Origin of the sequence: Mycobacterium sp. P7213 (assembly GCF_900604305.1) — a bacterium.
Taxonomy (GTDB): domain Bacteria; phylum Actinomycetota; class Actinomycetes; order Mycobacteriales; family Mycobacteriaceae; genus Mycobacterium.
The window spans coordinates 1-88236 of the sequence record NZ_UWOA01000016.1; the positions used below are offsets into that span (position 1 = coordinate 1).

Genomic DNA, 88236 nt, shown 5'->3' on the forward strand with positions numbered 1-88236 from the left:
GCCGCCTTTGGGGCGGACTTTGTAGCCGAGGTTGGGGCTGCCGTCGGCTTCGGTGGTGCGGCCGGTGTTCCACCAGCCGGCGACCGAGTCCACTTTGTGGAAGGAGCCGTTGATCGTGGAGTCGAAGCTCACGGAGTCGAAGATGTAGAACTCGGCTTCGGCGCCGAAGTAGGCGGTGTCGGCGATGCCGGTGCTGGTGAGGTAGCTCTCGGCCTTGCGGGCGATGTTGCGCGGGTCGCGGGAGTAGGGTTCGCGGGTGAAYGGGTCGTGGACGAAGAAGTTGAGGTTCAACGTCTTTGCGGCCCGGAACGGATCGATGCGCGCGGTTTCCGGGTCGGGCAGCAGCAGCATGTCGGATTCGTGGATGGACTGGAATCCGCGGATCGAGGATCCGTCGAAGGCGAGCCCGTCCTCGAATACGCTTTCGTCGAGCGCCGAGGCGGGGATCGAGAAATGCTGCATAACCCCCGGCAGGTCGCAGAATCGAATGTCGACGTACTCGACGGACTCGTCGGCGACGAGCTTGAAAATGTCGGCGGCCATATTGGTCTCCTTCGCGTGCAGACAGCCAAACGATAGGCAGTGCACATTTCCTGGACATCATCCAGTTATTGCGTCGACGTAACACAAACCTCACGGCAGGCTCGTTGTCCAGCGAACTGGCACGTTTGCTGGGTCGCGGTATATCGTTACGTTGCCTGTGAGACTTTTCAGGCAGGAACGCCGTTCAACGTCGCACGGATCAATCCCCTTGACCGCTTGTCCTATGGGCAACGGACAAGGACGTGCGAAGGGTTAGGTGGCGATGGCGCCCAGTCGGGTGGGGCTCTACAACCCCGCGTTCGAACATGACGCGTGTGGGGTGGCCATGGTGGTCGATATCCATGGCCGGCGCAGTCGCGACATCGTCGATAAGTCGATCACGGCACTGCTCAACCTGGAGCACCGCGGCGCTGCCGGAGCCGAACCGAACAGCGGTGACGGCGCTGGGATCCTGATCCAGATTCCGGACCTGTTCCTGCGTGCTGTGACCGACTTCGAGCTTCCGCCCGAAGGCAGCTATGCCACCGGGATCGCATTTCTCCCGCAGTCGGCCAAAGAGTCGGCGGCAGCCTGTGTCGGCTTGGAGAAGATCGTCGAGGCGGAGGGCCTGAAGGTGCTCGGCTGGCGCGATGTGCCGATCGATGACTCGTCGTTGGGCGCGCTGGCTCGAGATGCGATGCCGACCTTCCGGCAGCTGTTCATCGGCGGGGCCTCGGGTATGGCTCTGGAGCGCCGAGCCTATGTGGTGCGCAAGCGCGCCGAACATGAGCTGGGCAGCAAGGGGCCTGGTCAGGACGGACCGGGTCGGGAATCCGTCTATTTCCCAAGCCTTTCCAGCCGAACCATGGTGTACAAGGGCATGTTGACCACGCCGCAGCTCAAGGCGTTCTACCCCGATTTGGCCGATGAGCGGATGCAAAGCGCGCTGGGCCTGGTGCATTCTCGGTTCTCCACCAACACGTTTCCGTCGTGGCCGCTGGCCCACCCGTTCCGCCGGATCGCCCACAACGGCGAAATCAACACCGTCACCGGCAACGAGAACTGGATGCGTGCCCGGGAGGCGCTGATCCGCACCGACATCTTCGGCTCTGAAGGCGGCCAACGCAGCGCGGACAAGCTGTTCCCGATCTGCACGCCGGGCGCCTCCGACACCGCCCGGTTCGATGAGGTGCTCGAACTGCTGCACCTGGGCGGCCGGAGCCTGCCGCACGCGGTGCTGATGATGATCCCGGAGGCCTGGGAACGGCACGAGAGCATGGACGGGCCCACCCGAGCCTTTTACGAGTACCACGACTCGCTCATGGAGCCCTGGGATGGCCCGGCCTCGATGACCTTCACCGACGGCACCGTGGTGGGCGCGGTGTTGGACCGCAACGGCCTGCGGCCGTCGCGTATCTGGGTAACCGAAGACGGGCTGGTGGTGATGGCGTCCGAGGCCGGTGTCCTCGACCTGGACCCCGCCACGGTGGTGCACCGGCAGCGGCTGCAGCCCGGCAAGATGTTCCTGGTTGACACCGCCGCCGGGCGGATCATCTCCGATCGCGAGATCAAGTCGACGCTGGCCGGCGAACGGCCGTACCAGCAGTGGATCGATGAGTGCCTGATCGGAATCGGCGAACTGCCTCCCGGCGATGCGCCCCGGATGGAGCATCACCGGGTTCTGTTGCGGCAGCACATGTTCGGCTACACCTACGAAGAGCTCAACCTGGTGCTCGCTCCCATGGCGCGCTCCGGCGCTGAGCCGATCGGGTCCATGGGTACCGACACCCCGGTGGCGGTGCTCTCGGCGCGGCCCCGGCTGCTGTTCGACTATTTCCAGCAGTTGTTCGCCCAGGTCACCAACCCGCCGTTGGACGCTATCCGCGAAGAGGTGATCACCAGCCTGCAGGGTGCGCTGGGACCCGAAGGCGACTTGCTCAACACCGACGAACCCACCTGGCGGCAGATCGTGCTGCCCCAGCCGATCCTGAGCAACGCCGAGCTGGCGAAGCTGCTGAAGCTGAGCCCCGACCAGCGGATCGGTGCCCGGGGCCCGCACGGCCTGTCCACGGCCGTCATCAGCTGCCTGTACCCGCCGGCGGCAGGCGGTGCCGGGCTGCGTGCAGCCCTCAAGCAGGTGTGCTCGCGGGCCTCGGAGGCGATCGCCGAAGGCGCCAGCTTCCTGGTGATCTCCGACCGGGAGTCCGACGAGACTATGGCGCCCATTCCGTCGCTACTGGCCACCGCGGCGGTGCATCACCACCTGGTCGCCGAGCGGACCCGCACCAAGGTGGGTCTGGTGGTGGAGGCCGGCGACGCCCGCGAGGTGCACCACATGGCTGCCCTGATCGGGTTCGGCGCCGCCGCGGTGAACCCTTACCTGGCGTTCGAGTCCGTCGAGGACATGCTCGACCGGGGTCTGATCGAAGGCCTCGACCGCGAGAAGGCGTTGGCCAACTATGCCAAGGCCGCCGGCAAGGGCGTGCTGAAAGTCATGTCCAAGATGGGCATCTCGACGCGGGCGTCCTACACCGGAGCGCAGCTGTTCCAGCCGATAGGTATCTCGCAAGACGTTCTCGACGAGTACTTCACCGGCCTGTACTGCCCGATCGGTGGGATCACCCTCGACGACATCGCCGCCGATGTCGCCGCCCGCCATGCGCTGGCCTACCTGGACCGCCCAGAAGAGCGGGCGCACCGCGAACTGCCGGTGGGCGGGGAGTACCAGTGGCGCCGCGAGGGCGAACACCACCTGTTCAACCCGGAGACGGTGTTCAAACTTCAGCATTCCACCCGAACGGGCCAGTACTCGGTCTTCAAGGAGTACACGACGCTGGTCGACGACCAGAGCGAACGCCTGGCGACGCTGCGGGGTCTGTTGCGATTCAAGACCGGGGAACGGCCCCCGGTGCCCCTTGACGAGGTGGAACCGGCCACCGAGATCGTCAAACGCTTCGCGACCGGCGCCATGAGTTACGGCTCGATCTCCGCCGAGGCGCACGAAACCCTGGCGATCGCGATGAACCGGATCGGCGGCCGTTCCAACTGCGGTGAGGGCGGCGAGCACGCCGGCCGATTCCTGCCGGACGCCGACGGCTCCTGGCGGCGCAGCGCCATCAAGCAGGTCGCCTCGGGCCGATTCGGCGTGACGAGCGAGTACCTGGTCAACTGCACCGACCTGCAGATCAAGATCGCGCAGGGAGCCAAGCCCGGCGAGGGTGGTCAGCTCCCGGGCAACAAGGTGTATCCCTGGATCGCCGAGGTCCGGCATGCCACCCCGGGTGTCGGACTGATCTCTCCGCCCCCGCACCACGACATTTACTCCATCGAGGACCTCAAGCAGCTGATCCACGACCTGAAGAACGCCAACCCGGAGGCTCGCATCCATGTGAAGCTGGTCGCCGAGAACGGCGTCGGAACGGTGGCCGCGGGAGTGTCCAAGGCTCACGCCGACGTGGTGTTGATCTCCGGCCATGACGGAGGCACCGGGGCGGCGCCGTTGACCTCGCTCAAGCACGCCGGAGCGCCGTGGGAACTCGGGCTGGCTGAAACCCAGCAGACCTTGCTGCTCAACGGACTTCGGGACCGGATCGTGGTGCAGGTGGACGGCCAGCTCAAGACCGGGCGCGACGTGGTCATCGCGGCGCTGCTGGGGGCCGAGGAATTCGGCTTCGCCACCGCGCCGTTGGTGGTGTCGGGCTGCATCATGATGCGGGTCTGTCACCTCGACACCTGCCCGGTGGGCGTGGCAACTCAGAACCCGGCGTTGCGCGAACGGTTCAGCGGACAACCGGAGTTCGTCGAGAACTTCTTCTGGTTCATCGCCGAAGAGGTGCGCGAGTACCTGGCGGCTTTGGGATTCCGCACCATCAACGAGGCGGTCGGGCAGGTGAATGCACTGGACACCACGCTGGCCCGCGCCCACTGGAAGGCCCACAAGCTCGACCTCGGGCCGGTCCTGCATGAGCCGGAGTCAGCGTTCATGAACCAGGATCTGTACTGCACCTCCGGTCAGGATCACGGTCTGGACAAAGCATTGGACCAGCAGCTGATCGTCATGAGCCGGGAGGCTCTCGATGCCGGTACCCCGGTCAAGTTCACCAGCGCGATATCCAACGTGAACCGGACCGTCGGCACGATGCTCGGCTATGAGGTCACCAAAGCCTATGGTGCCCAGGGGTTGCCGGACGGAAGCATCGACATCACCTTCACCGGTTCGGCTGGCAACAGCTTCGGGGCATTTCTGCCGCCGGGGATCAACCTGCGGGTCTTTGGCGACGCCAACGACTACGTGGCCAAGGGGCTGTCCGGTGGCCGGATCGTGGTCCGGCCCCCGCTGGACGCGCCCGACGGCTACGTCGCGGAGGAGAACATCATCGGCGGCAACGTGATTCTGTTCGGCGCGACATCCGGCGAGTTGTTCCTGCGCGGGGTGGTCGGGGAACGATTCGCGGTCCGCAACTCCGGTGCGGTAGCAGTGGTCGAGGGAGTCGGCGACCACGGCTGTGAGTACATGACCGGAGGCAAGGTGGTGGTGTTGGGCCCGACCGGGCGCAACTTCGCCGCCGGCATGTCCGGGGGCGTGGCCTATGTCTATGACCCGGACCGGCAGCTGGGTGACCGGCTGAACACCGAGATGGTGGACCTCGACGTATTCGACGATTTCGACGAGGACGATGTGGCGTGGCTGCGTGACGTGCTGGCGGCACACGTCGCCGCCACCGACTCGGTGCCCGCCCGCGCGATCCTGGCCGATTGGGCCAACCGCGGAAGGGACTTCGTCAAAGTGATGCCGCGCGACTACCGGCGGGTGCTCGCCGCGGTCGCCGAGGCGCAGGCCAGTGGCATAGATCCTGAGGAGGCAATTATGGCGGCGGCTCATGGCTGACCCGAAAGGTTTCATCACCAACACCCAGCGCATCCTGCCGTTGCGCCGCCCGGTCTCGGAGCGGCTGGGCGACTGGAACGAGGTGTACCAGGATTTCGCCGAGGACACCGTGCGTGAGCAGGCCGGACGCTGCATGGATTGCGGCATTCCGTTCTGCCACAACGGCTGTCCGCTGGGCAACCTCATCCCGGAGTGGAACGACCTGGTGCGTACCGGGCGGTGGCGTGAGGCGTTCGACAGGCTGCATGCCACGAACAACTTCCCGGACTTCACCGGCCGGCTCTGCCCCGCGCCGTGCGAACCGGCCTGTGTGCTGGGCATCAACCAGCCTCCGGTGACCATCAAGCAGGTCGAGTACGAGATCGTCGAACGTGGCTTCGCCGAGGGCTGGGTGGAACCGATCTCGCCGTCGGTCCGCACCGGGAAGTCGGTCGCGGTAGTGGGCTCGGGGCCGGCCGGACTGGCCGCCGCCCAGCAACTCACCCGGGGCGGACACGCGGTGACCGTCTTTGAGCGCGATGACCGCATCGGTGGTCTGTTGCGTTACGGCATACCGGAATTCAAGATGGAAAAGCGAATTCTGGACCGGCGCCTGGAACAGATGGTCAGCGAGGGAACGACGTTCGAGACGGGCGTGAATGTCGGGGTGGATCTGCCCGTCGAGCAGCTGCGTGAAGACTTCGACGCCGTTGTGCTGGCCGGCGGTGCCACCGCCTGGCGAGACCTGCCGATCCCGGGCCGGGAGCTCAAGGGCATCCACCAGGCGATGGAATACCTGCCGTGGGCGAACCGGGTGCAGGCCGGCGACCTTGCTGAGCCGCCGATCACCGCGCACGGCAAGAAGGTCGTCATCATCGGCGGTGGTGACACCGGTGCCGACTGCCTGGGCACCGTGCACCGCCAGGGCGGGACGTGCGTGCATCAGTTCGAGATCATGCCGCGGCCGCCTGAGATCCGGGATCCGTCCACCCCGTGGCCGACCTACCCGTTGATCATGCGAACCACGTCCGCGCACGAGGAGGGTGGTGATCGGGTGTTCTCGGTCAACACCGAGGCATTCATCGGCCGGGACGGTCAGGTGACCGGTTTGCGGGCCCATGAAGTGCGCCGCCGCAACGGCGGTTTCGAGAAGGTCGACGGTACCGACTTCGAACTCGAAGCCGACCTGGTTCTGCTCGCAATGGGATTCGTCGGGCCGGAACGTTCACCGCTGCTGGCCGATCTGGGGGTGGAGTTCACCGAGCGCGGTAACGTGGCCCGCGACGCGGAGTACGCGACCGCGGTGCCGGGTGTCTATGTCGCCGGCGACATGGGCCGCGGTCAATCCCTCATCGTGTGGGCAATCGCCGAAGGGCGCGGTGCCGCGGCGAGCGTGGACCGGTACCTGATGGGCCGCACCGCATTGCCCTCACCGATCACCGCGACCGCGGCGCCGCTTCGCTGAGTCGAGTAGCCCGCATTCAGCTCGCGGCGCGGCGACGCGGTGCGAGAAGGATGCGGGCTGCCAGGTCGAATCGCGACCGCAATCTCACCCGTCACTTAAGCAACTTCTGTCTCAAGTATCGGCGCGTCGCGTGTTGTTTGCCACACGCCGGGTGTCTAATGGACAGCTATGTGATCCGCGTTAACAACGTGTTAACATGGTCCGCATTATTCCAATCTGGTCCGAACCGGGGCGGGGGTCAGCGCCGTGTACATCAACTCGATATACCGATACCGGATGGGCCGTATGGCCTGGTCACTGCTGCGCCATCCGCGCAGAAGCCGAGGGTTTCCCGCCAAGCACGAGCGTTTGGTAACCGCCGACGAACTCTTGCGCTTCGCCACATAGGTCCGGCCAGGCCGGGGGCCGCGGTCTCCCGGAGGAGTTTGCTGACCGTTATCAGTTCGTGATCTATGCCAGTAATCCGGAGTCGCGAATGGCCTCGGCCAATGGCTCGAGAACTGCCGGGTCGTACGGTGACGGCAGGTAGACGATCGCCAGATCCAGGCCCTCGGCGCCGAGCGCTACGGCGTCCTCGATCAGCCGGCCGTAATCGAGATCCGGCTGCAACCGCAGGTGCGCCGACAAGGTGATCTGCTGCGGGTCGCGCCCGATGTCGGCGCAGTGGGCGGCCAGCACGTCGCGCTTGCGGGCGAACTCGGCGGGAGTGCCGCCCACGAAGTTCCAATGTTGGGCGTATTTCGCCGTGATCTTCAGCGTGCGCTTCTCGCCGTTGCCTCCGATGCAGATCGGCGGGTGTGGGCGCTGCGGTCCCTTGGGCTCGTTGCGGGCTTCGGTGAGCTGGTAGTAGGTGCCGGCAAAGGTGGTGGTGTCCGCGCTCAACAGGCCGATCAAGACCTGACAGGCCTCTTCGAAACGGTCGAAACGCTCGGAGATGCTGCCCAACTCGATCCCGTAGGCGCCCGACTCCTCTTCGTTCCAGCCCGCACCGATCCCCAACTCCAGGCGTCCGCCGGAAATGATGTCGAGGGCGGCGGCCATGTTGGCCAGCACGGCGGGATGGCGATAGTGGATGCCGGTCACCAGCGTGCCGAGTCGCAGTCGGGTGGTCGCCTGGGCCAGCGCAGTCAGGGTGGTCCAACCCTCCAAGCACGGCCCGGTCGGGTCGGAGAAGATCGGGTAGAAGTGGTCGAAGGTCCAGCCGGACTCGTAGACGTCGATCTCGTCCGCGGCTCGCCAGACGGCCAGCATGTCGGACCAGGTGGTGTTCTGCGGCGAAGTCTTGAATGCGAAGCGCATCCCGCCGAGCCTAGCGGCGATCGCAAGGCCGGCGGTGGGGGTACCTCCCGCTTGCGGGGGGGCCGGCCGCGGCGGGTCGCCGCCGTGAACCCCGCGGCGATCGCAAGGTCGGCGGAGCCGCAAACTCAGGTGGCGGGACGTAGGCTCACTCGGTGGTCATCAATCTGGACATCGACACCAAGGTGACGTTGTTGTCGGCCGGCCTGATCTTTCTGCTCGCTCTGCTGTTGGGCGCGTGGAAGTATCAACAGATCGCGACCTCGGACCGTCGCCAGGCGCACGTCTACGTTGACATCGCACATCGAGCGGCGTTGATGTACTCCTTCGCGACAATGCTGGTCGCGGTGTTCGTGGAACTCAGCGCCTGGCCGACCTGGGTGAACATGGTCGCGGCAATGGTCATCGTGTTCTTCTTCGTCGTGGCGATCGGCAGTTACATGCTGCACGGCGCGTTGCGCGACACCACGAACCAGTTCGAGCGGCTCGGTTGGCGGCTGCGCGCCGGCATGGTGCTGCTGGTCATCGGCGAGGTCGGCGGCTTCGCGGTGCTGCTGGCCGGGTTCGGTGTCGGCGGGTTCTGACAGCGTCTGACTGCGGCCGGCGTCAGGACGCCTGGCCGTAGATGCTGCTGACCCAGACGTGGGTCAATGTGTCGACCACCTTCTCGTGAGGTACCGAAGGCTGCTCGCCGACCAGCGCTGCCATCATGGTGCGCTCGTTCATCTGGTTCAGTGATGTCGCCAGATCCAGGGCGTCGATGGTCGTCGGCGCGGCGCCGCGCTCGCGTTCCGCGGTGATCATCGCAGCGGTCTGCTCGATCCACCTCTGCATGAAGCCGTTCCACATCGCCTTGAACTCCGGACTGGTGGCCAGTGCCTCGGTTCCGGCCCGGGCGATCGCGCGATGCGAGCTGAACGCGATGAAGAACGCTTTGATGCCACTGCGCCAGATCCGGCGCGGGTCGGTGGGCAGTCGTTGCACCGCCCCGACGAACTCCGAGTCGGCCGCGGCGATGAGCGGCTCCAGCAGCGAGAGCAGCACCGCGTCCTTGGACTTGAAATAGAAGTAGAAGGTGGGTCTCGAGATCCCGGCGCCCTTGGCCAGGTCGTCGACCGAGATCTCGGCCAGGGGGCGCTGCTCGAGCAGTCGTTCGGCGGTGGCCAGGATGGCCAGCTCCCGATCGTCGCCGGATGGCCGCGCCGCGCGACGTCCGTGACGGGTTGCATTGGGGCTGGCCATGGGCGCTACTTTACACGACGTTGATTTACTCAACAGGGTGTTGACCGACTCGACACACCGTTGATAACCTGGCGCCATGACTGAACACCTCGATGTTGTGATCGTCGGCGCCGGCATCTCCGGTATCAGCGCGGCCTGGCACCTGCAGAACCGCTGCCCGAACAAGAGCTACGCCATCCTGGAAAGCCGGGACAACCTCGGTGGTACCTGGGACCTGTTCAAATACCCCGGCATCCGCTCGGACTCCGACATGTTCACCCTGGGCTTCCGGTTCAAGCCGTGGCGGTCGGCGCACTCGATCGCCGAAGGCGCAGACATCTGGAACTACATCAATGAGGCCGCCGTCGAGAACGGCATCGACAAGCACATCCGCTACCGGCACCGGGTCGTTTCGGCCGACTGGTCCGACGCCGACAACCAGTGGACGGTCACCGTCGACAACAACGGCGAGCAACAGCAGATCACCACGTCGTTCGTGTTCGCGTGCAGCGGCTACTACAACTACGAACAGGGCTACTCGCCGGAGTTCCCCGGCGCCGCGGACTTCGCCGGCACCATCGTGCACCCGCAGCACTGGCCGGAGGACCTGGACTACGCCGGCAAGAAGATCGTGGTGATCGGCAGCGGCGCCACCGCGGTGACGTTGATTCCCGCGCTGGTCAACTCCGGCGCCGGGCATGTGACCATGCTGCAGCGGTCGCCGACCTACATCGGCGCGCTGCCTCTGGTTGACCCGTTCGCCGTTCAGGCGAACCGGTTCCTGCCGACCAAAGCGGCGCACTTCGCCAACCGCTGGAAGGCGATCGGCTTCAGCACTCTGCAGTATCAGCTGGCGCGGAAGTTTCCCAAGTACATGCGCAAGACGCTGATGACGATGGCCAAGCACCGGCTGCCGGAAGGCTTCGATGTGCAGAAGCACTTCGGGCCGCGGTACAACCCGTGGGACGAGCGGTTGTGCTTGGCGCCCAACGGTGACCTGTTCAAGACCATTCGCAGCGGCAAGGCGGACGTCGTCACCGACACAATCGACACGTTCACCAAGACCGGGATCCGGCTGAACTCCGGCCAGGAACTCGACGCCGACATCATTATCACCGCGACCGGGCTGAACATGCAGCTGCTGGGTGGGGCATCGCTGCTGCGCAACGGCGAGCCGATCGATCTGCCCAAGGCGATGACCTACAAGGGCCTGATGTTCTCCGGGGTGCCCAACGCCGCGGTGACCTTCGGCTACACCAACGCGTCGTGGACGCTCAAGGCCGACCTGGTCTCGGAGTTCGTCTGCCGGGTGCTCAACTACATGGACGACAACGGATTCGACCGGGTCGAGCCGCAGCACCCCGGTGCCGCGGTGAAGGAAGAGCCGTTCATGGACTTCAGCCCCGGCTACTTCCGCCGGGCGATGGACGACCTGCCGCGCTCGGGCTCGGAGGCTCCGTGGCGGCTCAAGCAGAACTACCTGCTGGACCTGCGGCTCATCCGGCACGGCAAGGTGGACGAGAAGTCGCTGAAGTTCAGCAAGCACCGGGCGCCGGTAAGCGTCTAGCGGCGATCGCGAGGGCGGCGGCGCCGGCGCCCGGTGTTAAGGGCGCTCCGGCCAGTAGTAGGAGTCGGGGTAGGGCCGGGATCCGAACAGCGCGGTCCCGATCCGCACCTCGGTAGCGCCCTCGGCGATGGCCAGCGCGAAATCGCCGCTCATCCCCATCGACAGCCGCGGCACGACGTGGCCGTGTTCGGCCGCGGTATCGCGTAACTGGCGCAGCCGGCGGAAACAGCCGCGGACGGTGTCGGGGTCGTCGGTGTTGATGGCCAGCGTCATCAGGCCGCGCACCCGCATCGTGGAGTAGTCGGCCAGCTCGTCGAGGAACGGCAGCAGCTGGTCGGGATCCAGGCCGTACTTGCTGGGCTCGTCAGAGGTCTTGACCTGCACCAGCACGTCGATGACGCGGTTCTCGGCGCGCAGATGGCGGTCGAGCGCCACCGCAAGTTTGGACCGGTCCAAAGACTGCACCTCCGCGGCCAACCGTGCCACCACGCCCGCCTTGTTGGTCTGCAGGTGTCCGATCATCACCCAGTCGATCCCCGGGCCGGCCTCCTCGGTGGCCAACGCCGCCGCCTTGTCCTTGATCTCTTGGACCTTGTTCTCGCCGAATCGGTGCATGCCCAGATCGACGGCGTCGCGGATCAGCTCGGGACCGAAGGTCTTGCTCACCGGCAGGATGTCGACGTCTCCGGGCGAACGCCCCGCGGCACGGCACGCGTCGTCGACGCGCGCGCGGAGCTGTTCCCAACGCGCCCGCAGGGTGGCGTTCATCGGAGTGCCGGTCCTAGACGACGACGATGCCGTCGTCGTCGCTGTGGGCGATCGCGCCGGGAACGAAGGCGGTACCGCCGAACTCGACGACGACGTCCCGCTCGCCGGCGCCGGTCTTGGTGCTCTTGCGGGGGTTGGTGCCCAGCGCCTTGATGCCGATGTCGAGGGTGCGCAGGGTCGAGGCGTCGCGCACCGCGCCGTGCACGATCAGCCCTGCCCAGCCGTTGCTGCGTGCCAGCTCGGCGATGACGTCACCGACCAGCGCGGTGTGCAGCGAGCCGCCCCCGTCGATCACCAGCACCCCGCCGTCGCCCGGTTCTGAGAGCACCGATTTGAGCAGCGCATTGTCCTGGAAGCAGCGCACGGTGCTGATGCGACCGGCGAACTCCGTACGCCCGCCGAGTTGGCGGAACTGAACGTCGCAGCTGCGCACGTCGGGGCCGATCTCGTCGACCAGGTCGGCGGTGGGCCGGAAGCGTGCCGTCACGCCGGTCAGCCCCGGCGCGCGCGCAGGCGGCGAAGCAACAGCAGCGCGATCACGCCGAGGATTCCGGCGGCCAGCAGCGGGCCGGGCGAACGTCGTGCCGGTGAAACCGGCGTGCTCAGCGGATTGCGGGCCGAGTCCACCGTGGATTTTGCCTGGGCCGCCGTTTCTTTGGCGCCCTCAGCGAGGTGGCCCGAGCCGTTGGTGGCGACCGCCGGCGTGGCGGGCACCGGTGGGGCCGGCACAGGCGCTGCGGGGGCGGCCTTAGCGGGCGCCTTTTTCGCTGGCGCCTTCTTGGCCGCCTTGGCCGGGGCTTTTTTAGCGGCCGCCTTTTTCGCCGGGGCCTTCTTGGCGGGTGCCTTTTTCGCGGGCGTCTTCTGCGGCGCCGGAGCCGGCGGCTCGGCCGGCAGTTCGGCTGCAGCCGGAGTAACCGGCTCGGGCGCGGCAGCGGCTTCGTGGTCGGGCTGGCCTTGCGGTTCGGTCATACGGCAGCTCCTCTGGCGGGGTTCTGGTCTCAGATCAACTCGGCGTCAGGCAACGCTCCCATCATGCCAGCATCGGCCGGCGCGACCCCGGGCCGAAAGTCAGGATCGAGGCCGGTTGAACCACAGACCGGCCCCGACGAGCACCACCGCGCCGGCGACGAAGGGCCAAATCGGCAGGTCATCCTGGGGGTCGGCGTAGCGGCGCGGAATGGCGGGTGCGGCGTCGCTACGGTCGGTGACCGCGGGGCCGGGCTCCCCGGTGCCGGCCACCGTCAGCTGGAACGGCCACGAACCCGACACCACATGCCCGTCGGCGGAGGTGACCCGATAGTGGACCGTGTAGGTCCCGGTGGGCCCCAGCGGGCGCACCGCGACGCTGGCGACCGCGCCGTCCACCCGGGTGTCCCCGGTGGACCACAGGTGACCGTCGGGACCGACCACCGTCATGGCCGCGAAGTCCGACTGCAGTTGCTCGTTGAAGGTCGCGCTGACGCGCTCCGGGCCGCGCGACAGTTCCGCGTCCCGCGCTGGGTCGCTCGACACCAGCACGGCGTGCGCGGCGGCCACCCCGGTGGCCGCGAGCAGCATCCCCAGCAGGAACATGCCCGCCAGTGCGCCGCGCAACGCCCGCCTCACGCCCGCCGCCTGCCCAGGGCGATCGTCGCAGCCAGCGCAGCGACCAGCAGGGCGGCGCCGCCGAGCAGCCGGGCCGCATTGTCGCCGCGGTGCTCGCCGGCCTCGGATCCCGCCTCTGGCGCCGGGCCAGCGGACACGGCCGGCTCCGGGTGCTGGGCGTGGTGTTCGGTCGCCGAGGCGGGGCCGGTCCCCAGCTGCAGCGTGGGCACCGGGTGCCGCGCCTCACCGCCGCCGGGTGGGGGAGTTTCGTCCCAGCGCACCTCGGTGCCGTCGGCGTACCGCTGTGCCGATGGGAAGTTCACCGTCTCGGTGTCGGGCAGTCGCATCGCGATCCGGAACAGTCCGAACTGGTCGACACCGATGCCGGCGCCCGCCGAGGCGGTCCAGGTCACCGAGCGCACCGCCCCGGATTGGGGGTCGCGGTCCAGGCGTGCGGTCCAGCCGGGCTTGGTCTCCGTGCGAGCCGAGGCCACATCAGGCAGCGTCACGGTGAGTTCCGTTGTGGCAGAACCGTTCGGCGACTCGTTGGGAACCTCGAAAGTGACCATTGCAACCCCGCCGCGCACCGCGCCGGGACTGCTGGCGTGCACGTGCGCCCAGGCCGGCGTGGCGGAACCGAAGCACGCTGCGGTGATCGCCGTGGCCAGCGCCATGGCGCGCACGCTGGTGCTCATGCGGCGGTCCCAGCTCCGCCTCTCCTCCGTCGAGCCTCGCTCAACCGCCGTGCTCATGACGGCAGCCCCAGTCGGGCCATCAGATCGGCGTCGATCCCATCGAGCTGGTCGCTGATCGAGGCGGAGGCCACTCGGCGTCGCTCTCCCGGCATGGTCTCGATGGCAGTCACCGCCGTCGACAGGTCCGACAAGCGGTCGGTGATCGCCGCGACGAACTGCTTGGTTTCGGAATCCTTGGGCTTGCGGTCCTGCACCAGACGCAGCGTCTTCTCCGCCCCGGCGATCCGCGCCGAGAGTCGGGCGGTGTGTCTGGCGGGTCCGGAGAACTCGCCCACGCGGTCCAGCGGCACCCCGAGTCGGGCCGCTCGCTGCTCGTCGATGAGGCCGCGCACGGCCATTGCGGCCCGGTACACCAGCGGCACGACGACCGGTGCCAGCATTCGGGTGACCACCAGCGTGCGGCGGACCCGGGCGGGCGAGAGGATGCGGCCGTCGCGGGCGGCTTTGAGCTGGTTTTCGGCGGCCTTGCGTGCGGTGCGGTCCCGGTCGCGGTCGGACTTGATCTGAGCCTTGAGCGCACGGGCGTCCGCGCGCTGACTGGCCTTGAAGCGTTTCGCCTCGCTCTTGGCGGCCAGCCGCGCCTCAAGCCTGGCGCCGGCCTTCAGCGCCCGTGCTTCGGCACGCCGGGTTGCGCGGCTCTTGCGTTTTCTGAACAGGCCCATCGCGGCCGCCTCCCCGGTGTCTCGCTGGAACCGATCAAGCCACCCTAATCGCGGCGCCGAGGCCTCAGACGCTGAGGTGCTCCTTGCGACGAAGCTCGTCGATGCGGGCCAGGACATCCTCTTGGGCCTCCGGTGAGAGCCCGACCGCTTGGGTCGCGATGCGCCGTACTCCGGCGTCGCGGACGCTGTCCAGCCAGGACAGCTCGGCGTCGAGCTTGGCGTAGTAGTCGTCGTCGGTGAAGAACGCAGGCTTGATCCGGAAGAAGTTGGCCAGCGCGGCCATGGTGGCGGTGGACGGGTTCGTCCGATTGCCCGAGCGCAACTGCGAAAGGTAGGGGGCCGACATCGTGACGCCCTCCGCTTTGAGTGCCGCGATTACCTCGGCGGACGTATGCGGTCCGCGGCCGGGTGGATAGACCACCTCGAAAAGGCGATTCAAGCGGACAGCGAACGTCGCGCTCATCGATAGGACCTCCAGGGGGTAGGCAGGGCGGGCGACAGGCGCTCCGCGAGGGGGAAGCGGTAGCGCCTGATGATTTGCTGATCATCGTAGCGATAGTTACCGACACAACCAAGGGCGTTTGTCTAGCGAATTCGATCTTGAAGGACGAGATCGGGCCGGGTGCAGTTCATTCGGCTCTTCGTAGAGGTCGCTGTGGACCGTATCTTCTTGTCGTAGCTCGCACAATTGCGTCGGCAACGACGAACGAAGAGATCCACCAAGACCGGTCCGTTGGTCCTCGCCTCTGGAAGCCACTCCGGCGAAGTGAAGTTTCCACCGTGTGTGGCGTTGTCGGCGGGATTTGCTACCGAGTGGCGGAACCGTCTCCGGCGGTCGGTGCGGCACGGCGCAGCGAAGCCCGCCAAAGGGCTGCCCCCAATGCCACCGCCACCGATCCGGCGACCGAGGCGATGGCCACCGGCCGCCAGCCCAGCGCCTCATCGAAGAGAATCCACAAGCCGCATGACAGGAAGAGCAGTCCGGCCGCGGCGTGCAGCAAGGGTTCGGGCAACTGCCGGTGCAGCACCGTGCCGACCGCGATCGCGACAGCGTCGGCGAGCACCATCCCGATCGTCGCGCCCAGCCACACGCCCAGCCAGTTGCGGTCACTGGCCAGCGCAACCGTCGCCAGCATCGTCTTGTCCCCGAGCTCGGCCAACAGCACCGAGGACACCACCGCAAACAGTACGAATCGGGGCTCGCGGACCGCGGTTCCCCCGGGTGCGGAACTGCTTCCTTCGCGCCACGTCCACGCCGCGAAACCGATGAAGGCAACGCCGGCGGCAGCGGCGATCGGACGGGCGGGCAGCGTCAGTCCGAGAAAGTGCCCCACCGTCACCGAGATGCCGTGGATGGCGAAGGCCGCGATGGCCACGCCACTGAGCACCACCCACCAGCGGTGCCGCAGCGCGTACGTCATGGTGATCAGTTGAGACTTGTCGCCGAGCTCGGCGAGGAAGACCACGCCCAGGCTGATCAGCATGGCGGCAAGCATGCGGGGACGCCCTTTCGTCAGCTGCCGAGGCTAGTGACTGCACTGCGCGGCCGCCAGGCGACAGGGAATTTCGGCGGGCCGAATCCGATGATCCGGCACGGGGACAATTCCACGCGAATTGCTTTATGCGGCAAGCAGCATGGCCAGGATCGCGGTATCGGGGTGGCTGACCGGGTCAACGCCGACCCGGCTCACCATCGAGGTGACGGTGCCGTCGGATTCTGCTTCGACCCAGGCCGCCCGATGCTCCAGGCCCAGGTAGGGCAGGCCGGGCAGCAGAATGCACCCCGACGCGGCGCCCCGACACTCGGGCAGCGAGGGAATGGTCTCCGACGGCGGGTGCAGCATCAGCAGCGCGGAAGGCTGCCGGCCGGCGAAGTACCCCGGTGCGATCGCCGACTCGCCGGTGACGGTGCCCTCGGCCAGCAACAATCCGACGGTGCCCGGGCCGGGATTGTCGGGTAGCTCCTCGTGCGTGCCGAACACCGTTGTGGTGGGCAGCAATCCGGGCATCGAAGCGACCCGGACGGCGATGCTGAGCAGTTGTGCCCATTCCTTGGTCGAATCCGGCCAACGGCCGAACACCACGAATCCGTGAAGCTCGCCACGGGAGTGAAACGGGGCGACTTCGATCGCCCGGCCGGACCCTGTCGTCTCCATCGCGCACCCTCCGCGACATTCTGGCTTGTTGGCTGATTCGCCTGCTCGCATTTCAGCGGGTGGGGTTGTCTGGCAGCATGCGGCACCCGCCAGGCGGATTCAAGGTGACACGGCGGGGCGGCGGATAACGAAACGGTGAAAAAAGCCGGTGGCTCAGCGAGGCTCGACGGAGGACAGGCGAAGCTGGAACCGCCGTAGAAAACAAGTGGGGCGCCACGCCCACGGCGCGACGCCCCACTCTTGACGACTGTCCGGCTAGAAGATCAGCCCCGAAGTCTTCGAGGTGGCGGCCGCGAAACGCGACTGCACGTCGGCCCAGTTGACCACGTTCCAGAACGCCTTGACGTAGTCGGCCTTGACGTTCTTGTACTGCAGGTAGAAGGCGTGCTCCCACATGTCGACCTGCAGCAGCGGGATGATGCCCAGCGGCACGTTGGCCTGCTGGTCGTAGAGCTGGAAGGTCAGCAGCTTGCCGCCGAGGGTGTCGTAACCGAGCACCGCCCAGCCCGAACCCTGCAGGCCGTTGGCGGCCGCGGTGAACTGTGCACGGAACTTGTCGAACGACCCGAACGCGTCGTCGATGGCCGCGGCCAATTCGCCCGTCGGCTTGTCACCGCCGTTGGGGGACAGGTTCTTCCACCAGATCGAGTGGTTGACGTGCCCGCCGAGGTGGAACGCCAGGTTCTTCTCGTTCAAGAAGATTGCGCCGTGGTCGTCGTTGGCCCGAGCCTCCGCGAGCTTCTCCAGTGCGGTATTGACGCCGGAAACGTAGGCGGCGTGGTGCTTGCTGTGATGCAGTTCGTTGATCTGGCCCGAGATGTGCGGCTCAAGGGCTCCGTAATCCCAGTCCAAGTCCGGCAGGGTGTAGTCGGCCACGGGGTTCCTTCCTTCGGTACTGATCCGGTGTCAGTCACCGTTGATCATTGTCGACAGGCGTTGACGGTCTAGCGGCACCCCACGTCACCGCGGTCGCGGTCCGAGGGGGCCACCGGCAACCACATTGCTCCAACGCCGGGTGTACCGCAACAACGGGTGGAGTTGGGCCGCGCCGTCAGCCGACCGCAAAGCTCAGCCGAGGTTCAGGTCAGGACGAGCACAACGAGGAAAGTCAGCAGCACGAGGGCGATCACCCCGGCACGCAGCGACGCCAGCAGATAGGCGCGCTTGTAAGTGGACGATCCCGAATGCCAGCCCGACGTCGCTGCGACGGGACCTGGTCCGATCGGCCTTGCCGTCATCTGTCTTGCCCCCAAATCTCGCGGTGCGCCCACCCCCGTGAGGCGCATCACATCCGTTCTGTGACGGCGATCATAGCGCTTTGTTCGCACAGTGGAAAAATTCACCTGGATAACCCGACTTACCTGCATCGATACGCTCCACGGCTTCCGGGCGGCCGAATGCGGGCGGTAGGCGGCTGCTTAGCTAATCAATCGATTTCGCTCGGCGCTGTTAGTCGGTTCGCTTCGATGACGCCGCGTTATCCACAACTGATGCGTCTGTCGGCATGTAACAAGCACATCACGCCCCGTGCCGCTGTCGATTGGTGTGTGGATAAACCTGTGGAAACTGTGGATAGCCGGTGGTAGCTGCCGGGCCCGGCGCGGGCCGTTAGGGACGCCCTCGCCACCATTCGCCGGTCGCCCGCCCGGCCCGCCTCCGCTGCCCTTGCGGTCGCCGCGGTGTTGAGGGCGTCGACCCGGCTGCGGTCGGCTCCGCCGCCCTTGCGGTCGCCGCGGTGTTGAGGGCGTCGACCCGGCTGCGGTCGGCTCCGCCGCCCTTGCGGTCGCCGCTAGGCTGGTGCGGTGATCCAGGTGTGTTCCCGCTGCAAGACGCGGTGGAACGTGCGCGACCAGCAGCGGGCCTGGTGCCCACGCTGCAACGGCGCGCTGTGGGCGCCGCTGACACCCCAGCAAGAAGCCGAGTTGCAGTGGACCCAGCCCGGGCCCCCGGCACCGCCGGCAGCACCCGGGCAGGCGCCGCCGCAGCCCGCGCCCGGTTACCGCTGGATCGCGGTGCGGCCCGGTCCGCCGCCTCCGCAGCCGCCGGCCCGGCGCCCGCTGGGCCCCACCCCGCGTTATGCGGTGATGCCCCGTTGGACGCTGATGGGCGGGCCGATTCGTGCTGCAGCACAGTCGAAGCCGGGACAACGGCCGGCACCTTCGGCGCGCTCGCTGGAGAAGACGCTGGCTGCTGCGGTCGCCGCGCTGGGCGTCGCGGCTCTGGTGCACGCCTTGATCTATGTGCTGATGATCGTCAACCGCACCATGCTGCTGAATCCCCTGATCGCCGGTGGCGCGGTGTGGCTGGGCCGGCTGGCCGGGCTGGCCGCGATCGCGGCAGTGGTCAGTTGCGCCGTGGTGCTGACCAGGTGGCTGCTCGCCCGGCGTTCGGTGGCCTTCGCCCGGTTGCACCTGCCCGAGACGCGTACGGCCTGGGCGCTGTGGGCCGGTTGCCTGGTGCCGGTGGTCAACCTGGCGTGGGCGCCGGTGTTTGTCATGGAGCTGGCCAAGCGCGAGGACCGGCTGGAGCGGCTGCGCAAGCCCATCGTGGTGTGGTGGGCCGTGTGGGCGGCCAGTACCGCGGGCGCGATCTTCGCCACCGCCACCAGTTGGGCCGACGGGGCCCAGGGCATTGCCAACAACATGGTGGCGACCGTGGTGGCGTACCTCCTCGGCCTGGCGGCAGTGGTGACCGCGGCCCGGGTGGTCGAGGGATTCGAGCGGCGGTCGATGGGCCGGCCGGCTCACCACTGGGTGGTGGTGGCCGACGGCCGCGACACCGCCGCGGGCTCGACGCCGGATCCGGCCGCCGAGCCCAAGGCCGAAGGAGTCACCACACCGGCGCCGGCCCTTGAGTCCGACGGACGGGAACCGGCAGCGTAAGGCCATGACCCCGGCCGGCGATGTCGTCTCGGAGCACCCGTTCGTGGTCGCGCACCGGGGCGCGTCTATCGACCGCCCGGAACACACCCTGGCCGCCTACGACGTCGCGTTGCAGCAGGGGGCGGACGGCGTCGAGTGCGATGTGCGGCTGACCAGTGACGGTCACCTGGTCTGCGTGCACGATCGTCGGGTGGACCGGACTTCCAGCGGGGTCGGGCTGGTCAGCGAGATGACGTTGTCGCAACTGCAGCGCCTCGACTACGGCGCTTGGCACCACAAGGGGCAGCCGGGTTCGCCGGATGGCGTCAGCATCGGCGACACCGGCCTGCTCACCCTCGATGCACTGGTTGCGCTGGTTTTGGACTGGCGCCGGCCGGTGAAGATCTTCATCGAGACCAAGCATCCGGTGCGGTATGGCGCAATGGTCGAGCGTGAAGTGCTCGCGCTGCTGCAGCGATTCGGGCTCGCCGCGCCGGCGTCGGCCTCGCGGTCGCGCGCGGTGGTGATGTCCTTCTCGGCGGCGGCGGTGTGGCGGATCCGSCGGGCCGCACCTCTGCTGCCGACGGTCTTGCTCGGGTCAGGCGCCCGCTATCTGGGGGGCACCGCGGCGACGACGGTCGGTGCCACTGCGATCGGCCCGTCGATCGAGACGCTGCGCGAACATCCGGAGCTGGTGGACCAGGCTGCCGCCCGGGGCCGTGCGCTGTACTGCTGGACCGTCGACCGCAACGAGGACGTCGACTTCTGCAGGGATGTCGGGGTCGCGTGGATTGCCACGAATCAGCCCGCCCGAACCAAGGCGCGGTTGCGGGCGGGCTGATCGGCGGGAGAGGGGTTTACCCGCCGGCGATTCGCGGTGCGCCGGCTTCCTGGCTCACCGTGACCTCGCGTGCGATGAAGGTCTCCAACTCGAACAGGTTGTGCCCGGCACGGTCGGCGACTCGGAGCAGCCGGGTCATCACGGCCATTTCCTCAACCTGTTCGCGCAGGAACCACTGCATGAACTGTTCGCCGAGGTGGTCTCCCTCGTCGCGCGCGGCAGTGGTGAGTTGGCTGATCTGCTCGGTAACGGTGCGCTCCTGCTCCAGCGTCAGGGCCAGCGCATCCCTCGGTGTGTCGAACTGATTGCGCACCGGGTCGACGCCGGGAATCTCGACGCGGATGTCGCGGTCGAGCAGGTACTGCACCAGCATCATCGCGTGGTTGCGTTCCTCGACGGCCTGGGCGTAAAAGAACTTCGCCAATTGTGGTAAATCCTCGCCGTCGAAATAAACGGCGACCGCGACGTATTGCTGGGCGGCGGTGAATTCGTGGTAGATCTGCTCTTGCAGCAGTGCGTGAAATTTCGTCTTGTGGCTGTCGTTCTCGATCATGACCGCGACACTACCCTGGTCAGAGCGGGTTTGCATCCAAGGTGATGCTTAGTCAGGTCAGCTTTGCCTAAGTAAAGATAGGGTACGCTGAAATGGCGAAATCGCGTCGGAAATTAGGTTTGACTTAATTGTCGGTGCCCGATTCGGGTGGTGTATCGCGACGCAATGCGTCGAATAGCTGGGTGGCTTCGGCGTCGTTCCATACCACCGCGTCGCCGGCCTCGGTCCAGACGAACTCGCCGATCGGCACGGTCAGCATGGTGGTGGTACCGCGCAGCGCCCACCCCAGGGCCGCCAGGTCGACCACGCCGGTGCCGTCGTCCACCGTCACCGCGCGTGCGGCGGCGCTCGGCACGCGGTACCAGCGCAGCGGATTGAGCCACACGGCGGGATCGGCGACCCGGGCCAGCAGTGCCGACAGGAACAGCCGCTGATGGGCCATCCGGTCCAGGTCGGCGCGCGGCGTGGCCCGGCTGCGGACGTAGCCCAGGGCAGCCCTACCGGCGACCGTCTGACAGCCGGCCGGCAGATTCAGTCCCGCCAGGGGGTCGTCGATCGGTTCGTCCGGGCATAACGTGACGCCGCCCAGGGCATCGACGAGCGCGGCGAAGCCGCCGAATCCGATCTCGAGATAGTGGTCCAGCCGCAGGCCGGTGGCCTGCTCCACAGTCCGGGTCAGCAGGGGGGCGCCACCGAGGGTGTAGGCGGCGTTGATCTTGTCTTTGCCGTAGCCCGGGATCGTGACGTAGGAGTCGCGCGGCAGGGATACCACCGTGGCTGGCGACCCGGATCCCGGGCTGGGCAGGTGGACCAGCAACACCGTGTCGGTGCGTCCGCTGCCGAGGTTCCCGCCGGTGCTCAGGGTCTGCTGCTCCTGGGCAGAGAGGTCAGCGCGGCTGTCCGAACCGACCAGCAGCCACGTCGTCCCGCGGGCCGGCGGCGGACGGTCGGCATAACCGGAGAACGCCGCGGTGCGTTGCAGCGCGGTGTCGAGCCAGGCCGCGGCGCCTACCAGGGACGCGGTGGCGAGCAAGGCCGCCAGCGCGGCGAGCGCCAGCAGACGACGTGGCCACGATCTCCGCCGGCGCGCAGCGGGGGGACGCGGCGCAGGTGCGCGCGCCGCCGGCGGCCGCGGCGCGGGCGGAGGTGGCGGCGCGGGGGGCGCCGCTGGCCTCCAGATCGCCCGAGGCGGCGGCGAGACCGGCCGGCCACGGGGGTCGCGATACAACATCGGCGGCGGTTCACGACGCGGCGGTGGGGGGCGCCAGGGCGGACCCGGCCCGCGATCACCGTTCACCCGCCCAATCTACGTATCGAGCAGCGCGGAGGCGATCTCCCGGGCCCGGGCCGGCGCAGCGGTGGACGTAGGGCCTTCCCGGTGCGCCGGTCCACACCCGCGTTGTTCTCAGCTTTTGTTAGTAATTTTCCGAAGGGATCGTTATCTTGACCACGCCGGTCGCGGCCCAGTCATGAAGAGAGGTCTACCCACAGATGACTCGTCAGTGCAGCACGAAGCGGAACCGCCGGGTTGCCGGCCTGGGTACGGCAGCGGGGGCGTTTCTGGCGTTCGGGGTGCTGCCGCTGGCGTCGGCACCGGTGGCGGCCGCCGAGGGCTTCGAGGCCGTGTTCGAGCAGGTACTGGCCCCGTTCATGGACACGACTGCCGGCGGCCTGGACTGGGATGCGGTGTTCAGCCCTGCGGCCTGGGATGCGTTCGCCTCCGCGACGAACTGGGATGGCCTGCTGGCCGGTTCGGCGGCTGCGTCGTCGAGCCTGGAGAGCCTGCTCTATCCCGACGTTGCGGCGCTGGTCCAGAATTGGGTCTACAGCCCGCTCTACACCGGTATCGACTGGTTGGTCGGCAACCCGTTGATGGCGCCGGTCATCGAGGTGTCCAACCAGATCAGTGGGGTGCTGGGCCTGGGCCTGATGATCGGCGATGGTGCGGACGGTACGGCGGAGCATGCCGCCGGTGGTGCGGGCGGCTGGTTGTTCGGCGACGGCGGGGCGGGCTGGGACAACAGCGAGGTCGGTGGTACCGGTGGGGCCGGAGGAGCGGCCGGGTTCTTCGGCAACGGTGGCGCCGGTGGTGACGGCGGCGAAGGCGGCAGCGGTGGTGTCGGCGGAGTCGGCGGGTGGTACATGGGGGTCGGGGGCGCCGGCGGCGCCGGTGGCGACGGCGTAAATGGCGGCATCGGCGGGGCCGGTGGCGACGGGCGCGGCTGGATGCTCGGTATCGGCGGTGCGGGTGGCGACGGCGGTGACGGCACCCATCTCGGCGGCAACGGCGGTGACGGCGGAAACGGTTCGATCTGGTTCGGCGGCGGTGGCACCGGCGGGGACGGCGGCAACGGCGTCTACCTGGGTCAGGGCGACCTGCCCGCGCTGGGCGGGGCCGGCGGCCTCGCCGGATCGCTGGGCACCCACGGCGCGGTGGGCCACTTCGGCACGCTCGACGGAGCTCCGGAGAGGGCACCGGCCGAACTCGGAACCGCCGGCAACTGGATCGTCGACCAGGACGGCCGGGTGGTCATCCTGCAGGGTGTCAACCAGGTGTACAAGTCACCGCCGTTCTCGCCCGGCGGGAACGGCTTCGGCGACGACGACGCGGCTTTCCTGGCCGCCAACGGCTTTACCGCGGTGCGGCTGGGCGTGTACTGGTCTGAGATCGAGCCGCAGCCCGGGGTGTACAACTTCGCCTACCTCGACTCGGTCAAGGAGACCATCGAGACCCTCAAGGCGCACGGCATCGTCAGCGTGATCGACATGCACCAGGACCTCTACAGCGAGGAGATCGGTGGCCACGGCGCGCCGGACTGGGCGACGATATTCAACCCGGCCGACAATGACCCCACCCAGCCGTTCCCGTTCGCCTACGCGCTCAACCCCGCGCAGAACCAGGCGTGGGATGCGTTCTGGTCCAACGAGAAGGTGGACGGAGCCGGGCTGCTGAACCACTACTCCCGGATGTGGCAGGTCACCGCCGACTACCTGGGCGGCACCCCGGGCGTGGCCGGCTACGAGATCATGAACGAGCCGTGGCCGGGTACGTCGTGGCTGGGCAGCTTCCTCGGCAACGCGCACTTCGACCGCGAGACGCTGACCCCGTTCTACGACCAGGTGACCTCGGCGATCCGGTCGGTCGACCCGAACACCACGGTGTACTACGAGCCCAACGTGCTGTTCGGCAACGCGACCGCGCTCACCAACCTGCGTCCGGTCGACGACGACAACTCGGTGTTCGCCTTCCACGACTACTGCATCTTCGACGCCCTGGGCGGTGGCAGCGCTTTCGGCTGCTCACTGTGGGACGGGATGATGATGGAAGGTGCCCAGCGCTTCATCGACCGCTACGACGTTCCGGCGGTGGTCACCGAGTTCGGCGCCACCCACAACACCGACACCATCACCAGCCAGCTCAACTCGATCGACTCGCACAGATTCGGCTGGCTGTACTGGGGTTACACCAACGAGGCCGGCTCGTTGGTGCACAACACCAACCTGCCGCCGGTCGGCGACAACGTCGACGAGGCCATCGTTGCGACTCTGGCGCAGCCTTACCCGCAGGTGATCGCCGGAATCCCGAACAGCTGGTCGTTCTCCGGCGGCGTCTTCTCCTTCAGCTACTCCACGGCGATGGCCGACGGCTCGGGCAACTTCGACGCCGGGTCGCAGACTCAGATCTCGATCCCGGATGTCCAGTTCCCGAACGGCTACCAGGTCAGCGTGACCGGCGGTCAGGTGGTCTCGGCGGACAACGCTGCGGTCCTGGTCATCGGATCCAACGCCGGCGCCAGCACGATCACCGTCACGGTGACTCGGGCGGTGGGCTGAGGTCTGCGCCGGCCGCCGTAGCGGTCAGCGCAGCCAGCCCAGCTGGTCGGCGAACAGGGCGTATCCGACGAACGCCACGGTGTCGATCAGGGCGTGCGCCAGGACCAGCGGCCACAGCCGTCCGGTGCGCTGCCAGGTGTAGCCGAACACCAGGCCCATGGCGATATTGCCCAGCCCAGCGCCGAAACCTTGATAGAGGTGGTAGGCGCCACGGAGTAGGGCGGAGCAGGCCAGCGCCACCCACGGCGAAACCCGCAGCTGCCGTAGCCGGGTCAGCAGGTAGCCGACCACGATCACTTCCTCGGCGAACGCGTTGGCGAAGGCGATCCACGCCAGCATCGGAGCGCGCCACCAGGTGTCGTTGATCGCTGCGGGAATGACGTCGGCGTTGAGACCCAGGGTTCGTGCCAGCAGGTACAGGCCCAGGCCGGGCAGCCCGATCAGGGCGGCCAGGCCGAGGCCGCCGGCCAGGTCGCTGCGGCGGGGCCACCGAGTGAGTCCGATGCGGGCGGGCCCGAATCCGCTGCGCCACAGCAGGTACAGCGCCAGTGCACCCCACGCGATCAGCTGCGCCGCCCAGGCGGCGTTGAGACCGAGGTCGATCAGGTCGAAATAGGACCGGCGCGGGTTGAGGGGGATCCGCTGGGCGCCGAGGTCGCGCAACACCGCATCGGCCAGCTGCAGCATGGCGGTGACGGCGCTCAGCCCGTAGGTGACCGCCAGGACCACAACGATCTCCAGCCGCAGGGCGCGTCGCTGGGGCTGGAGCTCGGTCACCTCGCCACGGTAGCGGGGCTTATGGCGCCGATCTGCTGCGCCCGGTTCCGCTGCGCTCGCAATCGCCGCGGGCTGATGGCGTCGATCTGCTACCGCGCCTGGCGCCGGGCCTGCAGCCCGTTGAGAAAGGGGCAGCCCATCAGTGCGCGTACCGCCCGGTTGAGACCGGTCACATCGTTGACGGGGTGCGGGAAGCTCAGTCGCACGTCGCGGTCACCTTCGGGGGCCTCCACCCGCAGCCACATGCCGTAGCGATCGACGGCGAGCGGGCGGGCCTGACCGCGGCGCAGCTGCGGCGGCAGTTTGGCGGCGGCGAGCCGGGCGACCATGTCGGGATGCGCCGAGTCGAGGTGCTGCAGCCAATGCGCTTCGATCGCGCAGAACGGATCGGGGCGGGCCGCCAGCAGCTCGTGCACGTCGACCGCCTCGGCTCCGGTGGCGTCGGCCAGCACCGCCGACTCGGGTGTCAGCCGCAGCAGCGCGTAGTCGATGTCGGAATCGTTGTCGTCGGGTGCACCCACATCGCGGGAGTGCGATGCCGAACGCGGTGAGACGACTTGCAGCAGAGCAGGGTTGGGGTCGACCGCCGCGATCCGGTCGAGCAGCACGGAGATCTCGCGGTCGGGCACCGGGCGCAGAAGTCCCCGGATCCAGGCCAGCGCACGCACTCTTTCGCGCAGCCGCAACGGCGCGTGATCGGTCAGCTCGAGCATCGCCTGCACACCGGAGTCGGCGGCGGCCTGCGCGACCGGGTCCCCGATCGGGACCGCGACCACCAGCGAACCGTCCCGCAGCAGGTGGCAGACCGGCGCATTGACCGGTGCGGTGTCGGCGGCGTCGGCGATCGCCAGGAGCGCCTGACCCCGGATACAGGCGCTGCGAATCCGCTCGGCGGACGTCGGGACGGTTGCTGCTGTGGTCGTGGCCATCAATCACCTTTCGAAGTGAGGTAAGGCTAACTTAATTAATGACCGCGGTGGGCGCAACAGGAAATTGCGGAATGAGCTCACCCGGGCGCCGCCGGTGAGCGCGCCGGCCGGTGGCGCCGATAGGGTTGTCCGGTGACCCGCATCAGCTATCTGGGCCCGGCGGGGACCTTTACCGAAGCGGCGCTGCTCGCCTTGACCGGCGCCGGACGGGTTCCCGGCGCAGACCTTCAACCGGTGCCGGCCGAGAGCACGCCGGCCGCTCTCGAGGCGGTGCGCTCCGGCGCCGTCGACTACGCGTGTGTGCCGATCGAGAACTCGATCGAGGGCGGGGTGACGCCCACGCTGGACGGACTCGCGGTCGGGTCTCCGTTGCAGATATTCGCCGAAACCACCTTGGATGTCCGGTTCTCGATCGTCGTCGCGCCGGGTCGCGGCGAGACGGAGATTCGCACGGTGGCCGCCCATCCGGTGGCAGGCGCCCAGGTGCGGCGCTGGCTGGCCGAGCACCTGCCCGGGGCCCAAACCGTGCCCGCCAACTCCAATGCCGCTGCGGCGCAGCAGGTCTACGACGGTGAGGTCGATGCCGGGGTGAGCACCGCGCTGGCTGCCCAGCAGCGCGGGTTGGTCACCCTGGCCGAGGGCGTCATCGACGAGCCCAACGCCCGCACGCGCTTCGTGCTGGTGGGTGCCCCCGCGCCGCCGCCGACGCGCACCGGCGCCGACCGCACGTCGGTGGTACTGCGCCTGGACAACGCGCCCGGAGCCCTGGCGGCGGCCCTGGCCGAGTTCGGAAGTCGCAGCATCGATCTGACCCGCATCGAGTCCCGCCCGACCCGCACCGAGCTGGGCACGTACCTGTTCTTCCTGGACTGCGTCGGACACCTCGATGACGAAGCGGTCGCCGAGGCACTGCAGGCCCTGCGCCGCAGCGGCGCCGACGTCCGCTACCTGGGTTCCTGGCCGATCGAGCCCGGGGGCCGCTGCGGGGTGGGGTCATGAGCGGCCGACTGGTGCTGCTGCGCCACGGCCAGTCCTACGGCAACGTCGACCGCCGGCTCGACACCCGCCCGCCGGGATCGGACCTGACTCCGCTGGGACGTGATCAGGCAAGGGCCTTTGCCGCCGAGGGCGGCTACCGTCCGATGCTGGTCGCCCATTCGGTGGCCGCCCGTGCGGTTCAGACCGCAGCCGAGATCAGCGGCCGGCTCGGGGTCACCGCCCGCGCCCTCGAGGGCATCCACGAGGTGCAGGCCGGCGCGCTGGAGAACCGCAGCGACGACGACGCGATCGCCGAGTTCAACGCGATCTATCAGCGCTGGCACTCCGGCGAGCCCGGAGTCGCATTGCCCGGCGGGGAGTCGGCCGAACAGGTGCTCGACCGCTACCTGCCGGTCGTCACCGACCTACGGCTGCGCTATCTCGACGATGACGACTGGACCGGGGACATCGTCGTGGTCAGCCACGGCGCGGCGATCCGGCTGGCGGCCGCGACGCTGGCGGGTGTGGACGGCGGTTTCGTACTGGACAACCACCTGGAGAACGCCACCGCCGTGGTGCTGGCTCCGATCACCGACGGCCGATGGAGCTGTGTGCAGTGGGGCTCGCTGACGCCGCCGTTCTATCCCGAACCGCATCCGGACCCGGTCGGCGACGCGCTGCGATCCGACACCGACCCGATGGGCTAGCAGCTAGACCGCCAGCGCGTACACCTCGGCGCAGCGGCACCCCACCGCCTCGCAATCGAGGGCGAACGAGTGCGGCAGCACCTCACCGGCGCAACCCTCCTCGGTGCACTCCGCGATCTGGTGAACGTGGTGGATGAGTGTGCCGTGGCAGTGCTCCAGCTCCGCCCGGCAGTCTCGGCAGTGGTCATCCATGGATCGTTCATAGCACTGCGCGCCGACAAGGTCGTTGTGCCGCGCCGCGCCGGGCACCGTCAGCTCCAGCCCAATTCGTGCAGCCGGTCGTCGTCGATACCGAAGTGATGGGCGATCTCGTGGATCACCGTGATCCGGACCTCGTCGACGACCTGATCGTCGGACTCGCACATCTCCAGCAGTGCATCCCGGTAAATGGTGATGGTGTCCGGCAGCGACCCCGCGTAGCTCGAATCGCGCTCGGTCAGCGCCACCCCTTCATAGAGGCCGAGTAGGTCGGGCTCCTCGGCGTTGCGGTCCGCCACCAGGATCACGACGTTGTCGAAGGCGGCGGCCAACTCGGGCGGAATCAGATCCAGCGCGTCGGAGACCAGATCGTCGAACCGGCCTGGGTCCATCTGGACACTCACCGCGGTTGGCTACCCGCGGGCAATTGGTTCAGCCGCTCCGCGGGAATCGACGGCGGCGGAATCGGAGGCTGGCCGTTGATCAGCAGCGAGTCGCGGGCACTGTTGATCAGCGCCGCCCAGCCACCGTTGCCCAGGGTGGCGCCCAGGCTGCACGCCACCTCGCGGCTGCCGGCCGCCCAGCTCGGCAGCGAGACCGTGGCGTAGGTCAATGTCAGCGTCGTGTCGCGCAGCTGCACCGGATCCAGGTAGGCGTCGGTGAGCCGGGTGCAGGACTCCTTGATGAACGCATCCTGCTCGGGCTCGGGCGGTAGCGCGTCGGGGAACCGTTCGGCCAGGTTGACCGTGCCGGTGACCTCCTTGGTATGCGGCGCCGCGCAGTCCACCGGAACGTCGTTGGGCTGGTTGGTGGCCGGATCGATGCCCAGGCAGGTGCCCGGCGGCCAGACCTTGGACTGGTCGATGTCGGCGATCTTGCCGACGAACGCGGTCTGCTGGCCGCCCACGCCCGGCAGTTGCAGTCCGCACAACATCCGGCGCTCACCATGCTGGCGCCACGCGCGTTCGCCTGCCCACAGCATGCTGGCGACGAACTTGCTGTGCGGGTCGAACTTGGCGCCGAGGTAACGGCGCACCGACGACTCGCACTGTTCCTGGGTGATCTGCTCGATGCGGGCCATCGACGGCGGCGGGGCATCCGGGCCGTACTCGGCACCGGGGAACATCTTCATGTCCACCGGGCCGGCGACCTCGAATTTGTGCTCGTCGGCGCAGCTGACGATCGTCGCCGCGTCCAAGTCGTTGTCCGGCCAGTTCAGGCAGTCGCCGGCGACGGCGTGGTCGATCGCCTCGTTGCCCTTGACCGTGCCCAGCCCCAGTCCCGGCCCGGCGCCCTTGCCGCCCGTTCCCGGTGCCGGCTCGGCGTTCAGACGGCCCAGCAGCCCGCCGGTGCCGTCGCCGACGACGGGCACCACGGTGATCAGACCGGCGATCAGCAGCCCGCCCAGCGCGGTCAGCAACAGAGCGCGGCGCGTCGGGGCGGCCTGGAGCGTGCGTCGCCAAGACACCCGCTTGGCGGGTGGATTCTCCTGGTCGGCTGCCTCTGACATCGCGTCCATTCTGACAGGCAGCCGCGAGCGCGTGACAAATGATGCGAAAGTGATGCCGCCGGCCAGGTTGTAGGGTTTTGCCGTGATCGACCTGAAGCTGCTGCGTGAAGATCCCGACCGTGTCCGCCGCTCCCAAGTGGGTCGCGGCGAGGACCCGGCCCTGGTGGACGCCTTGCTGGCTGCCGACACCGCACGTCGTGCCGCCATCGCGGCCGCGGACTCGATGCGTGCCGAACAGAAGACCGCCAGCCGGTCGGTCGGGGCGGCCTCGCCCGAGGAGCGCCCCGCCCTGCTGGCCCGGGCCAAGGAGCTGGCCGAGCAGGTCAAAGCCGCCGAGACCGCCCAGGGCGAGGCCGAGACGGCGTTCACGGCTGCGCACATGGCGATCGCCAACGTGGTGATCGACGGCGTGCCCCCCGGCGGCGAGGACGACTTTGCGGTGCTCGACGTGGTGGGCGAGCCGCCGGCCATCGAGAACCCGCGCGACCACCTCGAGCTCGGCGAGGCGCTGGGTCTGATCGACATGGGACGCGGAGCCAAGGTCTCCGGTTCGCGGTTCTACTTCCTGACCGGCCGGGGCGCGCTGCTGCAGCTGGGTCTGTTGCAGCTGGCCGTGCGACTGGCCGTCGACAACGGGTTCACCCCGATGATCACGCCGTCGCTGGTCCGTCCCGAAGTCATGTCCGGCACCGGATTTCTGGGTGCGCACGCCGACGAGGTGTACCGACTCGAGGCCGACGACCTCTATCTGGTGGGCACCTCCGAGGTGCCGCTGGCGGGCTACCACTCCGACGAGATCCTCGACCTGTCGGGCGGGCCGCTGCGCTACGCGGGGTGGTCGTCGTGCTTCCGCCGGGAGGCCGGCAGCTACGGCAAGGACACCCGCGGCATCATTCGGGTGCATCAGTTCGACAAGGTCGAGGGGTTCGTCTACTGCCGGCCCGAGGACGCCGAAGCCGAACACGACCGGCTGCTCGGCTGGCAGCGCGAGATGCTGGCCCGCATCGAGGTGCCCTACCGGGTGATCGACGTGGCCGCAGGCGATCTCGGGTCCTCGGCCGCCCGCAAATACGACTGTGAGGCGTGGGTGCCCTCCCAGGGCACCTACCGGGAGCTGACGTCGACGTCGAACTGCACCACCTTCCAGGCGCGCAGGCTGGCCACCCGCTATCGCGACGAGAACGGCAAGCCGCAGACCGCGGCCACGCTCAACGGCACCCTGGCCACCACCCGGTGGCTGGTGGCGATCCTGGAGAACCACCAGCAGCCCGACGGCAGTGTGCGGGTGCCGCAGGCGCTGGTGCCCTACGTCGGCGTCGAGGTGCTGGAGCCGTCCGGCTCCTGACCGGCATCCGCGTCAGGTGGTGAAGAGTCGCCGCGAGCAGTCCAACAGCATCCGGTGCAGTTCTTCGTTGGGGATGTCCGACACCGCGGGATCGGCTGCCGCGCCGAGAATTCCGGGCACCAGGACCGCGATCGCGATGAGGGTGGCCGGGTCGGGCTGTGGTCCCGCCAGGATGGTCTGCAAGCGCCGGGAGGCGTCCCGGAAGTCTCCGATGGCCTCGACGACTCCCACCACGGCGGGATCGGTGTGGACCAGGGCCGTGGTGCGACGGTGCCGCACCGCCAGTTCGATGATGCCGCTGATGGCGGCCTCGCGCTGAACCTCGCGGGAGTCGATGGCCTCGACGATAGCGACCACCCGGGCGATGTCCTCGAACACCGGGCGAAACACCTCGACCACGATGTCGTCCTTGCAGTGGAATTGGTAGTACACCGCGGACTTGTTGACGCCCAATCGGTCGGCGATCATCTGCAGCGAGGTACCGCTCACCCCATGCTCGGCGAACAGTCCTTGCGCGGCCTCTAATACGCGCTCCCGCGCGAATCCCCGCGGCGCCATCGTCTTCGCCACTCCCATGTCTCCCTGCTGTCGGAGTCGACCGTTCACGGACGTGAGCCACGCCGCACGGTTGTGCTGACCGATTGCTTGATTGTACTTTACTGATCGTATAACTTGACTTTCCGTCACGCTTAACCGCAGATCTGGACAGAAAGGGCGTCGCCGATGCTGAACCCACAGGTGCACAGGCTTTCCCGCTCCGATCAGGCCACGTTGTCCCCGGGCGTCACGGCTTATGTGGTTGACGCGCCGGAGATCGTGGCCGGTGACCACCCGTTGTTCGATGCGATCGCCGAACTGGGCGCCACCGCGAATCGGTTCGCGGCCGACACCCATGTCCTGGTAGTGGTCAGCAAGGCCACCGGCAAGGTCGGATCCGCTCGGTGAAGGCGCTCAGGCGGGCGTGGATGCCGCTGCTCATCGTGGCGGTCGTGGTGCTCGGGACGCTGACCGTGCTGCGGTTGCGCACCTATTTCGGGGGCGACAACTCGCATCTGATCAGCACCAAAGTCGACGACACCAAGCCCTACAACCCGAAGGTCGTCACCTACGAGGTCTTCGGTGAACCCGGCGCGACAGCCGACATCAGATACCTCGACCTCGACAGCAGGCCCCAGCACGTCGACGCCGCGACACTGCCCTGGTCGGTGACCCTGAGCACCACGCTGTCCGCGGTATCGCCGAACCTCTACGCGCAGGGCAAGGGCTCCACCCTGGGCTGCCGCATCAGCATCGACAACGAGCTCAAAGACGAGAGAACCGCCACCGGCGTCAGCGCCCTGACCTTCTGCTTGGTGAAATCTGCATGAGCACTTCTACGGACAACTTCCCGCCCGAGGCGCCCACCGAGACCATCCCCGCTGTTGCGGAGCGTCCCAAGCCGGGGGCGGTGGCGAAATGGATTCGGCGACTGGCTATTCCGATCATGCTGGGCTGGATCGGGATCATCGTTCTCGCGAACGTGACCGTCCCCCAGCTGGAGAAGGTCGCCGAAATGGCCGCGGTCCAGATGACCCCGGACGACGCGCCCTCGATGATCGCAGTCAAACGCCAAGGCGAGGTGTTCAAGGAGTTCACCTCCAACAGCTCGGTCATGCTGGTCCTCGAGGGCGACGAGCCGCTGGGTGCCGATGCGCACCATTACTACGACCAGATCGTCGCCAAGCTCAAGGCCGACACCACCCATGTCGAGCACATCCAGGATTTCTGGGGTGATCGCCTGACCGCCGCCGGAGCCCAGAGCCCGGACGGCAAGAGCGCGTACGTGCAGATCTATACCGCGGGAAACCAGGGTGAGGCGCTGGCCAACGAATCGGTCAGAGCGGTCAACCAAGCAGTAGACAGTGTCACCGCGCCACCGGGTGTGAAGGCGTATGTGACCGGCGGTGCGGCGCTGGCGGCCGATCAGGACAAGGCCGGCACCCGCAGCATGCACATGATCGAGTCTCTGACGTTCGTCGTCATCATCACCATGATGCTGACGGTCTACCGATCCATCACCACCGTGGCGCTGGCGCTGGCGATGGTGGTGACCGGGCTGGCGTCGGCCCGGGGCATCGTGGCGTTCCTGGGCTATCACGGTCTGATCGGCCTGTCGCCCTTCGCCACCAGTCTGTTGGTGACACTGGCCATCGCGGCAGCCACCGACTACGCGATCTTCCTGATCGGCCGATATCAGGAAGCGCGCAGCGCGGGCGAGGACCGGGAACAGGCGTACTACACCATGTTTCGCAGCACGGCGCATGTGGTGCTCGGCTCGGGCATGACGATTGCGGGCGCCACGTTGTGCCTGCACTTCACCCGGTTGCCCTACTTCCAGTCGTTGGGGATTCCGCTGGGGATCGGCATGACCATCGTCGTCATCACCTCGCTGACGATGGGGTCCGCCGTCATCGCGGTGGCGGGGCGGTTCGGCACGCTGCTGGAACCCAAGCGAGCCAACAGGGGACGCGGCTGGCGCAAAATCGGTGCGGCCGTGAGCCGTTGGCCAGGGCCGATTCTGATCGCCGCGACTGCGGCCGCGCTGGTCGGCATCCTCGCCCTGCCCGGGTACAAGCCCGGCTACAACGACCGCGCCTACATGCCCGCGGATCTACCCGCCAACCAGGGGTTCCTGGCGTCGGACCGGCACTTTCCCTCCGCGCGGATGAACCCCGAGATGCTCATGATCGAAACAGACCACGACATTCGAAACTCCGGGGACTTTCTGGTGATCGAGCGAATCGCCAAGCGGGTCACCGGGGTAGAGGGTGTCTCGCGCGTCATGTCCATAACCCGGCCGCAGGGTATTCCGATGGAACACTCCACCTTCGGCTACATGCTCGGCATGCAGGCCGTCAGCCAGGACATGACCCGCAAGTTCAACGAGGATCGCGCGGCGGACATGCTGGCGCAAGCAGAGGATATGCAGGTCAACATCGACACCATGACGAAGATGATCGAGCTCATGGAGGAGATGAACGCCACCATGGGACGCATGGTCGGCAAGATGCACCTGATGGTCGACGACATCGAAGAACTGCGCGACAAGATCGCCGACTTCGACGACTTCTTCCGGCCGATGCGCAGCTACTTCTATTGGGAACCACACTGTTTCGATATTCCGGTCTGCCACTCGCTGCGGTCGGTCTTCGATGCCATGGATGGTGTCGACACCATGACCGACAACTTCAAGCAGATCGTTCCGGACATGGACGCGATGGCGGCGCAACTGCCGCAGATGCTCACGCTGATGCCGCCGATGATCCAGATGATGACGAACGCCAAGGCGATGATGCAGGCCACCTACGCCACCCAGAGCGGACTGGCCAAGCAGGCGCAGGAAGCCCAAGGGGATCCCGCCGCGATGGGGGAGGCCTTTGACAAGGCCCGCAACGACGACTCGTTCTACCTGCCGCCGGAGATCTTCGACAACGCCGAGTTCCAGCGCGGCATGAAGAGTTTCGTGTCGCCGGACGGGCGTGCCGTGCGGTTCATCGTCAACCACGAGGGCGATCCACTGAGCGCAGACGGCATCAAGCACATCGACGCGATCAAGCTCGCTGCCAAGGAAGCCATCAAGACCACCCCCTGGGAGGGCTCGAAGATCTACGTCGGCGGTACCGCCGCGATGTTCAAAGACATGCAGGAGGGCTCCAATTACGACCTGATGATCGCGGGCGTCGCGGCGTTGTGCCTGATCTTCATCATCATGCTGATCATCACCCGTGCCGTGGTGGCGGCGCTGGTGATCGTGGGCACCGTGGTGGTATCACTCGGCAGCGCCTTCGGACTGTCAGTGCTGCTGTGGCAGAACATCATCGGGCTGCAGGTGCACTGGATGGTGATGGCGATGGCGGTGATCATCCTGTTGGCGGTGGGTGCCGATTACAACCTGTTGCTGGTTTCCCGCCTGCGCGAGGAGATCCACGCCGGTCTGCACACGGGCATGATCCGGGCGATGGGCGGCAGCGGCTCGGTGGTGACCGCCGCGGGACTGGTGTTCGCCTTCACCATGATGACGATGGCGATCAGCGAACTGCGCGTGATCGGTCAGGTGGGCACCACCATCGGCTTGGGGCTGCTGCTCGACACCCTGATCATCCGCTCGTTCATGACGCCGTCGATCGCGACTCTGCTCGGTAAATGGTTCTGGTGGCCGCAGGTGCCGCGACTGCGGCCCAAGCCCGCACCCTGGCCGGCGCCGTTGCAGCGCAACCCTAGCGACGAGCTCGTGGGGTCCGGCGGTGGAGCGCATCGGGGAGGTTGGTGATGAGGCTCGGAGCCGCATGCGCGTTGGCAGGTGCGTCAGCGGCAATCCTGTTCGCGGTGCCCGCGCACGCCGATGTCGACACCGATTTCGCCGGTCGATTGCACGGCTACGGCATCTACGGGGCGCGCGACTACAACGCCTGGCTCGGCAAACTCACCTGTAAACGGTTGACCAACGACGTCGACCATGACGCCTTCGAGTCGGCGGCGTTCGTCAGCAAGAACATCAAAGGTGTCGACTCCCAGCAGGCCTGGCAATTCGTGGGTACGGCGCTGAGCACCTACTGCCCCGACAAGCTGATCATTCTGGAACAGGCTGGAGGCATTCGATGAACCGCAGGAGCTGGGCTCTGGCGGTAGGGCTGCTGACCGGAATGGCCGCGGCGGGGACTGCGTCGGCGGATGCCACGGAGAACTTTCCGATTCCCAACCGGATGCTGCACACCACCTGTACCGCCGAACAGATCATGGCGGCCGCCCGCGATGTCGCGCCGGTCTATTACGAGCGCTACATGATCGACTACAACAACAAGTCCCCGCAGGTCCATGAGGCGGTGCAGGACCGGATTCACTGGTTCTACTCCATGGACTACCCGGGCCGTCGCGCCTACTCGGAGAACCTGGCCACCGACATCTACTACGAGAAGCTCGCTTTCGCGTGGCCGAACTGGGCCAAGTTGTTCTTCAACAACCACGGGGTCGCTGCCCGGGCCACCGACGTGTGCGCGCAGTACCCCGCTGCCGACATGGGGGTGTGGAACTGGACCTGACCCGTTAGGTCAGTAACGCCATGATCTGCCGTGCCGTGTCCAGCAGGATCTCGTGCAGCTGTTCGTCGGCGATGTCTGCCAGTTCTGGGTCGGCTGCCGCGGTGAAGGCTCCAGCCATCAGGGTGGTAGTGATCACCCGAGTTCTGGCATCGGGATCCGGGCCCCGAAGGATGGCCGCCGCGGCGTCGCTGACGGCCATGAAGTCGTCGCGGGCCCGCACCGCGTGCTCCATGCCGCGGTCGTAGAACAGGAAGGCGAGCCGCCGGTAGCGGACGGCGAGCTCGACGACGCCACTGACGGTCACGTCGCGCTGGCCCTGCCGGGTCGGCATGGCCTCGGCGATCTTGATGACCCGGACGATGTCGTCGAACATCGGTTCCACCAGCGCGACGACGATGTCATCGCGGGACCGGAACTGGTAGTAGACAGCGGGTTTGCTCACGCCCAGCCGGTCGGCGATCATCTGCATGGATGTGCCACCGATGCTGTGCTCGATGAACAGGTCCAAGGCCGCCTGCAGCACCCGCTCGCGTGCGGAGCCGCGCGCCGCCACCGGCTTGGCCACGACATTCCTCCTCCTCGACGCGGCCCAGCTTAGCGGTGATCGCAACGCCGGCGGAGCCGGTCGCTGCGGGTCAACATCATCTGGCGCCGCGCGCGAGGTCGGGGTCGCCGGCCGCTAGGCCGCAGCCTTGGCATGCCGGTGCTGGCGCTCGATGGTGGCGAAGTAGAAGGCGTAGGCGAACGCGCAGCTGGTGAACAGACTCGACACGAAGTACAGCCACGGGCGCCGCAGCCCACGGCGATAGCCGTCGACGATGGTGAACAGCGGCAGCAGGACGACGTTGATGATCGTGTAGTCCTGGCTGGCCGAGCCGGCAGCCGGGTTGGTGAACATCAGCTGGATGTACTGCGTCCAGCTGCCCGGCCCCCAGATCGGATTGTGGTTGGGGCCCTGCGCATACTCCTGGACGAATCGGATGTTGAAGTACCAGCCCAGCACGATCGAGGCGAGGCCGATCGCGTAGTACACCAGCTCCAGGGGTGAGAAGGCGCCGCCCGCAGCGGGTTTCGCGAAGACCGCGCGGTTGGACGCCACGATCCACCAGATGGTCGCCAGGCCGAGCACTGCATGCACGATGAGCGAGGTCATGCGGCCAGTCTCATCACGCGCTGCAAGTTTTGTCAATAATGACAATTTTGGTGCGCCGGTGCTGGGGTACGTTAACCGGCATGCCCAGAGCGCCCCAGACCGCCCGCAGCGAACGCACCCGCGAGGCGTTGCGCCAGGCCGCACTGGTCCGTTTCCTGGCGCAGGGCGTGGAGGACACCTCCGCCGAGCAGATCTCCGCCGACGCGGGGGTGTCCCTGCGGACCTTCTATCGGCATTTCACCTCCAAGCACGACCTGCTGTTCGCCGACTACGACGCCGGACTGCAGTGGTTCCGCAGCGCGCTGGCCGCCCGCCCGCCGGCCGAGCCGATGATCGAGGCGGTCCAGGCGGCGATCTTCGCGTTCCCCTACGACGTCGAGGCGGTGACCCGTATCGCCGCGCTGCGTGCCGAGGAACTCGATCCGGAGCGGATCGTGCGCCATATCCGGCAGGTGGAGACCGATTTCGCGGACGCGGTCGCCGAGCGGCTGCGGGCCACGGGGACCAAAGCAGCGCCCGATCCCCTGCGTGTGGCCGTAACGTCTCGCTGCATCGCGGCTGCGGTGTTCGCCGCGATGGAGGTCTGGATGCTGGGTGCGGACCGCTCGCTGGCCGAGCTGGCCCGAATGTGCCGTACCGCGCTGGACTCGCTGGCCGATCTCTAGTTCCGTCAATATTGACAAAACTACCCGCTCGTGCCAGCGTTCCCCGAAAGCGGGAAGGGGCCCATGGATGACCGATTACGACGCGATCGTCATTGGCGCCGGACACAACGGCCTGGCCGCGGCGCTCATCCTGCAGCGCGCCGGACTGCGCACGGTGTGCCTGGAGGCCGGGCGCTACGCCGGCGGGATGGCGTCCACGGTCGAACTGTTCGACGGCTATCGGTTCGAGATCGCCGGCTCGGTGCAGTTCCCCACGTCGGCCGCGGTCAGCGCGGAGCTGGGCCTCGACGGACTGGAGAGCATCGACCTCGAGGTCATGTCGGTGGCGATGCGCGGCGTCGGCGACGACCCGCTGATCCAGTACACCGACCCGATGAAGCTGTTCACCCACCTCAGTGAGGTGCACGGTGCCGAGGCGGTCAACGGCATGGCCGGCCTGCTGGCCTGGAGTCAGGCGCCCACCCGGGCGCTGGGCCGCTTCGAGGCGGGTCGGGCGCCGAAATCGCTCGACGAGATGTATGCCTGCGCCGCAAATGAATTCGAGCGATCAGCTATTGACGACATGCTGTTCGGCTCGGTCACCGAGGTGCTGGATCGTTACCTGCCCGACCGGGAGAAGCACGCGGCGCTGCGCGGCTCCTTCACCGTGTTGGCCGTCAACACGCTCTACCGCGGGCCCGCCACCCCGGGCAGTGCCGCGGCGCTGGCCTTCGGCCTGGGTGTGCCCGACGAGAACACCGTGCTGATGAAAAAGTTGCGCGGCGGAATCGGCGCACTCACCGGGCACCTGTGCGACACCTTCACCGGCCTGGGCGGACAGCTGCGGCTGCGCGCCGCGGTCGCGGAGATCCTGGTCGCCGATGGGGCGGTGGCCGGAGTGCGCACCGAAGCAGGCGACACCGTGCACGCACCGGTGGTGGTGTCGGCGATCGCCCCCGACATCACCGTCACCGCACTGCTCGACGCGGCTTCGGTCCCCGAGGACGTGCGCGCCCGCTACGCCCGCACCGACCATCGCGGCAGCTACCTGCAGATGCATTTCGCGCTGGACGAGGCGCCGGTGTTCACCGCGCCCTACGAGGCGCTCAACAACCCCGCCATGCAGGCTTCGCTGGGAATCTTCTGCACGCCCGAAGAGGTGCAGCAGCAGTGGGAGGAGGCGCGTCGCGGTATCGTCCCGGCCGACCCGACCGTGGTGCTGCAGATCCCGTCGCTGCACGATCCCGAGCTGGCCCCGCCGGGTAAGCACGCCGCGTCGGCGTTCGCGCTGTGGTTCCCCATCGAGGGAGACGGCAACTACGGCGAGATGAAGGTCGAGATGGGGCAGCGGGTGATCGACAAGATCACCAGGCTGGCGCCGAATTTCGAGCGCAGCATCACTCGGCACACCACCTTCACCCCGCGGCATATGGGAACCATGTTCGGTGCGCCCGGCGGCGACTATTGCCATGGCTTGCTCAATCCCGACCAGATCGGCCCGAACCGGCCCGGGCCGCGCGGCTTTCTCGGCCAGCCGTTACCGGTGGCAGGGCTGTATCTGGGGAGCGCGGGTTGTCATGGCGGGCCGGGGATCACGTTCATCCCGGGCTACAACGCCGCACACCAGGTGTTGGCCGACCGCTGAGCGACACGGCGGGCGGCGATTACCGCTGCGCCGCCAGCAGCTCGTCGAGCAGTGCTCGGAACGTGTCCGGGTCCGCCGGGGTGAATGCCGGCTGCGGCCACGGGTCGCCGTGCAGATCCAAGGTGATCAGGGCGGACCGCGTCGGGCGCTTGATGTCCAGCGGCAGCCAGCGCCGCAGATCCGAGCTGCCCCAGATCCGGAACCGGTGGGTCAGCATGCCCAGCGGCTCTGCGCGGTAACCGCGGATCGCCGACAGCGGGATCACCTTCGCGGTACCGGAAGGAAAGTGATAACGGCGCAACGTGATCGCCCGGCGATCCAGGACGACCAATCCGTCGTCGTAGGAGCCGCCGGTCACAGCTTCTCGCAACGCAATTCGTGGCCCTTGGCAGTCAGGCAGCGGCCGGACTTGAGATCCCATTCCCAGCCGTGCTGATTACAGGTCAGAATGTCGCCCTCGACCACCCCGAACTTCGACAGGTCGGCCTTCATGTGCGGGCAGCGACGCTGAACCTGCCAGTCGCCCAGGGTGATGGTTGCCGAGTCGTCGTGGCTCTCGCCGAACCAGCCTTCGGCGTAAACGATCCGGTCCACGGTGAGGCACTTGAAGAAGGTGTACAGGTACTCGTTGTAACCGCCGACCCGCCACGCCCTGAACCGGGTGGACAAGAAGATGGTGTTGACCCAGTCCGGTTCGCCGTCGCGCAGCACGGTCCGCACCAGTTCGGGTGGAATGCCGAAGCCGTAACGGAACTTCTCGCCGGGAATCGGCTCGCGCACCATCCGTTTGGGGAAGTCCAGCACCGCCGTCTCGGTGTGGCCCTCCCCGTCCAGCACCAGCTCCACCGGGTAGCCGATACCGTCGCAGATCTCGTTGCTGCGGGCCATGATCGGCTCGAACAGGGAGCGCAGCGGCTCGATCATCGCCGGACCGGCCGCCGGCGCCCAGGACGCCTTCTCGGCAGCCAGCACGGGTGCCATCCGCTCGGCGTAGGCGGCGATGTAGTCCGCCTTGCCGGTGGTGAAGATGGCCTCGACGTCGGCGTCGGGGAGCGGGTGTGCCAGCGAATCCAGTTGCGCCCCAGTGAAACTCGCGGTGCTCCCGGGAATCATCAACAGCCCGCCGTCATGGCCGTTGCGGCGCAGCTGGTCGAGGAACACCATCTCGTCGGGGAAGATATTGGCCGGATCGCCGTGGTCGTCGTTGAGGTAGCGCAGCTCGGAATCCAAAAAACACGGCGGACCCGCCGACGGCACCACCCAGGTCGCCCCGACGTGGGCGACGTACTGGCGGGCGCGGTCCATCTGCCGCTGGCGCTTCTGGGTGCCGAACGCCTCTTTGGCCCGGGCCGGCATGTCATAGACCATCGGGTACCAGATCGCCCCGGAGTACTGCAGCAGGTGCACGTCGATCGCGTCGAAAGCCTGCAGCACGTCGAGGTCGATCGGACGGGAGTCGTTCATATTGAAAAGGGTGGTCACGCCGTCGGAGACCACCAGCCCGGAGTCGCCGATCGGGCCGTCGGCCGGGGCGCGCAGCGCGATGATCATCACGTCCAGCTCGCCCTTGGGACCCGACACGGTGTGTCGCTGCGAATCGGCGGTCTCGAAGAACCGGTGAAACCCCAGCTCTTCCAGCTCGCGACGCAGATCGGGCACGGGGTAATCGGGCAGCAGTACCACCGCGTCCTTGTTGACGTGCGCCGCCAGGTGCCGCGGGTCGAAGTGATCGTGGTGCAGGTGCGAGATGTAGAGGTAGTCGCAGTCGCCGAGAGCGTCCCAGTCCAGCGCCGAGTTGTCCGGGAACGGGAACCACGAGCCGAAGTAGGCCGGATTCACCCACGGGTCGCACAGGATGCTGCCTGCGGCGGTCTCGATCCGGAAGCCGGCGTGCCCGACGCTGGTGACCTGCACGTGTACCTTCTCCCGACGCTGAAAGAGCTCCCTGAGGAGTTTACCGGCGGCGTGGCCCGTCCCATCGCCTAGGCTTGGGCGCTGTGGAGCCTTGGTACGGGACTGTCGCTGTAGCTGCACACACGCTGTGGCGCTATGAGGGCTTGAAGATCACCGTCACCGGCCGGGAGCACCTGCCCGCCACCGGCGGCGCGGTGGTCGCGATCAACCACACCGGCTACCTCGATTTCCTGTTTGCCGGCGTGGCCTCCTATGACGGCAAGCCGCGGCGTCGGGTGCGCTTCATGGCCAAGAAGGAGACGTTCGACAACCGCTACAGCGGGCCCATCATGCGCGGCTGCCGGCACATCGCGGTGGATCGCAGCCAGGGGGCGGAGTCCTACGCCACCGCCGTCTCCTACCTCAAGGCCGGTGAGCTGGTCGGGGTGTACCCGGAGGCCACCATCAGTCGCAGTTTCGAGCTCAAGGAGTTCAAGAGCGGCGCCGCCCGGATGGCGATCGAGGCGCAGGTGCCGATCATCCCGCACATCGTGTGGGGCGCCCACCGGATCTGGACCAAGGACCACCCGAAGAAACTGGGCCGCAGCAAGATACCGGTCTCGGTGAACATCGGCGAGTCGATACCGCCGACATTGCCGGTCGAAGAGCTCCGCGCGCTGCTGCAGACCCGGATGCAGCACCTGCTGGAGCAGACGCAGGACGCCTACCCCGAACATCCCGCCGGTGCGTTCTGGGTTCCCCGGCGCCTGGGCGGCAGCGCCCCCACCCCCGCCGAGGCGCTCCAGCTCGACGCCGCCGAAGCGGCGCGCAAGGCCGAGGAGCGGGCCGCCCGCCAGAAGCAGCCGCCGAGCCCGACGGGCACAGCGGAGTAGAGCTGGCATGCAGCCGGTATTTCGGGCCTTGGAGCTCACGGCGCTGAGCGCGGCGAAGATCGCCGGCGCAGCGATCGACTACCTCGGCCTGGAACACATCCCGGCTGAGGGCGGCGCGGTGATCGCGATCAACCACACCGGTTACGTGGACTTCCTGCCGGCCGGACTGGCGGCATACCGCCGCGGACGCCGGATGCGGTTCATGATCAAGGCCGAAATGCAGCAGGTGCGGGTGGTCAACTATCTGATCCGCCACACCGGCACCATTCCGGTCGACCGCGCGGCCGGAGCCGACGCCTACCGGCACGCGGTGACCGCGTTGCGCTCCGGCGAGGTGGTGGGTGTCTACCCCGAAGCCACCATCAGCCGCAGCTTCGAGCTCAAGGAATTCAAATCCGGTGCGGCCCGCATGGCGCTGGAGGCGCAGGTTCTGATCGTCCCGCTGATCGTCTGGGGTGCCCACCGGCTGTGGACCAAGGACCACCCGAGGGCGCGGTTGGTGCGCAGCAACATCCCGATCACCGTCCTGGCGGGGGAACCGCTGGCCCCGTCCGGTGACGCCGCCGCGCTCAGCGCCCGATTGCGCGAGCGAATGGCGCCGCTGCTGGCTCAGGTGCAGCAGGAATATCCGCACCCCGCAGGCGAGTTCTGGGTGCCCCGGCGACTCGGCGGCGGCGCGCCCACTCCCGACGAGGCTAGGGTTGCCGAAGAGCAGGAGCTGGCGGAACGGATGCGCAAGCGCGCAGGCGACCGGCGAACCGACCCATCTGGCACGGAGCAGTAGATCATGGCAGAACCCGTCTTCCGGGCGCTGGAGATTGTGGTCCCGCGGCTGGCGAACGCCAACGGGCCGCATGTGACCATCGAGGGCTTGGAGCACATTCCCGAGCGCGGCGGGGCGGTGCTCGCCGTCAACCACACCAGCTACCTGGACTGGTTTCCGGCCTCGATCGCGGCATTGCGGCGACGCCGCCGGCTGCGCTTCATGATCAAGGCCGAGATGACCGAGGTCCCGGTGGTCAACTTCGTGATCAAGCACCTCAAGTTGATTCCGGTCGACCGCTCCGCCGGGGCCGGCGCCTACGACGAAGCGGTGGCGCGGTTGCGGCAAGGCGAGCTGGTCGGTCTGAATCCAGAGGCCACCATCAGCCGTAGCTTCGAATTGCGGGAGTTCAAGACGGGGGCTGCCCGGATGGCCCATAGCGCGGGCGTTCCGCTGATCCCCGTCATCGTCTGGGGAATCCACCGGGTCTGGACAAAGGACCACCCGAAGCTTCTGTGGCGCAACCATATTCCAGTGCTGGCGAAGATCGGCGAGCCGATGGCTGCCACCGCGGATGCTGCGGCGACCACCGCTGAGCTGAGGAACACGATGGCGGCGATGCTCGAAGAGGCGCAACTGGAGTATCCGCATCCGGCGGGGGCGCACTGGGTGCCGCGCCGGCTGGGCGGCAGCGCGCCCACCCTGGCCGAAGCGTTGGAGATGCGGGCAGCCGAGTTAGCCGAGCGTGATCGCAAACGGGCCGAGCAGGCCCACCGCGGACCGCGGCGCTGGACACCGGCCGGGCGGAGTTCGCGCTGATGCAGCTCCACGGCGGACCGCCCGCGCTGATCGCCAGCGACGTTGACGGCACCCTGCTCGACGACACCGAGAACATCACCGCGCGTACGCGTGATGCGGTGCACGCAGCGGTGGACTCCGGCGCCCGCTTCGTACTGGCGACCGGACGCCCGCCGAGGTGGATCGCGCCGGTGGTCGACGCGCTCGGGTTCGCCCCGATGGCGGTGTGCGCCAACGGGGCGGTGCTCTACGACCCAGCCACCGACCGGGTGGTCTCGGCTCGCACGCTCTCGGCCGACAGTCTGGTCAAGCTGGCCGAGGTCGTCGGCCGCGCCCTCCCGGGGGCGGGTCTGGCCGTGGAGCGGATCGGCGAGAGCGCACACGACGCGGCGACCCCGCAGTTCGTCAGCTCGCCGGGTTACGAACACGCCTGGCTCAACCCGGACAACACCGAGGTGTCGTTGGATGACCTGTTGTCGCAGCCGGCGATCAAACTGCTGATTCGCAAGGCGGGGATGTCCAGCGCCGCCATGGCCGAGCAGCTGCAGGCGCATGTCGGAACGGCCGCCGAACTCACCTACTCCACCAATCACGGGCTGATCGAGGTGGTGCCGGCGGGCATCACCAAGGCCAGCGGTATCGAGGAGCTGATCGCGCCGCTGGGGATCGGGATCGAGCAGGTGGTGGCGTTCGGGGACATGCCCAACGACTTGCCGATGTTGGTGCGTGCGGGGCACGGCGTGGCGATGGGCAACGCCCATCCCGACGTGCTGGCGGCGGCCGCCGAGATCACCGCGCCCAACACCGATGACGGCCTGGCGCGGGTCCTGGAGCGGATCTACCTGCGTTGACGCTGCGCCGGTGGCGCAGTCCTCTCGCACCTTCCCGCCCGCGCCGCATCACGACGCCGGTTAGCTGACTCCGAACGGGTCGATCACCCGGGAGAAGCGCTCGAGCTGCACCGGCGGACCCTCCGGGGGCGGCGGGGGCAGCTCCTCGGCGTTGCCGTCGACGACCCTGATGACCGTCGCACTGGCCCGGTTGTAGTTCAGGGTGCCGTGCTGGAAGTTCTGCCCCACCCATTCCGGTTCGGCGAGCTCGGCGCTGGTCGGCAACCCGAGCACGCCACGCTCGTAACCCAGCGAAGCCCAGGCGTCGTAGATGGCCCCGGTGATCGGCTGCGCGCCGGTCTCCGGCGACCAGTACACCGCGCCGTGCTCGAAGGTGGCGTACTTGGTGGAACCCTCGCCGATCGCCTCCGGCGACGTCGGGGCGCCGAGGATGCCCTCGGCACCGCCCAGTTCCATCCAGCGGGTGTGGATGGCGCCGCCCTCCATCACCCGGGCGAGATCTTCCGGCCCGGGCGGTTCGTTGAACCGGGAGGCGATCTCCCGGATCTCGTTGAGTGCGGCGTAGCCCTGCTCACCGGGGCACTCGGTCGCATCCAGGTCGCGGTGGCCGATGATCGAGGGCAGTGTCAGCGACGAACCGCGCGGAAAATGGGTGAACGAGCCGCCGGCGGAGACCAGCTGCGTGATACCGCGCGGATCGGTGCGGTCCAGACCCAGCCGCCAGCCCAACAACCGGCCGACTGTCTCGAGTTGGATCTGCGGGGGAGGCGCGTCGTCGAAGGTGCCGATCATGGACACCCCCCAGGTGTTGTTGTTGAACCCGCCCGCGTGGCTGCCCATGATGCCCCGGGTCAGGCCGCCGGCCCGGCCCTCGAAAACCTGGCCGTACTTGTCCACCAGCGCGTTGTAGCCGATGTCGCACCAGCCCAGGGTGCGGGTGTGATAGGCGTAGATCGCCCGGATGATCTCCGCGGAGTCTTCGGGGGAGTAGTCGTTGGAGCCTGCGGTGTGGTGCACCACGGCCGCGTGCACCGGGCCGCTCTCCACGGGCTTGCCGCACCGGCCGTAGGCGCCCACGCCCCAGTGGCTGCGCGGAATGATGTTGGGGGGCTGGCCTGGCCCCAGCACCGCCTTGGGCGGCTGCCACTGTGCGTCGGCCGGGGCTTTGGGCGGCGTGATCAGCACCGCGGAGACGTTCTGGGCGAAGGGTTGTGCGGCGGTGGCCGGTACATAACCGAGATCGCCCGGGGTGGACTTCTTGGGGGCCGGCCCGGACTTGGCGGGGTCCTTCGTCGTGGCCGGCCTGTTGGCCCCGGCCGTGGGTCGAGCCGGATCGCCGGGGGTGTTCGGTGCGGATCGGGTCACCGCGATCTGTACTGCCGTGGTCCGGCCGACGAATACCGGCTCGGTCCCGTCCGGTCCGGGAGCGGGCGCATCGGCCGGCCGTGGACCCGGTGTCTCCTGCTTGGTCTCGTGCGCGGTCGCATACCAGGGCCCCCAGGTCCCGTCGGCGCGCTTGGCGCGAATCCGTGCCGAGGTGCCGCTCAGGTCGGCGCCGGTGAGCGCGACCATGGTGAACGGTTCGTCCTGGGTGATCTCGCGGACGGTGACGCCCGGCTCCAGATTTGGCAGCGGTTGCTGGTTCAGCTTGGTCGCGGCGGCGCTGGGGGGCCGCTTGGCGGCGTCGACCGGCTTGAAGTCCGACCCGGAATTCAGTGCCCACGGCAGGATCAGCACGGTCGCGAGAGACGCGGTCAGCTTGATCGTCGGCGCGGGACGACGACGGGTTGGCACGTGCTGATGTTACGTATGTGTCTTGTGTTGTTGGTGATGCGACACGCGTCCACCGACAACGGCCGGCTCCTGGGCAATTGTTAACGGCACCGCAGAGTCTTCCGGTGCCCGCCGGGTGCGGGCTGACTCTGCGGTGCCGTTGGGCGGAACAGCTCCGCTGTGTGTCTGGTTACGGCAGCGGCGGGGCCGGGGCGGCGACTGCCGGTCCGGCGCCCTGTGCGGCCTGTGCGATGGACGGGATCACCACACCCTTGAGCAGGTCGATGGCCTGTCCGGCGCCCAACTGGTTGGCAGCGCTCATCAGGTCGCTGACCAGACCACCGCTACCGCTGCTGGTCTCCGGCATACCCAGGGACGGGTCACCGAGGATCGGGTAGGTGCCGTCGAGGCCGGGGTCCAGGCCCACCGGCGACGTCAGCGGCAGACCGTCGGACCCGAGCAGGCCGGTGTCCGGGCTGGTCAGGCCGGGGCTGGTCAATCCCGGGCTGGTCAGCGGGCTGGTCAGGCCGGGGCTGGTCAACGGGCTGGTCAGGCCGGGGCTGGTCAATCCCGGGCTGGTCAAGCCGGAATCGGTCAGCGGCGGCGTGGTCAGGCCGGGCGTGGTCAGGCCGGATGTGGTGGACACGCCCGGCGTGCCCAGCGGGGGCGTCGACAGCGACGGCGTGGTCAGCGACGGGTCGGTGAGACCCGGTGTGCCCAGCCCGGGCGAGGTGAGGCCCGGCGCGCCCAGGGACGGGTCGGTGAGGCCCGGTGTGCCCAGACCCGGCGAGGTCAGGCCGGGGTACATCCCGGTCGAGGCGGTTCCGTTGGTGAAACCGGGCACTGGCGGGAGGTTCACCCCGAACTGGGACAGGCCCTGGGTGAGGGCGGTGATCAGCTCACCGGGCAGGTCGGCCACGGACGACGCCGCGACGAAGTCATGGTGCTGGGGCGCGCTGTTGCGGGCGGCCAGCTCGGATACTGCGACAACTGCGAACGGACTCGCGACCGCCAGGGCGGCGACTGCGCTCATGGTTGTCGAGAGCCTGCGTCGACGTCGGTTCGGCACGGAAGTCTCCTCAATATGTTTTGCCGTCGGGGCCGCATTGCGCGGGGCCGTCGTGGCGCTCACTGCACTTGCATCTGTCCTACGTGACCGACGGTACGCGTGTGACTCGTGTGAAAAGAGTGACGAGATCGAATCGTGAGGAAACCGCTACCAACCCTTCCTCGGCGCTCTGAGGTCCCCGGATCGCCGAGTGGCCGGGAATCGGCGGGCGATAGTCAAGGTGCAAGCGGGGGCGGCGGGGCGCCGACGAGGCGGGCGGGCGCTGGTCGGCTACCCTTGGCGCCGATGACCGCTCGTTTTGACCTCTTTGTCGTGGGTTCCGGATTCTTCGGCCTGACCATCGCCGAGCGCGCAGCCACGCAGCTCGGCAAGCGCGTTCTCGTCGTCGAGAAGCGCCCGCACATCGGCGGCAACGCCTACTCCGAAGCGGAACCGCAGACCGGTATCGAGGTCCACAAGTACGGCGCCCACCTGTTCCATACCTCTAACAAGAGGGTCTGGGACTACGTGCGGCAGTTCACCGAGTTCACCGGCTACCAACACCGGGTGTTCGCCATGCACCACGGTCAGGCCTACCAGTTCCCGATGGGGCTGGGCCTGGTGTCGCAGTTCTTCGGCCGCTATTTCTCCCCCGACGAGGCCCGCGCTCTGATCGCCGAGCAGGCCTCGGAAATATCGGGGATCGACGCCGCCAATTTCGAGGAGAAGGCGATCAGCCTGATCGGCCGCCCGCTGTATGAGGCGTTCGTCAAGGACTACACGACCAAGCAGTGGCAGACCGATCCCAAGGAACTCCCGGCGGCCAACATCACCCGGCTGCCGGTGCGCTACACGTTCGACAACCGCTACTTCAACGACACCTACGAGGGGCTGCCGGTCGACGGCTACACCGCGTGGCTGGAGAACATGGCGGCCGACGAGCGCATTGAGGTGCGCCTGGACACCGACTGGTTCGACGTCCGCGACGAACTCCGGGCAGCCAGCCCCGCCGCCCCGGTCGTCTACACCGGCCCGCTGGACCGCTACTTCGACTACGCCGAAGGCAAGCTCGGCTGGCGGACCCTGGACTTCGAGCTCGAAGTGCTCGACACCGGCGATTTCCAGGGCACGCCGGTGATGAACTACAACGACGGCGACGTGCCGTTCACCCGTATCCACGAGTTCCGGCACTTCCACCCCGAGCGCGACTACCCGACCGACAAGACCGTGATCATGCGGGAGTACTCGCGGTTCGCCGACGACGCCGACGAGCCCTATTACCCGATCAACACCGAGGCCGACCGCGCGGTGCTGACGGCCTACCGGGCACGCGCCAAGGCCGAACTGGACACCGCGAAGGTGCTCTTCGGCGGGCGGCTGGGCACCTACCAATATCTGGACATGCACATGGCCATCGCCAGTGCGCTGAACATGTACGACAACGTCCTGGCGCCGCACCTGTCCGACGGGGTGCCGCTGGGGGAGGGCAGTAAGGCATGACCGACAGTTCGCGCGCGGTGAGCCGGCTTTCGCGGATCATCCTGCCTCGCCAGGGCGAGCCGCTGGATGTGCGCAAGCTCTACATCGAGGAATCCGAGACCAACAGCCGGCGGGCCCACCCGCTCACCCGCACCAGCCTGGAGATCGGCGAGGAGTCCGAAGTCTCGTTCGCCACCTACTTCAACGCCTTCCCGGCGTCCTACTGGCGTCGCTGGTCGATCGTCGAATCGGTGGTGCTGCAGCTGGAGCTGACCGGGGCGGGGCGCGTCGACGTCTACCGCTCGAAAGCGACCGGTGCGCGTATCGCGGTGGACGGCAAGCCTTTCGGGTCGGTCGAGAACAGCGACACCCCGACGGTGGTGGAATTCGAGATCGGCCTGCAGCCGTTCGAGGACGGCGGCTGGATCTGGTTCGACATCACCACCGACACCGCGGTCACGCTGGACCGCGGCGGCTGGTACGCCCCGGTCGAGGCCCCCGGGCGGGCTGACATCGCCGTGGGCATCCCGACCTTCAACCGGCCCGACGACTGCGTCAACGCGCTGCTCGCGCTGACCTCCGACCCGGATGTCGACGAGGTGATCAGCGCGGTCATCGTGCCCGACCAGGGCAACCGCAAAGTTCGCGACCACCCGGGCTTCGCCGCGGCCGCCGCCGGCCTGGGAGACCGGCTGTCGATGCACGACCAGCCCAACCTCGGCGGGTCCGGGGGCTACAGCCGGGTCATGTACGAGGCGCTGAAGAACACCGGCTGCGAACAGATCCTGTTCATGGACGACGACATCCGCATCGAGCCGGACTCGATCCTGCGGGCACTGGCGCTGAACCGGTTCGCCAAGACGCCCACCCTCATCGGTGGACACATGCTCAACCTGCAGGAGCCCTCGCACCTGCACATCATGGGTGAGGTCGTCGACTCGGGCGTTTTCATGTGGACCAACGCCCCGCACACCGAATACGACCACAACTTCGCCACCGACCCGCTGGCCGAGTCCCCGGACCTGCACCGGCGCATCGACGTCGACTTCAACGGCTGGTGGATGTGCATGATCCCGCGCGCCGTTGCCGAGGAGATCGGCCAGCCGATCCCGTCCTTCATCAAGTGGGACGACGCCGAATACGGGATCCGGGCCGGCGAGCACGGCTACCCGACCGTCACCCTGCCGGGTGCGGCCATCTGGCATATGGCCTGGAGTGATAAAGACGACGCGATCGACTGGCAGGCGTATTTCCACCTGCGCAACCGGCTGATGGTGGCGGCCCTGCACTGGGACGGCAACATCTCCGGGCTGATCCGCAGCCACCTCAAGGCCACCCTGAAACACCTTGCCTGCCTGGAGTATTCGACAGTCGCCGTGCAGAACAAGGCGCTGGACGACTTCATGGCCGGCCCCGAGCACATCTTCTCGATCCTGGAGTCGGCGCTGCCGGACATCCACGCGCTGCGCAAGACCTATCCCGATGCGGTGGTGCTGCCGGCGGCCAGTGAGCTGCCTGCCCCCTCGCAGCGCCGCAAGCCGATGCGGCCCCCCGTGCAGCCGCTGACCATCGGCTACCGGCTGGCCCGTGGCATCCTGCACAACCTCAAGGCCACCGAGCCCGAGCATCATCGGCGCCCGCAGCTCAACGTGCCCACCCAGGACGCCCGCTGGTTCCTGCTGTGCACCCAGGACGGCGTCACTGTCACCACCGCCGACGGCCGCGGCGTGGTCTACCGGCAACGCGACCGGGAGAAGATGTTCTCGCTGCTGCGCGAATCATTGCGCCGCCAATACGAATTGGCACGGCGGTTCGACGCGTTGCGCCGGACCTACCGCCGGGCGCTGCCCACACTGGCGAGCAAACAGCAGTGGGAGACGGTGCTCCTTCCCGATGGCGCCACGACGTCATGACCGAACTCGGCAGCGCCCCCGACCGCATGGACCTGGATGATTCGGTACCCCCGCACGGCGAGGACGCCGTGCTGGTGGCGGTGCAGTCGGCACTGACCGGTCGCCCCGGTGTGCTGCCGGTGGCCCGGACGATGTCGCACTTCGGCGAGCACAGCCTGGGCTGGCTGGCGGTAGCGGGGCTCGGCGCCCTGCTCCAGCCGCAGCGCCGCCGCAGCTGGCTACTGGCCGGCGCCGGGACATTCGCCGCGCACGCCGCCGCGGTCGTCATCAAGCGCATCGTGCGCCGCGAGCGGCCCCATCACCCGGCGATCGCGGTCAACGTCGCCACGCCCAGCCGGTTGAGCTTCCCCTCGGCGCACGCCACCTCCACCGCAGCGGCGGCCATCCTGCTGGGCCGCGCGGCCGGTCTGCGGCGCGGGGTCCTCCCCGCGGTGTTGGTGCCACCGATGGCGCTGTCGCGCATGGTGCTCGGGGTGCACTACCCCAGCGATGTTGCCGCCGGCGCGCTGATCGGTGCCGCCGTCGCCGCAGCCGCGATCCGCCTGGACAACTCGGGAGACCCGGCATGAGCGCAGAAACTGAAGATCGAGTGTCAGAACTCGGACCGCCGGCCAACCTGCTCTCCGGGGTGATCAAGGCCATGCGGCCCCGCCAATGGGTGAAGAACGTCCTGGTGGTCGCGGCCCCACTGGCGGCGCTCGGCGGCGGCATCCACTATGACTACGCCGATCTGGCACGCAAGTCGCTGATCGCGTTCGTCGCGTTCAGCCTGGCGGCCTCGGCGATCTACCTGGTCAACGATGCCCGTGATGTGGAAGCCGACCGGGCGCATCCCACCAAGCGGTTCCGGCCGATCGCGGCCGGTGTGCTGCCGGTCGGGCTGGCCTACGCCTTGGCGGTGCTGCTGGGCAGCGGCTCGCTGGGCATCTCCTGGTGGCTGACGCCGAATCTGGCGCTGGTGATGGCCATCTATCTGACCATGCAGCTGGCGTACTGCTTCGGGCTCAAACACCAAGCGGTGCTGGACATCTGCATCGTGTCGTCGGCGTACTTGCTGCGGGCTATCGCCGGTGGCGTCGCCGCAAGCATCCCGCTGTCACAGTGGTTCCTATTGGTCATGGCGTTCGGGTCACTGTTCATGGTGGCCGGCAAGCGCTACGCCGAGAAGCAGTTGGCCGAACAGACCGGGGCCAAGATCCGCAAGTCGCTGGAGAACTACACCGGCACCTACCTGCGTTTCGTCTGGACGGCGTCGGCCACCGCGATGCTGGTCTGCTACAGCCTGTACGCCTTCGAGCGCGACAGCGGTTCCGGCTCGTGGTTCGCGGTGTCGATCATTCCGATCGTCATCGGGGTGCTGCGCTACGCCGTCGATGTCGACGGTGGCATGGCCGGCGAAGCCGAGGACATCCTGCGACGTGATCGGGTGCTGCAGCTGGCGGCGCTGGCCTGGATCGGAACCATCGGTGCTGCCGTCGCCTTCGGCTAGTTCGTCCCGGGGGGCCACGAGCGGCAGAGCGCCGGACCCCCGGGTCCGGCCGCTGGGCTGGCCCGCGGTCTCCTACAGCCCCTCGGTGCGGCTGAGCTCATGGGCCGGGGTGGCGCTGGTAGTGCTGATGTTCGGCATCGGGGCGTGGCGGCGGCGCTGGATCTCCGACGACGGCCTGATCGTGCTGCGCACCGTGCGCAATCTGCTGGCCGGCAACGGCCCGGTGTTCAACGTCGGGGAGCGCGTCGAGGCCAACACCTCGACGGCCTGGACCTATTTGATGTATTTCGGCAGCTGGCTTGGTGGGCCGGTGCGCATGGAGTACGTGGCGCTGGTCTTCGCGCTGGCGGCGAGCCTGGCCGGGGTGGCGATGCTGATGCTGGGCACCGCCCGGCTCTACGCGCCTGGGCTGCAGGGCCGCCGCGCGCTGCTGTTGCCCGCCGGGGCGCTGGTCTACATCGCACTGCCGCCGGCGCGAGACTTCGCCACCTCCGGCCTGGAGGCCGGTCTGGTGCTGGCCTACCTGGGCCTGCTGTGGTGGATGCTGGTCTGTTGGTCGCAGGCGCTGCGGATGCCCCGATCCCGCGCTCGCGGAACGCTTTTCACCGCATGCCTGGCTTTCGTGGCCGGCTGCAGTGTGCTGGTTCGCCCCGAGCTGGCGCTAATCGGCGGCGGTGCGCTTGTCATGCTGTTGATCACGGCGGCCGAGTGGCGGCCGCGCGCGCTGATCCTGGTGGCCGGTGGCGCGCTGCCGGTGGCGTATCAGATCTTCCGGATGGGCTACTACGGCCTGCTGGTGCCGGGGACCGCGCTGGCCAAAGACGCTGCCGGCGACAAGTGGTCGCAGGGCATGATCTACCTGGCCAACTTCAACGCGCCCTACGCGCTGTGGGTGCCCGCGGTGCTGCTGGTGGCGCTGGGCGCGGCGCTGTGGGTGGGCGCCGCCGTGCGCTACCGGCCGCGCCGGCCGGTGCCGCCCGGCGTCGGCCCGTGGGCCCGACTGGTGCAGAGCCCGGGTGCGGTGGTGTGTTTCTTCGTGTTCAGCGGACTGCTGCAGGCGGCCTACTGGGTGCGCCAGGGCGGCGACTTCATGCACGGGCGGGTGCTGCTGGCCCCGCTGTTCTGCATGCTGGCCCCGGTGGCGGTCATTCCGTTGCTGCTGCCCGACGGCGCGCGGTATCGCCGCGAAGCAAGCCTGCCGCTCAGCGGTGCCGTAGGCCTGCTGTGGCTGGCGGTGGCCGGCTGGGCGCTGTGGGCAGCCAACTCGCCGGGGATGGGTGATGACGCGACCCGTGTCACCTACTCCGGGATCGTCGACGAGCGCCGGTTCTACTCCCAGGCCACCGGCAACGCCCACCCGCTGACCGCCGCGGACTACCTCGGCTACCCGCGGATGCGTGCGGTGTTGACCACCATCGCCGCCACTCCCGACGGGGCGTTGCTGTTGCCGTCGGGCAACTACGACCAGTGGGACGTGGTGCCGGTCATCCTGCCGGTACCCCCGGGCATCGGCGTTCCGGCCGATCCCGATCCGGGCGGAACCGGGCCGCACACCGTCTTCTTCACCAACATGGGCATGCTGGGCATGAACACCGGCCTTAACGTGCGGGTGCTGGACCAGATCGGGCTGATCAATCCGATCGCGGCGCACACCGAGCGGCTGGAGCACGGCCGGATCGGCCACGACAAGGACCTGTTCCGGGACTGGGTGGTGGCCGACGGCCCGTGGGTCAAGTGGTACCCGCTGATCCCGGGCTACCTGGACCAGGACTGGATCGCCCAGGCGGAGGCGGCCCTGCGTTGCCCCGACACCGCGGCGGTGCTGGGCTCGGTGCGTGCGCCGATGGGCCCGCGCCGCTTCCTGTCCAACGTGCTGCACTCGCCGAGCTTCACCCGCTACCGGATCGAGCGGGTCCCGCGCGACGAACTGATCCGCTGCGGACTGGCCGTGCCCGAACCGACCCGAGCGACCTATACCGGGATGCCGCCGGAGCTCCCCTGAGTGCGGATCCCGCCAAAATGTGACGGACGTCATTGCTGCTTGAGCGTGTTCATCCGCGGAGCCGGTTCCCACCGGCTCGAATGCCCCTGATCGAGATCGAGCGCGACCGTCACAGAATCAGGCATTTAGCGAGTAGGCGAATCCAATGGGTGAACCCCGAGTCTTGGATTTCCGACATTTTGTGGTTGACTACACCGGCACTGTCGCGTTGGTACGCACAGATCGGGTCCGAGTCGGGCCACGCTATGAGCAAAGTACGGCAACGAATGAATGAGGATGCCAAGGATGAAGTTGCTTGACAGGTTGATGGTCGTCGCCGGTGGCGCGGCCCTGTTGGCGGGACTGGTCGGTGCCGTCGGCGGTACCCCCGAAGCGAGCGCGTTCTCCCGGCCCGGTTTGCCGGTCGAGTACCTGCAGGTGCCTTCGGCGAGTATGGGCCGCGACATCAAGGTCCAGTTCCAGAGCGGGGGCTCGGACTCCCCGGGCCTGTACCTGCTGGACGGCATGCGGGCCCAGGACGACTTCAACGGCTGGGACATCAACACCCCGGCGTTCGAGTGGTACCTGAACTCGGGCATTTCGGTGATCATGCCGGTCGGCGGCCAGTCCAGCTTCTACAGCGACTGGTACAAGCCGGCTTGCGGCAAGGCGGGCTGCTCCACCTACAAGTGGGAGACCTTCCTCACCAGCGAGCTGCCGGCCTACCTGGCCTCGGAGTACGGCGTGAGCCAGAGTCGCAACGCCGCGGTCGGCCTGTCGATGGCCGGTTCGTCGGCGATGACGCTGGCGATCTACCACCCCAACCAGTTCACCTACGCCGGCTCGCTGTCGGGTTACCTGAACCCGTCCACCGGTAAGGGCTGGATCGGCCTGTCCATGGGCGACGCCGGCGGCTACAAGAAGAACGACATGTGGGGCGACGACAACGACCCGGCCTGGTTGCGCAACGACCCGACGGTCAACGTCGACAAGCTGGTGGCCAACAACACCCGGCTGTGGGTCTTCTGCGGTAACGGCAAGGCCAACGAGCTGGGCGGCGACAACATCCCCGCGGTGTTCCTCGAGCAGAACTTCATGATCGGTGCGAACAAGAAGTTCCAGGAGCTCTACACCGCGGCCGGTGGCAACAACGCGATCTTCAACTTCCCGGAGTACGGCACGCACAGCTGGGAGTACTGGGGTCAGCAGCTGCAGGCCATGAAGCCTGACCTGCAGAGCCACCTGGGCGCCACGCCGGGAGGCGGCGCGAGCAGCAGCTCGGGCGAGTAGTCTCCCAACGCTGAAGATGTACCGCCGACGGCGGCGACCTGATGGGTCGCCGCCGTCGGTCGTTTCCCGCCCTGCTTGCGAGTGCCGTGTGATTGACTACCTCCCGGGGTCAGGGCGCGTGACCAGCGGGTGGAAACATCGGAGAATCTGTGCCGACGAGCGAGGTGGATATGAGCGGACTGTCGAAGTTGCTGCGGGCGCTGTGCGTGGCCGTGCTGATGCTGGGGTTGTGGGGAGGCGGCGCAATCGTGAGCCCGGGCGCGCACGCCGCACAGTTCGAGAACCTGATGGTCCCGTCGCCGTCGATGGGCCGCGACATTCCGGTGGCATTCCTCAACCAGGGACCGCACGCGGTGTACCTGCTCGACGCGTTCGACGCCCACCCCGAGCTGAGCAACTGGGTGACCGCGGGCAACGCGATGAACACGCTGGCCGGTAAGGGCGTCTCGGTGGTCGCTCCGGCCGGCGGTGCCTACAGCATGTACACCAACTGGGAGCAGGACGGCAGCAAGCAGTGGGACACCTTCCTGTCCAGTGAGCTGCCGGACTGGCTGGCGGCCAACCGGGGCCTGGCGCCGGGCGGTCACGCCGTGGTCGGCGCCTCGCAGGGCGGCTACGGGGCCCTGGCGCTGGCCACCTTCCACCCCGACCGGTTCGGCTTCGCCGGCTCGATGTCAGGCTTCTTGGGGCCGGCCAACACCACCGAGGGCGGTGTGATCGCCGCGGGCCTGCAGAACTTCGGCGGGGTGGACCCCTACGGCATGTGGGGCGCACCCCAGCTCGGCCGTTGGAAGTGGCACGACCCGACCGTGCACGCCACCCTGCTGGCGCAGAACAACACCCGGGTCTGGGTCTACGCCCCGCTGGGTGGCGCCTCCAACCCGGCCGCGATGATCGGTGACCCGGCGCAGGCCGCCGGCAGTGGGCGGTACTTCAACTCGCAGTACCGGCAGGTGCGCGGCAAGAACGGGCATTTCGACTTCTCTGCCGGTGACAACGGCTGGGGATCGTGGGCGTCGCAGCTGGGCGCCATGGCCGGCGACATCGTCGGCGCGATTCGCTAGCGCGGCGTCAGCCGGGCGACGCGGGATCGCGCTTGGGTCGCTTGGGTCGAGCGATTCGCTAGCGCGGCGTCAGCCGGGCGACGCGGGATCGCGCTTGGGCCGAGCAATCCGCTAGTTAGCGCGGATCGCGAGGGCGGCGCCAGCCGGTCGAAGCGGGTCCGCGCCATCAGCACAGTGCGCTGACACTGCGTCTACGGCGGGAAACCGCGGGTAGGTACCGCCCTGGACGCAGAGTCAGTGTCTGCCGTCGCCGATCTGTACCGTGAAAGGCGATATGGCCAAGAAGAAGACATCGAGAACCCCGCGCAAATCCGCGAAATCTCCTCGCAAGTCCCCGGCTGGCCGCCGCCGCGTCCTCGCCTGGATCGCCGCCGGCGCCATGGCGCTCGTGGTGGCGCTGGTGATCGTCGCAGTGGTGATCTGGATTCGGCGCCCGGCCTCACCCCCGCTCGCGGAGCAGCCCGGAGCGGGCGTCCCGTCGACCAGTTCGGTGCCGACGCGGACCAAGAAGCCACGCCCGGCCTACCAGGACGCCAGCTGCCCGGATGTGCAGCTGGTGTCGGTACCCGGCACCTGGGAGACCTCGCCCAGCGATGACCCGCTGAACCCCACGCAGTTCCCCATAGCGCTGCTGCTCACCGTCACCCGCCCGATCGCCGGGCAGTTCGATTCGTCTCGGGTGCAGACCTACACGGTTCCCTACACCGCGCAGTTCCACAATCCGTTGTCGGCCGATAAGCAGATGAGCTACAACGACAGCCGGGCCGAAGGCACCCGCGCCACCGTCAAGGCGCTGACCGAGATGAACGACCGCTGCCCGCTGACCAGTTACGTGCTGATCGGTTTTTCGCAGGGTGCGGTGATCGCCGGAGATGTCGCCAGCGACATCGGTAATGGCCGCGGCCCGGTCGACGAGGACCTGGTGCTGGGCGTGACGCTGATCGCCGACGGCCGGCGCCAGGTCGGGCCGGGCAGCGGTATCGACGTACCGCCCACCCCGCCGGGACAAGGTGCCGAGGTCACCCTGCACGAACTGCCGATCCTGTCCGGAATGGGACTGACCATGACCGGTGCGCGCGACGGCGGATTCGGCGATCTCGCCCAGCGCACCAACGAGATCTGCGCGCGCGGTGATTTGATCTGCGCCGCGCCGCAAGAGGCGTTCAGTATCGGCAAACTGCCCGCCACCCTGGAGACACTGGCGGGCGGGGCGGGTCAGCCGGTGCACGCGCTGTACGGCACCACCGAGTTCTGGGACCACGACGGGCTGTCCGCCACTCAGTGGACGCTGAACTGGGCACGTGACCTGGTCGACAACGCGCCACGCCCGCCGCACGGCTGAGACCCGGCGGTTCAGGGAGGCTCGACGAAGGAGAGGCGAAGCTGGGACCGCCTTGTGACCCCCGGCGGTTCAGGGAGGCTCGACGAAGGAGAGGCGAAGCTGGGACCGCCTTGTGACCCCCGGCGGTTCAGGGAGGCTCGACGAAGGAGAGGCGAAGCTGGGACCGCCTTGTGACCCCCGGCGGTTCAGGGAGGCTCGACGAAGGAGAGGCGAAGCTGGGACCGCCTTGTGACCTGGAGACCGGCGACACACGCGGTACCGTTTGATTTGGCATGGACCGCACCGACCTCTAACATTAAGAGCAATTTAAGAGCGGCGGTCCGTGGCCGCGGGGCAGCAGCGCGTCGTCGGGGTTCAGGCAACCACTACCATCTGTCAGGTCCCGGGCCCGCGCGATGTAACGCAGCGGCGTGGCCACACGCGCCCGGCAGCTGATGAGCACGCATGTTCGCGACAGGAGATTTTGCATGGCCCCGGCAACACAGGCCAATTACCACAACCCGTTCGTCAAGGACGGCAAGATCCGGTTCCCGGACAACGCCAACTTGGTGCGCACCGTCGAGCGCTGGGCTGCGCTGCGCGGCGACAAGGTGGCCTACCGCTTCCTGGACTACTCCACCGAGCGCGATGGCGTAGCTCGTGAGATCTCCTGGGCCGACTTCGGCGCCCGCAACCGCGCACTGGGTGCCCGGCTGCAGCAGGTGACCGAGCCCGGCGACCGGGTGGCGATCCTGTGCCCGCAGAACCTGGACTACCTGGTGTCGTTCTTCGGGATCATGTACTCCGGCCGCATCGCCGTGCCGCTGTTCGACCCGGGCGAGCCGGGCCACGTGGGCCGGCTGCACGCGGTGCTCGACGACTGCACCCCGTCGGCGGTGCTGACCACCACCGACTCCGCCGAGGGCGTGCGGAAGTTCTTCCGCAGCCGCCCGGCCAACGCCCGGCCGCGTGTGATCGCGGTCGACGCGGTGCCCGACGAGGTGGGGTCGACCTGGGTCATGCCCGAGGCAGACCGGTCCGCGGTCGCCTACCTGCAGTACACCTCCGGCTCCACCCGCACCCCGACCGGGGTGAAGATCAGCCACCTGAACCTGCCCACCAACGTCGTCCAGCTGCTGGACGCGCTCAAGGGCCGCGAGGGCGACCGGGGCGTCACCTGGCTGCCGTTCTTCCACGACATGGGCCTGGTCACCATCCTGCTTTCGTGCGTGATGGGCCAGCAGTTCACCTTCATGACTCCGGCGGCGTTCGTGCGCCGGCCCTACCGGTGGATCAAGGAGATGGCTCGCAAGGAAGGCGAGACCGGTGAGTGCTTCTCGGTGGCCCCGAACTTCGCCTTCGAGCACGCCGCCGCGCGCGGCCTGCCCAAGGAGGGCGACCCGCCGCTGGACCTGAGCAACGTCCGGGCCATCCTCAACGGCAGCGAGCCGGTGTCGGCGGCCTCGGTGCGCAAGTTCAATGAGGCCTTCGGCCCGTACGGTTTCCGTGAAGAGGCGATCAAGCCGTCCTACGGTCTGGCCGAAGCCACCCTGTTCGTCTCCACCACCCCGCCCGACGAGGGACCGCGCGTGGTCTACGTCGACCGCGAGGAGCTCAACAACGGCAACCGGTTCGTCGAGGTTTCCGCCGACGCCCCCAACGCGGTCAGCCAGGCCTCGGCCGGCCGGGTGTCCGTGGACCAGTGGGCGGTGATCGTCGACTACGAGACCGGCGCCGAGCTGCCCGACGGCCAGATCGGCGAGATCTGGCTGCAGGGCAACAACATGGGCGTCGGCTACTGGAACCGTGAGCAGGAGACGGCCGACACCTTCCACAACGTGCTCAAGTCGCGCACCACTCCGTCGCGGGCCGAGGGCTCCGACGAGAACGGCTTCTGGGTGCGCACCGGTGACTACGGCGCCTACTACAAGGACGACCTCTACATCACCGGTCGCGTCAAGGACCTGGTGATCGTGGACGGCCGCAACCACTACCCGCAGGACTTGGAGTACTCCGCGCAGGAGGCCAGCCGGGCGCTGCGCGCCGGCTACGTCGCGGCGTTCTCGGTGCCGGCCAACCAGCTGCCCCAGTCGGCCTTCGACAACCCGCACTCCGGGCTGAAGTTCGACCCCGAGGACAGCTCCGAGCAGCTGGTGATCGTCGCCGAGCGCGCTCCGGGCGCCCACAAGCTGGAATATCAACCGATCGCCGACGACATCCGGGCGGCGATCGCGGTGCGCCACGGCGTGACCGTGCGTGACGTGCTGCTGGTGTCGGCGGGCACCGTCCCGCGTACCTCCAGCGGCAAGATCGGTCGCCGCGCCTGCCGGGCCGCCTACCTGGACGGCAGCCTGCGCGGCGGCACCACCGGCCCGAACGCCTACCCCGACGAGGTCTAACCCCAGATGAGCGAGGCTCCGCAGATGACCGGCGACGGCGACGACGCAACCCTGCGCGGCACCAGCCGCACCGACCTGACCGTCGCCGAGATGCGGACCTGGCTACGCGACTGGGTGGCCAAGGCCACCAGCCAGTCGCCGGACAAGATCAACGAGACCGCCCCGCTGATCGAACTGGGCCTGTCCTCGCGTGACGCGGTGGCGATGGCGTCCGACATCGAGGACTTCACCGGCGTGACGCTGTCGGCGACGGTGGCGTTCCGGCACCCGACGATCGAGGCGCTGGCCACGGTGATCGTCGAGGGCGAGCCGGTGCTGGAAAGCGGGGCCGACGATTCCGAGGACTGGTCGCGGGACGCCGACGTCGCCGACATCGCGGTCGTCGGCCTGGCCACCCGCTTCCCGGGCGACATGAACTCTCCCGAGGAGACCTGGGAGAAGCTGCTGGCGGGATTCGACGCCATCACCGACCTGCCCGAAGGGCGCTGGTCGGAGTTCATGGAGGAGCCCCGGGTTGCCGAACGCGTCAAGAAGGCGCGCACCCGCGGTGGCTACCTGTCGGACATCAAGGGCTTCGACGCCGAGTTCTTCGCGCTGTCGAAGATGGAAGCCGACAACGTCGACCCGCAGCAGCGGATGGCGCTCGAGCTGACCTGGGAGGCGCTGGAGCACGCCCGCATCCCGGCCTCGAGCCTGCGCGGCGAAGCGGTCGCGGTCTACATGGGTTCGACCAACGGCGACTACCAGAACCTGGCGTTGTCGGATCCGAGCATCACCCACCCGTATGCCATCACCGGTAACTCGAGCTCGATCATCGCCAACCGGGTGAGCTACTTCTATGACTTCCGTGGCCCGTCGGTCACCGTCGACACCGCCTGCTCGTCGTCGTTGGTCGCCGCGCACGCCGGTGTGCAGGCGCTGCGCAACGGCGAAGCCGACGTGGCGCTGGTCGGCGGCGTGAACGCGTTGGTCACCCCGTTGGTGACGGTCGGTTTCGACGAGGTCGGCGGGGTGCTGTCGCCCGATGGCCGGATCAAGTCGTTCTCGGCCGACGCCGACGGCTACTCCCGTGCCGAGGGCGGCGGCGTGCTGGTGCTCAAGCGGGTGGACGACGCGCGTCGCGACGGTGACCAGATCCTCGCGGTGATCGCCGGCTCCGCGGTCAACCACGACGGCCGGTCCAACGGCCTGCTGGCGCCCAACCCGGACGCGCAGGCCGCCGTGCTGCGCAAGGCCTACAAGAACGCCGGCATCGACCCGCGCACCGTGGACTACATCGAGGCGCACGGCACCGGCACCATCTTGGGTGACCCGATCGAAGCCGAGGCGCTGGGCCGGGTGGTCGGCCGTGGCCGCGCCGCGGACAAGCCCGCGCTGCTGGGCGCGGTGAAATCCAATGTGGGACACCTGGAGTCGGCCGCCGGCGCGGCCAGCCTGGCCAAGATCGTGCTCGCCATGCAGCACGACAAGATCCCCCCGTCGATCAACTATGCCGGGCCCAACCCCTACATCGACTTCGCCGGCACGCACCTGAAGGTCGCCGACACCGCCACCGACTGGCCGCGCTACGGCGGCTATGCGGTGGCCGGGGTGTCCGGATTCGGCTTCGGTGGCGCCAACGCGCACCTGGTGGTGCGTGAGGTGCTGCCCCGCGACGTGGTGGAAAAGGAAGCCCCGGAAAAGGACGAGACCGAAGCGCCCGTCGCCCAGGAGGCTTCGGAACCCGAGATCGAGTACGAAGCCCCGCGCTTCGACGAGTACGGCGAGTTCATTCAGCCCGACAGCGCGCACGGCTACGGCGACGAGCCGGAGTATGAGTTGCCCGGCCTGACCGATGAGGCGTTACGGCTGCGCGACGAGGCGCTGGCCGAGCTGGCGGCGCAAGAGCCCGTGCAACCGCTGATCCCCCTGGCGATCTCGGCGTTTCTGACCTCCCGCAAGAAGGCTGCCGCGGCCGAGCTGGCCGACTGGATCGACAGCGAAGAGGGCCGCGCCACCCCGCTGACGTCGATCGGCCGGTCGCTGTCGCGGCGCAACCACGGCCGTTCGCGCGCCGTGGTGCTGGCCCACGACCACGACGAGGCCATCGCCGGCCTGCGGGCGGTGGCCGAGGGCAAGCAGAAGCCGAACGTCTACTCCGCCGACGGCCCGGTCACCAACGGGCCGGTCTGGGTGATGGCCGGCTTCGGCGCGCAGCACCGCAAGATGGGCAAGAACCTCTACCTGCGCGACCCGATCTTCGCCGAGTGGATCGAGAAGGTCGACGCCCACGTCCAGGACGAGCGCGGCTACTCGGTGCTGGAGCTGATCCTCGACGACTCGCACGACTACGGCATCGAGACGTCCAACATCGCCATCTTCGCCATCCAGATCGCGCTCGGCGAGGTGCTCAAGCACCACGGCGCCCGCCCGACCGCCGTCATCGGCCAGTCACTGGGCGAGCCGGCATCGGCGTACTTCTCCGGTGGTCTGTCGCTGGCCGACGCCACCCGGGTGATCTGCTCGCGCGCCCACCTGATGGGTGAGGGCGAGGCGATGCTGTTCGGCGAGTACATCCGGTTCATGGCGCTGGTCGAATACTCCGCCGAGGAACTCAACACGGTGTTCGCCGACTTCCCCGGCCTGGAGGTGTGCGTCTACGCCGCCCCCACCCAGACCGTGATCGGCGGCCCGCCCGAGCAGATCGACGAGATCGTCGCGCGCGCCGAGTCCGAGGGCCGCTTCGCCCGCAAGCTGCAGACCAAGGGCGCCGGCCACACCTCGCAGATGGACCCGCTGCTGGGCGAGTTCTCCGCGGAGTTGCAGGGCATCGAGCCGCACACCCCGAAGATCGGCATCTTCTCCACCGTCCACGAGGGCAGCTACGTCAAGCCCGGCGGCGAGCCGATCCACGATGTGGACTACTGGAAGAAGGGGATGCGCCACAGCGTCTACTTCACCCACGGGGTCCGCAATGCCGTCGACAACGGCTACACCACCTTCCTGGAGCTGGCTCCGAACCCGGTCGCGCTCATGCAGGTGGGTCTGACGACGGCCAGCGCGGGGCTGCACGATGCCCAATTGATCGCGACGTTGGCACGCAAGACCGACGACGTGGACGCCATGACCATGGCGATGGCCCAGCTCTACGTCTTCGGCCACGACCTCGACTTCCGCACCCTTTTCCCGCGCGAGGTGCAAGGTCCGGTCAGCCCGGCGGAGTTCGCCAACATCCCGCCGACGCACTTCAGGCGCAAGCCGCACTGGCTTGACGCCCGCTTCTCCGGCGACGCCACCGGTGTCATGCCCGGCTCGCACGTCGCGACCCCGGACGGTCGGCACGTCTTCGAGTACGCCGGTCGCGGCGAGACCGACTTGGCCGCCCTGGTCAAAGCCGCTGCCGCAACGGTTATTCCGGACTCGACTCTGGTGGCCTCCGAACAGCGGGCGGTGCCCGGTGAGGGTTCTCGCCTGGTGACGACGCTGACTCGGCACCCGGGCGGCGCGGCCGTGCAGGTGCACGCGCGCATCGGCGAATCGTTCACGCTGGTCTACGACGCACTGGTGTCGCGTGGCGGGGCCGCCGGGGTGTTGCCGGTCGCCGTCGGTGCGGGCACCGCGGTGGCCGAGTCCGCGACCACTTCCGTTGCGGCCGTTGAGGAAGCCGTCGACGACGCCGCAATCCTGCACGACAACCTCACCGCAGGGGCGGGCCTGGCGGCGAACTTCGCCAAGTGGTCGCCGGAATCCGGCGAGACCATCGCAGACCGGTTGGGCACGATCGTCGGCGGTGCCATGGGCTACGAACCCGAGGACCTGCCGTGGGAGGTGCCGCTGATCGAGCTGGGTCTGGATTCGCTGATGGCGGTGCGGATCAAGAACCGGGTCGAATACGACTTCGACCTGCCGCCGATCCAGCTCACCGCGGTCCGCGACGCGAACCTCTACAACGTCGAGGAGATGATCCGCTACGCGGTCGAGCACCGCGACGAGGTCGAGGCGCTGCACGAACACCAGAAGACCCAGACGCCCGAGGAGATCGCCGCCGAGCAGGCCGCGTTGATCTCGGGCGCCAACACGACGACGGTCACCGCTGAGGCTCCGGACCCGCAGGCCGAACCGGAAACGCAAGCGGCACCGGCGGAGCCGCCCGCTTCGGACCTCCCGATCCCCCCGCCGCCGACCAATCCGGCCGGACCGGCTGGCGCACCGATTCCGCCCCCGCCCACCAATCCCGAAGGCCCGGGCGCGAATTCGAGTGGAGTCAGCACCAAGACCGCCGCCGCAGCGGCTGCCAAGGTGCTCACCCAGGAGGCGGTGACCGAGGCGTTGGGCGCCGACGTGCCACCGCGTGACGCCGCCGAGCGGGTCACGTTCGCCACCTGGGCGATCGTCACCGGGAAGTCGCCGGGCGGCATCTTCAACGAACTGCCGACGCTCGATGACGACACCGCGACCAAGATGGCCGAGCGGCTGTCCGAGCGCGCCGAGGGCGTCATCTCGACCGACGATGTGAAGTCGGCGACCACCATTGAGGCCCTGGCGACGATCGTCCGCGATCAGCTGGAAGACGGCGTGGTGGACGGTTTCGTCCGCACGCTGCGCGCCAAGCCCGAAGGCTCGAACAAGGTTCCGCTGTTCGTGTTCCACCCGGCCGGTGGGTCGACGGTGGTCTACGAGCCGCTGATGAAGCGCCTGCCCGCCGACACCCCGGTCTATGGCATCGAGCGGGTGGAGGGCTCCATCGAGGAGCGTGCCGCCGAGTACGTGCCCAAGCTGCTGGAGCTGCACGATGGGCCGTTCCTGCTGGCCGGCTGGTCGCTGGGCGGGGCGATGGCCTACGCGTGTGCGATCGGGCTGAAGCAGTCCGGTGCCGACGTGCGCTACGTCGGGCTGATCGACGCGGTGATGCCCGGCGAGCCGATCGACCAGAGCAAGGAAGGCATGCGCGCCCGCTGGGACCGCTACGCGCGGTTCGCCGAGCGCACCTTCAACGTCGAGGTTCCCGAGATCCCTTACGAGGAGCTGGAGAAGCTCGACGACGAGGGTCAGGTCCGTTTCGTGATGGATGTGGTGGCCCAGAGTGGGGTGCAGATCCCCGGCGGGATCATCGAGCACCAGCGCACGTCCTACTTGGACAACCGGGCACTGGACACCGCCGAATACCAGCCCTACGACGGCTATGTCGCGCTGTACATGGCGGACCGCTACCACGATGACGCCATCGTGTTCGAGCCCGCCTACGCGACCCGCAAGCCCGACGGCGGCTGGGGCGAATACGTCAAGGACCTGGAAATCGTTCCGATCGGGGGCGAGCATGTTCAGGTGATCGACGAGCCGTACATTGCCAAGGTGGGCGCCCACATGAGTGCGGCGATCAACCGGATCCAGGGAGAGCAGTGAGTAACAAGACCACCGCCGAACTGCTGGCCGAACTGCGCGAAAAACTGGAGCTGGCCAAGGAACCCGCCGGTGAGGCGGCCGTCGCCAAGCGTGCCAAGAAGGGCATCCCGAGCGCCCGCGAGCGCATCCATGCGCTGCTGGACCCGGGCAGCTTCTTGGAGATCGGTGCGCTGTGCAAGACCCCCGGCGACCCCAACGCGCTCTACGGCGACGGCGTGGTCACCGGCCACGGCCGGATCAACGGCCGGCCGGTCGGTGTGTTCAGTCACGACCAGACCGTGTTCCAGGGCTCGGTCGGCGAGATGTTCGGCCGCAAGGTGGCCAAGCTGATGGAATGGGTGGCCATGGTCGGCTGCCCGATCATCGGCATCAACGACTCCGCGGGCGCGCGAATCCAGGACGCGGTGACGTCGCTGGCCTGGTACGCCGAGCTGGGCCGGCGCCACGAGATGCTGCGCGGTCTGGTGCCGGAGATCTCCATCATCCTGGGCAAATGCGCTGGGGGAGCGGTGTATTCGCCGATCCAGACCGACCTGTTGGTGGCTGTGCGCGACCAGGGCTACATGTTCATCACCGGACCGGATGTGATCAAGGACGTCACCGGCGAGGACGTCAGCTTCGACGAGCTCGGCGGCGCCGACGTGCAGGCGCAGCGCGGCAACATCCACAAGGTGGTCGACGACGAGGCGGCGGCGTTCGCCTACGTGCGTGACTACCTGTCGTTCCTGCCGGCCAACCATTTCGACGACGCGCCGATCGTCAACCCCGGTCTGGAGCCGGAGATCACCCCGCACGACCTGGAGCTGGATTCGATCGTTCCGGACGCGGACAACGTCGCCTACGACATGCACGAGATCCTGCTGCGGATCTTCGACGACGGTGACGTCTTCGAGATCGCCGAACAGCGTGGACAGGCGATGATCACCGCGTTCGCCCGGGTCGACGGGCACCCGGTCGGGGTGATCGCCAACCAGCCGATGTTCATGTCCGGGGCGGTCGACACCGAGGCCTCCGACAAGGCGGCCAGTTTCATCCGCTTCTGCGACTCTTACAACCTCCCACTGGTTTTCGTCGTCGACACCCCCGGCGCCATGCCCGGGGTCTCGGAGGAGAAGAACGGGATCATCAAGCGGGGCGGCCGGTTTTTCAACGCGATCGTCGAGGCCGACGTGCCGAAGGTGACGGTGATCATCCGCAAGGCCTACGGCGGTGGCTACGCGGTGATGGGCTCCAAGCAGCTGTCCGCGGATCTGAATTTTGCCTGGCCCACGGCCCGCATCGCGGTGATCGGGGCCGACGGCGCGGCCCAGCTGCTGGTGAAGCGCTTCCCGGATCCGACCGCGCCCGAGGTGCAGAAGATCAAGGCGGACTTCATCGCGGGCTACAACGAGAACATGGCGATTCCGTGGACCGCGGCCGAGCGCGGCTACATCGACGCGGTGATCCAGCCGCACGAGACTCGGCTGCTGCTGCGCAAATCGCTGCGTCTGCTGCGGGACAAGCAGAACTTCCCCAAGGTGCAGCGCAAGCATGGCCTGCTGCCGATCTAGGCCACACCCTCCGCACTCTGTCGTAGGCGCGCGGGTCCCTACCCTTAACCCACTCAGTTGCGACTCAGGTTGTGGGAACAATAGGTGGCCTGCGCTCTCAGGATGCGTGCCAACTTTTCCTGGTAAGGGCGCGTTTCCCGATTAGTAAACCTAAATTTGACATAACAGAGTGTGATTGAAATCATCCACGTTCAACAACGCCCCACTGATGTGGCGGCCTCGAGAATGTGGCGAGGAACCCTGGATGTTTGATGCAGTCGCGGCACGGATCAGTCACCGCGAGCCCGGCCTGCGAGCTGCATTAGCCGCCGCCGTGCTGCTCGGCGGTATCGTCGGCGCCCCCCAGTTCGCGCCGTCGACGTCGGCTCCCGACCACGCCGGGGTCCTGCTGTCGGCCGCCGACGCCGGCTCCCTCGCCAACTCAGGCGTTGCGCTGATCATGGGCCCCAGCATGATGCCGACGCCGAGCCAGCAGTTCGCCGAGACGGTCTCCTCGCTCTTTCTGCAGCCGAACGGGTTCGATGGCCGACTTGAGGTGCTGACCACTCCGCAGGAGGCCTACCTGCTGGACGAGTCCATGACCAAGGGCGCGAAAATACTGACCGACAGAGTGTTGACCCTGATCGACGAAGGCAAGGCGGGCGAGGACAGCCCGGTGACGGTCTTCGGTTACTCGCAGAGCGCCGCCCTCACGAGTCTGACGATGCAGCAGCTCGACGAGGCCGGCGTGCCGAGTTCGGCGGTGCGCTTCGTGCTGATCGGTGATTCGGCGAATCCGAACGGTGGCTTGCTCGTCGGCTTCGCGGATTATCCGGGCATCGCCGAGAGCATGGCGAAAGAGGGCGTGACGCTCGGTAACGCGACCCCGAACGATCTGTACCGCACCGACATCTACACCTTGGAGTACGACGGCTACGCGGACTTCCCAAGGTATTTCATGAACCCGCTGTCGAGCCTGAACGCGGTCATGGGTATGGCCATCCAGCACATTGCGTACCTGGGCTTGACGCCCGAACAGATCGCGGACGCCGTCCTGCTGGAGTCCAGCCCGGACAGCATGATCAACTCGTATGTGATCCCCAGCGAGTACCTTCCGCTGCTGTACCCGCTGCTGTTCGTCCCGATTACCGGAAAGCCGATCTATGACCTGCTGGAGCCGGTCATGCGGATCCTGGTGAACCTCGGTTACGGCAGCATCGATCATGGATGGAACGACGGCCCCGCGGATGTCCCGACGATGGCGACGGACGTCATGCCCGACCTCGACTGGAACGAGGTGAGCAACGCGCTGTTTGCGGCGGCGATGACCGGCGTGGGCGCCTTCGTCACCGATATCTTCGACCCCCAGACCTACGTGCAGGTGGATATGCTCGACAACCCCGCACTGGACGGATTGCTCGCAGCGATGGTCGGCGTGGGCGCTGCAACAGGCGAGGACCCGACGGTGGACGAGATGCTCAACGGCCTGACCAACATGATGTGGGAGTCGTTGGTTGGTCAATACTTCGATCCTGCTTACTGGGAAGCCGCCTCCTAGTCTCGGACGGATAAGTGTTGCGTAACGCTTCAGCAACACCAGTCACATCTGTCGCAAACCATTTATCGTTTACCCCAGGCGATCCCACGATGGGCTAGCCGCCGATGTTCCAATTCTGCGGGGCTGGAAGGTGATTCCGGCTGACCGGATCGCCGTGTGAATCGTCGGGGGCGTGACGAGGGGGACGCCGTGCGCGCTGTAAGCGTATGCCCTAGCGGCGAGGCTCGATGAGTCTGCTGCTGCCGGCGAGGCCGTCGGCGTCGCAGGCGCGGCACCCGCGAAGCGTGTCAGATGAACGTAAACGGCTGCTGCGCAAGGCGATTGCAGCATCAGCTATCGGCAACGCGACCGAATGGTATGACTACGGCGTATATGCCGTGGTGGCAACCTATCTGACCGAGGCGTTCTTTCCGGACACGCTGGGCAACCTCGGGACCATGCTCGGCTTCGCGGTCTCCTTCGTGCTTCGGCCGCTGGGCGGCATGATCTGGGGCCCGATCGGAGACCGGTTCGGGCGCAAGTCGGTCCTGGTCGCGACCATCCTGCTGATCGCGGTGGCGACGACATTGATCGGCGTGTTGCCCACCTACGCCACGGCGGGGTGGTGGGCGCCAGGGCTGTTGATCGCCCTGCGGGTGGTGCAGGGATTCTCCACCGGTGGCGAATACGGCGGTGCGGCGACGTTCATGGCCGAGAGCGCGCCCGATCACAAACGCGGAACCTACGGCAGTTTCCTGGAGTTCGGCGCTGTCGGCGGCTTTGTCCTGGGCAGTGCCGTCGTGTTGGCGCTGGAGGCGATGCTCAGCCACGACCAGATGGCCGCCTGGGGTTGGCGTGTTCCGTTCCTGCTGGCCCTGCCATTGGGCGTGCTGGGGTTGGTGCTGCGCAGTCGGATGCCCGAGACGCCGGTGTTCGCCGAATGCGTCGCCTGCGATGCGATCAAGGGATCGGCTTGGGACCGACTGGTCGACCTGCTGACCAACTACACCCGACCGATCCTGGTGACGTTCGCCCTGCTGGTCGCGCTGAACATCATCGACTACACCCTGGTGACCTACCAGCCGACCTATCTGCACGCCACCGCCGGCCTCGACGAGCGCAGCAGGACCGCGGTGGTGCTGGTCGGGGAACTGGCCATGATGGCCTGCATCCCGTTCGCGGGAGCCTGGTCGGACCGGATCGGTCGAAAACCGCTGTGGCGCGGCTCGCTGGTCGGGTTCATCGTGTTGGCGCTGCCGATGTACTGGCTGATGGGCCAGGGATTCGCCTGCGCGCTGGCCGGATTCACCGTGCTCAGTGTGCTGTTCGCGGCGCCGCTGGCAACCGTGGCGGCGACGTTCCCGGCGATGTTCCCCACCCAGGTCCGCTATGCGGGCTTCGCGATCGCCGACAACGCGGCGGTCGCGGTCTTCGGCGGCACCGCACCGGTGCTGGCCGACTCGGTCATCGAGCACACCGGATGGCAGCTCTTTCCGGCGGCATATCTGGTGGCCGCCGCGGTGCTCGGGTTGGTCGCCCTGCGGTTCCTGCCGGAGACCCTCGGGTGCTCCCTGCGCGGCACCGGCATCCCCGGTGTGCAGGGTGAACTCGAGCGCGAGCTGCGGGACTTGGCGTCCCTCTCCCGCGAGCGTGCACAACCGTCCGGTGTTTCCCCAGGTCGGGGCGGACAAATCTGCACGGTGGGCGAAGGAGCAGGGATTATCCACAGCGCCGCGGCAGGGTGACTGGGCGGGATGGGGTACCGGCGCCGACGATAGGCGCCCATGAACCCAGACCTCCGCGAGCTGTTGGCACACCAGGGCGGCGTCGTCACCTGCGGCCAGGCCCTCAACCATCTGAGTCGGCGCGCGCTTCGTGACGCAGTCAAACACGGACAGCTGCAACAACTTTGGCACGGAATCTACGGTGCCGGAGAACCCGACGCCGGGTTGCGGCTGCGCGGCCTGGACCTGCTGACCGGAAGTCGAGTCGCGACCTGTCTGGCCACCGCAGCCGCCACCCACGGCTTCGACGTGGAATGCCCCCAGGAGCTGCATGTGCTGAATCCTGAAGGCAGACAGCTCCGGCCGGTCGACGGCCTGGTGGTGCACCGCCGGGAGGGCGCCCCGCTGGTGGAGGTCGACGGGAGGCTCGCCACCGCCCCGGCCTGGACTGCGATCGAGACGGCTCGCAGCCTGTGGCGACCGCGTGCGCTGGCCACCCTTGACGCCGCGCTGCGCAGTGGCACCTGCACTGAACGGGAGCTGTGGGCGGCCGCGGAGCGCCAGGCCGGCCGGCGCGAGATCGTCAAGGTGCGTGACCTCCTGCCGCTGGCCGACCCGCGCGCCGAGTCACCGATGGAGAGCGAGACGCGGCTGGTGATGATCGACGGCGGCCTACCCGCGCCGGAGCTTCAGTACGAGATCGTCGACCGCAATTTCCGGACCTGGCGAGTGGATTTCGCCTGGCCAGCGTATCGGGTCGCGGTCGAATACGACGGTCTGGAGTGGCACAGCGGAGTGGGTGCGTTGCGTTACGACCGGGTCAGACGGGCTGCACTGCAGGAGGCGGGCTGGGTGGTGTTGGCTGTGATCGTCGACGATGTGCGGCACCGGCCCTACGAGTTGCTGCGACGGATCAGGTTTCAGCTGGACCGGGTGGCCTGACCCCTACTCTTTGTGAGCGTGCAGAGTTGTCCACCCTCACCTGGGGAAATGCCGGACAACTCTGCACGCTCGCGGATAAAAACTAGGCCTTGATCCGGATCTGGCCCGGTGACCACCAGCCCGAACGCGTCGCGCTGCCCAGCTCCAACTCCGCGGGCGTGGCCGGCGTGATCACCTCGAACTGACGCAGCGAGCCCCAGTCGCGGCCCCAGTCGTAATTGAGGTAGGTGGCCATCACGTGTGCCCGTAGCAGCATGTCGGAGATACCCAGCAGCCCGCCGTTGACCCCGTCCTGCCAGGTGTCGGTGTCCTGCTTCTTGGCGTTGTAGTCCGGGGTGATCCGGTACTGCGGCACCTCGGTGACACCGTTGGCGTGCAGCATCGGGTGCTGGCACGGGAAGGCCAGGCCCACCGCCCAGTCCAGCAGCACCGGCTTGTCGGAGCCGATGTAGGACTGGATGGTCTTGACCTCGGGCAGCCGCGGCGGGGTGAACGCGATCCAGTCCCGCGGGTTCAGCGACTTGTCCACGGCCACAATGCGTACCGCCACGGCGTCGGCAGGGATCTGCGCCCGCGGGTAGCGCAGGTTGCGCCACATCCGCGGCCACTCGCCGAACAGGTCGTAGGGCACCAGCCGCCCGGCGGCCACCGGGGCGCCGTCGGGACCCGGCACCCCGTACTCCAGCTGCACGTCCTGGCCGGTGGTGTAGCCCTTGAGCACACTGTTGCCGGCGATGGTGCCCGCGGCGGTCACCGCCACCAGCGGGTGACCGGCGTCGGCCGGGGGCAGCGCATACCAGGCCGAGGTCAGCTTGGACTCCTGTTGACCGTCGGTGCTGTAGCTGCCCGCCAGCGGAATCCGGGCCGGGTCCAGACCATAGGGCAGCGGCACGGTCGAGCCGTTGATTCCGGCCGTCTTCAGCTTTTTGGGGGCGTCCCAGTCGTAGTCGGTGCCGGGCTGGGTGATCGGCATCCGCAGTGACTCGGCGACCACCTTCTCCGGCACCCCGCTGGCGGTGAAGCCCACCGGGTCCACACCGCCCAACGGTCCGAGGTCGCCGTACTCCCCGGGCAGCGGCGTCAGCGAACCGTCGTTGGGGTCCGGCTCCACCAGCACGTTGTCGGCCAGCCCGCAGCCGCCCACGAACGCCCGCACATTGGCCAGGCCGTTGGAGTAGGTCGGGTATTCGCGGATGATCCCGGCCACCATCGAGGCGACGAACACGCACACCATGAAGCCGGCCGCCACCGGGATGGGCGCGGCGGTCAACGCGCGGGCCAGCCGGCCCTCGCCCCGATCACGCGGGGCGAAGTGCAGCCAGGCCGCCCAACCGGCCGCGACCGCGAACATGGCGAACAGGATTGTGCTGACGGTGATCCCGCCGATACGCGGCATGTCGGCGTTGAACGGCACCCCATAGCTGGAGACGTACCACCAGCCGTTGGTGGTGGCGAAACACAACGCCAGGATGAACAGCACCGCCGCCGCGAATGCCATCCGGTTTCTCGACCAGCGCACCACTTGTCGCGATACCAGCACCGTGGTCAGCGCCGCCATGGCTCCGGCCACCGCCGCGAACAGGCCGAAGTGGTGAACCCACTTGGTGGGCGCGAACATCAGCGAGAACATGGTCGCCAGGATGACGCCCATCAGCCGCCACACCGGGCCGCTGGCGACACCGGCAACACGCTTGCGCCGCAACATGATGAACATCGCGGTGAACAGGCACAGCGCGCAGATCAGGAAACCGAACCGCCGCGACAGCGAGCCGTCGACAGTCGGCAGGATCAGGTAGTAGTAGCGCAGGTTCTCGGTGTACCAGGCCTGGCTGGGGCCGATCGCGGTGCGAACCCTGGTGGCTTCCAGCACCGCTCGGATGGTCTGGTCGGAGAACACCACGGTCAGGATCACCGCTCCGGCGGCCAGCAGCGGCGCCACCAGCGGCCAGGTGCCGTGAATGCGGTGACGACGCACCAGGATCCGCAGCAGCGGACGGCCGCCGGCCAGCAGCGCGGCCACCGCGATCAGCCCGGTGGGCTGGATGCCCAGGGTGAAGGCCGCGCAGATGATCGCCAGCGCTGCCGGGGTGAGCCGGCTGGAGATGATCGCCCGCTCCACCAACACCCAGGTGATCAGCGCGCCGACGGCAATGATTCCCTCGGGGCGCAGGCCGTTGTTGAACGGCATCCATGCCGCCAGCAGCACCAGGCCGGCGGCCCACAGCGCGGGCTTGCTGGCCGCCACCGCGGGACCGAACCGGGGCAGCACCTCGCGGCTCAGCAGCAGCCAGCACACCAGCCCGGCGATCAGGTCCGGCAGCCGGATCCAGATGCTGGCGTCGGACACGTGCGTCATCAGCGCCAGCAGGTTGTAGTACCAGCCGAACGGGTCTTCGGGGCTGCCGAACCACCGGAAGTAGTTGCTCATATAGCCGGCGTGATCGGCCACCCGGGCCATCCCCAGGATGTAGCCGTCGTCGGAGGAGTTCGCGCCGATCACGTACCAGAGCAGGAAGCCGAAGACCACCGCCACGTCGGCCAGCGAGAAGAATCGCCACCGGCTCGGGATCAACCGGTGCATCCGGTGCCCGTCGAGCCGGTCCAGGCGCCACAGCGCCAGCACCGCGATCACGGTGGCCAGGATGGCGGCGTAGATCGCGGCCCGCTTGAGCGCCGTGGGCTTGGTGGAGAACCGGGTGTCGATGTCGGCGGTCAGCGACAGCCCGGCCGGGGCGGGACCGGCCAGATCGGTGAACACCCCGACGATCTGCGGGCGCAGGTTCGGGTCGGGCCAGCCGTAGCGCTGGGTGATCCCGCCGATGGTGGCGAAGGTTCCGGCGTGCGACGAGGTGACCTCGATATCGGTGCAGCCGGGGCCTTCCACCTTGGCCCGCGGCGCGGTGGCCAGCACCACGTTGCGGTCGGTGACGTCCACCCGCTTCTCGGTGACGGTGATCAACAGCCCGTTGAGCGCGGCGTCCTTGCCCTTGGCCGGCGCGGTGGCCAGCAGCGTGCCGCCCTCAGCGGGCAGTGCGCGCACCAGCGCGCACGGCGCCTTCACCGTCATCGAGATCGGGGTCTGCGAGATCAGCGGTGCGGTCACACTGCTCAGCTCGCCGTGCTGCGGCCAGTTCAGCGTGGCGGTGGTCTGCACCACCGGCAGCAGCGGGGTGGCCACCGACAGCAGGAAGCCCACCAGGCCGGCGACGACGGCCACCCAGCGGGTCAGTTTCACCTCGCGCGTCATGGCAGTGCTCGAATCGGTCCGGGCCGGCTCCAGCCGGTAACAGTGACAGTGCCCTGCTCGATGACGGCGTCCGGCGCGTCCTTCGCGGGGATCAGACGGTGGTAGGCCTCCACCGCACCCCAGTCGCGATACCAGTCATTGCGCAGGTAGGTCGGGACGGTGGTGGTCCAGAGCATGGCTTGGGTGATCATGAACGGCCCGCCGTCCTCGGCCGACTGCCACAGGTTCGACGACGCCGCGGTCTGCTTGTGATCGGGCATGATCCGGTACTCCGGCAGCTCGGCGATGCCCAGGTGCTCGGAGAACGGCCGTTGGCACGGGAAGTTCGCCGCGACGGCGATGTCCATCAGCACCGGGGTCTGCGAGCCCATCAACTCGCTGATGGTCTTGACCACCGGCACCCGGGGCGGGGTGAAGGCGATCCACTGCTCGGTGGACAGGTTCGGGTCGTTGGCGACGATCCGAACGGTGTCGGTGCCCGGCGGCGCCCACGCCAGCGGGAAACGCAGGTTGCGCCAGGAGTTCTGCGGCCCGATGTCGATCGGCTCCACCTCTCCCTGGGCCTGCACGGTGCCGTCTTCGGCGGTGATACCCCACTGAAGTTTCAGCGGCTGGCCGTAGTCGAGCTTGCCGTCCTCGCCGTGCGACCAGATGGCGCCGGCGGCGGTGACCACGACGATCGGGGCCCGGTCCGGCGACTGCTCCGGCAGCCGGTACCAGACCGAGGTGGCGTGCGCTGCGACCTGCTCGTGATAGGAGCCGAGCACCGGGGTGACGGCTGGGTCCAGCCCGAACGGCAGCGCCACCCGGGAGCCGTTCACCCCGTCGGGGGCGTCGTCGGGGATCTTGCCGCCGGCCGTACCCGCGGCGTCGCTCTGGTTGGCGCTGGGCTTGTTGGGGGAGGCATCGGCGTTGGGCACGCCGGGCTTGGCGATGACGGCCAGCGAGGTCAGGTCGTCGTCGACGGCGTTGGGGTCGAAGCCGTACGGGTCCGAACCACCCAGCGGGCCGAGCTCGCCGTAGGTCTGTCCCGGAACCGGTTGCAGCAGTCCGGCATTGACGTCGGGCTCGGCCAGCACGTCGTCGGCCATGGCGCAGGAGGACAGGCCGGAGATGAGAGCGTCGGCGTTGGCCCGGGCGGTGGTGTAGGCCGGGTAGCGGCCGGCGGCGGCCTTGGCCATCGAGCCGACCATCAGCAGCACCATCAGGCTGGCCACGATCAGCAGCGGAGTGGAGGCCAGGATCCGGTTGCGCCGGTTGGGCGTCACCTCGGTGTGCCCGGCGTAGTCCAGCCGGAAGTGCTGCCAGCCGGCCAGCAGGCCGGTGGCGATCGAGGCGGCCAGGAACATCGAGGTCACCGGGCGGCTGGCGATCACCGGCGGAATGTCGAACCACGGGACCCCGTAGCCGCCGACGTAGAACCAGCCGTTGACCCCCGAGGTCGCCACGGCCACCAGGAACAGCAGCGCGGTCACATACAGGGTCATGTTGCGTCGGCTGTGCAGCCCGACCCGGGCGAAGGTGAACGCGGTGAGCGCCGCCAGCGCCCCGGCCAGCCCGGCGAAGCCGCCGAACTGCACCGCCCACTTGGTGGGGGTGAACGTCAGCAGCAGCAGGCCCACCGCGGTGGATCCGATAAGCCGCCAGGCCGGGCCGCTGGCCACCCCGTTGATCCGGCCGCGCCGCAACAGCACCACCAGCATGGCGAACATGCAGAACAGCAGCACCAGCACGGCGAATCGACGGGTCAGCGAGGCGTCGACGTTCTCTTCGACGGTCAGGAAGTAGTACCGCAGGAACTCCTGGTACCAGGCGATGGTCGGGCCGACCACGTACTTGATCCGGGCCGATTCGGCGACCGCGGCCAGTGTTTGGGACCGGCACACCACCACGGCGATCACCGAGCCGGCCGCGGCCAGCACTGCCAGTGGAGCCAGCAGGCCGTCGCTGCCGCGGCGCTGGCGGATCACCGCCCCGATGGCCCGGGAGCCGGTGAGCAGGGGAGCCAGTGCGATCAGTCCGTGCGGGGCCAGCGTGGCGGTGAAGACCGCCACCAGGACCGCGCACGCGGTGGGCACCAGCCGTCGGGTGGCGATGGTGCGTTCCACCAGCACCCAGACTCCCAGGGTGCCCAGCGCGATCAGCGGTTCGGGGCGCAGGCCGTTGTTGAACGGCAGCCAGGCCGCCGCGAACATGGCCGCGGCGGTGAACACCGCCACCCGGTTGCCGGAGAGCCGGCCCAGCCGGGGCAGGATGCGGCGGCTGATGATCAGCCAGCAGGCCACCCCGGCCAGCGTGGCGGGCAGGCGCATCCACACCCCGGCGGTGCTGATCGTGCTCAACTGGCCCAGCAGGGCCGGATACCAGTCGAACGGGGCCTCGCTGGTGCCGAAGAACCGGTAGTAGTTGGCCACGTAGCCGGCGTGCGCGACGTTGCGCGCCATCGTGAGGTTATAGCCGTCGTCGCTGGAGATGGCGCCGATGACGTGCCACAGCGCCAGCGTGCCGATGACGCCGATGTCGGCCAGCCAGGTGATCGGGTTGGCCTTGAACCAGTGCCGCCAGCTGCGCGGGGTGCGGTGGCATTGCCGCCGGTCCAGGACGGACAGGGCCAGGATCGATGCCAGCACCGCCAGCACGCCCAGGGCCATCACGGCAGCCTTGAGGGTGGTGGGGTTGGTGATGAACCGGGTGTCGACGTCGATGCGGGCGTTCAGGCCCGGCTGCGGGCCGATCTTCAGTTCGGTGAAGACGCCGCCGATCTGCGGCTTGTTCTCCGGGGGCAGGGTGCCGGCCGCGCCGGGGATGCCGACGAAATCCGCGCCGACCTCGCCCGCGTTGGCCCACAGGTGCAGTTCGGTGCAGTCAGCGATTTTGGCGCGGGGAGCGGCCGCGGCCACCTGGTCGCGATAGGCGGCGAACACGGCGGTCTTATTGGCCCGCACGAACAGGCCGTGCGCGGTGGCGTCGACGCCGCCCGCCGGCACGGTCGACAGCACCAGGCCGCCGTTGGCGCCCAGGGTGGCCATCGCCGAGCAGGGGATGGTGATGTTGAGGCTGCCGGGCGCACCGGACACCAGCGGAGCGGTGACGTCGCTGACGTGGCCGTCGGCGTTGAGACCCTGGGGCCAGGCGATGGTGGCGGTGGTCTGTTTGACCGGGAGCAGCGGCGTGATGCCGCACAGCAGCACGCCGGTGACGCCGGCCACCACCGCGATCAGCCGGGCGATCCGATAGCGCTGCTTAGGCTGATCGTAGGTGGAGGACACGAGCCTCGATGTTAGGCGACCGCGTCGACGCCGCGGCGGACCATACGCAGAGTTGCCCGGCTTTGAGCGACAACCCACGTCATGTCGGGTGCAGGACGAGGTGCGCCGGGTTACGGGCCGAGGTCCTGGCCCGCGGCCTCGGCGCGCAACGCCATCACCCGCTGGTGAATCCGGTACTCGGTACTCCGCGGCATCGACGCGGGCCCGTAGCGGCCCCGACCGCGCCGGAACACCCGGCCGTGTTCGCGTTCCCAGCGCAGGGCATCCGAGATCGCCTTCGACGGCCGCCCCGCGACGCTGAAGCCTCGCGAGTCCAGCTCCGCGGCCAGCTCGTTGATGCTGCACGTCCCGTAATGGAACAGGTGGTGGGTCAATATGTAGCGCAGTTCGATGCCGCGCAGTGATCTCCGGTTCGTCATGTGGCGAACCCTGGCACCCCGGTCCGACAGGGCAGGCAGTTGTCGCTCAGAGCCGGGCAACGCTCACATGCCTCGGCTCCGGTGACGGGCGGGGCGAGTGGGGCGGGTGACCCGGATCAGTGCCGCAGCGGCGCGGGGCTCCACAGCCCAGAGCGCACGGCGGTCCCCAGATCCAGATTCGCCGGTGTGGCCGCGGGGTAGTACGGCGTCAACTGCTGCAGGGCGCCCCAGTCGCGGAACCAGTCGTGGTTCAGATAACTGGGCACCGTGGTGGCGCGCACCAGCAGCTCGGTGATGCCCAGCGGGCCGCCGCCGTTGTTGTCCATCACCGGAGAGTTCGCCTCGGCGCCGAACCGGTCCGGCAGGATCCGCCACTTCGGCACCTCGGTCACCCCGTTCTGGTGACCGAACGGACGCTGGCAGGGGAACGCCAGGCCGACCAGCCAGTCCAGCAGCACCGGGTCCTGCGAGCCCACCACTTCCTGCAGGGTGCGCAGCTGCGGGACGCGCGGCGGTGTCACCGCGATCCAGTGCTGCGGGGCCAGGTCGTCGTCGCGGACCACCAACCGGATGCGGGTGGCCTCGGCGGGGATCGCCGACATCGGCGCGCGCAGGTTGCGCCAGGCCGGGACCGCGCCGATGTCACCGAAGTCCACGGTGCCGCCCGGCTTGTCGGCCTCGGCCCCGGCATCGGTGGCCCACTGCGCGGTGACCTCGCCGCGGTCGAAGCGGCCCGCGGCCGCCACCACCAGCAGCGGTCCGGCGTTGGCCCGGTCGGTGGGCAACCGGTACCAGGCCGAACGCAGCAGCGCGGGCACCTGAATGCCGGCGCGCCAGCTGCCCAGTACCGGCACCCGGGCCGGGTCCAGCTTGTAGGGCAGCCGGGCTCGTGAGCCGTTGATCCCCTCGCCCGAGGTGATGCCACCCTCGGTGCCGGCCTCGCCGCCGGCGACCTGGGCGTCGTCGTCGGCCAGCCGGCCCAGCCCGGGCGGGCCGATCATCTGGTCGGCCGAGACGTCGGCGGGAATTCCGTTGGGGGTGAACCCGACCGAGAACGTCGCGCCCAGGGCGTCGTCGACCGGCGAGTCGATCGGGGGGAGTATCCCGGCGGTGGGGTCCTGTTCGACCAGTACGTCGTCGGCCAGCCCGCACGTCTTGCCGGTGAGGGCGCCCAGGTTGGAGCGGCCCACCGTCCAGGCCGGGTATTGGCCGAGCATCGAGGCGGTCAGCGACACCACCTCGAACACGATCAGCACCCAGGAGGCGATCGCCAGCGGGTAGCCGGACAGTGCGGCCCAGCGCGGTCGCCGCTCGGCGCCGTTGGCGAAGTGGAACCAGGCCGCCACCAGCGCCGCCGCCACCGTCAGTCCCACGCCGATGGTGGCGAACGCCAGATGCCACTTGGGGAAGGCGTTCGACCACGGCACCCCGAAGTTGGAGACGTACCACCAGCCGTTGACGCTGGCGAACGACAGCGCGGTGATGAACAGCACCACCGCGGTGAACAGCATCCGATTGCGCCGCGAGTGCATGGCGGCGGCGCTCACCGCGACGGCGGCCAGTGCACCCAGGGACCCGGCCAGCCCGGCGAACACCCCGAAGTGATGCGTCCACTTGGTGGGCGTGAACATCATCGCGATGAACGAGATGATGGTGATCCCGATGATGCGCCGGCTCGGTCCGGCCGCGGTGCCGGGAATCCGGCCCTTGCGCAGCGCCATCGCCACTGCCACCGCCAGCGCGACACCCAGCGCCAGCACCGGGAACCGGCGCGCCACCGAGCCGTCGGGGGTGGCCAGGAACAGCCGCTCGTAGCGGACGTGCTCCTCGAACCAGGCCAGGCTGGGCCCGACCGCGGACTTCAGCGTGCTGGCCTCGATCTCACCGGCCAGGGTCTGGTCGCGGAAGATCACGATCGCGGTGATGCTGACCGCCGCGGCGATGGGCGCCAGCAGCGGCGCCAGGCCGAACTGCTTGGAGCGCCGGTGCAAGATGGTGCGCAGCGGCCCGATCGCGACCAGCAGCGCACCGATCGACGCGATCCCGGTCGGCCCGGAGAACAACGTCATCGCGCCGATGATGCAGGCGATCGCCAGCGGCAGCAGTCGGCTGGTGGCCACCGCCCGCTCCACCGAACACCAGGTCGCCAGGATCCCGAGCGCGATGATCGGCTCCGGACGCAGGCCGTTGTTCAGCGGCAGCCAGAACGCCAGGAACATGCCGGCCGCGGTCCAGGCCGCCGCCCGGCTGTGTTTGACGGCGTGGCCCAGGCGGGGGATCACCTCGCGGCTGATCAGCCACCAGCACGCCAGTGCCATGGCCAGGGTGGGTAGCCGCATCCAGATGCTGGAGGTGGACACGTGGGCCCACACCGCGAGCAGGTCGTAGTACCAGCCGAACGGCGCCTCGGGGGTGCCGAACCAGCGGTAGAAGTTGGCCATGTAGCCGGCATGCTCGGAGATCCGCGCCATGGTCAGGATGTAGCCGTCGTCGGAAGTGTTGGCGCCGACGAAGTGCCACCAGACCAGCACGCAGGTGACCAGGGCGTCCAGCGGGGAGGCCGACCACCAGCGGGCCGGCAGGAAGCGCCGGTGCCGGGTGCCGTCGGCGGTGTCCAGGATGTGCAGGGCGATCAGCGCGATGAGTGTCAGCGCCACCCCGAGGATCATCGCGGCCAGCTTGAGGGGGGTGGGGGCGCTGGAGAAGCGGGTGTCGACGGTGGCGGTGAAGTCCAGTCCGTCGGGCGCCGGGCCGGACAGGTCGGTGTAGACCCCGACGATCTGTGGGCGGAAGTCGTAGCCGCTGCGGGTGCCGGTCAGCGGGGAGCCGGGCTTTTCGGCGTTGGGTCCGTAGGTGAGGCCGACGAATTCGGCGGTGACCCGGTCGGCGTGCGCGGTGAAGGTCAGCTTCTGGCAGTTCGGGCCCAGCACCGCCGAAAGCGGCGCCACCACCACCGGCACGTTGCGCACCACCAGAACCAGGTCGTCGTTGACGCGTTCGATGAGCAGTCCACGATCGACGGCCTTGGGGGCCTGTTTGGGCACCGTGGACAGCAGCACCGACTTGGCCGGGGTGAGGCCGGCCGCGGCCTGGCACGGCACGCTGATGTCGAGGTCGGTGGCGACGTAGCCGATCAGCGGTGCCTGCACGCTGGCCAGGGCACCGTTCTGCGGCCAGTTGAGTTCGGCGGTGGTCTGCTTGACCGGTAATAACGGGGTGAGGATCGCCAGGAGGGTGCCCAGGATGCCGGCGACGACGGCGACGGCCCGAGCGATCCGGAAGTCGGCGCGCGTATCGGTCACGGACCAGATGCTATCGGTGCGCTCGACGGCGTCGGTCAGGTGCGGATGGCAAGCACGAACGGGCCGATCTTCTGCACGTGGAACTGCGGCCCGGCGAACAGGGCCGCATCGAGCTCCACGGTGTAGCGGCGCACATTGGGATGGTTGGGGTAGACGTCCTTGGCCAGTCGCAGCGTGTAGCTGTCCCCGGCGCCGGGACGCATCAGAAATACGGTTGGCGCCGGCCACGCCAAGTCGTCGAGCGCGTGGGTGAACTGCTCGGGGGTCTCGAGCTTGGACCAGGCCTCGATCGCGGCGGCGCGCGCGGAGAACTGCGCCAGCGGGTTGGCGTAGTGCGGCGTCAGCCCCTGGAAGCCCCAGTAGGGGTAGTAGGACAGGAAGCTGTAGTCGGCGGTGAGCACCACCGTCTCGTTGCGTGGCTTGCCGGTGGCCGCCGTGATAGCGGCATCAACGGCCTCGTAGTACTTCGCCGCGCCGGGTGGGCGCCGGTCGCCGCGATCGCCGTGGCCGTCGGTGTCGGTGTAGGCGACGGTGATGTCGGGCCGCAGTACCTCGGGAATGTCTTGGCTGAACGCGATCGCCCCGGCCAGCCCCACCGCGGTCGCGACCGGGTAGACGATGGTGTGCCAGCCGTGCGCGGCCCGGCCGAGCGCCTGGGCGCCCTCGATGAAGCCGAACACGCCGGCCGTGGCCAGCAGCACCGTCAGCGTCGGCTGGAGCCGGAAGCTCAGCAGGGTGGTGAGGGCCAGTGTGGACAGCATCGACAGCAGCGACCACAGGTAGACGCCGACGACGCCGATCGCCAGGGCCCCTGCTCGGGTTGACTTGGTGGCCCGCGTCACCAGCCACAGCGTGCCCAGCAGGCACAGTGCTCCCAGCAGCGTGAACTGCAGCATCGGGAAGCTCAGCTCGGCGCCGTCGCCGGGCAGGTAGTGGAAGGCGCTGCGCGACTCGCCGGCCGGGTGGTACAGCGCCTGCCGCAGATAAGGCGTCCAGGTGAGCGACGCGATGGCCGTGGCGATCACGCCGATCACCGCCAGCCGGCCCAGCGGGCTCAGCGCGGCTTTGGCGCCGGCGCGTTTGATCGCCCGCGACGCCGCCAGCAGCGCCGCCATCAGAGTCACCGTGAAGGCGGTGTAGGCCACCAGCAGGGTGTAGAAGGTGGCGGCAAAGCCCAGGAAGACACCGGCGCCGACGACTGCGCCCCAGCCTCGGCCGGACGCCCGCAGGCCCGACCAGGTCAGGATCAGCACCGGGGGCAGCAGCACGGTGATCATCGCCGCGTAGGGCTCCGGGGAGCTGTAGGCCAGCGTCACCGCCGCCCCGGCGACGGTGGCCAGCAGCGCGTACTCGAAGCGGAGCATCTTGTTCCACAGCACCAGCGCGACCGCGACGGCCACCGTTATCGAGGTGATCGCCCACGGCTTGTACATCTCCCAGGCCGGCAGCCCGGTCCAGGCCGCGGCCCGCCCGCCGAGCCAGAACCAGCCGGGCGGGTAGAACGGCGGCAGCCCGAGGTAGGTCATGTCGGCCAACGCGGGACTGTCGGTCAGCCGGGTCAGGTATTCGGTGCGGAACTGCTGGTCCACCGAGATTCCGAACAGGTAGAGCTTGGTGGCCCCCAGCGGCATCGCCAGCGTCACCACCGAGAACGCGCTGGCGAACACCACCGCCGCCAGCCAGGCCAGCGCCTGCCGGCCGCGTCGCCACAGCACGGCGGCCGCGGCCAACCCGGCCAGGCAGCAGACCTGCCCGACGGTGGTCAGGGCGTGCAGTTGGTTCGACGACGGGTAGGCCGGCCACTGCACCCGGGCGATCGCCACCAGTGCGACCACCGCGACGACGACGGCGATGATGCCGGCCAGGATCATCTGGGCCACCGCGTTCAGCGCATTACGCACGGCCACCACCAGTCTCAACTTTCACTCGGAAAGAGATATATGCCGATTGCCCGCCTTTGAGCGACAACGATTGTCGCTCAAAGGCGGGCAACTCACCGCAGCCTTCCCCGCCGTGACGTGTGTGACGCACGAGGCTGGCGCGGCTCATCGGCTAGATGGGCAACCGGCGGAAGATCGCCCGCGGGACGTGCCGGAGCACCATCATGACGTAGCGGAACGCCCCTGGCGCCCAGACGATCTCCTTGCCCTTGGCGGCTGCGGTCACCGCCAGTTCGGCGACGTCTTCCTTGTCGACGGTCAACGGTGCTTCCTTGACATGCGCGGAGAACCGGGTGCGCACCTGGCCGGGCCGGATCACCAGCACCCCGACCCCGTCTTCGCGAAGCGCATCGCCCAGGCCGAGGTAGAAGCCGTCGAGCCCGGCCTTGGTGGAGCCGTAGACGAAATTGGTCCGGCGGACCCGCTCACCGGCCACCGAGCTCATCGCGATGATCTGCCCGAAGCCCTGAGTGCCCATCTTGCCGGCGAGCAGCACACCCACCGATACCGCTGCGGTGTAGTTGATCTGCGCGACCTGAACCGCCTTGGCCTGGTTGTGCCAGAGCTCCTCGGCGTCGGCGTCCATGCCGAATGCCACGATCGCCACGTCTATATCGCCGGCACTGAATGCGGCATCGATCATCGCCGGGTGGCTCGCGGTGTCCAGGGCGTCGAAGTCGACGATCCGCACCGACTTGGCGCCGGCCGCCTCCATCGCAGCCACGGCGCCGTCCCGGCCGGGATCACCGGGCAGGCACGCCAGCACCACACTCGCCGAGGCGTGGCGCAGGTAGCGCGCACAGATCGCCAGGCCGATCTCGGAGGTACCACCCAGCAGCAGAATGGACTGGGGGTTTCCGGTTGCGTCGAACACCATCTACATAAGCTCCAAACGTCGGGCCATATCTGAGGCGAAGATCCCCTCGGGATCCACCTGGCGGCGTATCGCGATCCACTCGTCGATCCGCGGGTACATGGCGTGGAAGTTCTCCGCGGTGGTGCGGGAGTCCTTGGCCGTGTAGAGCCGGCCGCCGAACTCCAGCACCCGGCGGTCGAGGGAGTTCAGTAGCTCGTTGACGCCGGGCTTCATCGGGAAGTCCAGGCACACGTTCCAGCCGGGCATCGGGAAACTCAGGGGCGCCTGGTTGGCGGGTCCGAACAGCTTGAACACGTTGAGCGCCGAGTAGTGCCCACTGGCCTGGATGTCGATGATGATGCTCTTGAACTCTTCGACGGCCTCGGTGGGCACCAGGAACTGGTACTGCGCGAAGCCGGCCGGGCCGTAGCCGCGGTTCCACTCACCGAGCAGGTCCAGCGGGTGATAGAACTGCGTCAGGTTCTGCACCTTGCCCCGGTAGTGGCCGCCGCGGCGGTAGTACAGCTCGCCGATGGCGCTCAGGCTCAGCTTGTTCATCAACCCGTTGGGGAAGACGTCAGGCACCGTCATCAACTGCGGTGCGTCGAATTTCAGCGGGTTGCGGGCGAGCTTTGGGGGCAGCTCGTCGCGCAGGGCCAGCCGCCCGCGGGTGATGGTGGCCCGGCCCAGCTTCGGCGCCGGGCTGATCGCGTCGAACCACGCACTGGAATAGGTGTAGTTGGCTTCGCTGCCGTCGCTGTGAAAGGCGATGGTCTCGTCCAGGGTGGCGGTGTTGTCGCCGTCGTTGATGAAGTACGCCGTCTCGGTCGGGGTCATGGCGATAGTGGCGCGCAGGATGATCCCGGTCAGCCCATTGCCGCCGATGGTGGCCCAGAACAAGGCGGCGTCATCGCCATCCGGCGTCAGGTGCCGCACGGTCCCGTCGGCGATCAGCAGCTCCATGGAGCGCACGTGGTTGCCGAAGCTGCCCTCGCTGTGGTGGTTCTTGCCGTGGATGTCGCACGCGATCGCACCCCCGATGGTGACCTGGCGGGTACCGGGCAGGACCGGCACCCACAGTCCGAACGGCAGCGCCGCCTTCATCAGCTGGTCCAGGCTCACGCCGCCGTCGACGTCGACGAGGCCGCGGTCGGCGGAGATCGAGTGGATCCGGTTCAGCGCGGTCATGTCGATCACCAGGCCGCCGCCGTTCTGGGCGTTGTCCCCATAGGAACGGCCCAACCCGCGGGCGATCACGCCGCGGCCTCCCGACTCGGCCGATCGGGCCACCGCCTTGGCGATGACGTCGACGTCCGGGGTCGACAAGACCTGCGCCACGCTCGGCGCGGTGCGGCCCCAACCGGTGAGGCGGCGGGGTGTGGTCTGCAACTCGGTGCTCAACATCGCACATGAGGGTACCGTCAACGCGCCGCATCTCGATTCAGCGTGACTAAACGGAGCTGTCCCGTTACGATCGCGCAATGCCTGAGACCTCTGCAAGCGAATCATCCTCTGCCAAGCCCAAGACCGCGGGTTTTCCGCAATCTTCCACTTCAGCGTCGGCGTTGTCGGTGCCCACGATCGCCGCTCTGGCGCTGGCCGTGATCGGTATCGTCCTGGCTATCCTCGGCTGGTTCCACCCGTCGACGAGCCAGAAGTTCAACGACGACCAGCGGACTCAGGCCAAGGGCAACATCTGCAACGCGCAGAGTGTCGTGCGTCAGGGCACCCAGTTCAACACCAACCTGCAGAACCCGGTCCCGGGCGACCTCGCCGGTGACCTGGCGGTGGGCACCAACGCGCGGCTGTCGCTGTTCGCCGGTGGCGCGTACCTGCACCAGGCCCTGGAGTCCAACCCGGCCACCCCGGCCGACGTGGCCCAGGCTGTCGGCGACATGGCCGACACCCTCGAGGCGCTGAGCATCAACTACCTGGCCGGGCACTCGCCCGAGGACGAGGTCCAGCAGCCGCTGCGCGACCAGCTGCGCGGTCAGATCGACGTCTTGGACAACCTCTGCCAGCCGGAGTAACTCCGTAGCTTCTGCTGTCCGATCAGCACCGGTTGCGCATTGCGCAGCCGGTGCTGATCGGCGTTTGAGGGTCTGACGTCATGCCCACCATGGCGGGGCCATTCGGTGCGTTAAGTATGGAAAATCTATGTGTCGACTTGGCTAAAGTCGCCTGTCACGACGCTTGCCGCCAGCCCTCGGCTGGAATCGCGGCTATACCCACGAAGCCATCGGGCCAGCTCAGCGGGCGTTGCCATCCGGTGATTGGAACCTGAGTAAACCAGTGTGTTGATCCTTCCTGGCCCAAGCCCCGCGGCCGGCTGAGCCGGCTCCACCAAGGTGAGCCAGACCAGCTTTTTGAGCGGATCTAGCCTGCTAGGGGGTCTGGTTGTTGCTCGGCGCGGTGGAACTCCATCGCGCCACCGTGGCCATCCACCGGCGAGGCGCTGCGATATTTTCCTGAGAACTTTTGGTAAAAAAAGCGGCTCCGCATCGCTCTGTTGGAGCTGAAAACGCCTGTTCAACTCGGGTTACTGGAGAGTATTCCGAGCTGGTGGACGCGGGTTGACGGATCCCAAACGGCGGTTAACATCTGACAGCACATGTATTGTTATGGCTTCGTTATGGATCGCTTAAGGGGGATTGACGTGGCTCGTCACCGTCAGAACAAAGGCCGTCACAGCAACCGGGCCGTCGGCGCGAGCAGCGCGGTCGGCGCGTTCCTTGCGTTTGGGATGGCGCCGTTGGCGGTTTCTCCTGTGGTGCATGCCGATGTTGAGGATGTGCTGGTCGATTTGTTCGGTCAGGGGTTGGGGGATGCGGTTGCGGATTTGGGGGTGAATTGGGGGGATCAGGCGGCGTGGTCGGTGGTGTTGGATCCGACCAGTTGGACGGATTTCTTTGATGGGTTCGGCAATCAGGCCACGTGGGATGCGTTGTTTGCTGATGTGGACTTCAACACCCTGGGTTCGGCGGATTTCAGTTGGACGTGGAGTGACTTCGGCGGCAACTCGTGGGACTGGAATGACGTCAATTGGTTGATGCCGTTTGGTGATGGCACAGATGGTACGGCGGCTGACCCCAACGGTGGTGCGGGCGGCTGGATCTGGGGCACGGGTGGTGCGGGCTGGGATGCCGATGGCACCGGCGCCAGCGATGACGGTGGCGCGGGTGGTCAGGGTGGTTTGTTCGGCGGTGGTGGTGGTGCCG

Annotated in this window: 70 protein-coding genes and 2 pseudogenes; 37 read left to right on the forward strand and 35 right to left on the reverse strand. The window is 68.0% G+C overall.

The window, feature by feature from the left end:
- A partial coding sequence (locus EJK91_RS07925) for a glutamine synthetase beta-grasp domain-containing protein (protein ID WP_206430393.1) occupies positions 1 to 543 on the reverse strand: 543 nt, incomplete at its 3' end.
- Between the two features lie 262 nt (positions 544 to 805).
- Here EJK91_RS07925 and gltB point away from each other — a divergent pair.
- Both gltB and EJK91_RS07935 read left to right on the forward strand, forming a co-directional pair.
- Positions 806 to 5410 carry a glutamate synthase large subunit gene (gltB, locus tag EJK91_RS07930; RefSeq protein ID WP_024443810.1) on the forward strand — a complete coding sequence of 1535 codons (4605 nt, stop codon included), beginning with the start codon at positions 806 to 808 and terminating at the stop codon, positions 5408 to 5410.
- Positions 5403 to 6854 carry a glutamate synthase subunit beta gene (locus EJK91_RS07935; RefSeq protein ID WP_024443809.1) on the forward strand — a complete coding sequence of 484 codons (1452 nt, stop codon included), beginning with the start codon at positions 5403 to 5405 and terminating at the stop codon, positions 6852 to 6854. Before gltB ends, EJK91_RS07935 begins: the two co-directional genes overlap by 8 nt.
- Before the next feature lie 450 nt (positions 6855 to 7304).
- Here EJK91_RS07935 and EJK91_RS07940 read toward each other — a convergent pair whose 3' ends face one another.
- Positions 7305 to 8153, reverse strand: a complete 849-nt coding sequence (locus EJK91_RS07940) for an LLM class F420-dependent oxidoreductase (RefSeq protein WP_024443808.1) — start codon at positions 8151 to 8153, stop codon at positions 7305 to 7307.
- 158 nt (positions 8154 to 8311) lie between these two features.
- On the opposite strand from EJK91_RS07940, the gene EJK91_RS07945 reads away from it, so the two are divergent.
- Positions 8312 to 8734, forward strand: coding sequence for a hypothetical protein (locus EJK91_RS07945; protein WP_046301945.1), 423 nt, complete (start codon positions 8312 to 8314; stop codon positions 8732 to 8734).
- 22 nt (positions 8735 to 8756) lie between these two features.
- Here EJK91_RS07945 and EJK91_RS07950 read toward each other — a convergent pair whose 3' ends face one another.
- The gene (locus EJK91_RS07950) at positions 8757 to 9392 is read right to left on the reverse strand and encodes a TetR/AcrR family transcriptional regulator (protein ID WP_024442788.1); all 636 of its coding nucleotides are present in this window, start codon (positions 9390 to 9392) and stop codon (positions 8757 to 8759) included.
- Between the two features lie 76 nt (positions 9393 to 9468).
- On the opposite strand from EJK91_RS07950, the gene EJK91_RS07955 reads away from it, so the two are divergent.
- Positions 9469 to 10938, forward strand: a complete 1470-nt coding sequence (locus EJK91_RS07955) for a flavin-containing monooxygenase (protein ID WP_024442789.1) — start codon at positions 9469 to 9471, stop codon at positions 10936 to 10938.
- A 36-nt stretch (positions 10939 to 10974) separates the two neighbouring features.
- Here the strand turns inward: EJK91_RS07955 and EJK91_RS07960 are convergent, their stop codons facing one another.
- The 11 genes from EJK91_RS07960 to EJK91_RS21725 all read right to left on the reverse strand — a co-directional run bounded on the left by EJK91_RS07960 (position 10975) and on the right by EJK91_RS21725 (position 18101).
- Positions 10975 to 11706 (reverse strand): YggS family pyridoxal phosphate-dependent enzyme, encoded by a 732-nt coding sequence (locus tag EJK91_RS07960; RefSeq protein WP_125078632.1) that lies wholly within the window; start codon positions 11704 to 11706, stop codon positions 10975 to 10977.
- 13 nt (positions 11707 to 11719) lie between these two features.
- Positions 11720 to 12193, reverse strand: a complete 474-nt coding sequence (rraA, locus tag EJK91_RS07965) for a ribonuclease E activity regulator RraA (RefSeq protein ID WP_046301938.1) — start codon at positions 12191 to 12193, stop codon at positions 11720 to 11722.
- A 5-nt stretch (positions 12194 to 12198) separates the two neighbouring features.
- The gene (locus EJK91_RS21720) at positions 12199 to 12675 is read right to left on the reverse strand and encodes a nucleoid-structuring protein H-NS (RefSeq protein WP_164517907.1); all 477 of its coding nucleotides are present in this window, start codon (positions 12673 to 12675) and stop codon (positions 12199 to 12201) included.
- A gap of 99 nt (positions 12676 to 12774) precedes the next feature.
- Positions 12775 to 13278 carry a copper resistance CopC family protein gene (locus EJK91_RS07980; RefSeq protein ID WP_082105819.1) on the reverse strand — a complete coding sequence of 168 codons (504 nt, stop codon included), beginning with the start codon at positions 13276 to 13278 and terminating at the stop codon, positions 12775 to 12777.
- Positions 13279 to 13307: 29 nt separating this feature from the next.
- Positions 13308 to 13985 (reverse strand): YcnI family protein, encoded by a 678-nt coding sequence (locus EJK91_RS07985; RefSeq protein ID WP_125078635.1) that lies wholly within the window; start codon positions 13983 to 13985, stop codon positions 13308 to 13310.
- Positions 13986 to 14038: 53 nt separating this feature from the next.
- A complete protein-coding gene (locus tag EJK91_RS07990) occupies positions 14039 to 14707 on the reverse strand; it encodes a DUF6474 family protein (RefSeq protein WP_024442795.1) in 669 nt (222 codons plus the stop codon).
- Between the two features lie 64 nt (positions 14708 to 14771).
- Complete coding sequence (locus EJK91_RS07995) at positions 14772 to 15170, reverse strand: helix-turn-helix transcriptional regulator (RefSeq protein ID WP_024442796.1); 399 nt, start codon at positions 15168 to 15170, stop codon at positions 14772 to 14774.
- Between the two features lie 343 nt (positions 15171 to 15513).
- A complete protein-coding gene (locus tag EJK91_RS08000; protein ID WP_125078636.1) occupies positions 15514 to 16203 on the reverse strand; it encodes a TMEM165/GDT1 family protein in 690 nt (229 codons plus the stop codon).
- A 123-nt stretch (positions 16204 to 16326) separates the two neighbouring features.
- Entirely contained in the window at positions 16327 to 16863 is a 537-nt protein-coding gene (locus tag EJK91_RS08005; RefSeq protein ID WP_024442798.1) for a hypothetical protein, read from the reverse strand.
- Positions 16864 to 17118: 255 nt separating this feature from the next.
- Positions 17119 to 17739: a superoxide dismutase gene (locus tag EJK91_RS08010; protein ID WP_024442799.1), complete on the reverse strand. Its 621-nt coding sequence runs from the start codon at positions 17737 to 17739 to the stop codon at positions 17119 to 17121.
- 203 nt (positions 17740 to 17942) lie between these two features.
- Positions 17943 to 18101: a hypothetical protein gene (locus EJK91_RS21725; protein WP_164517908.1), complete on the reverse strand. Its 159-nt coding sequence runs from the start codon at positions 18099 to 18101 to the stop codon at positions 17943 to 17945.
- A gap of 564 nt (positions 18102 to 18665) precedes the next feature.
- Between EJK91_RS21725 and EJK91_RS08015 the strand changes: the two genes are divergently transcribed.
- Complete coding sequence (locus EJK91_RS08015; RefSeq protein ID WP_125078637.1) at positions 18666 to 19745, forward strand: DUF4328 domain-containing protein; 1080 nt, start codon at positions 18666 to 18668, stop codon at positions 19743 to 19745.
- A 4-nt stretch (positions 19746 to 19749) separates the two neighbouring features.
- On the forward strand, positions 19750 to 20565 hold the full coding sequence (locus EJK91_RS08020) for a glycerophosphodiester phosphodiesterase (protein ID WP_046302207.1): 816 nt from the start codon (positions 19750 to 19752) through the stop codon (positions 20563 to 20565).
- Positions 20566 to 20581: 16 nt separating this feature from the next.
- Here EJK91_RS08020 and EJK91_RS08025 read toward each other — a convergent pair whose 3' ends face one another.
- Positions 20582 to 21118, reverse strand: a complete 537-nt coding sequence (locus EJK91_RS08025) for a ferritin (protein WP_024442802.1) — start codon at positions 21116 to 21118, stop codon at positions 20582 to 20584.
- A gap of 124 nt (positions 21119 to 21242) precedes the next feature.
- A complete protein-coding gene (locus EJK91_RS08030) occupies positions 21243 to 22415 on the reverse strand; it encodes an LCP family protein (protein ID WP_082105749.1) in 1173 nt (390 codons plus the stop codon).
- A 194-nt stretch (positions 22416 to 22609) separates the two neighbouring features.
- On the opposite strand from EJK91_RS08030, the gene EJK91_RS22920 reads away from it, so the two are divergent.
- Positions 22610 to 24952, forward strand: coding sequence for a cellulase family glycosylhydrolase (locus tag EJK91_RS22920; protein ID WP_125078638.1), 2343 nt, complete (start codon positions 22610 to 22612; stop codon positions 24950 to 24952).
- Positions 24953 to 24976: 24 nt separating this feature from the next.
- On the opposite strand, the gene EJK91_RS08040 is transcribed toward EJK91_RS22920, so the two are convergent.
- The gene (locus EJK91_RS08040; RefSeq protein WP_125078639.1) at positions 24977 to 25729 is read right to left on the reverse strand and encodes a CPBP family intramembrane glutamic endopeptidase; all 753 of its coding nucleotides are present in this window, start codon (positions 25727 to 25729) and stop codon (positions 24977 to 24979) included.
- A gap of 89 nt (positions 25730 to 25818) precedes the next feature.
- Complete coding sequence (locus EJK91_RS08045; RefSeq protein WP_125078640.1) at positions 25819 to 26658, reverse strand: DUF2470 domain-containing protein; 840 nt, start codon at positions 26656 to 26658, stop codon at positions 25819 to 25821.
- Positions 26659 to 26790: 132 nt separating this feature from the next.
- Between EJK91_RS08045 and pheA the strand changes: the two genes are divergently transcribed.
- Together pheA and EJK91_RS08055 are read left to right on the forward strand one after the other, a co-directional pair.
- Complete coding sequence (gene pheA, locus EJK91_RS08050; protein WP_125078641.1) at positions 26791 to 27657, forward strand: prephenate dehydratase; 867 nt, start codon at positions 26791 to 26793, stop codon at positions 27655 to 27657.
- Positions 27654 to 28343, forward strand: a complete 690-nt coding sequence (locus tag EJK91_RS08055) for a histidine phosphatase family protein (protein WP_046301426.1) — start codon at positions 27654 to 27656, stop codon at positions 28341 to 28343. The genes pheA and EJK91_RS08055 overlap by 4 nt, the downstream gene beginning before the upstream one ends.
- 3 nt (positions 28344 to 28346) lie before the next feature.
- Here the strand turns inward: EJK91_RS08055 and EJK91_RS08060 are convergent, their stop codons facing one another.
- The 3 genes and pseudogenes from EJK91_RS08060 to EJK91_RS08070 form a co-directional block, all read right to left on the reverse strand.
- Positions 28347 to 28535, reverse strand: coding sequence for a hypothetical protein (locus tag EJK91_RS08060; protein WP_024442809.1), 189 nt, complete (start codon positions 28533 to 28535; stop codon positions 28347 to 28349).
- Positions 28536 to 28594: 59 nt separating this feature from the next.
- Positions 28595 to 28945, reverse strand: a complete 351-nt coding sequence (locus EJK91_RS08065; protein WP_024442810.1) for a metallopeptidase family protein — start codon at positions 28943 to 28945, stop codon at positions 28595 to 28597.
- Between the two features lie 17 nt (positions 28946 to 28962).
- Positions 28963 to 30060: pseudogene (locus tag EJK91_RS08070) on the reverse strand (septum formation family protein); the annotation flags it as partial.
- Between the two features lie 73 nt (positions 30061 to 30133).
- Here EJK91_RS08070 and serS point away from each other — a divergent pair.
- Positions 30134 to 31396, forward strand: coding sequence for a serine--tRNA ligase (serS, locus tag EJK91_RS08075; protein ID WP_046301427.1), 1263 nt, complete (start codon positions 30134 to 30136; stop codon positions 31394 to 31396).
- 12 nt (positions 31397 to 31408) lie between these two features.
- On the opposite strand, the gene EJK91_RS08080 is transcribed toward serS, so the two are convergent.
- A complete protein-coding gene (locus tag EJK91_RS08080) occupies positions 31409 to 31966 on the reverse strand; it encodes a TetR/AcrR family transcriptional regulator (protein WP_125078642.1) in 558 nt (185 codons plus the stop codon).
- A 153-nt stretch (positions 31967 to 32119) separates the two neighbouring features.
- Between EJK91_RS08080 and EJK91_RS08085 the strand changes: the two genes are divergently transcribed.
- Genes EJK91_RS08085 through EJK91_RS08105 form a run of 5 tightly spaced genes read left to right on the forward strand, consistent with a single transcriptional unit; the run spans position 32120 to position 36474 of the window.
- Positions 32120 to 32341, forward strand: coding sequence for a hypothetical protein (locus EJK91_RS08085; RefSeq protein ID WP_125078643.1), 222 nt, complete (start codon positions 32120 to 32122; stop codon positions 32339 to 32341).
- Complete coding sequence (locus EJK91_RS08090) at positions 32338 to 32763, forward strand: MmpS family transport accessory protein (RefSeq protein WP_125078644.1); 426 nt, start codon at positions 32338 to 32340, stop codon at positions 32761 to 32763. The genes EJK91_RS08085 and EJK91_RS08090 overlap by 4 nt, the downstream gene beginning before the upstream one ends.
- Positions 32760 to 35705, forward strand: coding sequence for an MMPL/RND family transporter (locus tag EJK91_RS08095; RefSeq protein ID WP_241178649.1), 2946 nt, complete (start codon positions 32760 to 32762; stop codon positions 35703 to 35705). The genes EJK91_RS08090 and EJK91_RS08095 overlap by 4 nt, the downstream gene beginning before the upstream one ends.
- Positions 35705 to 36037 (forward strand): DUF732 domain-containing protein, encoded by a 333-nt coding sequence (locus EJK91_RS08100; RefSeq protein WP_125078645.1) that lies wholly within the window; start codon positions 35705 to 35707, stop codon positions 36035 to 36037. The genes EJK91_RS08095 and EJK91_RS08100 overlap by 1 nt, the downstream gene beginning before the upstream one ends.
- Entirely contained in the window at positions 36034 to 36474 is a 441-nt protein-coding gene (locus EJK91_RS08105) for a DUF5078 domain-containing protein (RefSeq protein WP_024442817.1), read from the forward strand. The genes EJK91_RS08100 and EJK91_RS08105 overlap by 4 nt, the downstream gene beginning before the upstream one ends.
- 4 nt (positions 36475 to 36478) lie before the next feature.
- Here EJK91_RS08105 and EJK91_RS08110 read toward each other — a convergent pair whose 3' ends face one another.
- Positions 36479 to 37039 carry a TetR/AcrR family transcriptional regulator gene (locus tag EJK91_RS08110; protein WP_024442818.1) on the reverse strand — a complete coding sequence of 187 codons (561 nt, stop codon included), beginning with the start codon at positions 37037 to 37039 and terminating at the stop codon, positions 36479 to 36481.
- Positions 37040 to 37153: 114 nt separating this feature from the next.
- Entirely contained in the window at positions 37154 to 37627 is a 474-nt protein-coding gene (locus EJK91_RS08115; RefSeq protein ID WP_046301432.1) for a DUF2834 domain-containing protein, read from the reverse strand.
- A gap of 80 nt (positions 37628 to 37707) precedes the next feature.
- Between EJK91_RS08115 and EJK91_RS08120 the strand changes: the two genes are divergently transcribed.
- Both EJK91_RS08120 and EJK91_RS08125 read left to right on the forward strand, forming a co-directional pair.
- Positions 37708 to 38292, forward strand: a complete 585-nt coding sequence (locus EJK91_RS08120; protein ID WP_125078646.1) for a TetR/AcrR family transcriptional regulator — start codon at positions 37708 to 37710, stop codon at positions 38290 to 38292.
- A 67-nt stretch (positions 38293 to 38359) separates the two neighbouring features.
- Positions 38360 to 39916, forward strand: a complete 1557-nt coding sequence (locus tag EJK91_RS08125; protein ID WP_024442820.1) for a phytoene desaturase family protein — start codon at positions 38360 to 38362, stop codon at positions 39914 to 39916.
- Positions 39917 to 39935: 19 nt separating this feature from the next.
- Here the strand turns inward: EJK91_RS08125 and EJK91_RS08130 are convergent, their stop codons facing one another.
- Both EJK91_RS08130 and EJK91_RS08135 read right to left on the reverse strand, forming a co-directional pair.
- Positions 39936 to 40274, reverse strand: coding sequence for a hypothetical protein (locus EJK91_RS08130; RefSeq protein ID WP_125078647.1), 339 nt, complete (start codon positions 40272 to 40274; stop codon positions 39936 to 39938).
- A complete protein-coding gene (locus EJK91_RS08135) occupies positions 40271 to 41830 on the reverse strand; it encodes an MBL fold metallo-hydrolase (protein ID WP_125078648.1) in 1560 nt (519 codons plus the stop codon). Before EJK91_RS08135 ends, EJK91_RS08130 begins: the two co-directional genes overlap by 4 nt.
- A gap of 83 nt (positions 41831 to 41913) precedes the next feature.
- Here EJK91_RS08135 and EJK91_RS08140 point away from each other — a divergent pair, with 83 nt between their 5' ends.
- From EJK91_RS08140 to EJK91_RS08155, 4 genes are read left to right on the forward strand one after another with little or no spacing between them, the layout of a single operon-like run.
- Positions 41914 to 42702, forward strand: a complete 789-nt coding sequence (locus EJK91_RS08140; protein WP_125078649.1) for a lysophospholipid acyltransferase family protein — start codon at positions 41914 to 41916, stop codon at positions 42700 to 42702.
- A gap of 7 nt (positions 42703 to 42709) precedes the next feature.
- A complete protein-coding gene (locus EJK91_RS08145; protein WP_125078650.1) occupies positions 42710 to 43486 on the forward strand; it encodes a lysophospholipid acyltransferase family protein in 777 nt (258 codons plus the stop codon).
- A gap of 3 nt (positions 43487 to 43489) precedes the next feature.
- The gene (locus tag EJK91_RS08150; protein WP_024442825.1) at positions 43490 to 44284 is read left to right on the forward strand and encodes a lysophospholipid acyltransferase family protein; all 795 of its coding nucleotides are present in this window, start codon (positions 43490 to 43492) and stop codon (positions 44282 to 44284) included.
- Positions 44284 to 45114, forward strand: coding sequence for a Cof-type HAD-IIB family hydrolase (locus EJK91_RS08155; RefSeq protein ID WP_024442826.1), 831 nt, complete (start codon positions 44284 to 44286; stop codon positions 45112 to 45114). Before EJK91_RS08150 ends, EJK91_RS08155 begins: the two co-directional genes overlap by 1 nt.
- A 60-nt stretch (positions 45115 to 45174) precedes the next feature.
- Here the strand turns inward: EJK91_RS08155 and EJK91_RS08160 are convergent, their stop codons facing one another.
- Positions 45175 to 46908 (reverse strand): N-acetylmuramoyl-L-alanine amidase, encoded by a 1734-nt coding sequence (locus EJK91_RS08160; RefSeq protein WP_024442827.1) that lies wholly within the window; start codon positions 46906 to 46908, stop codon positions 45175 to 45177.
- Positions 46909 to 47077: 169 nt separating this feature from the next.
- The gene (locus EJK91_RS08165; protein WP_036458105.1) at positions 47078 to 47956 is read right to left on the reverse strand and encodes a hypothetical protein; all 879 of its coding nucleotides are present in this window, start codon (positions 47954 to 47956) and stop codon (positions 47078 to 47080) included.
- A gap of 276 nt (positions 47957 to 48232) precedes the next feature.
- On the opposite strand from EJK91_RS08165, the gene glf reads away from it, so the two are divergent.
- The 14 genes from glf to EJK91_RS08240 all read left to right on the forward strand — a co-directional run bounded on the left by glf (position 48233) and on the right by EJK91_RS08240 (position 71985).
- Positions 48233 to 49435 carry a UDP-galactopyranose mutase gene (gene glf, locus EJK91_RS08170; protein ID WP_164517909.1) on the forward strand — a complete coding sequence of 401 codons (1203 nt, stop codon included), beginning with the start codon at positions 48233 to 48235 and terminating at the stop codon, positions 49433 to 49435.
- A complete protein-coding gene (locus tag EJK91_RS08175; RefSeq protein WP_125078652.1) occupies positions 49432 to 51327 on the forward strand; it encodes a glycosyltransferase in 1896 nt (631 codons plus the stop codon). The genes glf and EJK91_RS08175 overlap by 4 nt, the downstream gene beginning before the upstream one ends.
- Positions 51324 to 51896 (forward strand): phosphatase PAP2 family protein, encoded by a 573-nt coding sequence (locus EJK91_RS08180; RefSeq protein ID WP_241178650.1) that lies wholly within the window; start codon positions 51324 to 51326, stop codon positions 51894 to 51896. The genes EJK91_RS08175 and EJK91_RS08180 overlap by 4 nt, the downstream gene beginning before the upstream one ends.
- Complete coding sequence (locus EJK91_RS08185) at positions 51893 to 52816, forward strand: decaprenyl-phosphate phosphoribosyltransferase (RefSeq protein WP_046301988.1); 924 nt, start codon at positions 51893 to 51895, stop codon at positions 52814 to 52816. Before EJK91_RS08180 ends, EJK91_RS08185 begins: the two co-directional genes overlap by 4 nt.
- Positions 52794 to 54818, forward strand: a complete 2025-nt coding sequence (gene zomB / locus EJK91_RS08190) for a flagellar motor control protein ZomB (RefSeq protein WP_125078653.1) — start codon at positions 52794 to 52796, stop codon at positions 54816 to 54818. Before EJK91_RS08185 ends, zomB begins: the two co-directional genes overlap by 23 nt.
- Positions 54819 to 55094: 276 nt before the next feature.
- Positions 55095 to 56087 carry an esterase family protein gene (locus tag EJK91_RS08195; protein ID WP_444850804.1) on the forward strand — a complete coding sequence of 331 codons (993 nt, stop codon included), beginning with the start codon at positions 55095 to 55097 and terminating at the stop codon, positions 56085 to 56087.
- A 170-nt stretch (positions 56088 to 56257) separates the two neighbouring features.
- Positions 56258 to 57151, forward strand: coding sequence for an alpha/beta hydrolase-fold protein (locus EJK91_RS08200; RefSeq protein WP_125078655.1), 894 nt, complete (start codon positions 56258 to 56260; stop codon positions 57149 to 57151).
- 379 nt (positions 57152 to 57530) lie between these two features.
- The gene (gene culp6 / locus EJK91_RS08205) at positions 57531 to 58493 is read left to right on the forward strand and encodes a carboxylesterase Culp6 (RefSeq protein WP_024442549.1); all 963 of its coding nucleotides are present in this window, start codon (positions 57531 to 57533) and stop codon (positions 58491 to 58493) included.
- 467 nt (positions 58494 to 58960) lie between these two features.
- Positions 58961 to 60871, forward strand: a complete 1911-nt coding sequence (gene fadD32, locus EJK91_RS08215; protein ID WP_046301118.1) for a long-chain-fatty-acid--AMP ligase FadD32 — start codon at positions 58961 to 58963, stop codon at positions 60869 to 60871.
- 24 nt (positions 60872 to 60895) lie between these two features.
- Complete coding sequence (pks13, locus tag EJK91_RS08220; protein ID WP_206430396.1) at positions 60896 to 66253, forward strand: polyketide synthase Pks13; 5358 nt, start codon at positions 60896 to 60898, stop codon at positions 66251 to 66253.
- Positions 66250 to 67803, forward strand: a complete 1554-nt coding sequence (locus tag EJK91_RS08225) for an acyl-CoA carboxylase subunit beta (protein WP_125078656.1) — start codon at positions 66250 to 66252, stop codon at positions 67801 to 67803. Before pks13 ends, EJK91_RS08225 begins: the two co-directional genes overlap by 4 nt.
- A 313-nt stretch (positions 67804 to 68116) precedes the next feature.
- Positions 68117 to 69340, forward strand: a complete 1224-nt coding sequence (locus EJK91_RS08230) for a PE-PPE domain-containing protein (protein ID WP_241178651.1) — start codon at positions 68117 to 68119, stop codon at positions 69338 to 69340.
- Positions 69341 to 69567: 227 nt separating this feature from the next.
- Positions 69568 to 71064, forward strand: a complete 1497-nt coding sequence (locus tag EJK91_RS08235) for an MFS transporter (RefSeq protein WP_125078658.1) — start codon at positions 69568 to 69570, stop codon at positions 71062 to 71064.
- A 39-nt stretch (positions 71065 to 71103) separates the two neighbouring features.
- Positions 71104 to 71985 (forward strand): type IV toxin-antitoxin system AbiEi family antitoxin domain-containing protein, encoded by an 882-nt coding sequence (locus tag EJK91_RS08240; protein WP_024442543.1) that lies wholly within the window; start codon positions 71104 to 71106, stop codon positions 71983 to 71985.
- Positions 71986 to 72067: 82 nt separating this feature from the next.
- On the opposite strand, the gene EJK91_RS08245 is transcribed toward EJK91_RS08240, so the two are convergent.
- The 7 genes from EJK91_RS08245 to EJK91_RS08275 form a co-directional block, all read right to left on the reverse strand.
- Entirely contained in the window at positions 72068 to 75232 is a 3165-nt protein-coding gene (locus tag EJK91_RS08245; RefSeq protein ID WP_125078659.1) for an arabinosyltransferase domain-containing protein, read from the reverse strand.
- Positions 75229 to 78501 (reverse strand): arabinosyltransferase domain-containing protein, encoded by a 3273-nt coding sequence (locus tag EJK91_RS08250; protein ID WP_125078660.1) that lies wholly within the window; start codon positions 78499 to 78501, stop codon positions 75229 to 75231. The genes EJK91_RS08245 and EJK91_RS08250 overlap by 4 nt, the downstream gene beginning before the upstream one ends.
- Before the next feature lie 110 nt (positions 78502 to 78611).
- Positions 78612 to 78920: a hypothetical protein gene (locus tag EJK91_RS08255; RefSeq protein WP_024442540.1), complete on the reverse strand. Its 309-nt coding sequence runs from the start codon at positions 78918 to 78920 to the stop codon at positions 78612 to 78614.
- Positions 78921 to 79036: 116 nt separating this feature from the next.
- The gene (locus tag EJK91_RS08260) at positions 79037 to 82261 is read right to left on the reverse strand and encodes an arabinosyltransferase domain-containing protein (protein ID WP_125078667.1); all 3225 of its coding nucleotides are present in this window, start codon (positions 82259 to 82261) and stop codon (positions 79037 to 79039) included.
- Complete coding sequence (locus EJK91_RS08265; RefSeq protein ID WP_164517913.1) at positions 82258 to 84093, reverse strand: galactan 5-O-arabinofuranosyltransferase; 1836 nt, start codon at positions 84091 to 84093, stop codon at positions 82258 to 82260. Before EJK91_RS08265 ends, EJK91_RS08260 begins: the two co-directional genes overlap by 4 nt.
- Positions 84094 to 84274: 181 nt before the next feature.
- Positions 84275 to 85039: a decaprenylphospho-beta-D-erythro-pentofuranosid-2-ulose 2-reductase gene (locus tag EJK91_RS08270; RefSeq protein WP_125078661.1), complete on the reverse strand. Its 765-nt coding sequence runs from the start codon at positions 85037 to 85039 to the stop codon at positions 84275 to 84277.
- The gene (locus EJK91_RS08275) at positions 85040 to 86422 is read right to left on the reverse strand and encodes an FAD-binding oxidoreductase (protein WP_046191494.1); all 1383 of its coding nucleotides are present in this window, start codon (positions 86420 to 86422) and stop codon (positions 85040 to 85042) included.
- Between the two features lie 77 nt (positions 86423 to 86499).
- Between EJK91_RS08275 and EJK91_RS08280 the strand changes: the two genes are divergently transcribed.
- The gene (locus EJK91_RS08280; RefSeq protein WP_241178652.1) at positions 86500 to 87048 is read left to right on the forward strand and encodes a hypothetical protein; all 549 of its coding nucleotides are present in this window, start codon (positions 86500 to 86502) and stop codon (positions 87046 to 87048) included.
- Between the two features lie 581 nt (positions 87049 to 87629).
- Positions 87630 to 88236 (forward strand): annotated as a pseudogene (locus EJK91_RS08285) (hypothetical protein); the annotation flags it as partial.

What these genes read in the sequence shown, in the direction of transcription:
- EJK91_RS07950 (WP_024442788.1), bottom strand. Translation starts at nt 9,392, where the DNA reads ATGGCCAGCCCCAATGCAACCCGTCACGGACGTCGCGCGGCGCGGCCA.
- EJK91_RS07960 (WP_125078632.1), bottom strand. Translation starts at nt 11,706, where the DNA reads ATGAACGCCACCCTGCGGGCGCGTTGGGAACAGCTCCGCGCGCGCGTC.
- EJK91_RS22920 (WP_125078638.1), top strand. Translation starts at nt 22,610, where the DNA reads ATGACTCGTCAGTGCAGCACGAAGCGGAACCGCCGGGTTGCCGGCCTG.
- EJK91_RS08180 (WP_241178650.1), top strand. Translation starts at nt 51,324, where the DNA reads ATGACCGAACTCGGCAGCGCCCCCGACCGCATGGACCTGGATGATTCG.
- EJK91_RS08095 (WP_241178649.1), top strand. Translation starts at nt 32,760, where the DNA reads ATGAGCACTTCTACGGACAACTTCCCGCCCGAGGCGCCCACCGAGACC.
- EJK91_RS08025 (WP_024442802.1), bottom strand. Translation starts at nt 21,118, where the DNA reads ATGATCGAGAACGACAGCCACAAGACGAAATTTCACGCACTGCTGCAA.
- EJK91_RS08185 (WP_046301988.1), top strand. Translation starts at nt 51,893, where the DNA reads ATGAGCGCAGAAACTGAAGATCGAGTGTCAGAACTCGGACCGCCGGCC.
- EJK91_RS07940 (WP_024443808.1), bottom strand. Translation starts at nt 8,153, where the DNA reads ATGCGCTTCGCATTCAAGACTTCGCCGCAGAACACCACCTGGTCCGAC.
- EJK91_RS07955 (WP_024442789.1), top strand. Translation starts at nt 9,469, where the DNA reads ATGACTGAACACCTCGATGTTGTGATCGTCGGCGCCGGCATCTCCGGT.
- EJK91_RS08150 (WP_024442825.1), top strand. Translation starts at nt 43,490, where the DNA reads ATGGCAGAACCCGTCTTCCGGGCGCTGGAGATTGTGGTCCCGCGGCTG.
- EJK91_RS08125 (WP_024442820.1), top strand. Translation starts at nt 38,360, where the DNA reads ATGACCGATTACGACGCGATCGTCATTGGCGCCGGACACAACGGCCTG.
- EJK91_RS08145 (WP_125078650.1), top strand. Translation starts at nt 42,710, where the DNA reads ATGCAGCCGGTATTTCGGGCCTTGGAGCTCACGGCGCTGAGCGCGGCG.
- EJK91_RS07990 (WP_024442795.1), bottom strand. Translation starts at nt 14,707, where the DNA reads ATGGGCCTGTTCAGAAAACGCAAGAGCCGCGCAACCCGGCGTGCCGAA.
- culp6 (WP_024442549.1), top strand. Translation starts at nt 57,531, where the DNA reads ATGGCGCTCGTGGTGGCGCTGGTGATCGTCGCAGTGGTGATCTGGATT.
- EJK91_RS08235 (WP_125078658.1), top strand. Translation starts at nt 69,568, where the DNA reads ATGAGTCTGCTGCTGCCGGCGAGGCCGTCGGCGTCGCAGGCGCGGCAC.
- EJK91_RS21720 (WP_164517907.1), bottom strand. Translation starts at nt 12,675, where the DNA reads ATGACCGAACCGCAAGGCCAGCCCGACCACGAAGCCGCTGCCGCGCCC.
- EJK91_RS07980 (WP_082105819.1), bottom strand. Translation starts at nt 13,278, where the DNA reads ATGTTCCTGCTGGGGATGCTGCTCGCGGCCACCGGGGTGGCCGCCGCG.
- EJK91_RS08270 (WP_125078661.1), bottom strand. Translation starts at nt 85,039, where the DNA reads ATGGTGTTCGACGCAACCGGAAACCCCCAGTCCATTCTGCTGCTGGGT.
- pks13 (WP_206430396.1), top strand. Translation starts at nt 60,896, where the DNA reads ATGACCGGCGACGGCGACGACGCAACCCTGCGCGGCACCAGCCGCACC.
- EJK91_RS08120 (WP_125078646.1), top strand. Translation starts at nt 37,708, where the DNA reads ATGCCCAGAGCGCCCCAGACCGCCCGCAGCGAACGCACCCGCGAGGCG.
- EJK91_RS08005 (WP_024442798.1), bottom strand. Translation starts at nt 16,863, where the DNA reads ATGGAGACGACAGGGTCCGGCCGGGCGATCGAAGTCGCCCCGTTTCAC.
- EJK91_RS21725 (WP_164517908.1), bottom strand. Translation starts at nt 18,101, where the DNA reads ATGACGGCAAGGCCGATCGGACCAGGTCCCGTCGCAGCGACGTCGGGC.
- EJK91_RS08000 (WP_125078636.1), bottom strand. Translation starts at nt 16,203, where the DNA reads ATGCTTGCCGCCATGCTGATCAGCCTGGGCGTGGTCTTCCTCGCCGAG.
- EJK91_RS08255 (WP_024442540.1), bottom strand. Translation starts at nt 78,920, where the DNA reads ATGACGAACCGGAGATCACTGCGCGGCATCGAACTGCGCTACATATTG.
- EJK91_RS08175 (WP_125078652.1), top strand. Translation starts at nt 49,432, where the DNA reads ATGACCGACAGTTCGCGCGCGGTGAGCCGGCTTTCGCGGATCATCCTG.
- EJK91_RS08280 (WP_241178652.1), top strand. Translation starts at nt 86,500, where the DNA reads ATGCCTGAGACCTCTGCAAGCGAATCATCCTCTGCCAAGCCCAAGACC.
- EJK91_RS08195 (WP_444850804.1), top strand. Translation starts at nt 55,095, where the DNA reads ATGCCAAGGATGAAGTTGCTTGACAGGTTGATGGTCGTCGCCGGTGGC.
- EJK91_RS08155 (WP_024442826.1), top strand. Translation starts at nt 44,284, where the DNA reads ATGCAGCTCCACGGCGGACCGCCCGCGCTGATCGCCAGCGACGTTGAC.
- EJK91_RS08085 (WP_125078643.1), top strand. Translation starts at nt 32,120, where the DNA reads ATGCTGAACCCACAGGTGCACAGGCTTTCCCGCTCCGATCAGGCCACG.
- EJK91_RS07985 (WP_125078635.1), bottom strand. Translation starts at nt 13,985, where the DNA reads ATGAGCACCAGCGTGCGCGCCATGGCGCTGGCCACGGCGATCACCGCA.
- EJK91_RS08245 (WP_125078659.1), bottom strand. Translation starts at nt 75,232, where the DNA reads ATGACGCGCGAGGTGAAACTGACCCGCTGGGTGGCCGTCGTCGCCGGC.
- EJK91_RS08045 (WP_125078640.1), bottom strand. Translation starts at nt 26,658, where the DNA reads ATGGCCACGACCACAGCAGCAACCGTCCCGACGTCCGCCGAGCGGATT.
- gltB (WP_024443810.1), top strand. Translation starts at nt 806, where the DNA reads ATGGCGCCCAGTCGGGTGGGGCTCTACAACCCCGCGTTCGAACATGAC.
- EJK91_RS08105 (WP_024442817.1), top strand. Translation starts at nt 36,034, where the DNA reads ATGAACCGCAGGAGCTGGGCTCTGGCGGTAGGGCTGCTGACCGGAATG.
- EJK91_RS08265 (WP_164517913.1), bottom strand. Translation starts at nt 84,093, where the DNA reads ATGATCCTGGCCGGCATCATCGCCGTCGTCGTCGCGGTGGTCGCACTG.
- EJK91_RS08115 (WP_046301432.1), bottom strand. Translation starts at nt 37,627, where the DNA reads ATGACCTCGCTCATCGTGCATGCAGTGCTCGGCCTGGCGACCATCTGG.
- EJK91_RS08100 (WP_125078645.1), top strand. Translation starts at nt 35,705, where the DNA reads ATGAGGCTCGGAGCCGCATGCGCGTTGGCAGGTGCGTCAGCGGCAATC.
- EJK91_RS08060 (WP_024442809.1), bottom strand. Translation starts at nt 28,535, where the DNA reads ATGGATGACCACTGCCGAGACTGCCGGGCGGAGCTGGAGCACTGCCAC.
- EJK91_RS08200 (WP_125078655.1), top strand. Translation starts at nt 56,258, where the DNA reads ATGAGCGGACTGTCGAAGTTGCTGCGGGCGCTGTGCGTGGCCGTGCTG.
- EJK91_RS08275 (WP_046191494.1), bottom strand. Translation starts at nt 86,422, where the DNA reads ATGTTGAGCACCGAGTTGCAGACCACACCCCGCCGCCTCACCGGTTGG.
- EJK91_RS08055 (WP_046301426.1), top strand. Translation starts at nt 27,654, where the DNA reads ATGAGCGGCCGACTGGTGCTGCTGCGCCACGGCCAGTCCTACGGCAAC.
- EJK91_RS07995 (WP_024442796.1), bottom strand. Translation starts at nt 15,170, where the DNA reads ATGAGCGCGACGTTCGCTGTCCGCTTGAATCGCCTTTTCGAGGTGGTC.
- fadD32 (WP_046301118.1), top strand. Translation starts at nt 58,961, where the DNA reads ATGGCCCCGGCAACACAGGCCAATTACCACAACCCGTTCGTCAAGGAC.
- EJK91_RS07935 (WP_024443809.1), top strand. Translation starts at nt 5,403, where the DNA reads ATGGCTGACCCGAAAGGTTTCATCACCAACACCCAGCGCATCCTGCCG.
- EJK91_RS08240 (WP_024442543.1), top strand. Translation starts at nt 71,104, where the DNA reads ATGAACCCAGACCTCCGCGAGCTGTTGGCACACCAGGGCGGCGTCGTC.